Consider the following 111,200-nt stretch of genomic DNA (forward strand, 5'->3'; position numbering starts at 1 on the left):
AAGCCTTACGCTGACGTCGGGTGCGCTCCCAAGATCTCCGCGGTCATCTGGAACGAGCGCAGCCTCAGTTCGAAGTCGAACACGTCCGAGACCACCATCAGTTCGTCGGCGCCGGTGCGCGCGATCAGGGCCTGCATGCCCGCGCGCACCGTGTCGGGGCTGCCGATGATGCTATGCGCCAGCATGTGCGAGGCCTGGACCTTTTCCTGCGGGGTCCAGTAGGCCTCGATGTCGTCGATGGGCGGCTGGGTCAGGCCGCGCGTGCCGCGGAAGATGTCGGTGAACGACATCTGCTGGCTGGTGGCGAGGCGCCGGGCCTCGGCATCGGTGGGCGCGGTCACGATGTTGACGCCCACCAGCGCATAGGGCCGGTCGAGCTGCGCCGAGGGCTTGAACCGCTCACGGTAGATGGCCAACGCCTGGTCCAGCGCCTGCGGCGCGAAGTGCGAGGCGAAGCCGAAGGGCAGGCCGAGCTCGGCCGCGAGCTGGGCGCCGAACAGGCTGGAACCCAGGATCCACAATGGAACTTCGGTGCCCGAGCCCGGCACCGCTTCGATCCGCTGGCCCGGCTGCACCGGCGCCAGCCAGGCCTGGAGTTCCTGCACGTCCTGCGGGAAGTTGTCGGAGTTGCCCGGCGGGCGGCGCAGCGCGCGCAGGGTCATCTGGTCGGTGCCCGGCGCGCGGCCGAGGCCCAGGTCGATGCGGCCGGGGAACAGCGTGGCCAGCGTGCCGAACTGCTCGGCGATGATGTAGGGCGCGTGGTTGGGCAGCATCACACCGCCCGCGCCGACGCGAATCTTGCGTGTGCCGGCGGCCACGTGGGCGATCACCAGCGAGGTCGCCGCAGTGGTGACCGCCGGCATGTTGTGATGTTCGGCGATCCAGAAACGCTGGTAGCCCCAGTCCTCGGCCTGGCGGGCGAGCTCACGCGCCTCGTCGAGCGCGGTGCGGCGGTCGCCGCCTTCGCGCACGCGGCCAAGTTCAAGGATCGACAGGCGCGGCATGATATGGCCAGTCATCGGGATACCGCCGGGGCGGCTGCGCCTGGCGCGGATGAGTGGGGGTAATGAAGGCGCATGAAGGACATCGGCTAACTCCAGGAAAGGGGGCTGAGGCGCGGGCCAAGACTACTACCTGCTGTGCCGCCACCTACGCAGCTTTCTGTTGCTCCGCAGGTGCAGGCGGAGTATCCAGCCAGACGGCGCCGTACCGGGTGTACTGCACCGGCGTGTGAATACGCTGGGATAGCTGGTCGGCGGCAGTACGAACCCAGAACGGATCGCGCAGCAGTTGCCGCCCCACGAACACCAGATCCGCGCGACCATTGCGGAGGATCTCTTCCCCCTGTCGTCCGCTGGTAATCAAGCCGACGGCCCCTGTGGCAATGCCGGCCTCGCGACGGAGCAGCTCAGCCGCGGGCACCTGGTAGTTGGGATAGCTCTGGACCTTGACTGGCGCGATCCCCCCCGAGCTGCAATCGATGAGATCAACCCCCTGACCCTTCATCAGCTTGGCGTATCTCACAAAAGATTCGGGCGTGTTGCCACCGTCGGTGTAATCAGTGCTGGAGATGCGGACGAAAAGTGGCCCGCTCCAGCACTGCTTCACCTTGTCGATGACCTCCCCGAGGAGCCGGTAGCGGCGTTCGGCGTCGCCGCCGTATTCGTCGGTCCGCGTGTTGGACAGTGGGGATAGGAACTCGTTGAGCAAGTAGCCGTGCGCAGCATGGATCTCCAGTACATCGAAACCCGCCGCCCCGGCGCGCTGTGCCGCCTGCCCGAACGCATCCACCACCTGCCCGATTTCATCCCTCGAAAGGGCCTTCGGCACGGGGCGATCTTCGCTAAAAGGGATTGCGGACGGCGCGATCAGATTGGTGCCCGACAGGAGAACGTTACGCCCGCCATGGCCGATCTGCGCTCCGACCTTGGCTCCGAAGCCATGCAACAGGTCGACGAGGCTTTTCAGGCCGGCCACATGGGCGTCACTCCAGATGCCCAAGTCCCCGTCAGCGGTTCGCCCGTCACGAGTGATCGCCAGGGTTTCCGGGAAGATCAGTCCCACCTGCCCTTGGGCACGTGCGCCGTAATGAACCCGGTGCCAGTCGGTCACAAAACCATCCTCCGCGGCGACGTGCATGCACATGGGCGACATGACCACACGATTGCGTAGCTCAAGGCCCGCGATCTCGAAGGGGGACAGCAATAAAGAACTCATATCAGCTCCGTAGGGACGCTTGAAAGTGTCGGCGTTGAGACATGCTAGAGTCACTTCAGCTGTGGCATCTACTGCACAAAACTGTAGGTAGTACAAAAAAGCGTAGCGCATGAATGTAAAACCAAAAAGAAGGCTGAGGGACTACCAAGAAGCGCCTGGCTGTGCGATCGAAGCGGCACTGCACATCATGGGCGGCAAGTGGAAAGGGGTGATCCTCTACCACCTGCTGAAGGACGGCACCCATCGGTTCAACGAGCTGCAGCGAGCCCTGAAAGGCATCACCGCACGACTGCTCGTAAAACAGTTACGGGAACTGGAAGCAGACGGGCTGGTGATCCGAACCGTTTTTCCGGTGGTACCTCCACGAGTGGAGTACACGATCAGCGACGAGGGACGCAGTCTCGAGCCTTTCCTCGTGGGGCTCAGCGAATGGGGGGAGAAGTGGCTTGACGCGCGGGGCGTCGAACTTTCCGAGCCGGCCTCCAAGACTGGCGGACGGCAAGCGGCAGGGTCGCCGCGATAGCGGGCAGCGATGCCCGGTCGCTCGACAACCCGTTAGGGCTCCACCGGCAGGTTCGCAGCCATCCAGCCTTGGATCCCCGCTGCCATGATTCTGACATTCGCATAGCCCATGGCCTTCGCCCGCCGCGCCGCCATCGGTGCCTTGCGGCACATCGGATTGGAACAATAGAAAACCAGCAGCGTGTCGGTATCGGCGGGCAGTTCATCCCGGGCGAATCCCCGCGGATCGAGGTTTCGCGCGCCCGGAACATGAGCAACCAACCAGCGCGATTCATCGTTGACGTCGAACATGCACGCGCGTCCATCGGACGGCAGGGCCTGGACGTCCCTGCAGGACATGGACTTGACGCCCATCAACAATGCAAGCATTTGATCGTTCTCCACCGGAAATGGACAGGGCAAGCCGCAACGGCCTTCGCCCAGGCGCAGCGCAAAGCAGAAGCTCAACGATCGGGACGATGGCGGCGATGGATGCGGGCTCGACCGATGCCCAGAGCGATGATTACCAGCGAATACAGGCCTGATACCACCAGCAGCCGTGCCAGCGACCAGTCGGCGTGCTTCGACCAGAACAGGACACCGACGAAGCTCACCATCACCCCTGCGTAAATCAGGCCGTGACGTAGCAAATCGCTGCGTTCGGCGGGTGTACGGGCGCGGCGCACCGCACGCCGGACGTCAATGAACACCGCGCCCAGCACCAGCGTCAGGGCCGCAAACACGCTTGCGATCGCACCCAGCGCCCATTTCGCGCCCGCGGCCGAGGCGGTCGTGGCAGCGGCGGCCTCGCGCGGCCCCAGCGAGCCGACCACCAGTGCAGCGAAGGCCAGGCCAGGGGCACTGTGACGGGCGACCTCGCCGACCTGAGCCAGCAGTTCGGACTGCAGCGCATCGCGCGCTCGCTGCAGCCGCTTGCGCACGGCGCCATCGCTGAGACCCAGCAAGACGGCGAGGTGGCGGGTGCTCTGACCTTCGCGATAGAAGAGCAGCAGTACTTCACGGCTGTCGTCGGGTACGGCGTCCAGCGCTCGAGCGAGCTGTTCCGAGCGTTGCCTGTCGTGCACCCAGGCGTCGGGTTCCGGCCCGTGCGCGGCGGCTCCGGCAATACGCGCGTCGTCCACGTCGAGCGCGACTTCCTGGTGGCGACGGCGCCGCACATGGTCGATCGCTCCGTTCCGGGTGACCTGCCGCAACCACGGCAGCAGGCTTTCCGGGCTCCGCAGCGAGCCAATCCGCTGCCATGCCTTTACGTATGTGTCCTGCGCGATGTCCTCACTCAGTTGCACGTCGCGTGTCACCGCCAACGCAACGGTTGCCACGGTCTTCTGCGTCGCCAGCACGAGCCGCCCAAACGCGTTTCGGTCGCCGCGCTGGGCGGCAAAAAAGTCGGCATCACCGACCGGATTCATCGCAGGAGCTGTCTCGTTCATCGTCGGCCATGTGTCAGGTGTTGCATCAGTAAACGAGCGAGCGAGGCAGATGTGACAGAACCTCCTACGTCGGGTCAGGAAAAGCTCGAGCGGCCTCGCACCGAACGCGACAGGCCTGCACTGGCCAGCACATACGGTGGAGCCTAGCTCAAAGGTCGATCCTGTCGCCGTGGAGCCGCCCACATGAGTCGCCGCACCTTCACCCGTCGCTTCCGCGAGGCGACCGGCGCCCTCCTGTACGGTTGCCCACTGCGTGCCATGAACTGGCATTACGCCCTGACCCGGACGACTACGTGAAAATTCGATACAAAGTTGGCTTATGGATCGTTGGATGCTTGCTGGCGTTATCGACCGTAGTTGGGTTGCTGGCGCTGGTCTTTGTCCATACCTTCTATCCCGACGCGCCGGAGGCGGACTACCCGCCGGCGCAGGATCTGGCCACTGCGCAGCGGCAGGACCTGGATTACTTCCAGAACTACTTCACGCTCAACCGCGCCTACTCGCCTGAAGCACTCGTGCAGGCGAAGGCCCTGCATGACGAGGGGATGACGAACGCTGGCACTTTATCGCCGACAGGGTTCGCCTTGGCAGTCTCTCGGATGGTTGCGTTGTCGGACAACGGCCACTCCTCGGTATCCAAGGGGTACCTGGCTACCCACAACAACCGCATTCCCTGTCGGTTTTATCACTTTGCGGACGGCTACTACGTCATTCGCGCAAAACCAAAATGTGCCGAACTGCTCGGCGCCAAGCTGTTGACCATCGATGGAATGCCCATCGACACGGTGGCGGATCGCATGTACGCCTACACGCTCGGCCCACGCAATCACTACGACCAGTTCATTGTCCAGATCTTCGTAGAATCGCCAGAAATTCTGCATGCGGCAGGCTTCGCAACACGATCGGATCGAATAAGCCTGGGAGTGCAGATGCTCGATGGCAGCCAGCGCGCCGTGACCGTGATCGCCGATCCGCCTGACGCGAACTCCCCCAGCGTGTATTCCGATTCCTTCCTGTCACCCCGGCGCATCGACGGCGAAAGCGAAGAATGGAGAACACTGCTGCCACGAGACATCCAGCTACCGCAGTTTCTGCGCGAGTACGACAACCCTTTCCAGACGGCGTGGTGGCCGGACCAACAGATCTATTACGTGCAATTCCGCAGCAACATGGACGAGCCAGGCCATCCCATCGGGAAATTCATTGCGCACGTGGAGCAAGGAATCGCTGCCGACAAACCACGTTTCATCGTCCTCGACCTGCGCCTGAACCAAGGCGGTGATTTCACGAAGACCGCTTCGTTGATGAAGCACATTGCTACGCTGACGGATTCGATCCAGCACGTGTATGTACTTACCAGCGCGTGGACGTTCTCCGCAGGCAACGTCAGCTTGGCATTGGTGAAAGAACATGGCGGCGACAAGGTTACCGTCATCGGGGAGCCCGCCGGCGACCGAGTGCGCATCTGGGCGGAAGGCGGTTCGCTCGCACTGCCCAATTCCAAAATCAGGGTCTACTTCGCCACCGGCTACCACGACTACACCAAGCCATGCTGGGGCGAACGCGGCTGCTTCTGGATAACGCTGTTGTTCCCGATGCACGTCCCGTCATTCGAACCGGACATCCGCGTGCCGTACACGTTCGACGACTACACGAGCTTGCGGGATCCCATGTTGGACAAAGCCGGGGAGCTGGCAAGCGGGCTGAGGAAAGTTGATTCGAAGTAGCGTGGGCCTCATGTAACTGATCTGCGCCACCCGACTGACGCTGACTGCGACCGATATCGCCAGCCCTGGACGATGCCAGCGCCCCGGTTTGAGGTTGCGTCTGTCGCAGACTGATCGGTCTCAACCCACGAGGATTGGACAATGGACAAGCCCTACAACGCACAGACATGAAGATCACCTGGTTCCGCTCCCTGATGGCGTTGGCCGCCATCGCCGCCATCGCCGCGCTCGTCGTTGTCTCCGTGCTGCTCTACTTGCGCAAGCCCGTGTTCGGGCAGATGCCGCAAGGCGAGCGGCTCACCATCATCGAGCGGTCTCCGAACCATGTCGACGGCGCGTTCCAGAACCTGGTCGACACGCCCTTCCTGACTGCGGGCGCCACCCAGCTGTCGATCCAGATCGACAATCTGCGCGCCGAGAAAGGCAATCCGCGGCCGCCGCATGACATTCCCGCGCAGAAGACCGACCTGAAGTCGCTGGACGTCAACGAGGATCTGGTGGTGTGGCTGGGCCATTCCTCCTGGTACGTGCAGTTGGCGGGCCAACGGATCCTGATCGACCCGGTGTTCAGCGCCAACGCGGCGCCGCTGCCGGGCTTCATCGAGGCGTTCTCCGGTACCAACGTCTACTCCGCGGACGACCTGCCGCGGATCGATGTCCTGCTGATCACGCACGACCATTTCGACCACTTGGACTACCCCACGATCCTGGCGATCGAACCGATGGTCGATCGCGTGGTCACCGGGCTCGGCGTCGGCGCGCATTTCGAGTCGTGGGGTTACGACGCCGACAGGATCGACGAGCTCGACTGGCACGACACGATCGCGCTCGGGGAAGGCTTGGCGCTCCATGCCACGCCGGCGCGGCATTACTCCGGGCGCACGTTCACCCGCGCCAAATCGCTGTGGGTCGGCTTCGCCATGCAGACGCCGCAGCGGCGGATCTTCTTCAGCGGTGATTCCGGTTATGGCGATCACTTCTCCGCGATCGGGGAACTCCACGGCCCGTTCGACTGGGTGGCGCTCGACACCGGCCAGTACGACCCCCGCTGGGCGAACCTGCACATGAATCCGGAACAGGCGGCCCAGGCCGCGGTGGACCTCGGGGCACGGGCGCTGACGCCGCAACACGTGGGGCGTTTCACCCTCGCACCGCATGACTGGAACGACCCGTTCGAACGTCTTGTCGAGGCCAGCAAGGGGCGCGACTACGCTCTGTGGACGCCGACGATCGGCCAGACGGTCCACTTCGACGATCGCCCGCAGGTGTTCACGACGTGGTGGACGTCCGGCACCAGTCAGGATGCGACCGCAGGCGCGCATCCCGCGACCGCTCCGACACAAGCAAGCACGCCATGACATCCGCGGATCCCGGCAACCCCGCCAGCGACACGCCCGCGGCGCAGCAGGCCGGGGCGGAACCCGCTTACTGGAGCGGCGTCTTCGCGATGACGATGTGCGTGTTCGCGCTCATCGCCTCGGAGTTCATGCCCGTCAGCCTGCTGACGCCGATCGCCACCGATTTGCGGATCAGCGAAGGCTGGGCAGGCTACGGGATCGCCATCTCCGGCGCCTTTGCGGTGCTGACCAGCCTGTCCATCTCGACGCTCGCCGGCACCATGAACCGCAAGACCCTGCTGCTGGTGTTGACCGGGCTGATGTGCGCTTCGGGCCTGGTCGTTGGATTGGCGCCCGACTACCTGACCTACATGATCGGCCGCGCGCTGATCGGTGTGGTCGTGGGCGGGTTCTGGTCGCTGTCGGCGGCGGTGGCCATGCGATTGGTGCCGAGCGACAAGGTGCCCAAGGCGCTGGCTATCTTCAATGGCGGCAACGCGCTGGCGGTGGTGGTGGCCGCGCCATTGGGTGCGTGGCTTGGCGGGGCCGTCGGTTGGCGCGGTGCGTTCCTGTGCCTGGTGCCGGTCGCGCTGATCGCGCTTGTCTGGCAATGGATCAGCCTGCCGTCGATGCCGCCCGGCCCGCGCACGGCGAGCTCCGGAAACGTTTTCAGGCTGCTCAGGCGCCGGCTGGTCACCCTCGGCATGCTGGCGGTCGGCGCCTTCTTCATGGGGCAGTTCGTGTTGTTCACCTACGTGCGGCCGTTCCTCGAGATGGTGACGCTGGTGGACGTGGCCACGCTGTCCTTCATCCTGCTGATCATCGGCGTCGCGGGCCTCATCGGCACCGCGGTCATCGGCACGCTCCTGAAGCTGGATTTCTACCGCACGCTGGTCGCGATCCCGGTGCTGATGGCGGTGATCGCCGTGGCGCTGGTCGCGTTCGGCGGCTGGCTTGTCGGCGTGGCGGTCCTGTTCGGCCTCTGGGGTCTTCTGGCCACGGCCGCGCCCGTGGGCTGGTGGTCGTGGATGGCCAGGACGATGCCGGACGACGCCGAGGCCGGTGGCGGTCTGATGGTGGCGGTCATCCAGTTGTCGATCGCGCTGGGATCGACGGTCGGAGGCGTGCTGTTCGATATGAGTGGCTATGCGACCACGTTCGTGGTGAGCGCCGCGGTGTTGCTGGCTGCTGCATTCCTGGCGTTCCTCGCGTCACGCGCCGACAAGACTCCTGCCTGAAATGCTGAGCAAGCAGGTAGCGTGAGCCGATCCTCTGTCGTCCTGTAAGTTGGTGTAAATGGCGGAGAAATTTATATCAAACCTACAGGACGGGACTAAGAGACCTTCGCGAAAGCCCGTCGTGCGTTGGTTCCTGCTGGCGGCGGTGCTTCTGGCCATCAGCGTCCTACTGTGGGGCCACGAAGAGCTTCCCGACCTTGGCGGGCGCAGTGTCTCGACCACGTTGACGGACACGGCCGATACCCGGTTGGGGCGTGCCATCGCCTCCCGCGTCGCGGCCCATCCCGGCATCTCCGGCATCGTGCCGCTGATCGAGGGGCGCGATGCGTTCGCCGCGCGTTTCCTTCTGGCAGATGCGGCCGAGCGCACGCTCGATATCCAGTACTACATCTGGCATGACGACCTGTCGGGGACGTTGTTGTTCGAGTCGGTCCATCGCGCTGCCGACCGTGGCGTGCGCGTGCGCCTGTTGCTGGACGACAACAACACCGTTGGTCTCGACCAGCGACTGGCCGCGCTGGACGCGCATCCGCACATCGAAGTGCGGTTGTTCAATCCTTTCGTCAACCGGGATTGGCGCTGGCTGGGTTACCTCACGGATTTCGCACGCCTGAACCGGCGCATGCACAACAAGTCGTTCACCGCCGACAACCAGGCCACGATCATCGGCGGCCGCAACGTGGGCGACGAGTACTTCGACGTGGGCGGCGAGTTGCTGTTCGCCGACCTGGACGTGCTTGCGATCGGGCCGGTGGTCGACGATGTGTCGCGTGATTTTGATCGCTACTGGGCCAGTGCCTCGTCCTACCCGGCCGACCGCATCCTGGCGCCGGCCGATCTGGCCCTGCTCGACGAGCTCAGCCGGGACGCCTCGGTGGTGGCGCGCGACCCGGCGGCACAGGAATACCTGGAGGCAATCGCCGCGTCTGCGTTCATGAGCGACTTGCTGGCCGCACGTTTGCCGATCGAATGGGCGCCGACGCGGCTGGTCAGCGACGACCCGGCCAAGGGGCTCGGGCATGCCGGAGATGAGGGCCTGCTGACCACGCGCCTGCGTGAGGCGATCGGCACGCCGATGCGCGAGCTGTACCTGGTGTCACCCTACTTTGTGCCCGGTGCGGAAGGGGTCGATTATTTCGCCGGTCTGGTCGGGCGGGGTGTCGAGGTCACCGTCTTCACCAACTCACTGGAGGCAACCGACGTCGCCGCGGTGCATTCCGGTTATGCCAAGCGCCGCAAGCCGCTGCTGGAGGCCGGGGTCACCCTGTGGGAGATGAAGCGCAAGACGGTGTCATCCCGGCTCAGGGATCGTGGGCTGCCGGGCAGTTCCGCCTCCAGCCTGCATGCCAAGACATTTTCGCTGGATGGTTTGCACGTTTTCATCGGTTCGTTCAACTTCGATCCGCGCTCGGATCGGCTCAACACCGAGATGGGCTTCGTGATCGACAGTCCGGTGCTGGCCGGCCAGATCGCGGACTTGTTTTCGCTGCAGGTACCGGCCAATGCCTATCGCCTCCGCATTGGCGACGATGGCGAGTTGCAGTGGGTGGAAATGCACGACGGCCACCAGGTCGTGCACGACGAGGAGCCGGGCACCGATTTTCTCGATCGTGCTGCGGTGGCGGTGATGTCGGTGCTGCCGATCGAGTGGTTGCTGTGAAGGCCGCAAGGCGCTTGACGGCCGTTGAGTGGCGCCTGCCCGGCGTGCCGTCATACTGCGCCTACGCAAATAGGGTGTTGGAATTGATGCGGATGACCACCATCTAGGTAGCGTTCCCCCGCAACCGACGCGCCCGTCGGTCTGCGCCCGGGAGTTGCTTGCAGGAGAAGCCCATGAGTGTGTACAGCAAGAACCCCGATGCCCTGTCGAAGCTCTCGCCGGAGCAATATCGGGTCACCCAGCAAAGTGGCACCGAGCGGCCCGGTACGGGCGAGTACCTGGACAACCGGGCGCCGGGCATCTATGTGGATATCGTGTCAGGCGAGCCATTGTTCGCTTCGTCCGACAAGTTTCACTCCGATTGTGGCTGGCCCAGCTTCACCAAGCCGATCGAGCCGGCCCACGTCAACGAGGTGCACGACGCCAGCCACGGCATGACCCGCATTGAAGTGCGCTCCAAGCACGGCGACAGCCACCTGGGACACGTGTTCCCCGATGGCCCGTCGGATCGTGGCGGGCTACGCTACTGCATCAACTCGGCATCGCTGCGGTTCATCCACCGCGATGACATGGCGGCGGCGGGCTACGAGGCCTGGCTGGACCAGGTGGAGGACGTGAAATGAGTACCGAACGTGCCGTCCTGGCGGGCGGTTGCTTCTGGGGTATGCAGGACCTGATTCGCAGCTATGACGGCGTGATCTCCACGCGGGTCGGTTACAGCGGCGGCGATGTGCCCAACGCGACCTATCGCAACCACGGCAGCCATGCCGAATCGATCGAGATCATCTTCGATCCGTCGAAGCTGGGCTATCGCGAGGTGCTGGAGTTCTTCTTCCAGATCCACGACCCGTCCACGACGGACCGGCAGGGCAATGACCTGGGCAGTTCCTACCGCTCGGCGATCTTCACCACCTCCGACGAGCAGCGGCGGGTTGCCGAGGACACCATCGCCGACGTCGATGCATCCGGCCTCTGGCCCGGCAAGCTGGTCACCAAGGTCGAGCCGGTAGGCGACTTCTGGGAAGCAGAACCCGAGCATCAGGACTACCTGGAGCGTTATCCCGAGGGCTACACCTGCCACTTCATCCGGCCGGACTGGACGCTTCCCCACCGCGACGCCTGAATACGCGTTGCTACGGTCGCCTCTTGCAGGCTTGGCGCCAGCCGTTTCGCCCAGCAGGATGCAGCAGTTCGACGCGGCATGGTCTTTACACATATTCAAATTGAGTTACTGTGAAAACCGGGCACGCTTTGTGTTGCCGTACTCCTGCGGCCAGACACTGGAAGCCTTGACCATGAAACCCTTACTGCTATCGACCGTTGTTTCCCTCGCCGTGGCCGGCTTCGCGTGCGCGGGCTCACCTGTCCAGGCGCACGAGCACGCATTGACGACACCCGCCACGTTGGCGGCAACCACCGCCACGCAGGCCGAGGCCAAGGCCGCGCCCGCAGCGCCGAAGTTGCAAACGGCCCTGCGCGGGTTGTGGCACGGCCACGCGGTCGAAACGCGTAACTATGCGCTCGCCGTGAAAGCCGATGATGCCGCCGCCGCAGACCTCGCTGCGAATGCGGTCGTCGACAACGCCAAGGCAATCTCCGACGCGGTGGCGGGTTTCTATGGCGCCGCCGCCGGCGAAGAAATGCTGCGCCTGCTCGGTGGCCACTGGGGTGGTGTCAAGGCGCTGACCGACGCCAACCGCCAAGGTGATACCGCCGGGGCGAGTGCGGCGATGGACGACCTGGTCGCCAACGCTGGCGAGATCGCCACGTTCCTGGCCGGCGCCAATCCGAACCTGCCGGCCGACGCGGTTCGCGGGCTGCTGGTCGCCCACGGCGCCCATCACGGCGCGCAGACCCGGCAGATCATGGCCGGCGACATGGACGCCGAAGCGCAGACCTGGGTCGCCATGCAGGCGCACATGGACGTAATCGCCGATGCGCTGGCGGGCGCGATTGCCAAGCAGTTCCCGGACAAGGTGAGCTGAGGCATGAGCGGCCTGCACCGATTCGGCGCCACCCAGCAAAAGCTGTTGCGCGCCTTGTTGCCGGCCGGGCAGGGCCTCGGGGTCGAAGCGCTGTGCAAGCCGCTGCGCATCAGTCACAACGCAGTGAGACAACACCTCACTGCGTTGCTGGCGGGTGGATTCGTGTGTCACGGCGTGGCGCGAGCGAGCGGCGGTCGCCCCCAGGCGCGGTACCTTTTGACGATGGCGGGGCGCGAGTTGTTCCCGCGCAATTACGGCTTGATCGCAACCAAAGTGCTGGAGCGGTTGTACACCGACGCCGGGCCCGCGCAAGTGCAAACGATGTTGGTGGAGATGGGACGCGAGCTTGGTCACCAGGCTGCGGCTACCGACACCGCCAACGACACGGGTGACGCTGCGAAGACGTTGGCGCAGCAACTGGACGCGCTGGGCTACGAGGCGCAGGCAATCCGCCGCGACGGCGAAATGCAGGTCGAAGCCTACAACTGCGTATTCCACGAACTGGCGCGCAATCATCCGGAGGTGTGCCGTTTCGACATCGCTTTCATGGAGGCAGCCAGTGGGCACCAGGTGCAGCACCTGGAATGCCTGGTGCGTGGCGGCGAAGCCTGTCGCTTCCGGCTCGGCGCCGCGGTGGAGCGCGACGCGGCTTCCGGGGATCACGACCGGTGAGCGCTGCAATCGGTGACGTTGGGTACCAAGGCTGCCGGGAACGCTATCGCAGGGCCGTCGGTTGAAACCGCCTTCACGATCCGGATCGGCGGCGGTCGGGCTGCACCCGCGCAATCGCCATCAAGGCCGCTACGATTTCGCGCTGTTGACGGCCGGATGCCCGGAGTTGTCGACCTTCCTGATCACCACGCCCGCGGGCGAGACCAGCCTCGACTTCGGCAATCCGCAAGCGGTGCGCGCCTTGAACCGCGCCCTGCTGAAGACCCAGTACGGCATCGCGCACTGGGACATCCCCGACGGCTACCTCTGTCCGCCAATCCCGGGCCGGGCCGATTACCTGCATGGGTTGGCGGATCTGCTGGCCGAGGCCAATGACGGGGTTGTCCCGCGCGGCCCGGCGGTGCGCGCGCTGGACATCGGCGTGGGCGCCAACTGCATCTACCCGCTGCTGGGTCACGGCGAGTACGGCTGGCGTTTCGTCGGCTCGGAGGTCGATGCCACGGCATTGCGATCAGCTGCCGCCATCGTGCAGGCGAATCCCGGTCTGGACGAGGCCATCGAGCTGCGCCACCAGCCCGGGCGGGGTGAGGTGTTCGCCGGCCTGCTGCGTCCCGATGAGACGTTCGACCTGAGTCTCTGCAACCCCCCATTCCACGCCTCCGCGAAGGAGGCCGCGAGCGGCAGTCGGCGCAAGTGGCAGCAGCTCGGCAAACCGGCGCCGGGACGCGACGGCCCGTCCTTGAACTTCGGCGGCCAGGGCACCGAGCTGTGGTGCACCGGCGGCGAGGCCTCCTTCATCCGCCGGATGATCCGCGAGAGCGCCGCCATCGCGCAGCAGGTGTTGTGGTTCAGCAGCCTGGTGGCGAAGTCCGAGCATCTGGTCGACGTGCGCCGTCAGTTGCGCAAGGCCGACGCCAATGAGGTGCGCGAAGTGGCGATGGCGCAGGGCAGCAAGCAAAGCCGGTTCGTCGCCTGGACGTTCCACGACGCGGCCCGCCGCGAGGCATGGGCGGCGGCGCGCTGGAACGGGCAGGGCGGTTAGGCAACGGCGGGTACCCGCTCGATCCGGGCGGCATAGCATCCCCGGGTGGCGTAATGGGCCTGGAGATAGCTCACCTGCGGATCAGCGAACAGCCGCGCTATGGCTGACTCGGTGTCCCGCCCATCGACCAATTCGGCGGCCACCATCATGTGGGCCGCGTCGAACGCGCGCAGCGACAGCATCCGCGTAAGCAGAGCTTCGGGAACGACGTTGGTACGGTCGTAAGCGGTCGAGGCGCCTTCACGTACGAAGATCGCGTGAGCCGCGCGGTACGGGGTGGCCGCGGGCTGATGTTCGTAGTTGACCAGGATCAGCGATTCGCCCTGCGCGGCATCGCGGATCTCCACCCGGTCGGGTAGGCGGGAGTCCGCGTCCGCGATCCAGCGCTGGGCGCCATGCTCTGCCAACTGCAGGTCGGACAGTCCGAACAGGTGTTCAAACGGGGCGGGCGAGAGCCCGATAATGCGGTAAGCCATGGCGGCGTCCAGGTGACGGTGGACGGGCAGGTTAGTGGAGCGGCGGGGGCGTTTCGCGCCGGATTCGGACGCGATACCACGCTCGCCGACGGGCAACGACCTTCAGTCGCTGTCGGCATGGAATGCCGTGATGCGATCACGTGTTGGATTGGATACTGCGGCCTCCGGGTCGCAACCCCGCTCGGGGGCTTCGTCTTCGGCACTGACGCACAACCGGAAACCCTGCAGGCCGGCGATCTGGCGGCTCTCGCCTTTTGCGACGGTGAAGCGCTCGATTGGCTTGGATTCGCAGCGCTCGAGCTGCGGATTCGTCGGCTGGGACGCTGACGAACACTCCCGCGGGAACACCGTGTAGTGGCACGCGCCGCTGGCGCTGCGCAGGCATTCGAAACGGGAGACGCCGGACTGGGTGGTCGTCTGGCTGTAGAGGATATCGGCACCGTCGACGGTGGTGCGGGTGACATAGGTACTGCTGCCGATGTCGCAGCCGAACAGTGACAGCACGAAATAGACCAGGGCCATGAATTTCATAAATCACCTCGATTACATATGCCGGAACAGGGTCATGAACGGTGCGCTGACGGCCAGGGTCTCGGGCCGCGATTTGAGGCGGACGACGCCGCGGCCGCTGTCATCGCGGACGATGCCGGCGATGGCTTTCAGGTTGACGATGGTGGAGCGGTGGATCTGCTTGAACGTGGTCGTGTCCAGCACCGTGAGCAGCTCCTTGATCGGCGTGCGCAACAGGGCTTCGCCCTCGGCCGTCATCACCGTCGTGTACTTGTGGTCAGCGCGGAAGTAGGCGACGTCATCGACCAGGATCAGACGGGTCTCGCGGCCGGCGCTGGCGGTGATCCAGGTCAACGGCGGGGGCAGGTCGTCGCGCGGTCGAACCGGGCCCAGTCGTTCTACCAGTGCGGCCAGCGTGGCGGCGTCATTGTTACCGGTGCGCGCCTGCAAGCGGGTGACGGTGGCGGCCAGCCGCGCCGGGGTGATGGGTTTGAGCAGGTAGTCAATCGCCCCGCGCTCGAACGCGTCGATGGCGTACTGGTCGTATGCGGTGACAAACACGATCTGGGTGTCGGGGCTGATTTCCGCGGCGGCCGTTGCGACCTCCAGGCCGCTGAGACCCGGCATGCGGATGTCGAGAAAGGCGACGTCGGGCCGGTGCTCTGCCAGGGCTTCCAGCGCGCTGGCACCGTCCTCGCATTCGGCCAGCACCTGCAGTTGTGGCCACGCGTGGCGGAGCTGGTCGAGCAGTGACTGGCGCAGCAGCGCTTCGTCTTCGGCAACGATGCAGGTGCCGGTGGCGCCCGGATCAGACATGGCGGTGGTCCTGTGCGGGGCCGGCGGGGACGGTCAGGGTCGCGGCGACGCCGGCGGGGAAGTTGGCAATCACCGTCAACGCCGCATTGGAATCGTAGATCAGCCGCAGCCGTTCGCGCACGTTCTTCAGGCCGATGCCGGTGCCACTGGTCTTGCTGTTGAAGCCATCGCCATCATCGGCCACGGTCACCGCCACCGATTCCTCGCTGCGGCGTGCGCGGATCCACACCGTGCCGCCGCCGGTCCGCGGTTCCAGCCCGTGCTTGATCGCGTTCTCCACCAGGGTTTGCAGCATCATCGGCGGCAATGGCGTGGCGCGCAGGTTCTCGGGTACGTCGACCTGCACCGACAGGCGCGCGCCCATGCGGATCCTGAGGATCTCCAGGTAGGCCAACGCGCGTTCCAGCTCCGCGCCCAGGGTCGACAGCTCGTCATCGGTGCGCGGCAGCGAATGGCGCAGGTACTGGATGAGATGGCCCAGCATGTCGTCGGCCGCCGACGGGTCGCTGCGGGTCAGCAACTGCGCGCTGGCCAGCGTGTTGTAAAGGAAGTGCGGCTCGACCTGTGCATGCAACAAGCTGAGCTTGGCCACGGTCAGCTCCTTCTCGGTCGAGGTCTGGGCGGCGGCGGCCTGCTCGTTGCGACGGCCCTCGGCGATGCGGCGGGTGATGGCGCGGGTGATCGCCTCGGCGTTCTCGAAGTTGGTGCCGTCGTCGACCAGGAACCAGTCACTCCAGGCCGGACTTTCCGGCTCGCAGATCAGGGTCACGCTGCCGCTGTCATTGCCCGGGGTGACGGTCGCAAGGATCTGGTTGCGCGGGATGCCGAACCACAACATCGGGTTCCAGCGTCCCAGTGGACGTTCGCCGTAGATGTCGGGACGGTTGACCTTGGCCCGGACTTGCAGGCTGTCGCGCGCGCTTTCGACGCTCTGGATGCGTGGCAACTCCCGGATCGCCGCATCGACCAGGTCAAAGGCTTCGCCAGCTTCCAGTGGGATCTCGACCTGCCGCCGCTGGCGGTTGCCGAGTGTGGACTTGTCGATGTGCCCGGCGATCAACCGTACCCGCCCCAGGTGCGAGATCGCGCCGGTGACCACCAGTGCCATGATGATCATGCCGCCAAGCGCGATCGGCCACTCCAGCCAGCCAATCAGCGGCAGTTCGGACCACAGTCCCGCGAACAGGAATATCGCCAGCATCCAGACGATGGCAAGGCGGAGGACGAAGAAGGTGCTTCTGATCACGGTGATTCCCGCACGGCTTTGGACTGATCCGGAGCATAGCGAGCCAGGCTGGAGGAGCGACAAGGATTGTGACGAAACCGGAACTACGGCGACGAAGCGGGGGTAATCGTGTCTGGTTGTCGACCCCGCGCGCGGATTACCCTGCTAGCTTGCACGACTGGACACCACTGAACCTAGGAGATCAGCTTGGCCAACGCAACGCACGATCTGGAGCTGTTCGTACGCGACGCCCTCGCCAAGGGGGTGTCCAGGGATGCGATCGAGACCGCCCTCACCTCGGCCGGTTGGCCACCGGAGCAGTCGCACAGCGCATTGGCCGCGTATGCCGATGTCGAGTTTCCGGTGCCGGTACCACGGCCGCGGCCGTATCTCTCAGCGCGTGAGGCGTTCCTCTACCTGGTCTTGTTCGCGACGCTGTACGTGTCGGCATATCACCTGGGCGGACTGTTGTTCGACTTCATCAACCGGGCGTTCCCGGATCCGGCCGATTCGGGCTACGCGGTTCGCCAGATCGACCAGTCCATGCGCTGGTCGGTGGCATCGCTGGTGATCGCATTCCCGGTGTTCCTGTTTGTCGCGCGCCACCTGGGCAAGGAGCTGGCGCGCAGTCCGGTCGACCGGCAGTCGCTGGTGCGTCGCTGGCTGACCTATCTGACCTTGTTCCTCGCGGCCGGCATATTGATCGGCGACCTGATCACCCTGGTCTACAGCCTGCTGAGCGGAGAGCTGTCGGTGCGCTTCGTGCTCAAGGTGCTGGTGGTGGGAGCGATTTCCGGCACGATCTTCGGCTATTACCTGCTGGACCTGCGTCGCGAGGAGAAGCCGTCATGAGTGAGGGCCGGCAAGTGGGTAGCGGGCAGCCGCGGGCGGGTCGCTGGTTGGCGATCGTCGCCACCGTCGTCGTTGTGCTGACTGTGGGGGCGGCGATCACGCTGATGCGCTCACCCTCGGCGCAGCGCGAGGTCACCCTGGACAACAAGCGGGTGCAAGACCTGCAGCAAATCGTCCAGTTGGTGGATCTGTATGCACGGCAGCACGACGCACTGCCACCGGATATCGCCACCCTGGCAAGCCTGCCGGGACAGCAGATCCCGCGCGATCCGGTAGACGGCGCGACGTACGACTACCAGGTTACCGGCGAGCACGCCTATCGTTTGTGCGCGAACTTCAGCACCGACACCGCCCGCACCGCAGGGGGCCAACCGCGGAGCGGGGTCGAGTGGAACCACGCCGCCGGTCGCCATTGCTTCGACCGCAAGCACGAGCCTGCGGCGGACTCCGGCCAGGGATCGCCGACGCAGCGCGCTGCAATCGACTGAGCGTGTCAATCCGCGTGGTGGGCGAACGCGGACGTGCTGCCGTCGTGGGCGACGAGTTCGACGACATAGGGCTGGACGCGGCCATCGGGCAGTTCCATTCCCGGTGAGCCGGCCGGCATGCCCGGCACGACCAGCCCCTTGCCTGCCGGCCGCTCCGTCAGCAGGCGCTTGATGTCATCCGCCGGGACATGGCCTTCGACGAAATAGCCGTCCACTTCCGCGGTATGGCAGGAGCCCTTGCCATACGGAACGCCCACCCGCTCCTTGATCGCATTCACGTTATGGGTATTCACGACCTGGACCGTGAAGCCGGCGTGTTCCATGTGCTCCACCCACAACTGGCAACAGCCGCAATTGGGGCTCTTGCTGACGACCATCAACGGCAGGGCGGACTGGGCGGGCACCGGACTTTGCGCGGAGACGTCCGATGCGGAGTGGGCGAACAGTGTCGACGGCGATGCCGGCGCAGTGTTGTTGTCGGGCGCTTGCGCGCATGCGGTGAGAGCATGCGCAGAGGCTAGCGCGATGATGGTCAATACGAGTTGGTTGCGTTTCATGCGTGTTTCTCACTTGTATCGGGATAGGTGAAGGCTCGTGGATGGAGACTGCAGTGGCTGTTCGCCGCGGCTAGAACCAGATCCGCACTCCTGCGACCAGGTGGGTATCGCGGGTGTCCTCGCCCTCGCTGCGACGGAAGTCCGCGGTGTTGCCGAACGCGCGTTCGTGGACCACGCCGATATACGGGGCGAATTTCCGGTCGATCTCGTAACGCAGGCGTATACCGGCTTCCACAGAGCTCAACCCGGAGCCGGTTCCTCGTGCCGGGTCATCCTTGCCGAAGGCCGTTACCTCGACCAGCGGCTGGAGAATCAGCCGGTTGGTCAGCAGCAACTCGTACTCGACCTCCACGTTGGCCGCCGTCTGGCCCGACTCGCCGACGTAGGCGGTGGCCGAAACCTCGAACTTGTAGGGTGCCAGGCCCTGCACGCCGAAGGCCGCCCAGGTCTGCGAGCCACCCGGGTTGAAATCGTGCTTGATGCCTGCCAGGACGTCCCACCAGGTCGACACGCTGCGTCCGTAGAAGGCTTCCAGTTCGGCCGCTTCGGTCTTGCCGCCGATGCGCTCGCCCTCGGTGCGCAGCCACAGCCGGTTGAGATCGCTGCCCACCCAGGCCTGAGCTTCCCAGAGTTGTCCCGTGCCTGGCTGGACATCCCAGGCTTCCAGGCGATTGAACGCCACGTATCGGTTGATCTCGGGCGCGTGTGCCATCGGCAGCGTCAGCACCGGGAATGCGGCCGCACGGTCGGCATCGGTCACGGTGGGAATCGGCGTGACCGGCTCCGTGCGCGGCGGCGCGCCATGCCCCATCGCGGCGTGATCCATGGTCGAGTGGTCCATCGCGCCATGGTCCATGCCCGAGTGGTCGGAAGTCTTGGCAGGTGATGCAGTGGCCGGGTGATGTGGGGATTGATCCGTGCTGCCATGCCCCATCGCGGCATGATCCATGGCCGCGTGGTCGATGTCCTTTTGACTGGCATCGTCGCCGTGGTTCATTGCCGAATGGTCAACCGGCGTCGGCTCGGCGTGGTCGTGATGATCCTGGGCAACGGCAGTGCCATGCAGAGCCAAGCCCAGCGCGAGCGCCATCACCGTGGTGGCGGGGAAAAGAGAACGGCTCATTCCTCGACCCTCACTTCGCGCATCATTCCCGCTTCCATGTGGTACAGCAGGTGGCAGTGGAAGGCCCAGCGGCCCAGGGCGTCGGCGCGGACGCGATAGCTGCGCTTGGTGCCAGGCGCGATATCGACGGTGTGCTTGCGCAGATGGAAGTCGCCGTTCTCGTCCTCCAGGTCGCTCCACATGCCGTGCAGGTGGATCGGGTGGCTCATCATGGTGTCGTTGACCAGCACGATGCGCATGCGCTCGCCGTAGTTGAGGCGGAGCGGTTCGACATCGGCGAATTTCTGGCCGTTGAACGACCAGGCGAACTTCTCCATGTGGCCGGTCAGGTGCAGTTCGACCTCACGGCTGGGCTCGCGGCCGTCCGGGTCTTCGAACAGGCTCTTCATCGCGCCGTAGGTCAGTACCGTGCGGCCGTTGTCGCGCAGTCCGATGCCGGGGTCGTCCAGTTTCGGTGCCAGCGACATCGCCTGCATGTCGACCAGCGGGTTGCCGGTTTCACTGGCGGGGTGTTGCTGCATGCCGCCTGCCGAGTGGTCCATGCCGGACATCGCCTGCATGTCATGGCCGGCGTGTCCCATGGCCGCATGATCGATGGGCGCATGTCCCGTGTCGGCATCACCCGTGCTTCCGTGACCCATGCTGCCGTGGTCCATGCCGCCGTGTCCCATGTCGTCCATGGTCAGCAGCGGGCGCGGGTCGAGGGGCGGCACCGGTGGTTGCAGGCCTTGGCGCACTGCGAGGGTGCCGCGCGCGTAGCCGGTACGGCCCATGTCCTGGGCGAAGATCGCAAAGGCATCCGCCCCCGATGGCTCGACCAGCACGTCGAAGGTCTCGGCCACCGCGATGCGGAATTCGTCGACGGTGACGGGGTGGATGTACTGCCCGTCGGCGGCGACCACGGTCATCTTCAGGCCCGGGATGCGCACGTCGAAATAGGTCATCGCCGAGCCGTTGATGAAGCGCAGCAGGAGTTTTTCGCCGGGGCGGAACAGGCCGGTCCAGTTGCCGGCTGGCGCGGTGCCGTTCATCAGGAAGGTGTAGGTGTGGCCGTTGATGTCGGAAATGTCGGACGGCGTCATCCGCATCTGGTCCCACATCATCCGGTCCCGCAGCGTGGCGGACAGACCTTCACTGCGCGCATCACGCACGAAGTCGCCGACGGTGGGCTGGTAGTAGTTGTCGTAGCTGGCGTTCTTCTTCATGCGCCGGAACAGCGCGGTCGGATCCATGTCGGTCCAGTCCGACAGCAGCACCACGTGCTCGCGGTCGTAGTGGTAAGGCGCCGGTGCGCGCGGTTCGACGATGATCGGGCCGTACAGCCCGGCCTGCTCCTGGAACATCGAGTGGCTGTGGTACCAGTAGGTGCCGGACTGCTGCAATTGAAACTGGTAGGTGAACGTTTCGCCCGGAGCGATGCCGTCAAAGCTCAGACCGGGCACGCCGTCCATGTTGGCCGGCAGCAGGATGCCGTGCCAGTGGATGGACGAATACGAATCGCGCAGGCGGTTGGCCACGCGCACGGTCACGGTGTCGCCTTCGCGCCAGCGCAGCAGCGGCGCCGGCAACGTGCCATTGACGGTGACGGCCGGGCGGGCACGGCCGGTGAAATCGACCATTGAGCCGCCAATGGACAGGTCGAAGTCGGTGCCGCTCAGGGTCTGCAGGGTCTGGGCAGCGCCGCTGGCGGCAAGCGCCGGCAAGCGCCAAAGCCCCATGCCGGCAGCGAGGCCGCCAGCGGCCAGGCCGGTGACAAAACGACGTCGGGAGGGCGCCGCCGGGGGGAGCCCGGAAGAATCGGTGGACATGGAAACACTCCGTGAATTCGGGGAAGTCGGAGCTCCGCCTGGAGGGCGGAACATTTCGGCATCTGCCGCGTCGGCATCGATAGATGGCGCGTCGTCAGGCAGGCAGAAGCGGGCGCCGGACAACGGCACCCGGACTCAACGGATCGGAGGTCGGTACCGGTCGTGAAGCGCGGGGGCCGGATGGTCGGCCAGGGCCGGCCGGGCTGCCAGGACGTGCGGCGCCATTCGCCATTCCTGCACCGGTACCGTCAGCGTCGCCAGCAACCCTGCCGGGCAGGCGACATCGCATGCCGTACCTTCGCAGCAGTCCGCCGCGGCGGGATGGTCTCCAAGCGGTGCCTCGGTCGCAGCAGTTGCCGGTGCCGAATGCTCCGCGCAGGTCGTGTGCTCGTCCGGAGTGGACGCTGAATCCGGCGTCGTCGAAGCGACCGTGGCCGCATGCTGCACCTGCATCTGTGTCGCCGCCACCGCAAGTCCCGATCCATTGAGGATCAGGGCGATGCAGAGCAGGACACGCAGTAGCAGGCGGGATGACATGGTCGGCTACTTTAACCAGAACACGCGGGCATTGCTGGGCATTTCATGAACCGCCGGTCGACGGCCGCGCCGGTGTCATTTCCTTGAACCATCAGCAACCGCGTGCTGGAGGAAGAACCGCACCATCTCCGCCGAGGCATCCGGCCCGGCGGGATCGGTATAGCTGCCCTGCGGGCTGCCGCCACTCCATGCATGGTCTGCGTCGTGTATGCGCCAGTACTCGACCTGTGGATGCCCGGCGGGATCGCTGAACACCTCGCGGGTGTAGGAACGCCCATTGGGCACCTGGGCTTTCTCGGTGGTCGCGGTCAGTGGCTCGATGGCGGATGCGGTCGCGTCGCTGACGATCAGCTCGGCATTGCTCGGGGCCACGGTATGGTCGGCGTCGCCCTGGAACACGATCGTCGGTACCGGTCGGTGCGCATCGCGTTGCACGGCTGAGCCGCTGCGCGAACCGCGGGCACCGGACTTCATCGCAGACAGCGCGGACATCAGGCCATCGGCGGCGCCGAACGCCAGGCCGGAATGCACGCCAACTGCGGCGAAGACGTCGGGATAGCACTCGCCCAGGATCACGGCCATCGCGCCGCCCGCGGACAGGCCTGTGACGAAGATACGCTCGGGGTCGACGCGATGGTTCGAGGCGACCTGTTCGGTGATGCCGGCAATCAGCGATGGTTCGCCGTGACCGTATTTCTGGTGCTCGGGCTGGAACCAGTTCCAGCACCGGTTCATGTTCGCCGTGGCTGGCTGCTCGGGGTAGGCGACCAGGAAGCCATGCACGCCGGCGAGCCGGTTCATCTGTGTGCCTGCCGCAAAATCCTCGGGCGATTGGGTGCAGCCATGCAGCATCACCACCAGCGGCACCGGTGGACCATTCGCGCCGGGGTGACCGCCGGGGACGTACAACTTGTAGTCCAGGGTGCCGGCGTCGTTGGTGAACGAGTGGCTGGTGAATGTCCCTGCCAGCTCGGGGGTGACCGATGCGTGGGCGGCGGCTGGCTCGACGCTGCCGGCGCGGGAAGCCTGGGCAGCGTGCCCGGCGACGAAGGCCGCACGCGCATTGCCCTTGAAACGGGCAAGCAGTTTCCTGGCGAAGTTCATCTGGTTTCTTCCGATCACCAGATCTTCACCCGGTTCTGCGGCGCCAGGTACAGCGCCTGGTCTGGTTTGACCTCGAATGCCGGGTACCACGCATCGAGGTTGCGCACGGTCTGGGTGCGGAAGCGGCCGGGGGCGTGGACGTCGGTGAGGATGGCGTTGCGCAACGCCGGCTCGCGGTACTTGCCGCGCCAGGCCTGCGCGAAGCCGAGGAAGAAGCGCTGGTCGGGGCTGAAGCCTTCCAGCGTCTGCGGCGGCTTGCCATCCAGTGACAGGTGGTAAGCGTCGTAGGCGGTGGCCAGGCCGGCGACATCGGCGATGTTCTCGCCCAGGGTCAGCTTGCCATTGACCGACAGATCGTCGAACGCCTGGTACTGGCTGAACTGCTTCGCCAGTGCCTGCCCGGCGGCGTCGAAGCGGGCCAGGTCGTCCGGTGTCCACCAGTTGTGCAGCTTGCCGTCCTTGTCGAACAGCGCGCCAAGGTTGTCGAAGCTGTGGCTGATCTCATGGCCGATGACCGCGCCGATTGCGCCGTAGTTGACCGCGTCGTCGGCATTGGGATCAAAGAACGGCGGCTGCAGGATCGCGGCCGGAAAGATCAGCCGGTTTTCCAGCGGCACGTTCAGCGCATTGACCGTCTGCGGCAGCATGTACCACTCGTCGTGGTTGACCGCTTGGCCGAGTTTGGCCAGGTTGCGTTGATACTCGAACCGGGCCGCGCGTCGTGCGTTGCCCAGCGCGTCGTCGGGCTTCACTTCCAGGGCGCTGTAGTCGCGCCAGGTGTCCGGGTAGCCGACCGCGACAGTGAGGCCGGCGACCTTGGCGCGGGCTTCGGCCTTGGTCTGCGGGCTCATCCACTCCAGTGCATCGATGCGCTTGCCGAACGCGGCGATGATGTTGGCCACCATTGCTTCGGCGCGGGTCTTGGTCGCGGCGCTGACATGGCGTTCGACATACTGCTTGCCGACCGCCTCGCCGAGCGCGTTGTTGGTGGCGCTGACGCCGCGCTTCCAGCGCTCGCGTTGCTCCGGCGTGCCGTTGAGGGTCTTGCCATGGAACGCGAAATGGGCGTCGCCGAAGGCCTTGGGCAGGTAGGCGGCATTCCGGTCAAGCGCATGGAACACGAGGTAGTCCTTCCAGGTGTCCAGCGGCTGCGAGGCGACCAGCGCCGAGATGCCGGCAACCGCGTCCGGCTGCCAGACGATGAAGTCGGCTTGTTCGCCTAGGTCGGCGGCCTGCAGGAACGCCCCCCAGTCCAGACCTGGCGCCTTGGCAGCGAAGTCGGCAGCGGTCCAGGCATTGGCGCCGGCCTCGACGTCGTTGGTCTGCTCCTGGGTGGCGTGCACGCGGGCGATCGCGGTTTCTAGTGCAACTATGCGTTCGGCCTTGGCCGCGGCCTCATCAATCCCGGCGAGCTCCAGCGCCTTGGCGACGTGCGCCTGGTACGCCTTGCGCAGCTCGATCATGCGGCCATCGCCCAGGTAGAAGCTGCGGTCGGGCATGCCCAGTCCGCCTTGTACCAGGTAGGGCGCGTTGCGATCGGGCTGGTGGATATCCTGCGAGACCCAAAGGCCGAACAGCCGGTCGGTGTAGTAATCGGTGGCGTTGAGCAGGTCGACATCGGCGCGCAGCTGGTTGCCCAGTTCGGTCGCAAGCGCAGGCTTGTCGCTGATCGCGGCGATCGCGTCCAACCGGGGCTGGATCGCCGAGACGCCCTTGGCCTCGATTCCGGCCTGGTCCATGAACGCGGTGTAGGTGTCGCCGATCTTGCGGGTTTCGCCCGTGGCCGCGGTGTCGGCGGCGGCGTCCTCGATGATCTTGCGGACGTTCTTCTCGTTGTTGATCAGGATGCGGGTGAAGCTGTTGAAGCTGGAACGGTCGGCCGGGATTTCGGTGGTGTCGACCCAGGTCCCGTTGGCGAACTCGAAGAAGTCGTCGCCCGGCGCGACCTCGCGGTCCATGCCGGCGATATCAAAGCCGAAGCTGCCCAACACCGGGGCCTTGGCATCGGTCTGGGCGGCTGCCCCGGCACCCGCGGTATCCGTGTTGGCAGCGTCTGCCGTGGCGTCGGTTGCCGGTTGCTCGACCGAGCAGCCGGGCAGGCCGAGGGCAAACAGTGCGGACAGGGCCAACGAGAGCGACGTGGAAGTGGGCTGGTAGGACATGGCAGGCAAACCGGCTGGGGGATTCCTGCCAGCCTAGGGTCGACGAGGGCTGGACGCAAAGTGCACAAGCCATTGCGCCGACCGTCGGCTGCGGCCAGGGGCTATCGCTGGGGCGGCGAACGCCTGTTCACACGCCCGGGTTGACGCTGCCGGGGCGTCGGCGCACGGGTGGCACCACGACGGTGGTCGCCTTGTTGGCCACGATATAGGGCTGCACATCGTCGACCTGGCGCAACTTTCCAATGGCGCGCTGGGCGAACTTCCGGGTGGTGATACGCACGTGGCAGTTCTGGAACGGCGCGTCCGCGTCCTTGCCCTTGGAGCAGTAGACGACGCGACCGTCACGATCCCAGCCCAGCACCAATCGCTGCTGCTGATGGCTGGTCTGGTAGATCCAGCCTGCCTGGATATCACTTTCCGACATGGCCATTGGAGTTGCCCTGGGTTGGTGGCGGCGCGACGGCGACGCGGCCGTGAATGATGACAGTGTGGACCCGCCTGATCACGGCACCGCAGCGATGATCACGATCTCGATTTTCAGGTTCGGCCTGGCGAGCCCGGCTTGCACCGTGGCACGCGCCGGCGTAGCGCCTTGCGGTACCCACTTTTCCCAGGATTCGTTCATGGCATCGAAATCGGCCATGTCGGCCAGGAAGATGTCCGCACGCAGGATGTGCGCCTTGTCGGTCGCAGCCTGCTGCAACAGATCATCGATGGCCTGCAGCACCTGCCCGGTCTGACCGGCGATGTCGGCGCTGGCGTCCTTGGGCACCTGCCCGGCGAGATAGGCCACGCCGTTGTGGATGATCATTTTGGACATGCGGGGACCGGTATCGAAACGCTGGATCATGGAGCGGCTTCCTGTGGGGGTATCGCGTCATTGTTACTGGATTGAGGCGTGCTCGCTACACGCGTCAATACGGATAAGGGGTGCGCGACAGTGCGCGATTGGCCAAGCACCTTGATTGTCGGCGCTGGCGACGCCATGACTGGGACATCACAGTCACGGAGTCCGACATGAAAACCGTCCTTGTCACCGGCGCCAATCGCGGCATCGGTCTTGCGTTCGCCCGTCATTACACCGCCCGCGGCGATCGCGTGATTGCGGCCTGCCGCCAGGCCAGCGATGCGCTGCAGGCGACCGGTGCGCAGGTCGAGGCCGGGGTCGATGTGACCGATGATGCGGCCCTCGCCGCACTGGCGCAGCGACTGGGCGACACGCGCATCGACGTGCTGGTGCTCAACGCCGGCATCATGACCCGCGAGGTACTGGGCGACATCGACGCGGCCGGATGGGAAGACATGCGCCGCCAGTTCGAGGTCAATGCGATGGGGCCGTTGCGGGTAGCGCAGGCGTTGCTGGGCCATCTGGGCGAAGGCGCGAAGATCGGCATCATGACCAGCCGCATGGGCTCGGTGGCCGATAACGGCTCGGGCGGTCGCTACGGCTATCGCGCGTCCAAGTCGGCGGTCAACGCGATCGGCAAATCCCTGGCAGTGGACCTTGCGTCGCGCGGCATCGCCGTGTTCCTGCTGCATCCGGGCTTCGTCGCCACCGAGATGGTGGGCGGCAGTGGTGAGGTCAGCCCGGAGCATGCGGCCGGGCAGTTGGTCGAACGGCTGGACACGCTCGGTCTGGAGCAGACCGGCACGTTCTGGCACGCCAACGGCAGTGAACTGCCCTGGTGATGGGTTTGCCGCGTCTACCAGCTGTCTTCCAGCATTCGTGGCTTGCACGCCAGATAGCCGCCTGCGGCCAGCAGCAGCAGGCTTGCGCTCAGAAACGCGAATGGCCACAGCCAGCCACCGGACCAGCCGCGTAGCAGGCCGAACAGGAACGGGCCGGCGCAGCTCAGCGCGTAGCCTACGCCCTGGGTGAAGCCCGACAACGCGGCCGAGCCGGCCGGAGTGCGGGTGCGCAGGTTGATCAGTGTCAACGCGAGCGGGAACGTGCTGGGGCCCAGTCCCAGCAGTGCAACCCACAGCAGGGTCAAGGTCATCGGCGCCAGCAGCAGTCCGAGGAACGCGGACAGGTGCAACAGGCAGCACAGGATCACGATCGGGAACGGATTTTTCACCCGCACTGCGACGACCGGCATCAGGAAGCCGCTGACCAGCCCGAACGCGGAGTACAGCCCGACCATCGTGCCGCCCAGTAACGGACTGCCGCCGGCATCCACCAGCACGGCCGGTAGCCAGGTGAATATCGAATAGCTGTTGAGCGACGTCATGCCGAACATCAATGCCATTCCCCATGCCACCGGTGACCGCCAGACACGGCCGGACACCGGGGGAGCGGCGAGTTCCGGCGCCGCATCGTCCGCCGTGACGGCGCGGTCGTGGAGCAATGCCAGCGCCTGCGCGTTGGTGGAACGGCCGTGACGCTCCTGGTACAGGGTTATCGCCCAGGGTAATGCCGCGGCAACCGCCACCAGTGACCACGCGCCCAGCGACACGCGCCAACCCAGCGCATTGGCGACCGGTACCGCGGCCAGCGCAGGCAGGATGGTGCCCATCTGCAACATCGTGATGTACATCGCGCTGACGCCGCCGACCCGATCAGCGAAGTAGCGCTTGACCAGCGGCGGCAACACCACGTTGCCGATGCCCATGCCCGACAGTGCGACCGCCGATGTCAGCAGCAATTGACCGGTCCCGCCGACAAAACCACGTGCCAGCAAACCGACTGCGGCAAGCAGCATCGCCAGCAAGGCGGTGCGCTCCAGACCCAGACGGTGGGCGATGGCCGGGGTGGCGACGCCGAACACCGCAAACGCCGCGGTGGGCACGATGCCGAACACCCCGGTCATGGTCGGGCCGAAATCCAGCGTCTGGCCCAGGCTGTCCAGCAGCGGGGTCAGCGAGGTGACGGCGGTGCGCAAGTTCAGCGCCGACAGCGCGATGCCGAGCAGTATCAGGCCGCGACCGCGCCATAGCGGCAGGCGAACGTCAGGTGCGTGCTCGCGCGGGGTAGGGGGAGTCATGGGCGCCTGCAAGGGCGAGGGCGGCCGTGCCGTCGAGCCCGCCATTATAGGAGCGCCAGCAGGCAGTGATTGTGCGGAGTGTGCCGAGCGGGAACGGAACCATTACCATCGGTTGTCGACCACGACCCTTACGAGCGGTGCGTGCCACGAGCCCCCGCGATCCGACGATCGCCTTGTTACCAGGATCCAGCACCATGGCCCATATCCACTCCCCCGGACTGGCACTCCACATGTTTCCGGAAACCCTGCTCAAGTTTGGCGCGAGCCACACCGTTGAGCCGGCCAATGCCGTCGATGCGCAAACCTACTTCGTGTGTTTGTCCGCCAACGCGACGGAAGGCTTGTGGACACCGCTCCACGCCACTCGCGGTGACAGTCGTCTGGAAATTGCCGAAGAGGGCAAATCGGGGAATTCGCGCTGGACCCGAGGGTCGTCGTATTACGATCCCGCCGAGCTGTGGCGGATCCCGCATAAGGCCGCACAGCGTGGCGCTGCCGAGGCGATGGATCAGTCGACGCCGAAGGCGCCGAATACGGTCGTCCCGTCCTCGCTGCCTGCGCGCGCCCAGTTCCCTGCCGACACCGCATTCCGTGGAGCCGCTACGCACGCCGGCGGCCGGTGACGACAGCTCCGGAGCGGTTGTTTGCCCCGCGCTATCGGGCGCTGACGCTGGGCGCGGTATCGCTGGTCGCGCTTTATGCGTTCGAGGCGCTGGCCGTGGCCACCGCAATGCCGGTGGTGGCACACGCGCTGGATGGCTTGTCACTGTACGCGATGGCCTTTGCCGGCACGCTGGCCGCGGCGGTGGTCGGGATGGTTGCCAGCGGCCCCTGGGCAGATCGCAGTGGCCCGCGCGCGCCGCTCAAACACGGCATCGTGTGGTTTGGCATCGGCCTGGTGATCGCTGGCCTGGCGCCGACGATGTGGGTGCTGTTGGTGGGGCGGGTGATCCAGGGCTTTGGCGGCGGGCTGATGTCGGTCGCCCTGTACGTGGTGGTGGGACGGGCCTATCCACCGCAAATGCGCGCGCCGATCTTCGCCGCGTTTGCTGCCGCATGGGTGTTGCCGGCGATCATCGGGCCGACCATCAGCGGCCTGATAGTCGAGCACCTGGGTTGGCGCTGGGTATTCCTGCTGGTCCCGTTTGTTGCCGCACTGGCCGCGGCCATGGTGTTGCCGGCACTGCGTGGGATGGGTCCTTTGCCGCAGCAGACGTCCACTGACGCCAGCGGCAACCGGCAGCGGATCGCCTGGGCGGTGGTCGCGGCGGTCAGCGCGTTGCTGCTGCACTACGCCGGCCAACGACGTGACTGGCTGGCGATCGTCTTGTTGGGTGCTGCCGGTGTCGGGTTGCTGGCCAGCATGGTCAAGCTGCTCCCCGCCGGGACCTTGCGCGCCGGCCGCGGGCTTCCGTCCGTCATCGCCTTGCGCGGGATTGCCTCGGCGGCCTTCTTTGGCACCGAGATATTCCTGCCGTTATTGCTGACCCGCGAGCGCGGCTTGTCGCCGACCTGGGCCGGGTTGGCATTGACCATCGGCGCGATTGGCTGGTCGCTGGGTTCGTGGAATCGGGGGCGGCTGATCGATCCTTCGCCGGCGCGCCTGTTGCAGGCCGGCATGGGGTTGATCGCACTGGGCGTGGCTTGCGTCGCACTGGCCGTGATGCCGACGGTGCCGCTCCAGGTCGCGATGGCCGGCTGGGTGGTTGCCGGGCTGGGCATGGGCACGGTGTATCCCAGCCTGTCGATACTGACGCTGGAACTGTCGCCGCCGGAGCGACAGGGCGCCAATGCCTCGGCGTTGCAACTGTGCGACGCCTTGTTCACCGCCACCATGTTGGCCGTGGGCGGATCCCTGTTCGCCGCCTTGCTGGCACGTTCACCGATTGCGGCGTATCTGTCGGGATTTGCGATAACCGGCAGCCTGGCCGTGCTCGGATTGTTGCTGGCGGCCCGCGTGCGGCCAGCAACCCTTGCGCCGAGCGGAAGTTAGGAAGTTAAAGCTCCGGCCAAGACGACCGATAACGTACCGAAGCCCGGCGATCCGGCGGGCCGTTGGGGGTGCACGTGCGTCCGGTGGTTGCAGATGAAGTGGAGCTTGGTTCGCCATTGGCGTGGTCGGTATACGACCGCGAGGGCAAGCTGTTGTTCGTGCAGGGAATGGTGCTGGCAAGCCCGGACCAGTTGGATGTGGTGTTGGAGCGCGGCATGTTGGTGCCCGACACCGAGACCAGCGCAGGCGTGCTGGTGGCGGAGTTCGATCACGCCGCCGACCAGGCCGATGAGGCGTTGCAACTCGACGAGATTGCGCCGGTGGGCCCCCCGGCCGAGCCGGAGCCTCCCGTGTTCCGCGAAATGCAAGTGCTGCGCCATGAGCTGAAAGTGCTGCACCGGCACTTGGCAATGCGTGAAGGCGACGCTTTGGGCGAGCAGTTGTTTGAGATTGCTCGGCGCCTGCGCGGCCTGGTCGCGCGCGACGCCGACGCGGCTCTGGCGGCGATGCAACTGGAAGTCGGCGATGACGGCCACGTGGCGCGGCTGTTGCATGCGGCGACCCTGTGCGAGTTGCTGGTGCGCGCGCGTGGCTGGGACGAGGACGAGAGCTTGTCGGTTGTCGCTGCCGCATTGAGCTATGACGTCGCGCTGGGTCCGTTTGCCGCCGCCATGAACCGACAGGAATCCGAGTTGTCAGTTGACCAACGCCTGGTGATTGCCGGCCATCCACAGGCCGGCGTCGAGCTGTTGCAAGCGGCCGGGGTGGAGGATCCGGTTTGGCTGGCTGCCGTGTTGCAGCACCACGAGCGCATTGACGGCAGTGGGTATCCCAACCGCCTGTCGGGCGATGCGATCAGCCGTGGCGCGCGAAAGCTGGCGATTGTTGATATCTATTCAGCGATGGTGCGCCCACGTGCCTATCGCGAAGCGGTGCATGCGCGGCACGCCCTGCGCAGCCTGTTCCTGGAGCGTGGCAAGGCCGTTGATGAAGGGTTGGCAATCCTGCTGGTTCGGGAGATCGGTGTATTTCCGCCGGGAACCCCGGTGCGGCTGGCGAACCGGGAAGTCGGGGTGGTGCTGCGTCGAGGCCAAGGCGCCACGCAGCCGATGGTCGCGCGGCTGATCAACGCCAACGGCACCCTGGCCGCACTTGCCGCGCAACGCGACACGGCGTTGCCGGCGTACGCAATTACCGAGACCGTGCCGCCACGCAAATACCAGGCGTTGGTCGCCAGCGCGAGCGAGCTGTGGTGCAGCGAGCGGACCTTGCTGCGGCCATAGCGCGCAGCCTCAGGCGCCGACCTGCCGGCGCACTGCAGCCATGTCGCGTATCGGGCGAACTTCGATGCACCCGGTGCGTGCCCAAGGGAATTCCGCCGCGATGCGGACGGCCTCGTCCAAGCTGTCGGCTTCGATCAGGTTGAAGCCTGCCAGGACTTCCTTGGTCTCGGCGAAAGGACCATCGACGACAGTGGTGCGCCCGTTGCGGATACGCACCGACCGGGCCTTCCTGGCGGACTCGAGTTGCTGCGATTCGATCAGTTGGCCACGGGCGCGCAACGCGTCGGCGTGGACGAAACAGCCGCGCATCCGGGTATCGAACTCGCCCTCGGGCAATGCGTCGAGCTCGGTGTCGTCGTTGTAGACAAGCAGCAGGAATTGCATGAATTCGTCCTGTGGGGGAGGCGGCTGCATCATGCCGGAGATCAGGCGTGTGCGCCGTGGCTGGGTCTCCAGTTTAAAGTTTTCCCCTCCTGTCGATTCCCCGCCTTCCGGTTCGTCGTATTTGCAAGAGCGCACCTGGTGACCGAGCCGCGGCTCCAATGGGTGCCTCATCCACGAGCGAGGAAAAACGACATGAAAGTGATGGTGATGGTCAAGGCGACCCGGCAATCCGAGGCCGGCGCCATGCCGAGCGAGCAACGATTGACCGAGATGGGCCGCTACAACGAGGAACTGGCGAAGGCGGGCATCCTGCTTGCCGGCGAGGGCTTGCAGCCCAGCAACACGGGCGCACGAGTAAGGTTTTCTGGCACTTCGCGGCGGGTCGTTGATGGGCCGTTCGCGGAGACCAAGGAGCTGGTTGCCGGGTTCTGGCTGTGGCAGGTGCGCTCGTTGCAGGAGGCGATCGAATGGGTCAAGCGCTGTCCGAATCCGCACGAGGGAGTTTGCGAGATCGAGATCCGCCAGGTCTTCGAGGCGGAAGATTTTGGTGTCGAGTTCACTCCCGGGTTGCGCGAGCAGGAGCAGAGGCTGCGCGAACGATTGGCGGTGTAACCAGGCTTGCAGGAATCCGGTCAACGACCTTCTCGGGAGATCCTTCATAGCGATTCCTGACCAGTCCGGCCTGGTGGGTTCGCGGTCCGCACTTGTGGCATGGCGGCGGCGGTGCTCTGATCGGTTGTCATGACCGATCACGACCCACGACGTAACGCCCACCGCGCGATTGAGGCAGTCTGGCGGATCGAGGCGCCGCGGATCATCGCGGCCCTCGCGCGGATGGTGCGCGATATCGGGGTAGCCGAGGAGCTGGCGCAGGACGCCTTGGTTGCCGCACTGGAGCGCTGGCCGGAATCGAGTGTGCCCGACAACCCCGGTGCCTGGCTGATGGCGACCGCGAAGCACCGCGCTATCGACCGCCTGCGTCGCCACCAGCTGCAGCAGCGCAAGCATGAGCAGCTCGGCCACGAGTTGGAGGGCCGCGACATGGACCGCCCGGACAGCGACCGACGCCTGGACGACGACATTGGCGATGACCTGCTGCGGCTGGTGTTCACGGCCTGCCACCCGGTGGTGTCCACCGATGCCCAGGTCGCGCTGACGCTGCGCCTGCTTGGCGGGCTGGGCACCGATGAGATCGCGCGTGCCTTCCTGCTGCCGGAGGCGACCATCGCCCAGCGCATCGTGCGCGCCAAGCGCACCCTGACCGCCAAGCAGGTGCCGTTCGAGGTCCCGCGCAAGGACCAATTGCCCGAACGCCTGGCATCGGTACTCGGGGTCATCTACCTGATCTTCAACGAGGGCTATTCGGCGACCGCCGGCGATGACTGGATGCGACCGGCGCTGTGCGACGAGGCCTTGCGGCTGGGCCGGGTTCTGGTCGGGCTGGCACCGGGTGAGCCAGAAGTGCACGGCTTGTTGGCCTTGATGGAGATCCAGGCTTCACGCGCCAAAGCGCGGCTGGGGCCATCGGGTGAGCCGATCGTGTTGCTGGAGCAGGACCGTGCCCGCTGGGATCGGCTGGCGATCGGCCGTGGTTTCGCGTCGCTGGAGCTCGCCGAAAGAATCGGCGGCGAGCACGGCGTCTATGCGCTACAGGCCGCCATCGCGGCGTGCCATGCGCGGGCACCGACCGCGCCTGACACCGACTGGGCACGCATCGCCGAGTTGTACGCAACACTCGCCGTGGTGGCGCCGTCGCCGGTGGTTGAACTCAACCGCGCGGTGGCAGTGGGGATGGCCTACGGCCCGGCGGCGGGGTTGGCCCTGACCGATGCACTGGAAAGCGAGCCACTGCTCGCTCGCTACCATTTGTTTCCGGCAGTGCGTGGCGACCTGCTGTGGAAACTCGGTCGCCACGAGGAGGCGCGCCACCAGTTCGAGCGTGCCGCTTCGCTCACTCGCAATCGCCGCGAACGCGTGCTGTTGCTGGCGCGCGCGGCCTCTTGCGGGGATCCCCCGGGTTGCGGCGACCAGCCAGATGACGTTGCGTCCACCACCGGGCGTGTCACGATTCCCCGGCCCCCTCGCGGAACACTCCAATGAATGCCAACGACCCCGAATACGACCCCGACGACAACTTCGCCAACAGTTCCCGGGCCAGCGCCGGCATCGATCCGGATGCCGACGACACACCCGAGACGCTGGTCTGGCAGCTGCTGCTGTTGATCAACCCCGGCGACGAGGAGGCGGCCTTGCAGCAGTTCGCCGAGTACCGCGAAGCGCTGGACGAGGCCGACCCGGACCAGGCCGAGCCGGTCTGGCTGCTCAAGGACGTGGTCGACTGGAAGGCCGGGTTCTACGTCGATGGTGCCGATGCGGTGTCGTTCATCGATACCATCACCGAGCTGGCCGCGCGCTGGAACCTCAGCGTCGACTGGGGCGTGGAGGATGCCAGTGACGAGGACTTCCTGGCCGACGCCGACGTGCCATCGCTGATGGCGGTCGCCTACGACCGGCTACGTGAGTACGGCTACAGCCTGTGGACATGGAATGCCGCCAGCGGGCCGTCCGGCGAAGACGACATGCACGCGGGCTGGATCACCTTGAGCAGCGACGACGAGGCGATGCAGGAACTGGCGCACGCACTGGATATCGAACTGCGTCCGGGCAGCGATCCATTTGGCTGATGGTTGCGCCGACCGGCGTCGTTTCGCCGGACAACCATGCGTTGTGACCGTGCGATGGATCGGATTACAGCCGTGACGCCAGCAGTTCCACATCGGCGTGCTGCCACGCTTGCGCGAACTGCCGTTCAACCTCGGCGGCATCGCTTGTGCGCTTCTGCGCTTGCAGGCTTTGCGCCAGGCCATGCAGAGACCAGCCGTTGGCCGGGTTGCGTTCCAGTTCCTCCCGATACACCGCCTCGGCTTCCATCGGACGGTCGGCGGCCAGCAGCAACGCGCCCAGCGTATGGCGTACCGGCGCGTGCCAGCCCGGCGGCTCATCGTAGGGAATCGCGTCCTCGGTCACGGCCGCCTCGCGCAGCGCGATGATCGCGGTATCGAGGTCACCGCTCGCGTTCGCCACCTCGGCGCTGAGACTGCGCTCTGCGATACGCACGGCGTGGCTGAGCGGATAACGGTCCCAGACCATCAGCGTCTCCATGCTCGGGTCATCGGCCAGCGTGCGCAACGCGGCCAGGTGGCGTTGTGCATCGGCGGCGCGCTGCTGCCGTGCCGCCGCAGTGCCTTCGGCGTAATGCCAGATCGCGCTGACGTACGGCAGGTCCGGTGCCGGGTTGGGCTGGCCGACGATCTCTTCCCAGCGGCCGAAACGCACGCGATCGAACCACGGCGTCATCCAGTAGTGCTGCAGGGCGGCGAAGCCCGGTTGGCGCATCAGCTCGGGCAGGTGGGTGCGCTCGGCGGTCTCCAGCGCGGCGGTGCGGGCGATCTCGCTGTTACCCTCCATGCTTGCGGCGAACCACAGGAAGTGGTGGTTATGCGGCACGTAGCCGAGCGGGTAGACGCCGCCGGTGTTGCCGCGGCACAGCGCCAGGTAGGCGTCGTCGGCCTCGATCGCGCGCTGGTTGGCGATCACCGCGTCGTGCCAGCGGCCGACCCGCGAGTAGATGTGAGCGGGCATGTGGACCAGGTGGCCGGAGCCGGGGATCAATTCGCGCAGGCGATCGGCGGCAACGACCCCGCGTTGTGGATTGTCGGACGCTTCTACCGCGTGCACGTACAGATGCAGCGCGCCGGGATGGTCCGGGTTGCGTTCGATCACCGATTCCAGCGTCGTGACGATCTCACGGGTGTTGCCCTTCGGCTGCCGCTTGGCGTCGTAGTAGTTCCACGGCTGCAGGTCCATGAGCGCCTCGGCGTGGAGGGTGGCGGCGTCGAGGTCCTCGGGACGTTCGTGTATCAGCACGCGGGTGGCATCGGCGTAGGCCTCGTCGAGCGGACCACGGTCCGCGGGCGGGCTATCGGCGTAGCGTGCCGACAGGGCCTTGATGAAGGCCTGTTCGCGCGTGCTGGCCTCGGGTGCGAGTGAGCGGGCCTTTTGCAGGCGCTCCCAGGCGCGCGCAGTGTTTTCCGGATCCATTGCCGCGTTGACGTGTGGGCCAAGTACGAGAGCCGCACCCCACCAGCACATCGCGCATTTGGGATCGAGTTCGGTCGCGCGCAGAAACGACCGTTCGGCGGCGTCGTGGTTGAAACCGTAGGTGAGCATCAGGCCCTGGTTGAACCAGCGCTGCACCTCGGGATGGTCGCTGGTGACCGCGAAATGGTAGTCGCCGAGCCCTTCGAGCAGGTTGACCCCGAGTGCGGATTCCGGCGGTGAAGCGGCTTGCACAATGGCCGCGGGACCGTCGTGCGGGCCGGTGCAGGCGGCGGCGAAGGTGATCGCGGCGGCGAACAGGGCGGCGTGATGGGAACGGTTCATGGTGAGCCTCCGAAGCTCCCCCTGAATCTTTTCTACGCCTGCGAGAAGTCGACCGCAAGTGCAATATGCAAGGACGAACCCACAAAGAAAAGCAAGCAAAAATCACGCCAGTGCCACGCCCTCCAATGGACCTGGAACACCAGCAACGGTCCGTCCGGTGACGAGGGCATCCATCGCAAGCGCTGCCGTGGTTGATCCGATCACGGTCCGGGAATAAAGATCGATTCGATCGGCAAGTCGAACAACTGCGCAATCTTGAACGCCAACGGCAGGCTGGGATCGTACTTGCCGGTCTCGATCGCGATGATGGTCTGCCTCGATACATCCAGTTGCTCGCCCAGGTGGGCCTGCGACCAACCCTGTTGATTACGCAACGTGCGCAGGTGGTTTTTCATTCTTCGCGATACCGTCGCTTGGTCCACCACAGCGCAATGCCGAATACGGCAAACAGGCCGGGAAATACCCACATCAAGCCGCCGTGAAGGTGAACGAGACCTGCGGTTTGCAGGAAAGCGGCGGCCATGCTCAGTACGCCGACCGTCAACCCGGCGATGGCCGCAGCCTCCAGGAATATCCGCCGCTCCAGCTCATCGCCGTCGCGAACCCGACGCATCACCGACCGACCGATGAACACCACTGGAAGGACCGGAGACAGGGCGATCAGCGTCCGCGCCGCTGTGCCCTGCACGTATTCGAGCATTGGCCAGACCAGCAGCATGATGGCCATGTAGCTTCCAATGGCGAGGAAGAACTCACGCGCATAGCGCCGGTCGACGGTGCGCATGCGGTCGGTGTTGGTCCACCGTGCGCACACCAGCCAGATCGCGCCGGTGCCGGCACAGATCAATCCCCCTTCGAGCAGTGCCTGACTGTCGATCAGCCATCCACCGAGGATCAGTGCCATGCCTACGCTGGTCGTAGCTAAGCCGAGGGCCAGCATGAAGCGGCGATTGGTCAGCTTGTTCCATGCAGTCATGGCGACACCAGTGTGGCGAGGAAATCATCCACGGTCTCGAGGAACTTCCGTGGCTGGTCGAGCATCACGAAGTGCCGGGACGGGGAGATGGACACCACGTCCACCTGCGGCGCGCCGGCGAGCAGTTGCCGGTAGTAATCGACCTTTTCGGTCTCGCTCATCACCATCGGCGGGGTGCTGAAGTCCGGTGCGTTGTAGGGCGATATTTCCAGGATGGGCACCGTCGCGGCCGATAGCCGGTCGCGCAGGTCCAGCGCCAGGTCTTCGGCGGCGTAGCGCCCAGTCGCGGCGGGATCGCTGCGCGCAGTCAAGGCCGCGGTTTTCATCGCCAGGGTCGGATCAATCACTCCGATGGCCTGCATGTAGCCCAGTTGCATGGCCTGGAACTGCTCGGCATTGGCGTTCGCCATCTGCGCACCGATCTGTTTCGCATGGGCCTGTCGGTCGCTGGCGCCCAGTCGCTCGAACCCGGGGAACACGGGCAGGCCGTCGACGGCAACGACGCCGGCCAGCTTGTCGGCGTGGCGGGTTGCTATATCCAGCGCCAGCGTGCCGCCGAGGCTGTGGCCGATCAGCACCGGCTGCTCGAGGTTGCGCGAGTCAATCAGTTCGACCAGCGATTCGGCAGCGCGATCAAAATAGCTTTCATCACCCTGCGGCGCGGGCACACCGTCAAAGCCCGCCAGGGTCACAGCGTAGACCACGTGGGAATCGCGCAGGTGGGCGATGGTGTCGTCCCAGACCCATGCTCCGCTGGCCAACCCCGGAATCAGGATCACTGGCTGGCCGCTGACGCCGTGTTGTTGCACGCGCAAGGTGCCGATGGTGAAGGTTTCATCAGCCGACACCGCCACCTCGGCGGCCGGCCGGGCGACTGCGGGCAACGCCAACAGGGAAAGCAATGCAAGTGGGATCAGCGGGTGCATGGGCGGCTCCGTTTATGTAAAGGTTGCTTGACACGAACAGTAGAAGCGGATATCGCATATGTCAAGCATGCTTTACATCAAGTTTTCCGCCAGTCGCATTCAGGGCTCGTCACGCCGCTTGCCGTACCACATACCCAATTCGTGTCGTGACCGGAGCATCTTCCGGCCACGCCACAGGAACCGCGCCAGCAGTCGCAACTGTTCGCCCAGGGTGTGGGTACGCAACTTGCGCGCCGAGGTCATCACCACCTCCTTCAGGATCACCAGGCGCCCGTGCCGGGCCAACGCACGGCCCATCGCGACATCCTCGCCAGCGTAGTAGGTCTGATCGAAACCGCCGACCGCATCGAACGCGGCGCGGGTGCAGAACAGGCTGCAACCCGGGGTCACGCCCACCCAGCGGAATATATGGATCAGCATCACCTGCCCGATCCGCTCGTGCAGCGCCGCCTTGCCGAGCAGCTTCACGCCCGCGCCACCGCCCACCGCGCCTTCGCGCATCGCCGTCATCGCGGCGCGGACATAGGCTGGATGGATCAGCGTGTCCGCATCGATGAAGAACAGGAAGTCGCCGCGTGCCTCGCGTGCGCCGGCGTTGCGGGTGGCGGCGATCTGCCGGTGCGATACGCGGACGACGCGTGCGCCACTGCGGCGGGCAATCGCGGCGGTGCGATCGGTGGACGCATCGTCAACGACGATGCTCTCGAATGGCTCGCCCACCTCGCCCGCGCTGTGGGTGATGACCTCCAGGGTAGCGGCGATCAGCCGCTCTTCGTCATGGGCCGGGACGATGAAGGAAATCATGCGGCCATCGTTGCACATGGCTGCGTGGGCTCCGGGCAATGCCCCCGGGTTCGAGTTCGCTGCCGCGCTCTGTTAAGGTTTGCCTTTCGCATCGTTGCGATCCGGCGCGCGTGACTGCCCGCTGCGGCAGGCCCGGATTGCTCCATGACGCAGCCGGACAGGTGGTCATTCCCTGTCATCACGGACTTGATTCCAATCCCACGTGCGCCTTTGCGGCGCTTGCGTGGTTTGGTTGTGGTTCGGCTCCTGCGTCTCACCCAGCGGCCCTCGGCCTGCTGTCATCGGAGGAAGCATTGGCCGTTCCCGTGTTTGAGTTCCATCAGTTGCAAACGTCCACCGTGCTGTTGTTGATGTTGGCCTTCTACGGCGGGACGTTCCTGGTTTCCACCCGGATCGGGCACAAGAAAGAGAACGTCGACGGGTACATGACATCGAGCAGTTCGGTCGGCTTCGGTGTTTCCGCCGCGAGCATGACCGCGACCTGGATCTGGGCGGCATCGTTCTATGCGGCGGCCACGTCGGGCTACAAGTACGGTATTTCCGGGCCGATCCACTACGGTTTGTGGGGCGCGTTGATGATTCTTTTCATCTACCCCTTCGGACGCCGATTCCGTGAGGTCGCGCCCGAAGCGCACACGCTGGCCGAGATCATGCATGCCCGCCACGGCCGCTCGAGTCAGTTGATCCTGGCCGGTTCCAACATCGTCGGCAGCATCATCAGCCTGATGGCCAATTTCACCGCCGCCGGCGCGCTGGTGGCGATGCTGTCGCCGCTGGATTTCGTGCATGGCGTGCTCATTGCCGGGATCGGCACCTTGTCATACACGCTATGGTCGGGTTTCCGCGCCTCGTTGCTGACCGACGTTGTCCAGGTCGCGGCGATGATGGGCGCGGCGGCACTGATCATCCCGTTGGTGTTCTTCAGCGCTGGCGGGACGGAAGTGTTCACCCAGGGCTGGGACCGGATCAGTGCCGAGCAGGGCAGTTTCTTCTCGCGCCAGGCATTCCTGGAGCAGGGTGCGCCGTACTTCGTCGCCGTGCTTGCGTACGCGATTGGCAACCAGACCATTGCCCAGCGATTGTTCGCGGTCCGCGAGGACCTGATCAAGCCGACCTTCCTGATGGCCACCGTCAGCTACGGGGCGACGGTGATCGGCCTAGGAATGATCGGCGTTATCGCGCTGATGATCGGGATGGGGCCCGCCGATGGCGACCACAACAACCTGATCCCGCAGATGGCGTCGACCTATCTGTCGCCGTTGATGATCGGCATCTTCTTCATCATGGTGATCGGCTCGTTGTCATCCACGGCCGACTCCGACCTGTCGGCATTGTCGTCGATCATGATGACCGACATCTACGGCAAGAACCTCGCACGTGGCAAGGTCAACCCGGCCACGATGCTCTGGGTCGGGCGTATCACGATGGTCGTGGCGACCACCGCGGGTTTGATCTTCGCCAGCTTCCGGATCGACATCCTCGACTTGCTGGTGTTTGTCGGCGCGTTGTGGGGGTCGATCGTGTTCCCGGTGATCGCTAGTTTCTACTGGAAGCGGGTCACCAATCGTGCGTTTACCACTGCCGTGGCGGTGTCGCTGGTGTTCTTCATCGTGTCGCGCTTCGAGTTGGTACCGATTGAAGGCGTGGTCGCGCTGGTGCTGGAGGTCTTCGCTGCGCTGGGGGCCGGCGTAGTGTTGGGGTTGATGGCGTTCGGATTCTTCGGCAAGCGCATCGGCCTGGGAGTCGGCGTGCTTGCGGCGCTGGGGCTGATGCCGTTCATGCTGGGCTTCCTGCGCGACTACACGGTGCTACTGAGTTCGTTGAACGCCTATGGTGTCAGCACGCTGGTATGCACGTTGATCAGCATGCGTAACCCGCACGAGTTTGATTTCGAGCTCATCAAGCAGCGCGTTACCGCCTTCCAGACCGATGACGGCGGCGCGACCCAGACATGAGGACATGGACAACAAGAGAGGTGCGGCATGCGTGACATCCTGATGACGGCGTACGTATTGGCGTGGCCGCTGATCGTGTTGGTGGCGATGGTGGTGATGGGCGTTGGCGTGGTTCGCGATGCGCGCGCGGCGCGACGCAAGGGCCAGGATCTGGTCTGAACCGACGGCCTGAGCCGCAGTTTGAGCCGGTCGACGCCGAGTATCCCGTGAGCGGGATGTTGCTTCCTCTGGATCGGGGTTTAACCGCAGCCCGCAGCCCGCTAACCTGCACCCCACCTGGCGCTACGATCACCGTCACTGGCGCCGCCACCGGAACACGCGTGCAACCAATCATCTCCGTCCGCAACCTCGACAAGACCTACGCCTCCGGCTTCCAGGCGCTGAAGGGCATCAACCTCGATATCCGCAAGGGCGAGATCTTCGCGCTGCTTGGGCCCAATGGCGCCGGCAAGACCACCTTGATCAGCATCATCTGCGGCATCGTCAACCCGACGAGCGGCACGGTGCTGGCCGACGGCCACGACGTGGTCGCCGACTACCGCGCGGCACGCGGCAAGATCGGCCTGGTGCCGCAGGAGCTGTCGACCGACGCGTTCGAGAGCGTGTGGTCGACGGTGCGTTTCAGTCGCGGCCTGTTCGGCAAGGCGCCCGATCCGGCGCACCTGGAGAAGGTGCTGCGCGAATTGTCGTTGTGGGACAAGAAGGACAGCAAGATCCTGGCGCTGTCGGGCGGCATGAAACGCCGGGTGCTGATCGCCAAGGCACTGGCGCATGAGCCACAGATCCTGTTCCTCGACGAGCCGACCGCCGGCGTCGATGTCGAGCTGCGCCACGACATGTGGCAGATGGTTCACCGCCTACGCGAGCAGGGCGTCACCATCATTCTGACCACCCACTACATCGAGGAGGCCGAGCAGATGGCGGACCGCATCGGGGTGATCCTCAAGGGCGAGTTGATCCTGGTCGAGGACAAGGACGCGCTGATGCGCAAGCTTGGCAAGAAACAGCTGACGTTGACCCTGCAGGAGCCGCTGCAACGCATCCCCGAGGGTCTGTCGGCGCTGCCGCTGGAACTGGCGGAGGATGGCGCGTCGCTGGTCTACACCTTCGATGTGCAATCCGAACGCACCGGCATCGCCAGCGTGCTGCGGCAACTGGCCGAGCAGGGCGTCGATTTCAAGGATCTGCATTCCAGCGAGAGCTCGCTGGAGGACATCTTCGTTCACTTGGTGCGGCAGTCGAACCAGCAGGTGCGCGCATGAATATCCACGGCATCCGCGCGATCTACCGCTTCGAGATGGCGCGTACCTTCCGCACCATCACCCAGTCGATCGCCTCACCGGTGCTGTCGACCTCGCTGTACTTCGTGGTGTTCGGTGCCGCGATCGGTTCGCGCATGGGCGACATCGACGGGGTCAGCTACGGCGCCTTCATCATTCCCGGCTTGCTGATGCTGTCGCTGCTCAACGAGAGTATCTCCAACGCCTCGTTCGGGATCTACATGCCCAAATGGGCCGGCACCATCTACGAGCTGCTGTCAGCGCCGGTGTCCTATGTCGAGGTGGTGCTGGGCTATGTCGGCGCGGCGGCGACCAAGTCGGTGCTGGTCGGCATCCTGATCCTGATCACTGCCCGGGTGTTCGTGCCCTACGAGATTGCCCATCCGTTCTGGATGGTGGGTTTCCTGCTGCTGACCTCGGTCACCTTCAGCCTGTTCGGCTTCATCATCGGGCTGTGGGCCGACGACTTCCAGAAGCTGCAGGTGATCCCGCTGATGGTGGTGATGCCGCTGACCTTCCTGGGCGGTGCGTTCTACTCGATCAAGATGCTGCCACCGGTGTGGCAGACGATCACCCTGTTCAATCCGGTGGTGTACCTGGTCAGCGGCTTTCGCTGGAGCTTCTACGGAGCGGGGGACGTTGATGTCGGGATCAGTGTCGCGGTGATCCTGGGGTTCCTGGCGGCGTGCCTGGTTGCGGTGTGGTGGATCTTCAAGACCGGCTGGAAGCTCAAGGCCTGACCGGCGGCTTCGGCAACACCCGCACCATTTGCGCCAACAGGTGCTCGATCGCGACCGCGGCATCGGTGCAGCGGCCCAGGTGCACCGGTGAGGTCTGGATCATCGAGCTGCGCCGCGCGGTGAGCCAGTGGAAGCGTGCGCGCGCCGGCAGCGCACCGATCGGACCGCTGCCCGGCCCGCCGCTGCAGATCGTGGTGAACGCTGACAGGTGGCGCCGCACCGAGGCCAGTTCGATCGACGGGGCCAGTGTGAGCAGGCGGGGCTCGTCCAGCTCGATGCGGGCTTGCAGGAACGCAGTCGCCGGGCACGACAGGACCACGCCGACATTGATGAATTCCTCGCGCTCCACCCGCGGCACTACCCGGATCACCGCGTAGTCGTAGGTGTGCAGGGGCCGCGGCTCCATTGCCGTATGTTCAGCGTCGTGCACGGATGGCCTCCTCGACGAAACGCTGGCGTTGCGCCAGCCGCTGGAGGAAGTGCTCGACGTAGGCGGCCCGGTGCGCATCCGGCTCGGCCAGCCGGCCGTCGCTGATCAGCCAACTGTCGGGGACGGCGGCCAGGATCGCCTCCAGCGCCTCGCGGGTGATGTGGGGCGCGAGCTCGTGATCGGCATGGGCGATCGAGTCGGCCAGCGGCAGCAGCACGTGCTCCTTGATCATCGGGAAGGCGCTGCCGGCATTGGCGTTGGAGCCGTCCCAGCCGTGGTGGAAGTACAGCGCCGCGCCGTGGTCGATCAGCCACAGCCGATCGTGCCAGGTCATCAGGTTGGTGTTGCGCCAGGTGCGGTCGACGTTGCTGGTGAAGGCATCGAACCAGACGATGCGCGAGGCTAGATCGGCCTCCGGCTGATCGGCGACCGGATCGAAGTTGATCGCGCCCGGCAGGTAGTCCAGCGCCAGGTTGAGGCCAGCGCTGGCGCGGATCAGGTGCTGGATCTCGGGATCGGGTTCGGTGCGCGCCAGCTCGGGGTCCAGGTCTACCAGCACGATCTCGGGTATCGGCAACGACAGCAGCTTCGCGATACCGCCGGCCACCAGCTCCGCCACCAATGCCTTGGGACCCTGGCCGGCGCCGCGGAACTTGAGCACATACATGCCCTCGTCGTCGGCTTCGATTACGGCCGGCAGCGAGCCGCCCTCGCGCAACGGGGTGACATAGCGGGTGGTGTTGACGGTTCGCAGCTGCATCGGATTGGTCGGTCCTGGAGGGCAGGATTGCCAGCGTAAAGTACCCGGGCTCCGGAAGCTGGCAGTGTGAACTTTATCCAGCCCGTAAACCGTCGTACGCTGCAGGTTCGCCGGCATCGTTTCAGGCAACCATCGTCGCCGCCATCCGTTGTCGGCTCATCAGCAAGGCGGTCGGGAATGAACCAACGAGGCGACGATGCTCCTGTCCACGCTTGAGGCGAACCCGGTACTCGCGGCGTTCGCGGGCGGCACGGTGGCCGCGGCCGCGACGGCGGTCGGCACGTTGCCGGCGTGGTTCGCGAGCCGGATCGAGCAGCGCACCCAGGATGCCTTGTTGGGCTTCGGCGCCGGGGTGATGCTGGCCGCCAGTGCATTCTCGCTGGTGTTGCCGGGGATCGAGGCCGCGCGTGAAGCCGGCGCGGGCCGTTGGAGCGCCGGATGGATGGTGGGCGCGGCGATCCTGCTGGGCGCCGGACTGATCATGGCGTTGGAGCGGCTGATCCCCCATGAGCACTTCATCAAGGGTCCGGAAGGGCCGGCATCAACGCGGCTCAAGCGTACCTGGCTGTTCGTGTTCGCGATCTGCCTGCACAACCTGCCCGAAGGCCTGGCCATCGGAGCCGCTTATGCGTCTGACTTCCAGCATGGACTGGCGCTGACGACCGGCATCGCGCTGCAGGATATTCCGGAGGGGCTGGTGGTGGCGATCGCGCTGATTGCGGCGGGTTACGACCGCAAGCGTGCGGTGTGGGTCGGCATGGCGTCAGGCTTGATCGAACCGGTTGGCGCGGTGCTGGGAGCCAGCCTGCTGATGAGCATGCCGTTGCTGTTGCCGGTGGGGTTGGGTTTCGCCGCTGGCGCGATGCTGTTCGTGGTCAGCCACGAGATCATCCCCGAATCACACCGGCAGGGTCACGAGAACTTCGCCACCACCGGCTTGATGGTGGGCTTCGTGTTGATGATGGTGCTGGACACCGCGATGGCCTGACGGGGAGCGGTGGGGCCTGACGCTTGATCGGGCGCCGCCCCGGGCCTGTCATTCCGCTGGCGGGGTTTCGGCGTCCAGGAAATACGGCTCGACCGTCCCGTTGAACTTCATCGTCATCGCATTGCCGCGGCGGCCCAGCGATTTGCCGACCGGCAAGCGTACCCAGCCTTCGCTCACGCAGTACTCCTCGACGTTGGTTTTTTCCTCGCCGTTGAAGCGGATGCCGATGCCGCGTTCGAACGGCTCTGCGTCGTAGTAGGGGCTGCGCGGGTTGGCGGCAAGGCGGTCGGGTGGGGTCTGCGGGTCAGTCATGAGGATGGCTCTGGATGGGCGGGTTGACGGCCAGCATGGCGGCCAAGCGTGGTACTGGAGTGATCGCTGGAATGCCATTGTGAACGAAACGCGGCCGGGCCGAACAGGGGTATTGCAATCCGTCGCCAGTGCCGTTACGGTGCGCTTGCTGTTTGTCAGGGTCACCGTGAATCGTGGCCCGATGCTGTAGATCCTTGATCCGCTACATCGTTGCACCTCGCTTACTCCTTGCAATCAGCACAACCGCCGCGAAAGCGGTATTTCAAAAACTGTTCCAAGGAGCAAGAAAATGTCGAACCGTGAAACCGGTACCGTCAAGTGGTTCAACGATGCCAAGGGCTTTGGCTTCATTTCCCGTGAGAATGGCGAGGACGTGTTTGTTCACTTCCGCGCGATCCAGGGTCAGGGCTTCAAGTCCTTGCAGGAAGGCCAGCAGGTCACCTTCACCGTCACCCAGGGCCAGAAGGGCCTGCAGGCTGACGCGGTAGAAGCGGTCTAAGCGTCGATCAACTGTAGTCGCCTCGGCGATCACACGAGATATCAGGAAAACCCGGCCTCGGCCGGGTTTTCTTTTTTGGGAGCGCCCCGGCCTCGGCCGGGTTTTCTTTTGGGAGCGCCCCGACCCGTGCGGAAACCTCGCAGGTCGCACTGATCAGCTTGGCAACACCGGGCATGGGTCGATCCGGTTGATGGACTGGATCCGATCCACCCAGACGTCACGCCAGCCGGCGCGCTCGGGCTGGTACATCCCGGGCTGGACCAGACGGACCATGGCGTTGGTGCCTTCGGTGCCATCGTGATCGAAGAACGCCTGGGCGCTGGGTTGCACCACCACGATACCCAGGACCTCGCTGCCGTCTTCCATCTGCAATGCGACATGTGCGCCGCCGGTCAGCTGCGCGATGAGTTGTTGAAGGCGGGTGATCTCGGCAGGTGCGGTATGGATCCGATGGGCGATGCGGGACATGTTGATAGCTCGAGTGGGGTTCCAGTCCAACCCTAGCTTCGACAGCGCAACGTCGTAGTGAAACGGGCCGCACGAAGCGATTGCCTATGCCTGGCGGGCTCGACACGCGCATCACGCCGGACTTTCAATACTCCATGGCCCACCGTCCGTCGCCACGCAGGAGCCCGTCATGGCCCGCCCCATCTGGTCTGGAACGTTGTCGTTCGGCTTGCTCAACATCCCGGTGTCGCTGATGTCGGGCGAACGCAAGACCGACATCTCGTTCCGCATGCTCGACGCGCGGGACAACACCCCGATCCGCTACGAGCGGGTCAACGCGGACAGCGGCGAGGAGGTTGCCTGGAAGGACATCGTCAAGGCGTTCGAGTACGACAAGGGCAACTACGTTGTGCTGGACCCGGGCGACATCAAGTCGGCGGCACCGGAAAGCCATGACGCCATCGAAGTGGAGGCGTTCGTCGATGTCGCCTCGGTCGGCCCGCAGTACTTCGAGAAACCGTATGTGCTGGTCCCGGCGAAGAAGGCCGAGAAGGGCTACGTGCTGCTGCGCGAAGCGCTGGCCAGCACCGGCAGGATCGGTATTGCGCGGGTCGTGATCCGTACCCGCGAGAGCCTGTGCGCGGTGATGCCGCAGGGCGATGCATTGCTGTTGCTGATGATGCGCTACCCGCAGGAACTGGTCGACATCGACGAGTACCGCATTCCCGAGGGCAAGGCCGGGGATTACCGGATCACGCCCAAGGAGCTGAAGTTCTCCGAGCAGTTGATCGAGACCATGTCGGGCGACTGGGAGCCCGAAAGCTACCAGGACGAATTCCGCCATCGCCTGCACGAGGTCATCGCCAAGCGGATGAAGGACAAGGGCGTGGTCCACCACGGCGACGAGGAACCGGAGGTCGAGGAGCACGCCACCACCAACGTGGTCGACTTCATGGAGTTGCTGCAGCAAAGCATCGACAGGAACAAACGCACCCCGGCGAAGAAGTCGGTGGCGAAGAAGGCCACCGCCAAGACCGCCAAGAAGGCCGCCGCGAAGAAACCGGCGAAGAAGCCGGTGAAGAAGGCCGCGAAGAAGGCGACGAAGAAAACGGTGAAGAAGCGCAGCAAGGCCGCTTAGGCCGCCGTCGGCATGAGCCTGCGCGACTACGCCCGCAAGCGTCGCCTCGACGCCACGCCCGAGCCGGCCGAGGACGCCCGGCGCCAGCGCCAGCGCCGGCGCGGCAAGCGGCCGATCTTCGTCGTCCAGCTGCACCACGCCAGCGTCCGCCACTATGACTTCCGGCTGGAGATGGATGGCGCGTTGAAGAGTTGGGCGGTGCCGAAGGGGCCGTCGCTGCGGGTCGGCGAGAAGCGGCTGGCGGTCGAGGTCGAGGACCACCCGCTGGAGTACGCCTCGTTCGAGGGCGACATCCCCGAGGGCCACTACGGCGCCGGTCACGTCGACGTGTTCGACCACGGCGTCTGGAGTTGCGATGGCAACCCGCTGGAGGCGCTGGCGGTCGGCAAGATCGACTTCGTCCTGCATGGTGGCAAGCTCGGCGGCGGCTGGAAGCTGGTGCGCACCGCCAAGTCGGCAAGCAAGCCGCAGTGGCTGTTGATCAAGCGCGACGACGAGCACGCCGCCGACCTGGAATCCGATGACCTGGTCGAGGGCGAGATCCCGCGGGGCTGGAAGGGACGGCGACCTTCGGCTCCGGCGAAGCCCGCGAAGAAAACGCCCGCGAAGAAGTCCCCCCGCCGACGGAAGGTCGACTGGAGCGCGCGCGCCACCGCGCTGGCCGGCGCCAGGCCGCTGCACGGCGACACCAGGGTCGCCCCGCAACTGGCGACCCTGCGTGAGTCGCCTCCGACCGGCGATGACTGGCTGCACGAGCTGAAATGGGACGGCTATCGCCTGTTGGCCCGGATCAACGCCGGCAAGGCCCGCCTGCGCTCGCGCAACGGCCTGGACTGGACCGCCGACTATCCCGACATCGTCGCCGCGCTGGAGTCGCTCGGCGCGACCGATGCCAGCCTCGATGGCGAGTTGATCGCGCTCGACGCGAAGGGGCACAACAGTTTCAGCGCGCTGCAACACACGATCCAGGGCACCGCCAACGCGACCTTGCGCTACGTGCTGTTCGACCTGCCGACGCTGGCCGGGATCGACCTTTCCGGCACCCGCCTGGAGGATCGCAAGGCATTGCTGGAACAACTGCTGGCCGGCATCGGAACGAACGGAGTGCTCGCCTACAGCCGGCACATCGTCGGCCATGGCGCCGAGGTGTTCGTCGCCAGCAAGGCCCAGCAGATGGAAGGCATCATCAGCAAGGCGATCGATGCGCACTACACGCCGGGGCGCTCGCGCAGCTGGCTCAAGGTCAAGCACGCGCAGACCGACGAGTTCGTCATCGTCGGCTTCACTGCGCCCAAGCGGTCGCGGGTCGGCTTCGGTTCGTTGCTGATGGCGACCCGCGAGTCGGGACGACTGAAGTACGTCGGCCGGGTTGGCACCGGCTTCACCGAGGCGCAGTTGCGCGGGATGACTGCACGCCTGCGCAAGCTTGCACGCAAGGAGCCGACCGTGACCTTGCCCGGCCACATCCCGTTTTCGCCGCGCGAGGTGACCTGGGTCGCACCGCGACTGGTGGCCGAACTGGCATTCCGCGGATGGGGCAAGGAGGGTCTGCTGCGCCAGGCCAGCTTCCTGCGCCTGCGCGAGGACAAAGAGGTGAAGGACATGGAAAAGGGCGTGGAAACCATGGGCACTGGCAGGCTGAGCAGCCCGGATAAGGTGGTCTACCCGGCGGAGAAGATCACCAAGCAACAGGTCGCCGACTACTACCGCGCAGTCGCCGCCCGGCTGTTGCCCGAGGTCGCGCGACGTCCGCTTTCACTGTTGCGTTGCCCCGAAGGCTTGAAACGCCAGTGCTTCTTCCAGAAGCACCACGCCAACGCCCTGGGTGACGCGGTGCACGCGGTGGCGATCAAGGAGAAGGGCGGCGGGCACGACGACTACGTCTACATCGAGGACGCCGACGGCCTGCTCGACCTGGTGCAGATGAACACGCTGGAGCTGCACCCGTGGGGAGCGCGGATCGACGATATCGAACGCCCCGACCGGCTGGTGTTCGACCTCGATCCCGGCGAAGGCGTGGCGTGGGCCGCCGTCCGCGCCGGTGCGCGCGACGTGCGTGACCGGCTGGCGGAGATCGGCATGACCAGCTTCCTGCGACTGACGGGCGGCAAGGGCCTGCACGTGGTGGTGCCGATCGCGCCGGGGCCGGACTGGGCCGAGGTCAAGGGTTTCTGCGGTGCGTTCGCCGATGCGATGGCGACCCGGGCGCCAGGCAAGTACGTCGCCACCGCGTCCAAGGCCAAGCGGCGCGGGGTGATCTTCATCGACTGGCTGCGCAACGGTCGTGGCGCGACCAGCGTCGCCAGCTGGTCGTTGCGCGCACGCCCCGGCGCGGGGGTGGCGATGCCGTTGCGCTGGGAGGAACTCGGCCGCACCCGATCGGGCGCCGACTACACCATGGCGCGCGCCCTGCGGCGTGCGGCGAGCCTGCGCACGGACCCCTGGGACGGCTGGGACAAGGCGGCGAGGCAGAAGCTGGTCGAGCTGGCCTGACGTCGTTCAGCGCCGTTCAGTCGCGTACATGCGTCGGTCGATAAAATGTGAAGGATGAGTTCACGCTCGACCAACCCGGCATCGCCACGCGCGCTGGCCCGGCGCCTGGCATGGCTGCCCGCGGTGCTGCTGGTGGCGTTGTTGCCCGGCTGCACCAGCGCGCCGCCGGTCGCCGCGGTCGCGCCCGCCGTGGTGCCACCGCCTGCGGCGTCCGTGCCCCAGCAACCCACCCTCGCTGAACGCCTCGCGCGCGCCGCGCCGGAAGCCGATCCGCAGGTGCTGGCGCTCGCGGTGCAGGCGCAGCAGTGCGCGGTCGGCAGTGGCACGGTGGACCCCGTCCAGCGGCTGGCGGTGATCGACTATTCGCGGCCATCGACCGAGCCGCGCCTGTGGGTGTTCGCGCTGGCCGATGCGCGCCTGCTGTACGTCGAGCACGTCGCCCACGGCAAGCACAGCGGGGCCAACCTCGCGACCGAGTTCTCCAACATCGAGGGCAGCCTGCAATCCAGCCTGGGCTTGTTCAGTACCGCGGAGACCTACATCGGTGGCCACGGCTACTCGCTGCGGATGGATGGCCTGGAACCGGGCGTCAACGACCACGCGCGTGAGCGTTTGATCGTCATCCACGGCGCCGATTACGTCGACCCGGTGCAGGCGCTGCGGCAGGGTCGGCTGGGTCGCAGCTTCGGTTGCCCCGCGCTGCGCAGCGGCGTTGTCCGCGAGGTGATCGACAGCCTCAAGGGCGGCCAGTTGCTGTTCGCCTACTACCCCGACATGGAGTGGCTCAAAGGCTCGCGCTTCCTCGGCTGTGCGGGTGAGGGTGAGCCGGACGGGGCGATCGCTTCAGTTGCGAGCAAGGCTGGCGATCGGCTTTCACGCAACCGCGAACAAGGCTCCAGCAGGATCGAGGGCACTCGATAACGGAAGATTGCCGTGATTTCAGACCCGCATCCGTCCACCTCCATCCATGTCCACCGGCGCCGATGGTTGGTGCTGACCTGTGCGCTGGCCCTGTCTCCGCTGGTCGCAAGCGCGCAGGACACGCAGGACAACAAGGCGCCGGCAATGGCATCGACAACGTCGGCCACCGAAACCGATCGGCTGGATGCCGCCAGTGTCAACGACGCCACCCTCCAGGCACCCGTGGGATCCGACGTCGACGCCGCCAGCGCGGCAGTGTTGCGTGCGCAGATCCTGCTCGACCGCGCGCACTTCTCGCCGGGCGAGATCGATGGCGGCTTCGGTTCCAACACCCGCCGCGCGATCGAAGGCTTCCAGCGCAGCCGCGAGCTCGATCCGACCGGCACGATCGATACCGAGACCTGGGCCGCGCTCAATGCCGACACCGTCGACGCCGTCGTGCGTTACACCCTGGCCGCGGCCGACGTCGCCGGGCCGTTCGTGGCCATCCCGACCGACATGGAAGCCAAGGCCAAACTCGACCACCTCGGCTACGGCTCCGCGCTTGAGGCGCTGGGCGAACGGTTCCACGCCAGCCCGGCATTGCTGCAGCGGCTTAATCCGGGCGCTGCGGTTGAAGCGGGCGTCACCTGGCTGGTGCCGAATGTCACCACGACCGCGTTGCCGGAAGGCGGCAAGGTCGTGGTCGACCAGTCCGACTCGGTAGTGATGCTGGTCGACGACGCCGGCAAGACGCTTGCGCAGTGGCCGGCCACGATGGGCAGCTCGCACGACCCGCTGCCGATCGGCGAGTGGACGATCAAGGGCGTCGCCAAGGATCCTCCGTTCCACTACAACCCCGACCTGTTCTGGGATGCCGACCCGAGCCACCAGAAGGCCGAGATCGCCGCCGGCCCAAACAACCCGGTCGGCGTGGTCTGGATAGACCTGTCGAAGGAGCACTACGGCATCCACGGCACCCCGGTGCCATCGACGATCGGCAAGACCCAGTCGCACGGCTGCATCCGGATGACCAACTGGAGCGCTCGCTCGCTGGCCGAGGCGGTGGCCCCGGGGACGCAGGCGGTGTTGCGCGAATGACCGCGACGATGCGGTCGAGCACCGGACCGAGGGGTGGCCGATGAAAGCGCTGCTGGTGTTCCTCGCCGGGCTGCTGATTGGGGCCAACGCCGTGTATTTCGTGATGACCTGGGACGACGCCGATACGGACGCAGCGGTGATGTTCGAGCGCGAACGCAGCCAGCATGCCGAGCCCGCACCCGCACCCGCGTCCGCGTCATCGACGACGACCATGCAACCGCGCACGGCCGACCCCACGCAGCAACCCGACCCCGCCCGGCAATCGGTCGTACCGCCATCGGTACGAATTGACACGCCGCTGTTGTCGCCGCCGCTCTCCACCGCACCTCCATCGGCATCGGCATCGGTACCGACGGAGGCCACCACCGGCGCCGACCTGATCGTGCCGGTGCGTGGCATCAACCCGACCCAACTCGACAACACTTTCGATGACGCCCGCGGCCAGGGCCGGGTACACGAGGCGATCGACATCATGGCGCCGCGCGGTACCCCGGTGCTGGCGGCGGCCGACGGCAAGGTCGAAAAACTGTTCACCAGCGTCCCGGGCGGGCTGACGATCTACCAGTTCGAACCCAGTGGCCGCTATGCCTACTACTACGCCCACCTGGATCGCTACGCGGCCGGGCTTGAGGAAGACAAGGTGCTGAAGCAGGGCGAGGTGATCGGCTACGTTGGCAGCACCGGCAACGCCAGCGAGGACGCCCCGCACCTGCACTTCGCGATCTTTGTGCTCGGCCCCGAGAAACGCTGGTGGGAAGGCACCGCGATCAACCCCTATCCCATCCTCGCCGGCAAGCAGTCCCTCCAACCGTCTATGTAGGAGCGGCTTCAGCCGCGATCGGATGATCGGTCGCCCGCGCCAACTCCACGATCGCGGTTGAAGCCGCTCCTACGCTGCGCAGCAAGTCCCCTTGGGGGACAAGAGCAACGGATCACTGCCGCTCGAACCGTTCGATCTCGTCGATTCGTGCCTGTGCCCGCAGCAGGCTGCCGCCGGTGACGCTGTCGTCCATCGCCTTGGTCAGTCGCGGTCGGCTGGGGTGGCGCGACCAGCGATGGAACCACCACGTTGCCAGCAAGCCGGCGAAGCCGAACGCGAGGCTGATGTAGACCCACGACTGCAACCACGCCAGTCCCTCGGCATTGCGATCCAGTCCGGCGAGCACCATCAGGAACGGCACCCACAGCACCCACCACGCCAGTCCGACCGCCGCCCCGCTGGCGACGTAGAACCGTCGCAGCTTCGCCAACTGCTTCTGGATGCGGACTACCGGCGCGGCGTAGTCGATCTTTCCGATGAGGCCGAGGGTGACGCCGCCGGCAATCATCGTCGCGATGCCGTAGGCGTGTACCACGATGCCGGCCACCAGCAACGGTGGCTGGTCGGTCTGAAGGTTCCAGCAGGTCGCCCCGAGCAGCACGCAGGCCAGGCCAAACAGCATCTGTGCGACCTGACCCCACCAGAGCGGTCGCAGGTGCTTGCGGGCCCGATCCAGGCCACGTTCCCGCAACAGTTGAAGGCCAAGAGCGTTGTGCTGCTGCAGGCGCTGGTCGAGGGTCTGCCAGGCCAGCTTGAAGTCGTCGAGTTCCATGGAGGATTCCTCGTAGTGGGCATAGCGGCCGTGGCCGTCACGCCGGGTTGTCGGATTCACGCAAGATCGTTGCGGATGCGCTGCTTGAGGCGACCGATCTTGGTCGCGACATTGCTCTCGCTGATGCCGAGGATCTCGGCGATCTCGCGCTGGCTGCGTTCGTCCAGGTACAGCAGCATCAGCGCGCGATTGAGTGGATCGAGCCGGTCGATCACTGCGTACAACGCGCGGATGCCGGCATCGGCTTCGTGCGTGTCGCGCGCCGTGGGGTCGGGCAGGGCGGCGATCGCGTCGTCATCGAGCGATGAATGGTGACGCTGACGCAGGCGGGTGCTGCGCACCTGCGAGATCGCGACGTTCAGCGCAATCCGGTACAGCCAGGTCGAGAACCGGCTGCGCGCCGGGTCGAACGCGGAGAACGCGCGCCAAGTCTGGACGCTGATGTCCTGCACCAGGTCGCGGCGGTCTTCCGGGTCGCGGCAATAGCCGTGGGCGACCTTCAGCACGATCCCGCGGTGCTGGTCGAGCAGCGCGGCAAATCGTTCTTGTGTGGATGCGATTTCGGTGGCTATGACGGGCGGATCCGTTGCGGTGTCCATGCAAGGTGATTCGCGTCGACGCGATAAATATCACACCGTGGATGCCCACGAGCCGGATCGCCGACGATAACTACGTGCGGGGTTCTTCCAGCCGACTGAACGGTCTCCTACAAGGGGACGGTCACATCGCGACGCTAGTCGAGCAACGGCGCGAGCTTGGTCCACACGTGGTCGCGCAGCTTCGGCTGTGCGGCGGCCACCGGGTGCAGGTTGTCGGCCTGGTAGGCGTCGCGATCAAGTGCAATTGGCTCCAGCAGGAACGGCAGCAGGGCGACATCGAAGCGCTCGGCCAGGGTGCGGTAGTTCTGCTCGAATGCCTTGGTATAGGTGGCGCCCAGGTTTGGCGGCATCTGCATGCCGATCAGCAGCACTTTCGCGCCGGCGCCGTGGGCGGCACCGATCATGCGGGCGAGGTTTGCCGCGGTGAGGTTGGTCGGCAGCCCGCGCAGGCCATCATTGGCACCCAGCGCGATAATGACGATCTCGGGGCGATGGCGTACCAGCGCACCGACGATACGTGCCGCGCCACCAGCGCTGGTTTCGCCACTGATGCTGGCGTTGACGACCCGCCAGCCGGGCTTGCGCTCGGCGATGCGTTCGGCGGTCAGGGCGACCCAGCCCTGGGCGGTGGACAGGCCATGAGCGGCCGACAGTGAGTCGCCCATTACCAGCACCGTACGGGCGTCTCCAGGTTCATTGGCGGCGGCCGGAGCGGCCGGGCTGGCATGGGCGGGGGCGACATTTGCGAGGAAAAGCACGGCCAGCAGCACCGAGGTCAAACCGATGGCACATTGAATCGAACCCCACCATGCCGCATATCTGTGCGTCGGGTGGCACGTCACGTTGCTCGCCAAACCATTCATCCATCCGTCTCCTGTCGCTGCCGCCATGCGCGCGGCAAGGGCGCCGCCACAGGATCCATCATGGCCGATCACCGCGTTTCCCAGCTTGCCACCGTATCAATACCAGCCACTTCCGTACCCGCCGCGCTCGACGTTATCGGGCTCGGCAAGCGGGTGCAATTGCCCTCCGGGCCGCTGACCATCCTGGATGGCATCGGCTTTACCATCGGCCAAGGCGACACGGTCGCCATTGTCGGCGCGTCGGGCTCCGGCAAGAGCACTCTACTGTCGTTGATGGCGGGCCTCGACATCCCCAGCAGCGGCAGCGTCACCCTCGACGGCGAGTCGCTGTCGACGCTGGATGAGGATGGACGGGCAAGGGTGCGGGGCGAGAAGGTCGGTTTCGTGTTCCAGAACTTCCAGCTGCTGCCCTCCCTGACGGCATTGGAGAACGTGATGCTGCCGCTGGAGTTGCGCGGCGATGCCGAGGTCGAAGTGCCGGCGCAGACCATCTTGCGCAAGGTCGGCCTGGGTGAGCGGCTGGGCCACTACCCCCGACAACTGTCGGGCGGCGAGCAGCAGCGCGTTGCGCTGGCGCGCGCGTTCGTGACCGAGCCCTCGTTGCTGTTTGCCGACGAACCGACCGGCAACCTCGACAGCCACACCGGGCAGTCGATCATCGACCTGCTGTTCGCGCTCAACGCCGAGGCCGGCACCACCCTGGTGCTGGTCACCCACGACGACCACCTGGCTGCACGTTGCAGCCGCCGGCTGCGGCTGGACGGCGGCGAGTTGGTCGCCGACGAGCGCGTCGTCGCGTGAGCCGGGTTCGCAACGGCGCCTCAATCAATGTCCGCCCTGGCCTGGGGCCGGTCAAGCTGCTGGCGATGGCCTGGCGACAGATGCGCCGTGACCTCAGGTCGGGGAATGTGCGCATCCTGCTGGCCGCGCTGGTGCTGGCGGTACTGGCGGTGACCGCGGTCGGTTTCATCACCGATCGCGCGGACCGGGCCATGGCGATCGAAGCCAACCGCATGCTCGGTGGTGACGCCGTGGTGCGTGGGGATGCGCCGATCGGTGCGGCAATCGAACAGGCGGCGGCCGGACTGCAGCGCACCTACACGGTCGAGCTCAACACCATGATCGGTGTCGGCGACGGCAATGATGCGCGGCTGCGGCTGGGTGACTTGCGTGCGCTCGGCGACGGTTTTCCGTTGCGCGGGACGTTCCGCATCGTCGCTGCCGATGGCATCGAGCGGGATGCGGCGGCGGTGCCCGCGCGTGGCACGGTCTGGCTGAGTCGCGCCGGCGCCAACATCCTCGACGCAGGTATTGGCGACCGGGTCAGCCTCGGCGAACTGCAACTGACCCTGTCGGCACTGGTAGTCGCCGAGCCCGACGCGGCACTGGATTATTTCAACGTTGCGCCCAAGGTGTTCCTCAACCTTGGTGACCTGGCAGCGACTGGGTTGGTGCAGGAAGGCAGCCGGATCGGCTACCGCCTGGTGGTGGCCGGCGAGGCGGGCGAGGTCGAGCGCTTCGTGCGCGAAGCCAAGCCGGCGCTGGCCCGCGGCCAGCGACTCGAAACTGCCGGCGATGCGCGACCGGAGATCCGCTCGGCGCTGGATCGCGCCGGCCGTTTCTTCGGCCTGGCGGCGCTGGTATCGGTGGTGTTGGCTGCCGTTGCGGTGGCGATGGCCGCACGTCAACACAGTGAACGGCACTTGTCGGGCACCGCGGTGATGCGCTGCCTCGGTGCCAGCCAGAGCGTCTTGGCCGGCGTCCACATCGGCGAACTGGTGCTGCTCGGGCTGCTCGCCAGTACCATCGGCGTTGCCGTGGCATTCGCACTTCAATGGGGGGTCGGCTTGTGGCTGGCGCCGGTGCTCGGCATGACCATTCCGCCCGCCAGCTGGCTGCCGGCGTTGCAGGGTTACGGGGTCGGTCTGGTGGTGCTGCTCGCGTTCGGCGCGCCGCCGGTGCTCGCCTTGCGCCGGGTGCCGGCGCTGCGGGTGTTGCGTCGCGACCTCGACCCGACCGAGCCCAGCGCCTGGCTGGTGGCATTGGCCGGGTTGATCGGCCTGGGCGCGCTGCTGTGGTGGAAAGCCGGTTCGGCCGTACTCGGCACCGCGATGCTGGTCGGCATCGTGGTCACCTTCGCGGTGCTGGCGATGTTGGCCTGGGGGCTGATCGTGCTGCTGCGGCGGCTGCGTTCGCGCTTGCGCGGGAGCTTTCGCTATGGCCTGGCCAACGTCAGTCGTCGCCCCGCCACCAGCATCGCCCAGATCGCTTCGCTCGGGCTCGGGTTGATGGCGCTGTTGCTGCTGACCTTCGTGCGCACCGACTTGCTCGACCGCTGGCAACTGCAACTGGCCGCCGAGGCGCCCAACCGCTTCATCATCAACGTGCAGGACAACCAGGTCGATCCGGTGCGTGCATTCATCACCGACCAGGGCCTTGCCGCACCGACGCTGTACCCGATGGTTCGCGGGCGACTGCTTACGCACAACGGCGAACCGGTCTCCGGGGAGGATTACCTTGCCGACAAGTCGAGCGACGATGCAGGCCTCGACACCAGCGAAGCCGCTGACGGTGACCGCGGGCGCTCACGCCGCCGCGCTGATCGCGAGTTCAACCTGTCTACCGCCGCCACGTTGCGCGATGACAACCGCGTCGTCGCCGGCAGCTTCTGGGACGCCACGCCTACTGCCGCGCCGGAGTTGTCGGTGGAGCAGGGTTATGCCGAATCACTGGGTTGGCAGATCGGCGACCAGGTGGCCTTTGACATTGCCGGCCAGCGTCTGGGCGCCACCATCACCAGCTTTCGCGAGGTCGACTGGGAGAGTTTCCGGCCCAATTTCTTCGTGATCGCCTCGCCCGGCGCGCTGGACGGGTTTCCCGCCAGCCACATCACCGCGGTCAGCGTATCGCCGGCGCACCCGCGCTTTACCGCGGAGCTGGTTGCCCGGTTCCCCAACCTGAGCGTGATCGATATCGATGCGGTATTGGCCCAGGTGAGGGACATCGCCGATCAGGTCTCGACCGTGGTCGAGGTGGTGTTCTGGTTCTCGGTGCTGGCGGGCCTGCTGGTATTGATGGCCGCGGTCAGTGCCAGCCAGGACGAGCGCTTGCTCGAAGGCGGGGTGATGCGGGTGCTGGGCGGCAGCCGGCGTCAGTTGCGGCTGGCGCAGGCGTCCGAGTTCGCCGCGATCGGCTTGTTGGCAGGCGTGGTGGCTGCGGTGGCCGCCTCGGTACTGGCCGGCGTGATCGCCGTGCAGGTGTTTGACCTGCCGTGGCAGGCCAACTGGGGCATGGCGGCCGTGGGCGCCCTGTTGGGCATGCTGACGGCGCTGGCGGCCGGCATGTTTGCCACCCGCAAGGTGCTGGACGCACCGCCTTCGGTGACCTTGCGCGAGCTGCAAGGGTGATATTGGTGTCGGCCTGTCCCGATCCCGGCCTCGCTGGCCGGGCTCGGTGGAAGTGACTTTCCGGGGTGGTCGCCGAGGCTACTGCGGCGATATCTGCTCGGTGGCGGAAAAGCGCCTTGCGTAGTCGCGCTCGTCGATGATGCGCTTCACTTCATCGGCGGCCATCTCGGGCGCGGCATAGACCGCATAAGCCACGGCGCCATCGCGCTTTCCGATCTGATGCAGGCGGTAGCGTGGCCGGCCGGCACCGGTGTTTTCCGGGTAATGGATCGGCGGCTCGCCGTCGATGTCCAACTCGCTGTTATCGATGGTGCCGCCAACGAAAAGTGCGCGCATGCGTGCTGCTCCGGTTTGGATCCAGGCTCCAGAGTGGCTGAACGGGTGTTGCGTGGCAATGAACTATCCGTTGCCGTGGGGAAAAATGGGGGTGTGGCGACACCATTGCCTGGCTGGGAGGATCGTGAATGCTTGGGCCGCGCTAGACTGCGCGCCTTCCCCAAGTAGTGAATAAGCGACGTGGCTGCCGACGATCCCGCACTGGAAACCCTGTTGTTGCCGTTCGTGCAAGGTCTGTTGTCGTGGCCGGACAGCGGTGGCGTCTTATTCCTGCGCGCCCGTGATGGCCAGCCCTTGCATCAGCGGCCGTTGCCCGGCCTGGTCTGCGAACAGAGCTTCAAGCCCGACGCCGACGCACTGCAGCACGCGGGTCTGGCACTGGTCGAGCCCGACGATGACACGCGTTACCCATTGGTGCTGGTACTGCCACCCCGCCAGCGAGACGAGGCACGTGCGCTGTACGCGCGCGCGGTCCAGCATGTCGCCCCCGGTGGGCGGGTGGTCGCCTGCGCCAGCAACAACGAGGGTGCGCGCTCCGCCCAGGACGACCTGGGCAAGCTGGCCGGCGCGCTGGGCAACCTGATCAAGAACAAGTGCCGGGTGTTCTGGACCGCGCCGTTGCACGTGGACGATAGCGCCGCGTCGCTCGACACCACGCTGTTGGCGCAATGGCAGGGCCTGGATGCACCACGCCGGATCGCCGGCGACCGCTTCACCAGTCGGCCGGGTGTGTTCGCGTGGGATCGCATCGACCCGGCCTCGGCCTTGCTCGCTGAGCAGTTGCCGGCCAACCTGACCGGTGTTGCCGCCGATCTGGGCGCGGGGTTCGGCTACCTGTCGGCCGAGTTGCTTGTACGTTGCCCGGGGATCACCGCAATCGACCTGTATGAGGCCGAGGGGCGCGCGCTGGACTTGGCCCGCACCAACCTCACCGCAGTAGAAACGACAGCGGCCCTTGGCTTCCATTGGCACGACGTCACCGCCGGCCTGCCGAAGCAGTACGACGTGATCGTGAGCAATCCACCGTTCCACACCCAGGGCCGGGCCGACCGGCCGGACATCGGTCGTCGTTTCATCGCCGTCGCGGCCGAGGCGCTCAAACCCGGAGGCCGGCTGTGGTTGGTTGCCAACCGTCACCTGCCATACGAATCAGTGCTGACCGACAGCTTCGGCAGCGTGCGCACGGTGGCCCAGAACGACGGCTTCAAGATCATCGAGGCGGTCAAGGCACTGCCAGTCAAGCCCGAATCGAAGCCGAAGCCATTCAATCGCGGCGAGTTGCGCAGGCAGTCCCTGTGAAGCTGGTCAAGCTGATCGCGAACCTGGGCTACGGCAGCCGCAAGCAGGTTTCGTTGATGTTCCGCGAGGGACGCATTACCGATGCGGCCGGCGAGGTGCTGTACGCCGACGACAAGGTCGAGCGGGACACGATCCGGGTTGATGATGAGCCGCTCGATCCGCCTGCCGGTCTGGCGCTGATGCTGCACAAGCCGGTCGGCTACACCTGCTCGACCAAGGATCGCGGCCGGGTCATCTACGACCTGCTGCCGCCGCGCTTCCGCCTGCGGGCGCCATCGTTGTCGTCGGTAGGCCGGTTGGACCGTGACACCAGTGGCTTGCTGCTGATGACCGATGACGGCCAGTTGCTGCATCGGATCGTCTCGCCCAAGGCCAGGCTCGGCAAGGTCTACGATGCGACCTTGGCCGAGGACCTGCGTGGCGATGAGGCCACGGTGTTCGCCAGCGGCGAGTTGCTGCTGGAATCGGAAACCACCGCGCTCGCGCCCGCGCTTCTGGAAGTGACCGGCCCGCGAGCCGCACACCTGACGTTGACCGAAGGCCGTTACCACCAGGTACGGCGAATGTTCGCTGCGGTCGGCAACCACGTTGAGGCCTTGCACCGCAGCCGCGTCGGCGGCCTGGAGTTGGCCGGGCTGCCTGCGGGGGAGTGGCGGGTGCTGGGAGCGGACGATCTGGACCGGTTGTTTGGAGCTGCTGGTTGATATCAATGCGGTACGGATAGGCGTCAGCACCGCGCCGGGAAAGATCTCAAGCAACTCGTCTTTTGCTCGTCATTCCCGCGAAGGCGGGAATCCAGAGCCATTTGCTTTTAACGACTTGATTGGCAACAACAGCCAAGAGCGGCTTCGATTGCTTTCGCGGTGCGGGAGGCGGGGCGCGGGGGCAATTGCTACACCCCTCGGTCAGGGCGTCCTGCCCTGACTCGGGGCCGCAGGCCCGCTTCGCGGTCCGGCCCGGCGCAGCGCGCCGGGCGTTCACGTGGCCCGCGCGGCAATGCCGCGCAAACGGGCCCCGCTCACCCATGGCCTGCTTTCCGCAATACCCCCACGTCCCGCCTCCCTTCTGATCGGGCGATGGCTTGGGTGAACGAGCAAGTGCTGGCTGGCGGGCTCTGTCAGCATTTGGGTGGGCACACCAGCGGCGCCCACTTTTTCAGAGAGCTCTGATCGATTCGCTTTTTATCGCCACTACCACGCAGACAGGTCCCACAGGTCGAGCGAAGCGAGCAACCCGGGAACGTTGCAATCAACCCACTTAAAGTCCTTGGATCCCCGCCTTCGCGGGGATGACGACAAACCCCCGCGTCAATCACTGGCCGATGCGGCGTCTTGGATGGGTGTTGCGTAGAGCGGACATGGATGTCCGCGGCGGCGAGTCGGCCATGGATGGCCGACCGAGCCGAGGAGCAATACCCATCCAGGGCGGCGCTCTCTCCGAAGCGAGCTTTTTAGCCCGCACATGACGAGATCCTAAGCCTCCAGCAGCCGCCGGTAGCCGTCGGTGCCCAGCTTTTCCAGCGTCGCGATATTGCGTTCGACAATCGCGTCCGGATCCGGGAATGCGTCCACCGCGCGCTCCACGCTGGCTTCGCGCAACAGGTGCAACATCGGGTAAGGGGAACGGTTGGTGCAGTTCGCGGGATCGTCGAAGTCGCTGCCGGCGAACTGGTAATCGGGATGGAAGCTGGCGACCTGGATCTCGCCTTCCAGACCGAGTGCGTCGATGGCGACGTCGACCTGGTCGAGGAAGTCGTTGTAGTCGTAGAAGTCGGTCAGCACCTGCGGGTGGATCAGCAGGGTCGTATCGACCACATCAGGATCGGTATCGTTGAGCCAGGTCAGCTCCGCCGCCAACTCCTCCAGCAACGCATCGGGCGTGTCCGCCTCACTGAGCACGTAACGGATCTGGTCCTTGACCTGCACCGCCTTGGCGAACGGACACAGGTTCAGACCGATCACCGCGCGTTGCAGCCAGTTGCGGGTCGCGGTGATCGGGTCTTCGTGAGTCATCGCAGGGATGTCGGCGGGCATGGTTGGCGGCGGGCAGCGTCAATTGTGGGCGGGGTCAGCCAAGGGCGACGCCGCCGGTCACGTCAGTCGCGGAAGTTGTCGAACTGCAGCGGGCGTTCGAACTCGGTCCCCTTCAGCAGCGCCATCGCCGCCTGCAGGTCGTCGCGCTTCTTGCCGTTGACGCGCAGCTTCTCGCCGTTGATCTGGCTGTCGACCTTGAGCTTGGCGTCCTTCAGCGTGGTCTGGATCTTCTTCGCCAACTCGCGCTCGATGCCCTGCTTGACGGTGATTTTCTGCCGCGCGGCGGCCAGGTTGGTCTCCACATCCCCAAACTCGAGGCAGCGCGCATCGATGCCGCGGGCGATCAGGCGTGCACGCAGGATGTCGGCCATCTGCTGGAGCTGGAACTCGCTGGGCGCGGTGAGGCTGACCACCTCGTCATCAAGGCTGAAACTGGCATCCACGCCCTTGAAGTCGAAGCGCGTGGTGAGCTCGCGGCTGGCCTGGTCGACGGCGTTGGTGAGTTCGTGGCTGTCGACTTCGGAAATGATGTCGAAGGAGGGCATGGCGGGCTCCGTGGATGGATGATGAGGAAGGGTAGCGCAGGGTTGGAAAACTTGCCGGGCGACGGCCCCGGGCCGGTTATGCTGGCGGCCCGCCGCCGATGAACGTCCCCCATGACCGCCTTGCCGCCCCGCCTGCCGGCGCCGTTGATGATGCTGGTGGCCGTCGCCGCGTTCGCGCTGATGGATGCGGGGTTGAAGCAGCTGGCCGGGATCTATCCGGCAATGCAGGTGGCCTCGTTGCGCGGTGCATCCTCGCTGCCGTTCATCCTGGTCTGGGTATTGGCGACTACCGGGTTGGCGCCGCTGCTGCGGGTGCGCTGGTCGCTGCACCTGCTGCGCGGCGCAATCGGGATCACGATGATGGCGTCGTTCGCGTTCGCCTTGCGCAGCCTGCCGCTGACCACCGCGTACTCGATCTTCTTCGTCGCGCCGCTGCTGATCACGGCCTTGTCGGTGCCGATACTGGGCGAGCACGTCGGCCCACGCCGCTGGACCGCGATCGCGATCGGTCTGGTGGGTATGCTGGTGCTGCTGCGCCCCAGCGGCGAGGGCATGCTCAGCTGGGCGGCATTGGCGGTGCTGTTGGCGGCCACCGGCTATGCGGTCAGCGCGATCACCGTGCGGGTGCTGGCGCGGACCGATTCAAGCGCTTCGATGATCGTCTGGCTGTTGGTGATGCTGGCGCTGGGCGCCGGCGCATTGGCATGGCCGGACTGGGTGCCGCTGCGGCTGGAGGATGGCTGGGTGATCCTGGGGGTCGGAATGGCCGGCGCGATTGGTCAGTACGCGATCACCGAGGCCTTCCGAACCGGCTCAGCGTCGTTGCTGGCGCCGCTGGAATACACCGCGCTGGTCTGGGGCGTGCTGCTCGACGTGAGCATCTGGGGCGTGCTGCCTGACGCGGTGACCTGGTTGGGCGCGGGCATCATCGTCGCCAGCGGTCTGTACATGCTGCGCCGCGAGCGCGTGCACGCTGAAGCCGAGCATCCGTAGGGCGCATTAACAATGCGCCACGAGACTGCATGGGGACCGCGGAGGTGGTTGTTACGCCAGTCAGGTCACGGCTCGTCGGGCTTCGGTTGCGCCGCGGAGGGTGCCGCCTTGGTACCCGTCAGCGGTAAGAGATCGGTCGGGTTGCTGGCCGAGACCTCGGCCGATAGCTCGGGTTGGCTGGAGCCGGGCGGGGCGGAGTTCGCGCTCGCGTTCCTGGGCCCTCGAGGCACGGCATCGTCGGGACCAAGCGTGGGAACCGGGCGGCTGGGCGTCGCTGCCGACGTGCCCGGGTGCGGTGCCGGTGCCGGTTTGCAACCAATCGCCATGGATATGGCCAGCAGCGAAAAGGTTAACGCTGCCATCGATCCAATGCCGGCTTGGCAGCAAGCCAGGGACGAACGGGGTTGAGGGGACGCGATAGGGAGTGGGTTCTGCACGGCTTTCTCCGTGCCGCGACAATTCAGTCCGGCCTTGTCATGTCAACGTAAAAGCGCATTGCAAACAGCCACATCGAACGATGGCTCAGTTGCCGGCGAGGCTTCCCTGCAACGCGGCGGCAATGGCGGCATCGCCATTGACGAGATCCGTCCAGAGCAGCTCCTGGCCCTTGCGATGGCCCTTCTCGACCAACTTCAGACCCAATGGGTCGATGGTCAGGGTGTAGGCGCGATCATCCACGATGATCTCCCGGCGGACGGGCTTTTCGAGTTTGGTGGTCATGGGAGCTCCTGGCGGAGTGTGGATGGAACCGCCTGTGGCTTACCGTAGCGATCCGACGGTAAGGCGCCGTGAATGCGGTGCGACCTTGGCTGGCAGACGGCGTATCAGTGCTGCAGCACGCCAATCCGGTCACGGCCTGGTAGGGCCGCGACCGGAGACGCAGAGTGTCGGCTGACCGACTATTTAGAAGCGCACGCCCAGGCCAAGCCCCGCTACGACCGGGTTCAACTCGGCATTGCCGACCTTCTGGCCATCGAGCATCACGTCCGAATCGCCGTGCAGGTAGCGCACGTCGGCACGGGCAAACCAGCTGGGGCTCAACTTGACGTCGACACCGGCAGTCGCCATGGCGCCCTTGGCGGTTTCCACGCCGATGCGCTGGCCCGCCAGGGCGCCGGTCGGCTCGGCGGTTTCACCGTCGTAATTGGCCTCGTAATAGCCCAGGCCGACGAACGGGCGCACCAACTGCTCGCTGGTACCGAAGTGGTACTGGCCGCTGACCGCATAGGGCTGTGATTCCACGCTGCCGAGCTTGCCGCCGTTGGCGCTGCGTACGCGGTGGTCGAACTTGTCCGCCGCGCCCCAGGCTTCAACCGCGATGTTGTCGGTGACGTAGTAGCTGGCGCTGAGGGTGGCTGCCGTGCCGCCGTCGAGCGTGGTGCGCTCGCCGGCGATGGTCGGGTTGCTGGTCGGCTCGCTCAGCGCGAAACCGCCCACGATCGCCCAAGGCTTCGCGTCGGTATTGGTGGTCTGGGTGGCGTAACTGTCCTGGACAGTTTGCTGGTCCACGTCCTGCGCGAAAGCGACGGCTGGAGCGACGGCCATGGTGCCCAACAGGGCGATGCTCAAATGGCGAAAACGAATCATGTGGTTCTCCAAGTTCTTGTGACTTGTGGGGGAGCCCGGCCGTTTGTCTGGCCAGGCCGCGCCACCCTAGCCAGCCGGGAATGAACATCACTTGGCTTGCCGCGTCGGAGCAGGGGAACTTTCATGGAATCGTGCTGCAACCCATTGGGACAGCGACGTTTTTTTGGCCTGAACCGCCGCTGCAGCGCGTGCTGGCGTCTGCGCAGCAGCCGTTCGGCCCGGGCGTCGGAGTGGCTTGGGGAGTGCGGTGAGGTGTCGCGTGCGGCGGGCCAAACATTGGCGCGTACGGCCCGCAACAGCCACAATAAGGCTTTCGCGCATGGCGGAGCCGAACATGGCTGAGTTGAAGGAAGCACGGGTCCCCGATATCGGTGGTTACGACGGCGTGCCGGTGATCGAGGTGCTGGTTGCCGTCGGCGATACGGTGGAAGTCGACCAGGGTCTGGTCACGCTGGAGTCGGACAAGGCGACGATGGAAGTGCCGTCTCCCTTTGCCGGGATCATCCGTGAGCTGAAGGTCAAGCTGGACGATGAAGTCACCGAAGGGGCCGTGGTGGCGCTGATCGAACCGGTTGCCGAACCAGCTGCCGACAGCGCCAAAGAACCCGATCAAACCGCCGCCAGCAGCGAGCCGCCCCGTGCCGAGCCTGCCGCACCGGAACAGCGCACCAAGGCGGCGGAGACGGCGACCAGCGTCCCGCCCACCGAAGTGGGCACGCCCAACAAGCTGGCGCAACGCGAGATCGCCGACGCGCGCGACACCGAAACGGCGGGACAGGCCACGACGCCGCGCTCTCCGCCGGTGGTGTTTGATGCTGATGAGTTGCTGCCCGACAAAGTCGCGTACGCGAGCCCGGCGGTGCGCCTGTTTGCGCGCGAGCTGGGCGTCGACCTGATGCAGGTGACCGGTAGCCAGCGTGGCGGGCGGATCGGCAAGCAGGACGTGCAGCAGTTCGTCAAGGGCGCGATGCAGGGAGACCGTGCCGCTGGTGTGGCGGCGGGTGGTGGTGGCCTGGATCTGCTGCCGTGGCCGAAGGTGGACTTCAGCAAGTTCGGGGCGACCGAAACCCGTGCGCTGACCCGCATCCAGAAGCTGTCCGGCGCGAACCTGTCGCGCAACTGGGCGATGATCCCGCACGTCACCCAGTTCGACGATGCCGACATCACCGAGCTGGAAGCGCTGCGCGTCAGCCTCAACAAGGAAAACGAAAAAGCCATCGCCAAGGGCAACGCGACCAAGCTGACCATGCTCGCGTTCCTGATGAAGGCCAGCGTCAGTGCATTGAAGAAGTTCCCGGACTTCAACGCCTCGCTTGACGCCAGCGGCGAGAACCTGGTGTTGAAGCAGTACTTCAACATTGGCTTTGCCGCCGACACCCCCAACGGACTGGTGGTACCGGTGGTGCGCGACTGCGACACCAAGGGCGTGATGCAGATCGCCGCCGAGACCGGCGAGCTCGCCGCCAAGGCGCGCGATGGCAAGCTCGGTCCGGCCCAGATGAGCGGCGGCTGCTTCACCATCAGCTCGTTGGGAGGCATCGGCGGCACTGCATTCACCCCGATCGTCAACGCCCCGGAAGTGGCGATCCTCGGTGTCTCGCGCTCGGACATGAAACCGGTCTGGAACGGCAAGGAATTCGTCCCCCGCCTGACCCTGCCGCTGTCGCTGAGCTACGACCACCGCGTGATCGACGGCGCTGCCGCCGCACGCTTCACCAGCTATATGGCGAAGATCCTCGCCGACATGCGCCGGATGCTGCTGTGACCGGGCCCGGGCGATCCGTGCACGAGGCTGGCTGAGCCAGGCCGTGCAAGCCAGCACGCCCGCGGAGCGGATCGAGCACGCCGGTGGCCGCGTGGTCGACTCGGTTGATGCGGCCACGCGGGAGGGCTGGCTGGGCCTGCAACCCATTTTGGAGTATCAGCTGATCAGCCTGTCGAGCTTCCAGCTGACCGTTGGCGGCTTGGTCGCGGCGGTGCTGGCGGTCTTGGGTGCGCTGCTGGTGTCGATGCTGTTGCGACGCACGCTGGTTCGTTACGGCAAGCAGCGCCAGAACGTCAACCACGCTGCGCTGTACACGGTCGCGCGGGTCGCCCACTACCTGCTGTTGCTGATCGGGGTAATGCTGGCGCTGCAACTAGCCGGTGTGCCAGTCGGCGAGTTCGCGGTGTTTGCCGGCGCGCTCGGTATCGGCCTGGGGTTCGGGCTGCGCGAGATCTTCGCCAACTTCATCGGCGGGCTGGTGCTGCTGTTCGACCAGTCGCTGAAGGTCGGCGATTTCATCGAGCTCGATGCCGACGTGCGCGGCACCGTGCGCGACATCAACATGCGCGCGACCCGCATTATCACCAACGACAACATCGACATCATGGTGCCGAACGCCGAGTTCATGACCGGGCGGGTGGTCAACTGGACCCACCGCGACGCCCTGCGCCGCATGCGCGTGCCGTTCAAGGTCGCCTACGGGGTCGACAAGGAACTGGTCAAGAAGGCCGCTCTGGAAGCCGCCGCCAAGGTGCCGTTCACCCTGGCGACGGAGGGCCGCCACCGGCCACAGGTCTGGCTGGCCGATTTTGGCGATGGCGCGGTCGAATACCTGCTGGCAGTGTGGTTGACCGAGGAGGCGACCAAGCGCAACGCCGCGATCAAGGCCGCGTACCTGTGGGAGCTGGATACGTCGTTCAAGAAACATGGCATCGAGATCCCGTTGCCACAGCGCGACCTCAACCTGCGTAGCGTGTTCGGACTCACTGGTGAGGACGCGATTGCGCTGCTGCGGGGGCAGCCGATATCGAGCCCGGACACCCAGGCCCCAGCGGCAAGCGAGCTGAGCGCGGCCGAACGCGAGACGCTGGGAAACAACGACGCGCGGGACTATGCCGCACCCTCCCCCGAATCCCATCAACATCCCGCTGCGCCCGACCCATCGCGCGGCCAATAAGGAGACACAGCCATGGCACAGATTGAAGTGAAGGTTCCCGACATCGGTGATTACGATGGCGTGCCGGTAATCGAGGTGCTGGTCGCTGTCGGCGACACGGTGGTCGTCGATCAGGGCCTGGTCACGCTGGAGTCTGAGAAGGCCACCATGGAGGTGCCATCCAGCGTGGCCGGGGTGGTCAAGGAGCTGCGGGTCAAGGTCGACGATACCGTGGCCGACGGCGCTGTGATCGCGGTGATTGAAACCCAAGCCGAAGGTGGGAGTGAGGCCGCGAGCAACGGCAAGGGCGAAGATGCCAAGGCAGACGCACCACCGAAGGATGCGAAAGCGGTGGCCGCCGACACCGCCGACAAATCACCTCTCCCGCCTGCGGGAGAGGTCGACGCGCGCAGCGTGGCGGGTGAGGGCGCTCCAAAGGCGTCACCGACTGCGCCGACGGCCGCGCCGGCGTCTGGCCGTAAAGCCGATGTCGAGTGCGCAATGCTGGTGCTTGGTGCCGGGCCGGGCGGCTACACAGCCGCGTTCCGGGCCGCTGACCTGGGCCTGGATACCGTGCTGGTCGAGCGGTACGCGCAACTGGGCGGCGTCTGCCTCAACGTGGGCTGCATCCCGTCCAAGGCCTTGCTCCACGCCGCTGCAGTGGTCGACGAGGCCGCGCATGCGGGTGATTTCGGGATTGACTTTGGCAAGCCGAAGATCGCTCTGGACAAGTTGCGCGACTACAAGCAGAACGTCGTCGGCCAGCTGACCAAGGGTTTGGCCGGCATGGCCAAGCAGCGAAAGGTGCGCGTGATCACGGGCGTCGGCACGTTCATTTCCGCCAACGAGCTGGAGATCCAGGGCGAGGATGGGAAGCTGCAGCTGGTGAGTTTCAAACAGTGCATCATTGCCGCCGGCAGCCAGGCGGTGAAGCTGCCGGGATTCCCGTGGGACGACCCGCGCGTGATGGATTCAACCGACGCGCTGGAGTTGGCCGATATCCCGAAACAGCTGCTGGTGGTGGGTGGCGGCATCATCGGCCTGGAAATGGCAACGGTGTATCGCGCGCTGGGCAGCGAAGTCACCGTGGTCGAGTTCATGGACCAGTTGATGCCTGGCACCGACAAGGACCTGGTCAAGCCACTGGCCGACCGGCTGAAGAAGCAGGGCGTACAGATCCATCTGAAGACCAAGGCGGCCAAGGTCGAGGCGCAGAAGAAGGGCCTGAAGGTCAGCTTCGAGCCGGCGGCCGAAGGTGGCAGCGTGCCCGATCCCAGTCTCTACGACCGGGTGCTGGTCGCCGTCGGTCGCGCGCCCAACGGCGGCAAGCTCGATGCGCAGAAGGCCGGGGTCGAGGTGACCGATCGAGGGTTCATTCCCGTCGACCGCCAGATGCGCAGCAGCGCGTCGCACATTTTTGCCATCGGTGACCTGATCGGCAACCCGATGCTCGCCCACAAGGCCACCCACGAGGCCAAGCTGGCCGCGGAAGTGGCCGCGGGCGAAAAGAAGGAATGGGTGGCGCGGGTGATCCCATCGGTGGCGTATACCGACCCGGAGATCGCCTGGGTCGGCCTGACCGAAACCGAGGCCAAGGCCAAGAACCTGAAGATCGGCGTTGGCAAGTTCCCGTGGGCGGCATCCGGGCGTGCGATCGGGATCGGTCGTACCGAGGGCTTCACCAAGTTGCTGTTCGATGAGGCAACCCAGCGTGTGGTCGGCGGCGGCATCGTCGGGGTGCATGCGGGTGAGCTGATCGCCGAGATCGCGCTGGCGATCGAGATGGGCTGTGAAGTCGGCGACATCGGCCACACCATCCATCCGCATCCGACCCTGTCGGAGTCGGTCGCAATGGCGAGCGAGGTATTCGACGGCACCATCACCGATCTGTACATACCGAAGAAGGGCGCGCCGAAGAAGGGCTGAGCGGACCGGCGTTTGCCGGCCCAACCGGGTTAAAAAGAGAAGCCCCGGCGGATCAGGCCGGGGCTTCGAGCCCGTCGCTACTTTTTTGCCTTGACGAGGAGAGAGAGACGACGGGGACGTGCCCCACTATTGACCGGCGTCCTGCGGAAAGGTTCCGCGGCAGCGGCAGCTGATTTCGCCCAGTCGCGGCATGACGCCCTGCCTGCGTTGCTGGATGGGCGTCCAGGCCTTCTCGTGGAAGTGGCAGGCGACGGTGTTGCTCGTATTTGAACCGGCGTTCAATTGCTCTCGGCAAGCCCCGTTCAGGGACGTTTACGTAACGGTGGCTACCGGCAGTTGCCGCAAGCATCCGCGCCCTCTATAATTCGGCGGCTTCATCGGGCGATCTTCTACCCACTCCCGGACGACAGGCAAGCGTGCACGATCCAATGTTCGCAGGTCGCCGACTGGCATCGCGCGTCATCGCCTTCCAGGCTGGCGTGACGGTGTTGGTTGCGCTGATTTTCCTGATGCAGGGTGCGCCATCGGCGCTCGGCGCCCTTGTCGGTGGTGGTGCAGTTGTCGCTGGCAGCGTGGTGGCGGCACTGGTTGCGCTGGGCGGCGGGGTTCAACCGGCTGGCGCGGTCATGGGCCGTTTGCTGGCAGGCGTGTTGTTGAAGTGGGTGGTGGTGTTTGCAGTATTCACGCTCGGCTTGGCCGGGTTGAAGTTACCGCCGCTGCCGATGTTGGCCGGCGTAGTAGCGGCGACGCTGGCCTTCGTGCCGGCCCAAATCCTGAAACGGAAAGGTGTCCTTCGTGAGTGAACAGACCGGCTCTGGCGGCCTGAACGAATACATCCAGCACCATCTCGAGCAGAACACGATCGAGTTGGTAGGCGGCAGCTTCAACATCGACACGTGGGCCGTGTCGTTGGTGCTGGGGCTGATATTCATTGCGTGGTTCGGCTATTTCGCACGCAAGGCGACGTCCGGCGTGCCCACCAAGGGGCAAGCTTTCGTCGAACTGATCCTGGAGTTCGTCGACAACCAGGTCAAAGACAACTTCCACGGTGATCGCAGCTCGCTGACGCCATTGGCGCTGACCATCTTCATGTGGGTCGTGTTGATGAACGCGATGGATCTGCTGCCGCTGGATACCCCCGGCATGGCCATCCAGGTGGTTGCCGGTGCCGAAGTGGCCAGCCACACCTTCTTCCGCTGGGTGCCGACCGCCGACCTGAACACCACCGTGGGTATTTCGCTGGTCGTGTTCTTCCTGATTTTCTACCACTCGATCAAGGCCAAGGGCGGCTTCGGTTTCGGCAAGGAACTGCTGACCTCGCCGTTCCACGCCGAGGGCAAGGTCACCCGGGCGATCCTGGTGCCGGTCAATCTGGGCATGAACGTCATCGAGTACGCGGTCAAGCCGGTATCACTGGCCATGCGACTGTTCGGCAACATGTACGGTGGCGAACTGGTGTTCATGCTGATCGCCGGCATGCTCGGCGGCAGCTTGCTGATGTTCGTGCCCGGCGTACTGTTCAACTTCGCCTGGGCGGTGTTCCACGTCCTGATCGTGCTGCTGCAGGCCTTCATCTTCATGATTCTCTCGGTCGTCTATATCGCCAGCGCCTACGAGAGTCATTGATCCGGTAAACCCCGTTTTTCAGTTCCCGATTTCCCGAGTTCCTCATTGCTTCATCCTTCCGCCAGTTCAAATCACACATTCAAGTAGGAGAAAACCATGGAATTTATCGCCAATTTGCAGGGCATGACCGCGATCGCGATCGGCATGATGGTCGGCCTGGGCTCCATCGGCGCATGCCTCGGCATCGCGCTCATGGGTGGCAAGTTCCTCGAGTCGGCCGCGCGCCAGCCCGAGCTGGTACCGATGCTGCAGGGCCGCATGATCCTGTTGGCCGGCCTGATCGACGCCCCGTTCATCATCGCGTTGGCGGTTGGCTTGCTGTTTGCCTTCGGCAACCCGCTGCTGAGCGCGGTTGGTGCTGCCTGATCCACGGTTTTGACTCATTGAGCCGTCCGGGTTTCCGGGCGGTTCTCCCGGGCATTCATGCCCGCAGCGTCCCTACGGAGCTGTCATGAATATCAACATGACCTTCCTGGGCCAGATGCTCTCGTTCGCGTTGCTCATCTGGTTCACCATGAAGTTCATCTGGCCGCCCCTGAACCGGGCGATCGAAGAACGCCAGAAAAAAATCGCCGAAGGCCTTGCGGCTGCCGAGCGCAGCCAGCACGACCTGGCCGAAGCGCAGCACAGCGTCGACGCTGCCATGCGCGAAGCCCGGACCAAGGCCAACGAGGTGATCGAGCAGGCGCACCATCGCGCCAACCAGATCATCGAGCAGGCCAAGACCGATGCGATGGTCGAGGCCACGCGCCAGAAAGCGCTGGCGGACGCGGAGATCCTTGCGGCGCAGAACCGTGCCCGCGAAGACTTGCGCAAACAGGTCTCGTCGCTGGCGATCAGCGGTGCCGAGAAGCTGTTGCATCGTGAAATCGACGCCAATGCCCACAAGGCGTTGCTCGACGAACTCGCAGCGCAGCTTTGAGCCAGCCAGCTTTGAGCCAGCCACTGACCAGAGGCCACAAGCGATGAGCCAGAACATGACCCTCGCCCGCCCTTATGCGCGTGCCGCCTTCGCGGCGGCGAGCAATGACGGCCACGCCGCCGATTGGTCGCAGGCGCTCGGGCTCGCCGCCCGTGTCGCCGCCGACCCGACGGTAGAGGCACTGTTGAAGCACCCACGCTTGTCGACCGGCGACGCGATCGCGTTGCTGGCCGATGACGGCGCGAACGAGGAGTTCCGGCAGTTCATCGGGCTGCTTGCCGACAACGACCGCTTGCCACTGCTGGCCGAGATCTCCGGGTTGTTCGAGCAGTTGCGCGCGCAGTCGGAGAACCTCGTCAAGGCGCGGATCACCTCGGCCAGCGAAATGCCGGCTGGCGAGCTGGAGTCGATCCGGGTCGCGCTCAAGAAACGTTTCGACTGCGAGGTCGAGCTGGAAACCGCGATCGACGAGTCGCTGATTGGCGGCGCGGTGATCGACGCCGGCGACGTGGTCATCGACGGATCGCTGAAAGGCAAGCTGTCGCGGCTGCAATCGGCCCTGGCCCACTGACCGACCCCAGTCGCATCCACGAATCATCGTTTACTTCCGGCGCTCGCGCCGGGCACAAGGGAAACACCCATGCAAACCACGCTCAACCCGTCCGAAATCAGTGAACTGATCAAGACCCGCATCGAGAAGGTCAAGCTGTCCGCGGAGTCGCGCAACGAAGGCTCGGTCACCTCGGTGGCCGACGGCATCGTGCGCATCCACGGCCTGGCCGACGTGATGCAGGGCGAAATGATCGAGTTGCCGAACAACATCTTCGCGCTGGCCCTGAACCTGGAGCGCGACTCGGTCGGCGCCGTGGTGCTGGGCGGCTACGAGAACCTGCGCGAAGGCGACGTGGCCAAGACCACCGGCCGCATCCTTGAAGTGCCAATCGGCACCGAGCTGCTGGGCCGGGTGGTCAATGCGCTGGGCGATCCGATCGACGGCAAGGGTCCGGTCGACGCCAAGCTGACCGCGCCGGTGGAGCGCGTCGCCCCAGGCGTGATCTGGCGCAAGTCGGTCGACCAGCCGGTGCAGACCGGCTACAAGTCGGTCGACTCGATGATCCCGATCGGCCGCGGCCAACGCGAGCTGGTCATCGGCGACCGCCAGACCGGCAAGACCGCGATGGCGATCGACGCGATCATCAACCAGAAGGGCACCGGCATCAAATGCGTGTACGTCGCGATCGGCCAGAAGGCCAGCTCGGTCGCCAACGTCGTGCGCAAGCTGGAAGAGCAGGGCGCGATGGACCACACCATCGTGGTCGCCGCGACCGCGTCCGAGTCGGCGGCGATGCAGTACATCAGCGCCTACTCGGGCTGCACCATGGGTGAGTACTTCATGGACCGCGGCGAAGACGCGCTGATCGTGTACGACGACCTGTCCAAGCAGGCCGTGGCGTACCGCCAGATCTCGCTGCTGCTGAAGCGCCCGCCGGGCCGCGAAGCGTATCCGGGTGACGTGTTCTACCTGCACTCCCGCCTGCTGGAGCGCGCCGCGCGCGTGTCCGAGGAGTACGTGGAGAAGTTCACCAACGGCGAAGTGAAGGGCAAGACCGGGTCGCTGACCGCGCTGCCGATCATCGAGACCCAGGCCGGTGACGTGTCCGCGTTCGTGCCGACGAACGTCATCTCAATTACAGATGGCCAGATCTTCCTGGAAACCGACCTGTTCAACGCCGGTATCCGTCCAGCCGTGAACGCCGGCATCTCGGTGTCGCGCGTGGGTGGCTCGGCGCAGACCAAGATCATCAAGAAGCTCTCGGGCGGCATCCGCATCGCGCTTGCCCAGTACCGCGAGCTGGCGGCGTTTGCGCAGTTCGCTTCCGATCTGGACGAGGCGACCCGCAAGCAGCTTGAGCGCGGCCAGCGCGTGACCGAGCTGATGAAGCAGAAGCAGTACCTGCCGATGTCGATCGCCAACCAGGCATTGTCGATCTACTCGGTCAACGAGGGTTACCTGGACGACGTCGCGGTGAACAAGCTGTTGGCGTTCGAGGAAGGCCTGCACGCGCACTTTGCCAATACCCAGGGCGAGCTGATCGGCAAGATCAACGCCAGCGGCGCGTGGAACGACGAGATCGAGGCGGCCTTCAAGAAGGGCATCGAAGAGTTCAAGAAAACCGGCACCTGGTAAGGCGGACAAGACGATGGCAGGCGGACGTGAAATCAAAACCAAGATCAAGAGCGTGCAGAACACCCGCAAGGTGACGCGCGCGCTCGAGATGGTCTCGGCTTCCAAGATCCGCAAGGCGCAGGAGCGGATGAAGGTATCGCGGCCGTATGCGCGGGTGATGAAGCAGGTGATCGGGCACCTGGCCCAGGCCAACTCCGATTACCAGCATCCGTACATGACCGAGCGCGCGGATCCCAAGCGCGTCGGTTACATCATCGTGTCGTCCGACCGCGGACTGGCCGGTGGGCTCAACAACAACCTGTTCCGCAAGCTGCTGGGCGAGATCCGCAACTGGCAGCAGCAGGGCGTCGAGGTCGACGTGGTCACCATCGGCCAGAAGGCTTCGGTGTTTTTCCGCCGGGTCAAGGTCAACATGCTGGCCACGGTCACCCACCTGGGCGACCAACCCAAGCTGGAGCAGCTGATCGGCGTGGTCAAGGTGGTGCTGGACGGGTACAGCGGCGGCAACATCGACCGTGTGTTCGTCTGCTACAACGACTTCGTCAACACCATGACCCAGCAGGCGACGTTCGAGCAGTTGTTGCCGCTGCCGCCATCGGACGCGCCGGTGTCCCGGCACGATTGGGACTACCTCTACGAGCCCGATGCGCAGACCGTGCTGGATCACGTGCTGACCCGCTACATCGAGTCGCTGGTGTACCAGGCGGTGCTGGAAAACGTGGCCTCCGAGCACGCTGCTCGCATGGTCGCGATGAAGTCGGCGTCCGACAACGCCAACAAGCTGATCGACGAGTTGCAGCTGGTCTACAACAAGGCGCGGCAGGCGGCGATCACCCAGGAAATTTCCGAAATCGTCAGTGGTGCGGCAGCGGTCTGACCGGCATCACAACGGTTCCAATCCAACATCCCGCGGCCGCGACCTGCGATCCGCAAGCAGCATTTAGAGATACGAGGAAACATCATGAGCCAGGGCAAGATCGTTCAGATCATCGGTGCCGTCGTCGACGTCGAGTTCCCACGCGAATCCGTTCCGCGCGTCTACGACGCGTTGAAGGTAGACAACACCGAGATCACGCTGGAAGTGCAGCAGCAACTGGGTGATGGCGTGGTGCGTGCGATCGCGCTGGGCTCCACCGACGGCTTGAAGCGCAACCTGATGGCGACCAATACCGGCAAGGGCATCACGGTGCCGGTCGGTCTGGGCACGTTGGGCCGGATCATGGACGTGCTGGGTCGCCCGATCGACGAAGCCGGTCCGGTCGAAGCCAACGACCAGTGGGAAATCCACCGCGAGGCGCCTTCGTATGAAGAGCAGGCTGCGGCGAACGACCTGCTGGAAACCGGCATCAAGGTCATCGACCTGATGTGCCCGTTTGCCAAGGGCGGCAAGGTCGGCCTGTTCGGCGGCGCCGGTGTCGGCAAGACCGTCAACATGATGGAGCTGATCAACAACATCGCCAAGGCGCACGAGGGCCTGTCGGTGTTTGCCGGCGTGGGCGAGCGTACCCGTGAGGGCAACGACTTCTACCACGAGATGAAGGACTCCAACGTCCTGGACAAGGTCGCGATGGTCTACGGCCAGATGAACGAGCCGCCGGGCAACCGCCTGCGTGTCGCGCTGACCGGGCTGACCATGGCCGAGTACTTCCGCGACGAGAAGGACGAGAACGGCAAGGGCCGCGACGTGCTGTTCTTCGTCGACAACATCTACCGCTACACCCTGGCCGGTACCGAAGTGTCCGCGCTGCTGGGCCGCATGCCGTCGGCGGTGGGCTACCAGCCGACCCTGGCCGAAGAAATGGGCGTGCTGCAAGAGCGCATTACCTCGACCAAGACCGGCTCGATCACCTCGATCCAGGCCGTCTACGTGCCTGCCGATGACTACACCGATCCGTCGCCGGCGACCACCTTCGCCCACCTGGACTCCACCGTCGCGCTGTCGCGCAGCATCGCCTCGCTGGGTATCTACCCGGCGGTCGACCCGCTCGATTCCACCTCGCGCATGATGGATCCGAACGTGATTGGCAACGAGCATTACGACACCGCCCAGCGCGTCCAGCAGACCTTGCAGAAGTACAAGGAACTGAAGGACATCATCGCGATCCTGGGCATGGACGAGCTGTCCGAAGAAGACAAGCAGGCGGTATCGCGCGCTCGCAAGATCGAGCGCTTCTTCAGCCAGCCGTTCCACGTCGCCGAAGTGTTCACCGGCTCGCCGGGCAAGTACGTGCCGCTGAAGGACACCATCCGTGGCTTCAAGGGGATCGTCGATGGCGAGTACGACCACCTGCCGGAGCAGGCGTTCTACATGGTCGGCAGCATCGAGGACGCGGTCGAGAAGGGCAAGAAGATCATCGGCGAAGCAGCCTGATTCATTGAGCAAAGAGAATGTCCATGAGCAGCACGTTCCGTTGTGACATCGTCAGTGCTGAGGAAGAGATCTTCCGCGGCGAAGCCACCATGCTGGTGGCGACCGGCGAGCTAGGCGAGCTCGGCATCGCGCCCAGGCACGCCCCGCTGATCACCCGGTTGAAACCGGGCAAGGTCGTGGTGACCCTGCCGGGCGGTGAGCAACTGGACTTCGCCGTCACCGGTGGGATCCTGGAAGTCCAGCCGCAAGTGGTTACCGTGCTGGCCGACACCGCCGTGCGCGCCCAGGACATCGACGAAGCTGCCGTGCGCGCCGCCAAGGAAGAGGCCGAGCGGATTCTTTCCGGCCGCGGCGAGCCGATGGAGATTGCCGAGGCACAGGCACGGCTGGCCGAGGTCACCGTCCAGTTGCAGGCGCTGGAGCGGCTGCGCAAGAACATGCAGCACTAGGCAGCGATTCCCGCGACAGCAACGCCCGACGCCGGCCCCGTGCCGGCGTCGTCGTGTCCGGGGCGGTAGGGCGCATCAACGATGCGCCAGACAGCCGCGTCAGCGCCGGTACACCCAATGCCGCGAAAGCAAAAAGCCGACGCCGCCAAGCACGACTTCCACCCCCGGCTTCGCCAACCACGCCCATTTCAGTCCGGCCAGTTGGTTGATCGCGCCGATCGACCAGGTGCTGATCGCGGTGGTCAACAACCACATCAGCAGGAATCGGAAGAACTGGCGCTTGCCGACGGTGGTGTGGTCGCCGGCAAAGGTGATCCGGCCGTTGAGCCAGAACCCCAGCAGCGCGCCGCTGATCCGGCCGGCGACGTTCGCCGGTTCCACCGGCATCCCGAAATGGCTCAGCGCCACCATTACCGCCCAATCGAGCAGCCATTGGACGATGCCGATCATCAGGTAATGCTTGCCTTCGCGCGACAGGCTCATCGGCCAGCGACCGCGCTCGACGTTACGACGGCGCCGCTCCGGCAGCCTGCACGCGGGGTAGAACTGACAGGGAGCAATGAAGGATCGGGCACCGCGGCATCCTAGCAGGCACTACGCGGGCAGGATCATCCCGCCCCCAGGCATCCCGACCCGACTCATCCCGGCTAGAATCCCGGTTGCAAATCACCTCGCACTTTGGAGTCCGCATGTCCCCCCCATTGCACGTCGTCATCCTCGCTGCCGGCGAGGGCAAACGCATGAAGTCGGCACGGCCCAAGGTGTTGCAGCAGGTCGCCGGCAAACCGATGCTGGGTCATGTCATCGATACCGCCCGGGCGTTGAACGCGGAAGGCATCCATGTGGTGTTTGGCCACGGCGGGCAGCAACTGCGCGATGCTTTCGCCCTGCAGTCGGACCTGACCTGGTCAGAGCAATCCCTGCGCCTGGGTACCGGGCATGCATTGCAACAGGCGATGCCGGCGGTGCCGATGGATGCGCGGGTGCTGGTCCTGTACGGCGACGCGCCGTTGATCACCGTGACGACCCTGCGTCGACTGCTTGCGGTGTCTGGCCGGGTGGCGGTCCTGGTGGCCGACCTGGAGGACCCGAACGGATACGGGCGGATCATCCGCGATGCCGAGGGCAACGTGGCGCGGGTCGTGGAGCAGAAAGATGCCGACCAGGAGCAACGCGATATCCACACCGTGAACAGCGGCATCCTGGTGGCCGATGGCGAGCCGCTGCGTCGCTGGCTGGAGCACCTGGACAACGATAATGCACAGGGCGAGTACTACCTGACCGACGTGTTTGCCGCGGCGGCCGAGGAGTTCAGCGCCGCCGAGATGGTCCACGTCCACGATCCGATCGAAGTCGAAGGTGCCAACGATCCGTGGCAGCTGGCGCAACTGGAACGCGCTTACCAATTACGCGCCGCCCGCTCGCTGTGCGTGGCTGGCGCGCGACTGGCCGACCCGGCGCGGGTCGACGTGCGCGGGGAGGTCAGCGTGGGCCGTGACGTCGAGATCGACGTCGACGTGGTGTTCGAGGGGACGGTCGAACTGGCCGATGACGTGCGCATTGGGCCATTTTGTCGCCTGAGCAACGTCAAGCTCGGGCCGGGTACCGAGGTGCGTGCGCATTGCGACCTTGACGGCGTGGTGGTCGAAGGGGCCGCGACGATTGGTCCGTTCGCGCGACTGCGTCCCGGCACGGTACTGGCTGACGGCGCCCACGTCGGCAATTTCGTGGAGATCAAGAACACCTCCATGGGGGTGTCCAGCAAAGCCAACCACCTGAGTTACCTCGGTGACGCGGTCATCGGCAGTGGCGTCAACATCGGTGCGGGCACCATCACCTGCAACTACGACGGGGTGAACAAGTCGCGCACGGTGATCGAGGACGGCGCCTTCATCGGCTCCAACACCTCGCTGGTCGCGCCGGTGACGGTCGGCAAGCAGGCGACGATTGCCGCCGGTTCGGTGATCACGCGCACCGCTCCCGCGGACAAGCTCAGCGTCGCGCGTTCGCGGCAGTCGGTGGTCGAGGGCTGGCAGCGGCCGAAGAAAAAGTAGCGACTTGACTGAAGTCGCGACCCACGGCCTAGGTGCAGATGGGCCATGGGCCGTTACGGACTCCTTGCGTCCGGGATCAGCAACGTCACGCACAGGCCGCCACCTTCGCGGTTCAGCAGCGCGACGCGGCCACCATGGGCTTCGGCGATTTCGCGTGCCAATGCCAGGCCCAGCCCGGTGCCGTGGCGTTTGGTCGAATAGAACGGCAGCAGCGCGTTGGCCAGCACCGCCTCGTTCATGCCACTGCCGCGGTCGAGCACGTCGATGCGCCACGCCTGGGGCATGCGGCGTAGCGACAGGCGGACATCTTCCGGTGCCGAGCCGGACTCGTGGGCGTTCTTCAGCAAGTTCAGCAGGCACTGTTCCAACTGCGCCGCGTCCAAGCGGGCGATGCCGTCGATGCCGCCTTCATCGGTTGCGAAATCCACCTGGCTGCGCAACTGCTCGATGAAGCGCGACCACGCCACCGGCTCGCGTCGGGGCGCGGGCAGCTTGGCGAAGTGGGCGTAATCGCGGATGAACCCTTCCAGGTGGCGGGCCCGCTCCTCGATCGTGGCGAAGGCGGTCGGCAGCCGTTCGTACTGGCCACGCCGCAGCAGCTCGGCGCCCGAGTGGGCGAGCGAAGCGATGGGTGCCAACGAGTTGTTGAGCTCGTGGCTGATGACCCGGATCACCTTCTTCCAGGTCTGCACTTCCTGACGGCGCAGCTCGGCGGTCAGCGCGCGCAACAGCACCAGCTCGTGGCGGCGGCCGTTGAGGCGGAACTCACGCCGGCTCAGGTGATAGATCTCCTCGTTGCCGTTGTCGCTGCCCTGGTTGATGTCGTCCGGGTCATCGCTGACGGTGAATATCCCGTCGCCGCCGCGCTCCAGGGCGTCGCGTAGTGCGTCGGGCATTCGCGACACCAACGCGTCGAACGACTGGCCTTCCAGCTTGTGACCTTCGCCGAGCAGCGTGCGCGCGGCGAGGTTGGCGTGGACGATCCGGCGCGACGGGTCGACCAGCAGCATCGCCACCGGCGTGTTCTGCACCATCGTGTCCAGCAACAGCTCGCGCTCCACCAGCGCCAGCCGCTGGTCACGCAGGGTGTCGCCGAGGTGGTTGTGGGCCTGCACCAGTTCGCCCAGTTCGCCATGCACGTTCGATACCAGGCTGAAGTTGTAGTCGCCGTCGCGGTAGCTGGCGACGGTGCCGGCCAGGGCCCGGAACAGCGAGTTCATTGGCGCGAAGACACGCCGCACGTGGTAAGCCAGCAACGGCAGGTCAATGGCCAGCGACAGCGCCCAGGCCATCCAGGGTTGCGACAGCCAGGGCGTGAACCACAGCGCAAGCGCGGCGACGCCGGCGGCATGCAATAGCGCCAACAAGGTGAAGACAAGGCTGATCGGTAGTCGACGTAGCCAGCTCATGGCGGTTCAGTCGCGCTTGATGCCGAGCCGGTCGAGGCGGCGATACAGCGCCTGCCGCGACAGTCCCAGCTCGCTCGCCGCCTGCGCCAGTACACCGCCATTGCGCTCCAGCGCGGCTTCGATCTGGCTGCGGTCGGGTTCATCGTTCACGATGGCTGCAGTGCCGCGCGCGGTGCTGCCGGCCGCAGGGGGTGGCAGGCCGAGGTCGTTGGCGACAATGCGCTGACCGCGACCCAGCAGCGCGGCACGTTGCAGGGTGTTGCGCAGTTCGCGCACGTTGCCGGGCCAGGCGTGGGCCAACAGGGCATGTTCCGCGCCGGTATCTAGTTGCTTGCCTGGCGGCAAAAAATGGCGCGCCAGCGGCAGGATGTCGTCAGGCCGGTCCGCCAGCGCCGGCAGTTTCAGCTCGATGGCGTTAAGTCGGTAGTACAGGTCCTCACGGAAGCGGCCGTCGGCGATCAGTGCCGGCAGGTCGGCGTTGGTCGCACTGATGATGCGCACCTTGACGCTGCGCTCGCGGTTGCCACCCAAGCGCTCGAAACGGCCGGTTTCCAGCACCCGCAGCAACTTGACCTGGCCAGCCGGGGACAGCGTTCCGATCTCGTCGAGAAACAACGTGCCGCGGTCGGCGGCCTCGAACTTGCCCTCGCGTGAGCGGGTCGCGCCGGTGTACGCGCCGGCTTCGGCACCGAACAGCTCCGCCTCGATCAGTTCGCCTGGCAACGCGCCGCAGTTGAGCGCGACGAACGGCCCATCGCGCACCGACGAATTGGCGTGCACGATCTCGGCGAACTTCTCCTTGCCGGTGCCATTGGGACCGGTGATCAATACCGGCAGGTCGGAGCGTGCGACCTGGCAGGCCAGCGACAGCACGCTCTCGCTGGCGGGGTCGGCGTAGACCAACCCGCACAGGTCGTAGTCGCGTGCCAGCGCATCCCGGCGGCGGCGCTCGCCCTGGCGGTGGCGTTGCAGCTCGCGTCGCGCTTCCGACAGCTCCAGCAGGTTGTTGACCGTGGCCAGCAGCTTGCGGTCGTCCCAGGGTTTGGCGAGGTAATCCGCGGCGCCGGCCTTGACCAGGTCGACCGCCGATTCCAGATGCGTCCACGCGGTCAGCAGGATCACCGGCAGGTCGGGGTGGCGCGCGCGGATCTCGCCGAACAGGGCCATGCCCTCCTCGCCGGAGGTGGTGTCGGCGCGGAAGTTCATGTCCTGCACGACCAGGTCGATATCGCCGCCCGACAGCGCCGCCAGTCCGTCCTCCGGGCTGGTCACCGCGCGGGTGTCGATGTCGTGCAGCGAGAACAGCACGTCCAGCGCGGTGGCGACCGCCGGGTTGTCGTCGATGACGAGGATGGTGGGCATGAAGGCTCGAAGTTGGATGGTGTTGTTCCCTCTACCCGCGGGAGAGGGAACCAAGCGTTCACTCTAAACGCTGCCTGCTCTACACGCTGCGTGTAGCTACCGCCGGCGGCACCGCGGCGGCGCGTCGTGCGGGGCCGAACACGGCGATCTGGCCCAGCACCCACAAGGTAATCGCGCCGACCGGCAGGTACATTGCCGGCAGGCGGGCCAGCTCGTAACGCTCCATCAGCATCAGGTTGATACCGTAGGCCATCGCCATCCCGAGCGCGATGCCGACCGTGGCCAGCAGGAAGTTCTCGGTCTGGAAGTAGCGCAGGATCTGGCCGCGGGTTGCGCCCAGTGCACGGCGCATGCCGATCTGCTTGGTGCGCTGCTGAACCCAGAAGCTGGCCAGTCCGACGATGCCCAGCGCGGTCACCACCAGCAGGCCGGCAATGACGGCCACGAGCAACCAGGCCATTGAGCGCTCGCGCTGGTAGTACTTGCCGCGCAAGGCCTGAAAGGACTTGGACCCCTCTTCGAGCATGATCCGTTCCGGTCCGTTGCCGCGCAGCGCGGCCACCGCGGACGCCAGGACTTCGTCGCGCCGGGCCGGGTCGGTGCGCAGCACGTAGTTGCCGCCAAGGCTGTATGCCGGCCTGAGCGGGAAGATCATCGAATACTCGTGTGCTTCGGGTCCTCCCTGTTGGCCCGGGCGGACCAGGTGCTCAACCACGCCCACTATCCGGATTGGATCGTCGCCCCAGCTGTAGAAGGACTTGCCGATCGCATCGCCATCGGGGAACAGTCTGTCGGCCATGCTGCGGGTGATGATGGTCGAGGGAATCTTTCCTGCCGAGTCGGGTTGTCTGACAACCGAGTAGTCCGCGTATTCATCGGCGGTGAAATCGCGTCCCGCCACCAGCTTCAGGCCGAAGGTTTCCAGGAACGCGCTTTCAGCCATGTACACGGTTGCATTGAGCGTCGGTTGGCTCTGGTCGGCGTGCATCGTGACGCTGCTGTTCCAGGAGGAGTTGACGAACGGAACCTGGTTGACCACGGTCGCGTTCCTGACCCCGGGCAAACCGCGCAACACGGCCAGGTCGGATGCGGTCTGTGCATCGGCGTTCTGGTCCTCGCCAATCCCGGCGAGCTGGACCCGGACCAGCTCGTTCTCGGCCACCCCGCTGACTTCGTTGATCTGGGTGACGCGCGTACCAATCAGGAACAACGCGTTGCAGATGATCGCGCAGCTCAGCGCGATCTCCAGCACGATCAGGCCGGCTGCGGTCTTGTGGCGCAGCAGGGTGGACAGGATGGGGCGGATGTTCATCGGTTTCTCCGTCGGCTCATTGCGACTTGAGTTGCATGGCGGGGGATACCTGCATCGCGCTCCACGCCGGCAACAGGCCTGCCAGCAGGCTTGCGACGATCGCGATCACGAACGTGGTCACCAGCATGGCCGGATCCAGGTGGGCAAGGTCCGCGTAGTCGGTGGGCTGCTGCCGCACAGCCCACAAACCAATCCATGCCAGGACGAGGCCGAGGATGCCGCCGGCCAGACCGACCGCACCGGCTTCGGTCAGGCACTGCAGGAAGATTTCCCGGCGCGATGCACCCAGCGCGCGCCGCACGCCGACCTCGCCACTGCGGCGCATGAACTTGGCCAGCAGCAGGCCAACGGTGTTGACCAGACAGACCAGCAGGAAGCCGAACGCCAGCCAGACCTGCATGACCACGTCGCGGGGCACCACCCGGTTGAACTCGAGCCACTCCATCACGTTGCGAAGCCGGACGTTGGTAGGTCGTTCGAACCGTCCGGCCGCCCGTTGCTGATCGGAATAGTTGGTCAGGTACTGGCGATAGGCGTCCGCTTGCTCGGGAGAGTCCAGCTCCACCCAGTACTGGATCCAGGCACAGGGGGCATTCACGTCGGTTTCGCCTTCGCGACTGTCACCCCAGCAGTTCATGTTGCCGCTGCGGGCCATTTCCAGGTCGCGGGAAGTGGAGAACGGCAGGAACACCTGGTCGGTCTCGCCATAGCCGCTGTTGCCATTCATGTCGTAGAACTTGGGCGTGGGCCGCCACTCGTCCAACACGCCGAGGATCTGGAAGGTGGTCTTGTCGACAAGGATTGTTTTTCCGGTGCTGTTGCTGCCACCGAACAACCTCTCATTGAGCGCCTTGGTGATCACCACGACCCGCGCATTGCCCTCATCCTCCGCGGCGCTCCAACCGCTGCCGTACAGAAACGGCATTGCGAACATCGGGAAAATGTCCGCACTCGAGTAGCGGACGTCAACCCGGAACGGAGGCAGCTGGCTTTGGGTTGGCTCGATCGACACGCTGCCGCCGGTCATCATCGCCTGGCGAGTCCCGCGCTTCTCGCGCAGCAGCGCCTGCGCATCGAAGCGGGTCAGCTGGCCATTCGGTTCCTGGTCCGGTGCGTAGCCATCCATGACTTCGGCATCCAGCTGGGCATGGAACAGGGTCGCGCTTTTGTCGGGTATCGGGTCGCCCGACAGCACGTGAAACACCGTCAGGGTGGTCATGCTGGCGCCGATGCCGAGCGCGATCGCGAGCACCATCAAGGCGGTCAATACCTTGTTGCGCCTGAAGCTGCGTAATGCGAGGTCGACGTAGTAGGTGAACATGTGGCGATCCTTCGAAACAGTTTTTGTAGGAGCGACGTAAGTCGCGATCACCCTGGTGGGTAAGGTTTGGTCGCGACTTACGTCGCTCCTACAGGGGTCAGGCGGTCGCGTTTGTGGGGGCGTGGCGCCGCAGGCTTGGCTCGGCTGCCAGGTCGGTCGCCATGCCGTCGACGATGTGGACGTTGCGGTGCGCGCGTGCGGCCAGTTCCGGGTCGTGGGTGACCATCACGATGGTGGTGCCCTTGGCGTTGATCTCCTCGATCAGCTCAAGCACGCTGCGCGCCATCTGCGAGTCGAGGTTGCCGGTGGGTTCATCGGCCAGCAGCAGGCGCGGGCTGCCGGCCAGCGCCCGCGCAATCGCGGCGCGCTGCTGTTGGCCGCCGGACAGCTCTGCGGGGAAGTGCTTCATGCGCGATGCGAGGCCAACTTTCTCCAGCGCGTCCTCGATCCGTTGCTTGCGTTCGGACGCCGACATCCGGCGATAACGCAGCGGCACGTCGACGTTGTCGAAAAGGTTGAGGTCCGGAATCAGGTTGAAGCTCTGAAAGATGAAACCGATCTTCTGGTTGCGCAGCTTGCTGCGGGCGTCATCGGACAGGCCGGACACATCCTCGCCATCCAGCTTGTAGACGCCGCCGGTGTAGGTTTCCAGCAGTCCGGCGATGTTGAGGAAAGTGGTCTTGCCGGAGCCCGATGGGCCGGTGACGGCCACGAACTCGCCTTCGCTGACGTGCAGGTCAAGTGAGCGCAACGCGTGGGTTTCGACGACTTCGGTGCGGTAGACCTTGGTGACGGCTTGCATGGACAGCATGGTGGGCTCCGGCGGGCGGGATGTTGGTGGGATCAGGAGTGCACGTGGAACAGCGGCGGCCGGTCCGTGGGCAGATAGCTGTGGGGCCAGGCACGGCGTGGCGGCTGGTTGTGGCAATCGCCGAACGCGACACCCATCAAGCTGGCGTCAACTGCGAACTGTTCGAACAGGCGCGGCGGGATGGCGTCAGCCAGATCCTGCGAGATCCAGTTGCGTTGGTCGGGAAAATGCGAGTGGGTGTTCATGCTTACTCTCCAGTGATCCGGACTTGGGGGGCATCGCCAAACTGGTCGCTGCCGGAGACGACCACGCGGTCACCTGCCTGCGCGCCTTCGAGTATCTCGACCGCACCGAGGCTGCTGACGCCGGTGCGGATCTGGGTCAGCACCGCGATGTCGCCGTCCATCACGTAGGCGCGGGTGCCGCCGCCCTGCTCAAGGAACGGTCCGCGCTCGACCTGCAACACGTTGTCGCGGGTGTCGAGCAGGATCCGTGCGCGCATGCGCTGGTTCTGGCGCAGGCCCGGTGGCTGCTGGTCGGTGAAGCGCAGGCGACCGGTAACCTCGCCGTTGACCACTTCAGGCGACACCGACGACACCTTGGCCGGGTACTCGCCGCGACCGCCGGACAGTTGTGCCGGCATGCCGATGGCCAGATCGCGGGCGAAGCTTTCCGGCACCTTGATCTCCACTTCGAACCGGGTCAGGTCGACCACGCCCAGCACCGGTGCATTCGCGGCGACGTTGGCGCGCTGGTCCACCAGCACCTGCCCGACCTGGCCATCGAACGGCGCCCGCAAGGTCAGCAGATCCACTTGGCGCTGCAACTCGGATACGACCGCGCGCTGGCGGTCGGCAAGCAGTTGCTTGTTGCGACTGTCCAGGCCGGCGCCCTTGCCTTGCAGCGTGAACTCGCGACGCGCATGGGCCAGGCCGATCTCGGCCTTCTTGAGGTCGTCCTGCGCCCGTGCGACATCGATCTGCGCGACCGCACCGCCCTCGTAACCGTGCTGGTTGCGCTGCAGATCGCGCTCGGCGGCCTGACGATCAATACCGGCCTGGTCAAGACTTTGGCGCGCGGCGGAGCGTGCGATCTGAGTATCCAGCGTGGCGCGGCTGGCTTCTGCCTCAAGGCTCGCCAGTGTCGCCTCCTCCTGGGCCAGCTTGCTGAGCAGTTCGGGGCTGTCGATCACCGCCAGCACGGCACCCTTCTTCACCACATCGCCGGCGACCACGTCCAGGGTGACGGTGCCGCCGGCAATCGCGTACAGGGTTGGGCTGTTGGCGGCGATCACCCGGCCATCGGCGGAGATGTCGCGCACCAGGTCGCCGCGGGTGACCTCGGCGATACGCACGCGGCCGGCGTCGTACGACCGGCTGCCCGCACTCCAGCTCAGTACCAGCCAGACGGCCAGCAACACGAGGGCAATTGCGGAGGCGACGGCCAGTAGCCGGTTGCGACGCCTGCGCGCCTGTCCGGAGGCGCTGGAAACGGGTTGGTCCTGTGCGGAGGTGTCGCGAATGCTCATGGGTTCCCCTTGGGTGGTTACCAACAGTCAAGCAGGTTCCATGCCAACGCGTAACCAATTGATATCAAATGAAATGCATCGTCGTGTGGCGTCCGGCGGACGGTCTTCCGCGTCCGGCCGGACGGCCACTCCGGGAAAAAATCCCGACAAATATTCCCCCTCGATCCCGGCTAAACTGTGCTGCTACCTGCAGGAGTTCTAGTCATGTGTGGAATTGTCGGTGCGATCGCGGATCGTGATGTGGTTCCGGTCCTGATCGAAGGCCTGAAGCGGTTGGAGTACCGCGGCTACGACTCGGCCGGCATTGCCGTGATCGACGGTCAGGACGTGCGCCGGGTGCGCCGTACCGGCCGGGTCGCACAGATGGAAGGTGCCGCGCTGGCCGAGGGCTTCCACGCCCAGCTCGGCATCGGCCACACCCGATGGGCCACCCACGGCGGAGTGACCGAAGCCAACGCACACCCACACGTCAGTCACGGCGTCGCGCTGGTGCACAACGGCATCATCGAGAACCACGACCAGCAGCGCGAAAAACTCATCGCGATGGGCTACGAGTTCGAGTCCCAGACCGACACCGAGGTCATCGCCCATTTGATCCATTCCTTCCTCACCCAAGGCAAGGATCTGCTGCACGCGGTGCAGGCCGCGGTGCAGGAATTGCGCGGTGCGTACGCGTTGGCCGTGGTGAGCCGCAAGGAGCCGCACCGCCTGATCGCCGCACGCATGGGTTGCCCGCTGCTGATCGGGGTGGGCGAGGGCGAGAACTTCATCGCCAGCGACGTTTCCGCGATCCTGCAGGCGACCCGCAAGGTTATCTTCCTGGAAGAAGGCGACACCGCCGAGATCACCCGCGATGCGGTGCAGGTATTTGGCCCCGACCACGCCCCGGTCGAACGTGAGGTGCACCTGTCGGACGTGTCGCTGGCGTCGCTGGAGCTTGGGCCCTACAGCCACTTCATGCAGAAGGAGATCCACGAGCAGCCGCGCGCGATCGCCGACACCATCGAAGGCGTGATCGATATCGACGGGTTCTCGCCGGAGTTGTTTGGCGCGGACGCGGCTCAGGTGCTGGCCGGCGTCGAAGGCGTGCAGATCCTCGCCTGCGGCACCAGCTACTACGCCGGCCTGACCGCGCGTTACTGGATCGAGGCGATCGCCGGGCTGCCGTGCTCGGTAGAGATTGCCAGCGAGTACCGCTACCGCGACGCGGTCGCCAACCCGAAGCACCTGGTCGTCACCCTGTCGCAGTCGGGTGAGACGCTGGACACGATGGAGGCGCTGAAATACGCCAAGTCGCTTGGCCACGACAAGACCCTGTCGATCTGCAACGTCCCCGAGAGCGCCATCCCGCGCGCCAGCCGTCTGGTCTATTACACCCGCGCCGGCGCCGAGATCGGCGTCGCCTCGACCAAGGCCTTCACCACTCAGCTGGTGGCGTTGTTCACGCTCACCGCAACCTTGGCCAAGCTGCACGGGCGCCTCGACGCGGCGCGCGAAGCCGAGTACCTCGACGCCCTGCGCCACCTTCCCGGCAGTGTCCAGCACGCGCTCAACCTGGAACCGCAGATCATCGCCTGGTCCGAGCGCTTTGCCCCCAAGGAGCACGCGCTGTTCCTCGGCCGCGGCGTGCACTACCCGATCGCCCTGGAAGGCGCGCTCAAGCTCAAGGAAATCTCCTACATCCACGCCGAGGCCTACCCCGCCGGCGAGCTCAAGCACGGCCCCCTGGCACTGGTGACCGCGGACATGCCGGTGGTGGTGATCGCCCCCAACGACAGCCTGCTGGAGAAGGTGAAATCCAACATGCAGGAAGTCCGCGCCCGCGGCGGCGAGCTGTTCGTGTTCACCGACGAGGACAGCCAGTTCGGCCCCTCCGAAGGTGTCCACGTCATCCGCGCCCCCCGCCACGTCGGCGTGCTCTCGCCGGTGATCCACACCATCCCCGTGCAACTGCTCGCCTACCACGTGGCATTGGCGCGCGGCACCGACGTGGACAAGCCGAGGAACCTGGCGAAATCGGTGACGGTGGAGTAATTAGCTGCGCTCAGATCACCACGCGGTAGATCGATCCGGTCGCGAACGGCGGCGCCACACGCGGGAACTGGTCATGGAGTTGTCGACACTGCCTGTACAGAGCGGATTCCGCTTACGCCGCGAGACTGTGACCCGGCTGGATACGTTCGTCGATGCCGCGTTCGCGTTCGCCGTGACCCTGCTGGTGGTGTCGTTCGGGGCAATGCCCGATAGCTTTGCCGAGTTGTACGACGCGCTGCGCCGGTTCCCGGCCTTTGTCGCGGGCTTCGCGCTCATCGGCATGTTCTGGGGCGCACACTACCGCTTCAGCCGGCGTTTTGGACTGGAAGACGGCACCGTGACGGTATTGAGCCTCGCATTGGTCGCGGGGACGTTGTTCTATGTCTACCCACTGCGGATGGTGATGTCGGCAGGCATGAATTTCCTCACCCTGGGCTGGGCGCCGAGTGAGTTCGAGGTGCGCAGCTTCTACGAGTTCCGGTTGATCTTCGTGATCTACGGGATCGGCTTCGGTGTGCTGGCAGCGGTCATCGGGTGGCTCAACGTGCACGCCTTGCGACAGGCCGACCGGCTGCGACTGGATGCCGCCGAACGGCTGCTCACGCGAACCGAGATCGGCTTCCAGTTGATCATCATCGGGTGCGCGACCTTGTCGATTCTTCTGGCGCTGCTGCTGCCACCCGGTCGCGACTGGATGATGGCGCTACCGGGGATGGCGTACGCGTTGATGGGCCTTCTGCTGACCCTGTACGGCGTGCGCATGAGGTCGCGCGTTCATGCATTGGCTGCACACCGCGACGGGGGATTAGGGGAACTAGGGAATCCCCCAGGGGATCCCCACATCGAGCCGGATCCCGTCGCGCAGGCGACTTACTCCGCCGGCGCGTAACGCAAGGTCACGAACCACTCGCGCCCCGGCTGGTTGTAGAACGACACGGTCTCGTAGTCGCGGTCGAACACGTTGGCCAACCGGCCCTGCAGGGTCAGCGAATCGCTCAACGCGTACTCCGCGCGCAGGTCGAGGGTCGCGTAGCCGGGCAGGCGGCGGGTGTTGGCGACGTCGTCGAAGCGCGCGCCTTCGGCGACGCCGGTCAGGCCGATGCGGAAGTCGCCGAACGCGCGGTCGAGTTCCAGCCGGGCGCTCTCGCGGGCACGGCGTGGCAGGTCGTTGCCGGCCTGGAAACCGGTCAGGCTCTCGGTGTCCAGGAAGCTAACGCTGGCGGCAACCTGCCACTGTGCGAGTTCGGTGTCGATGCCGAGTTCGGCGCCGCGCATGCGCGCGCGATCAATGTTGTTGGGCAAGCCGATCGCGGCATCGAACGCGATCAGGTCGTCGACGGTGGTCTGGAACGCGTCGAGGCGGACATCGAAGCGGTCGCCGTTCCAGCCCAGGCCCAGTTCGGCGCTCTTCGATTCCTCTGGACGCAGCTCGGCATTGCCGAAGAACGGGTAGTACAACTCGTTGAAGGTCGGCGCCTTGAAAGCGGTGCCGTAGCCGGCACTGAGCCGCCAGTTATCGGCGAAATCGATGCCCCAGGCCGCGCTGCCGGTGGTGTGGCCGCCGAACTGGTCGTTGTCGTCGCGGCGCACGCTGGCCTGCAGCGACTGCGCGCCGAAGCGTCCCTGGTACTGCGCGAACGCGGCGCGGTTGCTGCGCTCGCTCTCGTCGTACGTGGTGCTGCCGGCGACCCGGTCGCGCAGCCAGTCGACGCCCGCGCTGATCATTTGCTGGTCGCCGATGCCAAAGTCGCCCTGCAGGCTGGCACTGTCGCGGTCGGTGTCGAAATTGCCGAGGTTGGCGCCGTCCTTGAACTGCTCGGAGGCATCGACGTTGCGGCCGGCAGTCAACTTCAACTGCAGGGTGTCTGACGGCCGCCAGCGCACGCTGCCCCCGACCACCTGCTGCACGGTCTCGGAGCGGTTGGTGAAGTCGCCATCGAAGTCGTTCTCACCCTCGCTGCGCAAGGCCACCGCGCTGAGCTGCCAGGCGTCGTTGAGGTCGATGCCGCCGCGCAATGCCAGTGCGTTCTGGATGTAACCGTCCAGGTCGGGTTCCGGCGTGGCGATGAAGCAGCCGCCGGCGAACGGATCCGGGGTAGCGACGTCACAGGCATTGAAGCCCTCGGTACGCTGGAACTCGTAGTCGACACCGAACCAGGTGCGCTCGTTGCGTCCGCCGAAACCGACGCCGTACTCATGCGCGCCGTGGCTGCCGCCGCCGACGTGCAGGCGCGGCGCGTAGCCCGGGGCATCGCCAACCCGACGGGTAAAGATCTGGATCACTCCGCCGATCGCCTCGCTGCCGTACAGGCTGGAGCGCGGCCCGCGGACGATCTCGACCCGTTCGACCAGTGCCAGCGGCAGGTTCTGCAACGAGACCAGGCCAGAGGTGGCAGAACCGATCCGGATGCCGTCGATCAGCACCACGACGTGGTCGGACTCGCTGCCGCGCAGGAATAGCGTAGTCAGCTTTCCAGTACCGCCCTGGTTGGACATCGACACGCCGGCGCGGCCGCGCAGCAGGTCCGGCAGCGAGCGCGCCTGGCTGCGCTCGATCTCGGCGCGGTCGATCACTTCGACCGGCGCAAGCGCGGTGTCGACGTCGATCGCGGTACGGGTGGCGGTGACCGCGACGCCGTCGAGGTCGGTGGCCGATTGCGGAGCGCCTTCGGGCAGGGGTCCGGCGGCGTGGGCCAGCCCCGTCAGGGCAGCAACAGGCAGGACAAGAACGGCCGCAACGGCCAGGGACAGCGAACGGGACTGCATCGATGGTTCTCCAACGCGCACGGAAATCGCCGTGCCGGGCTTGGGGAAGCTGCGTGGAGGGGAACTGTTGCGAAAACGGTCGGACAGGCACCGGCGTTGTCGCCGCAATGCCCGCCGCATCGCAACCAATAGTGGGTCGAAACCCTGCATCCAGGCCGGTCTCCGGACTCGCGAGTGGCGTCGTTGTCGACACCGGCCGTGGCGCCTTCCCATGCAGCATTCTTGATGAATGCCTGCAAGTCCCAGGGGACTTGCCACACAGTGGCGGTGAGCCGCGGCTTGGGCTCGCTTACCGTTGCGGGGGCAGTGCCGGAATGACCGTGTTGACGGCGTCACCGGCTTCCCGTTTCAACCCCTTGGCAGGACGCCGCCGGGTCACCTCGAAGCGGCGCCAGTCTAAGCGATCGGTGGCTACCGGCGCAAAGGGTGTTGGTGATAACGCGGCAGCTCAGTAGCGCCGGTAGGGCTCATCCGGGTCGGGCTTGACGGGCACGGTGTCGGCGGTCAACACGGTCGTGGTGACCGGGCCGGCCGCTGGACTGTGCCGTGGCGGCGGCAGTTGCTCGATGGCCGCTTCGGCGGCGGCGACCAGCTCGTTGCGACGCTGCTCGGGAACGTCCTGCCAATGGCAATCCAGCAACGCGCCCTCGATCGAATACAGCAGGTTGAGGGTCGGCTTGAAGCCAGCGCGCTTGACCCGCATGAACGCTTCCACGGCACCGAGTTCGAGCAGCTCGTCGCGGCTGTGCAGGCCGACCTGCCGCAACCAGGCACTGGATTTTGGACCGATATTGCGCAGCTTTTCCTTCATTCCAGCGACTCCACAAATATCTGCGCAATCGCTTCCATCCCGCTTTGGTCGTCCGCGTCGAAGCGGCCCGTCTGCGGGCTGTCGATATCGAACACGCCGATCAGCTCATCGCCGCGAAACAGCGGGACCACCAGTTCCGATCGCGAGGCCGAGTCGCAGGCCACATGGCCTTCGAACTCATTGACGTCGGCAACGCGTTGGGTCTTGCGAGTGGTTGCCGCCGCGCCACAGACGCCCCTGTCGAGCGCGATGCGCACGCAGGCCGGCTGGCCCTGGAATGGACCGACCACCAGTTCGCGGCCATCGAAAAAATAAAATCCGACCCAGTTCAGCGCCGGCAGCGCGTGATACACCAGCGCCGACAAATTGGCCGCATTGGCGATCCGGTCGCGCTCGCCAGCGAGCAGGGCGCGGACCTGGGCCGCAAGGTCGGCATATTGTTCCGGCTTGCTGCCGGACAGAGGGGTGGGATTGAACATTGTTCCAGTCTAGCAGCGGTGATGTCGGTGGGCCGGGACTACCATGTGGCCATGGCTATCCGCAGTTTCTATGTCACCGGTACCGACACCGGTGTGGGCAAATCCGTCGCCAGCGCGAGCTTGCTGCACGCCCTGCGCGCAAGCGGCCAGCGCGCGGTCGGGATGAAACCGGTGGCCAGCGGTTGTGGGTTCATTGACGGTGCCTGGCGCAACGAGGACGCCTTGTTGTTACAGGCCGCCAGTGACCCGCGACCGGCATATGCCGACATCAATCCGTTTGCACTGCAATCGCCGATTGCGCCCGAACTGGCGTTGCGCGATGAGGGCGTCGAGTTGCAACTTGCACCGTTGCTGGCCGCCCATGTGCGGCTGGCGGCGCAGGCCGATACGGTGGTGGTCGAAGGCGTCGGCGGCTGGGCCGCGCCGTTGTCGGCACGGCTGGATCAGCTCGACCTGATCCGCGCGCTGGACTTGCCGGTCGTGCTGGTCGTGGGTCTGCGGCTGGGTTGCATCAACCATGCGCGGCTGAGCGCGCGTGCGATCCAGGCCGATGGCGTGCCACTGCTGGGCTGGATCGCCAATGAAGTGGACCCGGCGATGGCGCGTATCAACGACAACTTCCAGATGTTGTGCGATCGCCTGCCAGTGCCGTGCTGGGGACGGTTGCCCCATCGACCCCAGCCTGATCCCGCTGCCCTGGCCGGGCACCTGCAACTGCCCGACACCGTGCTCCCGGCCTGATCGGCGGGCAACAAAAAACCCGGAAGCCTGCGCTTCCGGGTTTCGTGTTCCGGCCGTAGCTGGAGAGAGAGACTTACTTGGACTTGGAAGCCTTGGTCGCACCCTTGGTGAACGACTCGGCCTTCTCGGTCACGGCCTTGGCGACCTGCTCGGCATTGGCCTGGGTGGTCTTGGCGGTGGCTTCCAGCTGCGACTTGGTGATGTCGCTGATCTGCTCGTTGGCCTTGGTGGTGCGGCCGATCACTTCCTGGCTGATGGCGACGCCGCGCTCGACGTTCTCGCGGGCGACCTGCACGCCCTTCGGCCAGATCTTCTTGAGGCCGTCGGCGTCGCGCACTTCGGCGGCTTCACCGAGGAACGCAAAGGTGGCATTGGCGCGGTCTTCGATCGCGGCCATCTGCAGGCCGAATACGGCTTCGACATTTTCGATCGCGAGGCGGTTGACCTGGGCCGCGGCATCCGCGAACTGACGCGTGGCGGCGGCGAACTGCTCGTTGAACTGCTGGTACATGGCGGGAGGCTCCTGCTGGCGTCGACAAGAGATTTGTCGATTTGTGCGTTGCAGCATAACCGTGCTTATGGTGCGACGCAACATCCAGCAAACGCTAAGCTGAATATCGTTCAGCTTTCAACCCCGGTAACGGCAGCCGGACGTGCAGGTCTCGTGCACCACCACTTCACTCAATAGCGGCAAGACGGGCTTGAGTCGCTCCCAGATCCATATTGCGATGCGCTCGCTGGTTGGGTTGTCGAGTCCCTCGATGTCGTTGAGGTAGTTGTGGTCGAGCCGGTCGTACAGCGGTTGGAAGGCGGCTTTGACGTCGGCAAAGTCGACCACCCAGCCGGTTTCCACACCGGGCTCGCCTTCCAGGTGGATCTCGACCCGGAAGGAGTGACCGTGCAGGCGCGCGCACTTGTGTCCTTCGGGAACGTTGGGCAGCCGATGCGCGGCTTCCAGGGTAAAAATCTTGAAGATGTCCATGCGCCATTGTATCGCCGTGGCCGGTGGTCGAGCGGCATTGACGCGACTCAGACCGGGCGCGGCAGGCAACCCAGTGCCGCGAGCAGGCCATGCATCGCCGGCACCTGCATCAGCCACGGCGAGGCCAGGGTCAGCAATCCGGCCGCGAGCACCAGTAAACCGGCCGCGGCACGCCAGCCGCCACGTTGCAGGCGCTGGCCCAGCCGCGCCCCGGACCAGGTCAGCGACACCATCAACGGCAGTGTGCCAAGGCCAAATGCGGCCATCGTCAACGCACCGTTGCGAGCATCGGCCTGGAGCCACGCTGCGGCCAGCATGGTGGTGCTCAGGCCGCATGGCATCCAGCCCCACAACATGCCCAGCCCGATCCGCTTCGCGCTGGTGTTGGCGGGTAGCAGGCGGCGTTGCAACGGTCGCAGTTTCGACCACAACGCGCCGGTGCCCGGCCCGGACAGGAACGCCAGCCGGCCCTTGCGATCCAGCAGCCGCACCGCGACCACGATCAAGACCAACCCGACCGCAGCGCGCAACCCCCACGCCAGCCAATCCAGCCGGGCCAGGTCGACGATGCCGTGACCGATGCCGCCGGCAATCGCGCCGGCCGCGGTGTAGCCAAGCACCCGGCCCAGATTGGGTTCGATCGCGTACTTCCAGCTCGCCTTCGGCCCCATCGCCGAGAACCCGGTGGCGATGCCGCCGCACATCGCCGCGCAATGCACGCCGCCCATGAGACCGGTGAGCAGGGCGGCGCCGAGGGTGAGCCAGTCAATCGGCATGCTCAATCAGCTTGCCGGTCTTCGCCGGTTCGGCTGCCGTCTGCCGGCGCGACAGCATCGATGTCGACATCATCAGCGTTGCCAGTGACCGAAGGCGCCAAGGGAGCGACGCGGTCGTGCTCGTCCTCGCGCAGGATATCCAGTGCCGGGGTATCGAGGTCTTCGAACTGGCCGCGCTTGACCGCCCAGATGAAGGCCCACAGCGCCAGGCCCAGGGCCAACATGCTGACGGGGATCAGGAACAGCAGGATGTTCATGGGTGCAGATCCGCGGTGGCGAGGGCAGGTGCTGGCGCGTCGCCCGGAGCAGGCGACCGGGTCAGCCGCAAGGCGTTGGCGGTGACGATCAGTGATGACACCGCCATCCCCAGCGCGGCGATCCACGGCGTGACCATGCCGGCGGCGGCCAATGGCAGTGCCAGGATGTTGTAGCCCAATGCCCAGCTGATGTTCTGGCGGATGACCCGACGGGTGCGGCGGGCAATCGCGATCGCCTCGGGCACGCGTGTCAGCGAGTGCCCCGTCAGCACCAGGTCGGCGGCACGTTGGGCGAGTGCCGCGCCTTCGCCGATCGCCAGCGATACATCCGCACCGGCCAATACCGGTGCGTCGTTGAGCCCGTCGCCGACCATCGCCACTACCCGGCCACGTTGTTGCAGCTCGCGAACGAAGGCGAGCTTGTCCTCCGGGGCCTGCCGCGCATGCGCCTGGTCGATCCCCACCCGTTGCGCGAAACCCCGCACCGGCTCGGCGGCGTCGCCGCTGGACAGGTGCACCGCGAGTCCCTGGTTGCCCAGCAGCGACACGGCGGCGCGCGCATCGGTACGCTCGGACTCCGCCAGCTGGAACCGTGCCGCCGCGCGTTTGCCGTTGCCGAGCCACAGCCGCCCATCATCCTCGGCGCCGGCAGCAAAGCCGGCCTGGCCCAGCAGCCAGCGTTCGCCATCGACGACGCCTTCAATGCCCTGGCCCGGAACCGCCTGCACGTCGCGGGCATGCGGCGCATCGGCGACCGCGGCAAACGCCAATGCGATCGGATGGCCGCTGTCGCGTTCCAGCGCGGCGGCGATGCGCATGGCGTGGTCACGATCGATGCCGCCGAAGGCCTCGATGCCCGCCAGTACCGGGCGCCCATCGCTGAGCGTGCCGGTCTTGTCGAACACGATGTCGGTGACCTTGGCGAGTCGGTCCAGGGCGTTTTCGCGCACCGCCAGCACGCCGATCCGGGCCAGCGCACCATGGGCGGCGGTCAGCGCCGTTGGCACCGCGAGCGACAACGCGCACGGGCAGCTGATCACCAACAGGGCGAGGGTGACCTCGAACGCGCGCGAGGGGTCGTAGGCGTGCCAACCGAAGTAGACGAGCACGGCCGCCAGCAACAATCCGGCGACAAAATAATGGGCGATGCGCTCGGCGGCACGTGCGAGTGCCGGTCGCTGCGACTGGGCCTGTTCGACCAGCCGCGCCAGTTGCGACAGGCGGGTGGCGCTGCCGGTCCGGGTCACCCGCAACCGCGCCGGCCGTTCGCGGCAGACGGTGCCGGCGTACACGGTTGCGCCGGCCTGTTTGTCGACCGGGCTGGATTCGCCTGTCAGCAGCGCTTCCTCGAAGCGGGCGTGGCCATCAAGCAGCTCGCCATCGGCCGGCACCACTTCGCCGGCCGCCACGCAGGCGACATCATCGACCACCAGCGCGGCCAGCGGAATCGATTCGCGGCGCCCGTCGGCCAACTCGCGGGTCGCGAAGGCGGGACGTGCCCGAGCCAATGCATCGACCTGGGCACTGGCAATCCGGCGCGCACGCTGCTCCAGCATCCGCGCGACCAGCAACAGGAATACGAACATCACCGCCGCGTCGTACCAGACATGCTCGCTGCCGCGGATGGTGCCGACCACGCTGGCGAAGTAGGCCAGCAGGGTGGAGCCGGCGATCAGTGTGTCCATGCCCAACTGGCGATGGCGCAACTCGCGCCAGGCGCCGGCGATGAACGGCCAGCCGGCGTAGAACACCACCGGGGTGGACACCAGGAAGGTCAGCCAGCGGAAGAAGTCGCGGGTCGGCACCGGCATGCTGCCGTTGGTGTCCAGGTACAGCGAGCCGGCCAGCATCATGGCCTGCATCGAACCCAGTCCGGCGACGCCGATCCGGATCAGATCACGGTTGCGTTGTGTCCGCTGGGCACGCTCGCGCGCCTCGCCGCTGGCCAGGTAGGGCCGATAGCCCAGGGTGACCAGGCGCTGCAACGGTTGCGACAGGTTGGTGAGCCGTGGATCCCAGGCCAACCGGATGCGACCGGTGACGGCGTTGGCGCCGGCCTCCAGCACGCCGGGCTCGCGCGCCAGCACACGGTCGATCAACCACGCGCAGGCCGCGCAGCGCATGCCGTCGGTAAGCAGGGTGATCTCGCGCCCGCCGTCGATGTCGTGGGCATGCTCGGACAGCAGCTCGTCGCGGTCCCACACCGACAGGTCGACCGGCTCGACACCAACCCGGCCGGCGTGTTCGCTGCGCAGCCGGTAGTAGTCGCCCAAGTCGGCTTCGCGGATCCACTGTGCGGCGGCGGCGCAACCGTCGCAGCAGAACCTGCGTGTTGCGCCGTCCAGCTCGACCCGTGCGGGGCCGGCAGGCAAGACCTCACCACAGTGATAGCAGCCGTCAGTGTCGGCCAGTAGCGCTTCGTTGCGTGCTGGCACGCCGGGAGTCAGTGCCACCGCCATTGCATGACCTATGGTGCCTGCAGCGACGGGTGCAGGTTCGCCGCCAGTTGGCCTTTCGGCAGGCGGCCTTTCAGTCGCCAGCGTGCGTCCTGGGGCTCCAACTGGAGCTTCCAGTCGTGACTGGCATCAATGGCGGCCGGGAGGCGCCAGCCCAGCTCGCCCGGTTGCAACAGCAGCACCTGGTCGACGGCGGCACGCGTGGGGTGGATCAGGGTCAGCTGCAACGGTGCGGCACGGTCGAAGTCGCCACTGACCGGCAGCACCTCGATGAATGCCTGCTCGGTGTCGATGCGCACGATCGCGCTGAGCTTCTCCTGTTGCGCGATCGCATCCGGCCCCAGGTCGGCGGTCTGGATCTGCGCGGTACGCGATACGGTATCGATGACCTGGTCGCTGTAGCCCTCGCCACTGGCGATGAAAATCATCACCACGCTGGCCAACACGACCACGGTTGGCAACGCAATCACCAACCAGACGATCGGTTGGCGCCAGGGCGACCGGCTGCCCTCGGTTGGTTCGTCGGTGCCGGGTTTGTTGCGGGGAGGCTTATTCGGTTGGGAATCGGGAGTGCTCATTACTGGGGTCCAAAGAAACTGCTGTCTACGGTTTCACGGGTACTGCCGTCGGCCGATTCGATGACGAATCGGAGGTCGTGGCGACCGGTGATGGTGGCCGGTGCGGTGACGGCCAGCGGTAGTGACACCACCTCGGCGGCGCCGGCTTTCACGCTCTGCGGGCCGCTGCGCAAGACCATTCCGCCGGTGGCCGCATCCAGGCTCACACGGTACTCCTGCGGCTGGTTGGTCTTGTTGACCAGCTTGAGCGTGTAGCCGTTCTCGATGCCATCGCTGACCTCGCGGTACAGCGCGTTGCGGTCGCGCAATACGTCGGCGATCAAGGGGCTGCGGGTGGCAACGCCCCAGCCCCAGCCGACCACCAGCACCAGCAGCAGCGCCGCATACACGAACACCCGCGGGCGCAGGATCCGGGTCGGCTTGCCATCAATGGCGTTCTGGGTGGAATAGCGGATCAGGCCACGCGGGTAGCCCATCTTGTCCATGACATCGTCGCAGGCGTCGATGCACGCACCGCAGGCGATGCAGTCGTATTGCAGGCCGTTGCGGATGTCGATGCCGGTTGGGCAGACCTGCACGCACATGGTGCAGTCGATGCAGTCGCCGGCGGTGTCAATTTCCGGCCGGGTCAACGGGTGATCCAGGCTGGCGGTAAATGCCGCGTCGTTGGCCAGGCCCGCGTCTTCGCGCGCCTCCACCATGGCGTTTCCGGCCGCGTCGTGGCCGCTGGCGCGGAATACCAGCTCATAGGCAAGCGCCTTGTCGAGCAGGCCGCGGCCGCGGGAGATGACATCGCCCAATCCGCGCCGGCGCGGGCCACGCGGCTCGCCGCGCATCGGGTCGTACGCGATGATCATCGTGTCGCGATCGAACATCGCACTTTGGAAGCGCGCGTACGGACACATGTACTTGCACACCTGCTCGCGCAGGAAGCCCGCATTGCCCAGGGTGGCTCCGGCGTAGAACAGCACCCAGAAGGTCTCCCAGCCATTCCAGTCGAACGGCATGGTCCGTTCTGCCAGGCTGGCGATCGGGGTGAAGAAGCCGACGAAGGTGAAGCCCGTCCAGAGTGCGAAAGTCACCCACAGCACGTGCTTGGAGCCCTTGCGCAGGATCTTGTCGCGGTTCCACGGGCCGGCGTCGAGCTTGATCCGCTTGGCGCGGTCGCCCTCGGTCCAGCGCTCCATCCACAGGAACACCTCCGTCCACACCGTCTGCGGGCACGCATAGCCGCACCAGACCCGGCCGGCAAGCGCGGTCACGAAGAACAACACCAGCGCCAGGATGATCAGCAGCATCGCCAGGAAGGTGAAGTCCTGCGGCCAGAAGGTCAGCCCGAAGATATGGAACTGGCGCGCGGGCAAGTCGAACAGCACGGCCTGGCGGCCATCCCATTGCAGCCACGGAAAGACGTAATACATCCCCAGCAGCCAGAACACCGAGATCTTGCGCAACCGGTCGAGTGGACCCGATACATCCCGCGGGTACACCTTGCTGTCCTTGGAGTAGAGCGAAAAACTCTCACCATCCAGCAGGTCGATGTCAATTTTCTTGCTCACCGCGAAATCCCTACTCCCGGGGTAACGACTTGTTGAAGCGACTGGGCGGACGCAGCAGCAGCCAGGTGAACAGGCTGGACGATGCCGTCGCCAGCCAGAACATCAGGCCACCGATCGTGTAGCCCAGACCGCGGTTGATCGTCAGGTGCGGGAAGGTCATCTCACACAGTTCCAACGGGTCGACGAAGGCGAAAAACACCATCGTCGCCACGCAGGCGGCAAAGAAGCTGGGCCAGAGAATGGCGCCGACCCGCTGCACCATCGGACGCGGCGGGTGGTCGATCGGTGGCGGCGCCGGCACCTTCACAATGGCGCCTCGCTTGACGCCGGGGCGGAGTCGCCGGCAGTTGCGGGCGGGTTGGACAACGACCAGACATAGCTGGCTACCAGACGCGTGCGGGTTTCACCCAGCAAGTCGCGGTGCGCCGGCATGACGCCATGGCGTCCGTTGACGATGGTCTCGCGCAGGCTGGCGTTGCTGTCGCCGTACATCCAGTAGTTGTCGGTCAGGTCCGGGGACCCCAGCTCGATATTGCCCCTGCCTTCCACGCCATGGCAGGCGACACAGACGCCGTCGTAGAGCTTCTTGCCTTGCGCGGCCAGATAGTTGTTCTGCACCGACTGGTCGGGCGTGCCAAGTACGCGCACGTAGGCGATCACGTAGTCGACCGCGTTGTCCCCGCCCATGCCGGTCAATACCTTGCCCCATGGCGGCATCACCCCGTCGCGACCATCCAGCACGGTCTGCAGGACCTGCTCCGGCGCTCCGCCCCAGTGCCAGATGTCGTCACTCAGGTTGGGGTAGCCGATGGCGCCCCGCGCGGACGAGCCGTGGCAGGTGGCGCAGGTGTTGGCGAAGATCGACCGACCAAGCTCCCGCGCGACCGGGTCGGCGGCGAGCTGGTCGATCGGCAGGCCGTTGTAGGGACGGAAAGTCTCGTCAAGCGTCGCATCCCAGACCTTCTTGTCCTGGGCATGCTCGCCCTGCGAGCTCCAGCCGCTGATGCCCTCGTAGTTGCCCAGCCCGCCGTACCAGATCAGGTAACCGATACCGAAGGCGATGGAGATGAAAAAGCCCTGGATCCACCAACGCGGCATCGGCTTGTTGTATTCGGTGATGTCCTCGTCCCAGTAATGACTGGTCTCCTCCGGCTTGGGGTCGCCGGGCCGACGTTTGGACGTCCACCACAGCAACCAGGCCACGCCAAGGATGTTGAGCGCCGTAAGGGCGATGAGGTACCACGACCAGCCAGTGCTCATGGGCGCGGCTCCACTGGGTTTTCGTTCTCGTCGTTGCCGTCAGCGTCGTGGCTGGTATCGCCGGGCGTGTCGTCCAGCGCCAGGCGTGCGGTGGCGTCGAATGCCTGCTTGTGCTCCGGTAGCCACGCCCAGTAGCAGATGGCCAGGAACAGCAGCATCAGTGCGACGGTGATGATTCCAGAAAGCATGGCTCAGCCTCCCTTCGGGCCGTGGATGCCCAGGCCCTGCAGATAGGCCACCACGGCGTCCAGCTCGTTCTTGCCGGCAACGTCTTGTGCGGCCTGCTCGATCTGCTCATCGGTGTAGGGATCGCCCAGTCGCTGCAGGGTCTTCATGCGGCCGGCGATCTCCGCACCATCCACGGCGGTTTCCTCCAGCCACGGGAACGCCGGCATGTTGGACTCGGGCACGACCGCACGCGGGTCAGTCAGGTGGACGCGGTGCCAGTCGTCGGAGTAACGCCCGCCGATCCGGGCCAGATCCGGGCCGGTGCGCTTGGAGCCCCACTGGAACGGGCGGTCGTAGACCGACTCGCCAGCCAGCGAATAGTGGCCGTAGCGTTCGGTCTCGAAACGCAGCGTACGGATCATCTGCGAGTGGCAGTTGTAGCAACCTTCGCGGACATAGACATCGCGTCCGGCCAGTGCCAGTGCCGGATACGGCTCGACACCGGGCAGCGGTTCGATCGCTTCGGCCTGGTACATCATCGGCACGATCTCGGCCAGGCCGCCCAATGACACGGCAACCGCGGTCAAGATGGCCAGCAGGGCGATGTTTTTTTCTACTTTTTCGTGACCAAAACTCATTTCTTCGTCCTCAGCCGCGCGCCGCGGTCGGGTGCGGTGCCAGCACCGGATGGTTTGCCAGCGCACGCACGCTCTGATGGGTGCGCCACAGGTTCCAGGCCATCAGGCAGGTGCCGGCCAGGATCATCAGTCCGCCCAGCAGGCGGCCCAGGTAGTACGGGTAGGTCGCGCTGAGCGCTTCCACGAAGCTGTAGGTCAAGGTGCCGTCGGCGTTGGTGGCGCGCCACATCAGGCCCTGGGTGATGCCGGCGATCCACATCGAGGCGATGTAGAACACCACGCCCATGGTGTGCAACCAGAAATGGCCGTCGATCATCTTGGTCGAGTACATCTTGGTGGCACCGATCAGCCTCGGGTACAGGCAGTAGACCGAGCCGAACGAGATCATTGCCACCCAGCCCAGGGTGCCGGCGTGGACGTGGCCGATGGTCCAGTCGGTGTAGTGGCTGAGCGAGTTGACGGTCTTGATCGACAGCAACGGGCCTTCGAAGGTCGCGATCATGTAGAAACTGATGGCGACGATCAGGAATTTCAGGATCGGGTCGGTGCGCAGCTTGTGCCACACCCCCGACATGGTCAGCAGCCCGTTCATCGCGCCGCCCCAACTGGGGGCCAGCAGGATCACCGAGAACACCATGCCGACCGACTGCGCCCAGTCGGGCAGGGCGGTGTAGTGCAGATGGTGCGGGCCGGCCCACATGTAGACCGAAATCAGCGCCCAGAAATGCACGATCGACAGCCGGTAGGAGTAGATCGGCCGCTGTGCCTGCTTGGGCACGAAGTAGTACATCATTGCCAGGTAGCCGACGGTCAGCAGGAATGCCACCGCGTTGTGGCCGTACCACCACTGCGCCATCGCATCGACCGCGCCACTGTAGATGGGGTAGGACTTGGTCAGGCTGGCCGGCAGCACCAGGTTGTTGACCACGTGCAGGAAGCCCACGCCGATGATGTAGGCGCCGTAGAACCAGTTGGCGACATAGATGTGCTTGACCCGGCGCTTGGCGATGGTGCGGAAGAACAGCCAGCCGTAAGCGACCCAGACCAGAGCGATCAGGATGTCCAGCGGCCATTCCAGCTCGGCGTATTCCTTGCTCTGGGTGATGCCCAGCGGCAGGGTGATCACCGCGCCAACCATCGCCGCCTGCCAGCCCCAGAACACGAAGCTGGCCAGCTTGTCGGAGACCAGCCGGACATGGCAGGTGCGCTGGACGACGTACAGGCTTGTGGCGAACAGCACCGAGCCGCCGAACGCGAAGATCACCCCATTTGTGTGCAGCGGCCGCAGCCGGCCGTAGCTCAGCCAGGGGGTGTCGAAGTTCAGCGCCGGCCAGTACAGCTGGGCGGCGATGAACACACCGACCGCCATGCCGACAATGCCCCAGACCATGGTCGCGACCACGAACTGGTGGACCACCTTGTCGTTGTAGTAACCGCGGGGCGCGGCCAGCGCGGAATCACCGGTGTCAGCCGGCATTGCCACGGCATCGTCATGCACAGACATTCAGGAAACCTTCCATTTTATAAGCATGTATTTTCCCCGGGATCAGCGTGTGGATAGTTGATCTGGGTCAATTGGGTGGGGCGGGACTACGGTCATGGCTGTGCAGGCGATCACGTTCGATCCGTGTGGATCGATGACGGGAATGCCTGCTCAGCGCGTTGGCCATGTGTTTGCCGTCCAGTTCAGACGGGCTCGAGCCAAGGGTTGGCACCACGATTGTAGATGATCACACCGGGGGAAGCCGAGGATATGGGGGCGCTTCATGGCGTCGGCTCCCGCACGGCAGCCGGTGCCCGTGCCGGTTCTGGCTGCCGCGACCCACCGAGGCGAATGCGCCGCAGCCAGCGATGGCGCAGCCATACCGCGACGGTCATCACCACCAAGAACATGGTGTAGGCGCACATGGTGGCGACCACCTGCTTCCACATGCCGCCGTGAATCGCAGTGGCATCGTTGAAGCCCCAATACATGCCGTACGCGGCCAAGCCGGTGGCGATTACCAGGCTGGAGGTATCGAACAGTTTTCGCGCCCGTGTGCGCGGCTGCCGGGGGTAGACCCAGAACAGCACCGCGAGAATCGAAAACCACGGCACAAACAGGATCAGGGCAAGGTTGAGTTCGACTAGCGGGTTCATCGGCGGTCGTCCCCCGTCGGGGCTCCAGTCATGGGACATCAGTTCAGCGGGTCTCAGGATAGGGCGACCGGATCAGTTGGCGTAGACTCAAAAATCGACCAAATGACCGTATCAGATGGCTCCGTTCAGTTCCGCGAGCTTTGCCGGAATTTTGGCCAGGGCCACCGGGAGTTACGATGACGCTGTATCAGACGCTTGCCGACGACATTGCCGAATCGATCCACGAGGGCCTGCTGAAACCTGGCGACCGGCTGCAGTCGGTGCGCCAGGCCAGTGCGGCGCGCAAGGTCAGTCCAGCGACCGTCTTCCAGGCCTATTACCTCCTCGAAGCCCGTGGCCTGGTGGAGTCGCGGCCGCGTTCGGGCTACTACGTCACTCGCGCCGCCGTCATGCGGCCGCCGGAGGCGGACTTGTCTTCGCAGCCGGATGGCGAGTCGCGCGCGGTGGACGTCAGCGATCTGGTGTTCCAGGTGCTGGAATCCTCGATGACCCGCGACGTCGTGCCCTTGGGGTCGGCGTTCCCCAGCCCACTGCTGTTTCCGCTGGATCGTATCGGCCGGCTGCTGGCGTCCGCCGCGACCCACCTGGACCCGTGGAGCACGGTCGACGACCTGACCCCGGGCAACGCCGAGCTGCGGCGGCAGATCGCGTTGCGCTACCTGCTGGCCGACATGCACGTGGGCGCCGACGAGATCGTGATCACCAACGGCGCGATGGAAGCGCTGAACCTCTGCATCGGCGCGGTGACCGAACCCGGCGATGCGGTGCTGGTTGAATCGCCGTGTTTCTACGCGACCTTGCAGATGCTGCAACGGATGCGCCTGCGCGCGATCGAGGTGCCGACCCATCCGCGTGAAGGCATCGACCTGGCGGCGATGGAGGTGGCGATCGCCCGCCATTCGCCGAGCGCATGCTGCCTGATGAGCAGCTTCCAGAACCCGCTTGGGGCGAGCATGCCGGAGGATCACAAGCGCGCGCTGGTGGAGTTGCTCGCCCGCCACCGGATCCCGCTGGTCGAGGACGACGTCTACGCCGAGTTGTACTTCGACCCGCAGCGGCCGCTGCCGGCCAAGGCCTTCGACCGGGAAGGGCTGGTGTTGCATTGCTCCTCGTTCTCCAAGAGTCTGGCACCGGGTTACCGGATCGGCTGGGCCGCGCCGGGCCGCTTTGCCCGGCGTGTCGCCCGGCGCAAGCTGACCACCACCTTGAACACCAACGTGCCCACCCAGGCCGCGCTGGCGCAGTATCTGCAACGCGGTGGTTTTGATCGCCACCTGCGGCGCCTGCGCAAGACCCTGGCGGAGCAGCAGGCGGACTACCTGGAGGCGATAGCGCGGCATTTCCCGCGCGGCACGCGGGTGCCGCGACCGGCTGGCGGATATTTCCTGTGGTTGGAATTGCCCCAGGGTGCGGACGCGCTGGCGATCCAGCAACGCGCCGCCGCACTGGGCATCAGCATCGCACCGGGGCCGATGTTTTCCGCCAGCCGCGGCTTCGGCCACTGCCTGCGGCTCAACTGCGGCCACCCGCTGGATGCGCGGGTGCACTCGGCGCTGGCGACGTTGGGGCGACTGGCAGGTTGAGCGCGAGCGCGCGCACTGAGCACGGCCGGAACAGTGTCTCGGACAGTCGACCGAGCAGCTTGAGCCGTCCCAACATTACGGCCATCCGCCGCCGGGCCGGGGTTACGGCATAGATACGCATCCGTATGGAAATCAGTCATTGATGCGCGTCAATACATTTTTTACGCCAAACCGGCAAAATCCATGGTTTCCCCTGTTGCGTGAACACATGACTCGACCTTCTTCGTTCGATTATGAGCAGTTGCTGGCCTGCGGCCGTGGCGAGATGTTCGGCCCCGGCAACGCGCGCCTGCCTGCTCCGCCGATGCTCATGTTCGATCGCATCACCCAGATCACCACCGACGGCGGCAAGTACGGCAAGGGCTTCGTCCGCGCCGAGATGGATATTCGCCCCGACCTGTGGTTTTTCCCCTGCCATTTCGAGAACGATCCGGTCATGCCCGGCTGCCTCGGTCTGGACGCGATGTGGCAACTGTGCGGTTTCTACCTGCCGTGGCTGGGTGCGCCGGGCCGCGGCCGTGCGCTGGGCGTGGGCCAGGTCAAGTTCAGTGGCCAGGTGCTGCCGGACGCAAAACTGGTGACGTACGAGCTGGATATCCGCCGGGTCATGCGCGGTAAGCTGGAGCTGGTCATCGCCGACGGACGGACGCTGGTCGACGGCCGCGAGATCTATAATGCGTCCGACCTGCGGGTTGGATTGTTTACCTCAACGGAGGGTTTCTGAGCATGGCGCATGCATCCGACCGACGCGTAGTCGTCACCGGGATGGGCGTGGTTTCGTGCCTGGGCAATGACTTGGCCAGCGTTTCCGATTCGCTGCGCGACAGCCGTCCGGGCATCCGTTTCATCCCCGAATATGCCGAGCTGGGATTGCGCAGCCAGGTGGCTGGCGAGCCGCAGATCGACCTGACCGAACACATCGACCGCAAGCTCAAGCGCTTCATGGGCGATGCCGCCGGTTTCGCCTACGTCGCGATGCGCGATGCGATTGCCCAGGCCGGCCTGAGCGACGAGCAGGTACACGACGTGCGCACCGGCCTGATTGCCGGTTCCGGTGGCGGCTCGCCGCAATGGCAGATTGAAACCGGCGACCTGCTGCGCAACCGCGGCGTGCGCAAGGTCGGCCCGTACATGGTGCCGCGCACGATGGGCTCCACGGTGTCAGCGACCTTGTCGACGGCGTTCGGCATCCGTGGCCTGAGCTATTCGATTTCTGCCGCTTGCGCGACTTCGGCCCATTGCATCGGCGCCGGCGCCGACCTGATCCGCCATGGCGCGCAGGACGTGATCATTGCCGGCGGCGGCGAGGAGCTGCATTGGGGCATGACCGCCCAGTTCGACGCGATGGGCGCACTGTCGACCAAGCACAACGAGACACCGCTGACCGCATCGCGCCCGTACGATATCGCCCGCGACGGCTTCGTCATCGCCGGCGGTGGCGGCATGCTGGTGCTGGAGGAGTACGAGCACGCCAAGGCGCGCGGCGCGAACATCCTTGCCGAGCTGGTCGGTTACGGCGTGACCTCCGACGGCGTCGACATGGTGGCCCCGTCCGGCGAAGGCGCGGTGCGCTGCATGCAGATGGCGCTGGCAGGCTTCGGCGGCCGTGAGGTTGGCACGATCGACTACCTCAACACCCACGGCACCTCGACCCCGCTGGGGGATGTGGTCGAGCTGCAATCGGTGCGCAACGTCTTTGGCGACAAGGTGCCGCCATTGTCCTCGACCAAGGCGCTCAGCGGTCACTCACTCGGTGCGGCCAGCGTGCACGAGGCGATCTACTGTCTGTTGATGATGCAGGGCGGCTTCATGGCCGGCTCCGCCAACATCGAGAACCTGGACCCGAAGGTCGAAGGCTTCCCGATCGTGCGCGAGAGCCGCGCAGCGACGCTGGACACGGTGATGTCCAACAGCTTCGGCTTCGGCGGCACCAACGGCACCCTGGTGTTCGCGCGGGTGTGAGGAAGAGCCGCTGCGGCGGCTGCGACTGATGATTGATGCAGGCGCGTCGTCCGGAAGGGCGGCGCGTTTTGCTTTGGGGAGGGGAGCCGGCAAGTCCTGGAGCGTTGCTTCAGACCGTTGGGTGCCAGTCGCCGGTCGCCAGCGTCGTACGCAATGCGGCCTCGGATGGCGCCGGGTCCAGCCCGTTGTGGGCCAACCACGCGGGGTCATACAGGGTCTGCTCGTAACGCTCGCCGGGATCGCACAGCAGGCTGACGATGCTGCCGCACTGGTCGGCGGCGCGCATTTGCGTGGCCAGTTGCAGGCAGGCGACCAGGTTGGTGCCCGAGGAGCCACCGTAACGACGACCCAGTTGCTCTTCCAGGATCCCCATCGCGGCGATAGAGGCGACATCGGGTACCTCCACCACGTCATCAACGACTTCGAACAGGAATCCCGGTTCCACGCGTGGCCGGCCGATGCCCTCGATGACGGTCGGCTGGCTGCCAACAACCGTGCGGTCGCGAGTGCGCCAGCCATGCACGAACGCGCTGCCGGTGGGTTCGGCCACGCACAGGCGGGTGGGCAGGGCGCGGTAGCGCAGGTAGCGGCCGATCGTCGCCGAGGTGCCGCCGGTGCCGACCCCGCAGACGATCCATGCCGGCTCGGGGTGGGGTTCCTGCGCCAGCTGGCCGATGATCGACTCGGCGATGTTGTTGTTGCCGCGCCAGTCCGTCGCGCGCTCGGCGAGGCCGAACTGGTCGAGGTGACAGGCGCCGTTGGCGGCATGCCAGGCGGCGCGTTCGTAGACCTGTGACGGATCGTCGACCAGATCGCACTGGCCACCCAACGCCTGCACATCGGCGATCTTGCGCGGAGCGGTGGCGGCCGGCATCACGGCGGTAAACGGCAGGCCCAGCAATCGCGCGAACCACGCCTCGGAGATCGCGGTGCTGCCCGAGGACGCATCCACCACTGGCTGCTCCGGATGCAGCCGGCCGTTGCACAGCGCGTAGAGGTACAGCGAGCGGGCGAGGCGATGTTTCAGGCTGCCGGTCGGATGCGCGGCCTCGTCCTTGAAGTAGAACTCGATGCCTGGGAAGCCGGGAAATCCCAGCCGTAGCAGGTGGGTGTCGGCCGAACGCGCGGCCTCCTGGCGCAACCGCGCCAGCGATTGGCCGGTCCATGAGCGCAGGGTGGCGGCAGTCACGCTCTCGCCACGGGCGGCGTCAAACGCCGTGATGTCAGCCGACAAACTCATACAGGAACCCCCATGGGCTATGCGCGCGGGCAATCGAATAGACCATCGCGAAGGTCAGCAGTGCGGCCACGTAGAACCCGGCCTTGGCCGCCCGCGTGCGCCCGCGCTTGATCGCGAACGTGCCCAGCACGACGTACACCACCAACAGCAGCAGTTTCGCGGTCAGCCAGCCATTGGCGAACATCGCTCCCGGCAGGATCGTCAGCAGCATCAGCGCCGCGGTCAGCAACGCGGTATCGACGGTGTAGCTGGTCCAGCGCACCGCCAGCCAGTGAGGCCAGCGCATCCCGGCCAGCACCCCGGCGCCGCGCAACGCGAAAATCGCGCCGCTGGTCAGTGCCATGGCGATGTGGACGCTTTTGATCTGTGGGTAGAACTCGATCATCAATGATCCTCGGAATTGCCGGGCGGGACCGTCATCCGGGCCTGCCATCCGCGCGCGGCATCAGGTAGATGCGACCGATCCGTATCACCCACGGCGCGAACGCGACCAGCCAGCCCAGTGCCGCCAATGCCTGCCAGGCGCCCGCATCGGGCAGGGCCTCGGCCACCACCCGCATGGTTGCCACGATCTGGATCGCGATGAAGGCAAACCACGCCACGCCCGGCATCACCAGCGCGCGGCCGGCATGGCCCTGGGTGACCCGGGTCACCATGGCGATCAGCACACTGCCGAAGAAGCCGACGAACAACGCATGCGCCGGGCCGCGACCCAGCCAGTAGACGTCGGTCATCGCGTAAACGATGCTTTGCGCTGAGTACAGCGCGAATGCCAATGGCAGCCAGGCCATGCCGATGAACAGTACTGTCAGCAGTCCGGGAGGCTTCGACCGAGCTTGTGCTTGCGGCACCTGGGCATCCATGCCTCTCGGCCACCAGCGCCACAACATCGTCGCGGTCAACGCCAGCAGCGGCAGGTCGACCAGCCACAGCCACTGGTAAGCGTGCAGCAGCTCCAGCACCAGGTGGCCCAGGCACAACGGCCAGAACACG

At 65.7% G+C, this 111,200-nt stretch carries 116 protein-coding genes and 1 riboswitch (1 of these 117 running past the window's edge); of the genes, 54 read left to right on the top strand and 62 right to left on the bottom strand.

Annotation, left to right across the window (positions count from 1 at the left end; all coding sequences use genetic code 11):
• Positions 1–5: 5 nt before the first annotated feature.
• Together ACW5DN_RS12575 and namA are read right to left on the bottom strand one after the other, a co-directional pair.
• Positions 6–1,004 (bottom strand): LLM class flavin-dependent oxidoreductase, encoded by a 999-nt coding sequence (locus ACW5DN_RS12575; RefSeq protein WP_456963409.1) that lies wholly within the window; start codon positions 1,002–1,004, stop codon positions 6–8.
• Positions 1,005–1,149: 145 nt separating this feature from the next.
• Entirely contained in the window at positions 1,150–2,217 is a 1,068-nt protein-coding gene (gene namA, locus ACW5DN_RS12580) for an NADPH dehydrogenase NamA (protein WP_456963157.1), read from the bottom strand.
• 109 nt (positions 2,218–2,326) lie between these two features.
• Between namA and ACW5DN_RS12585 the strand changes: the two genes are divergently transcribed.
• The gene (locus tag ACW5DN_RS12585) at positions 2,327–2,740 is read left to right on the top strand and encodes a winged helix-turn-helix transcriptional regulator (protein ID WP_456963158.1); all 414 of its coding nucleotides are present in this window, start codon (positions 2,327–2,329) and stop codon (positions 2,738–2,740) included.
• 32 nt (positions 2,741–2,772) lie between these two features.
• On the opposite strand, the gene ACW5DN_RS12590 is transcribed toward ACW5DN_RS12585, so the two are convergent.
• Both ACW5DN_RS12590 and ACW5DN_RS12595 read right to left on the bottom strand, forming a co-directional pair.
• Positions 2,773–3,108, bottom strand: coding sequence for a rhodanese-like domain-containing protein (locus ACW5DN_RS12590; RefSeq protein WP_456963159.1), 336 nt, complete (start codon positions 3,106–3,108; stop codon positions 2,773–2,775).
• 74 nt (positions 3,109–3,182) lie between these two features.
• Entirely contained in the window at positions 3,183–4,169 is a 987-nt protein-coding gene (locus ACW5DN_RS12595) for an RNA polymerase sigma factor (RefSeq protein ID WP_456963160.1), read from the bottom strand.
• A gap of 293 nt (positions 4,170–4,462) precedes the next feature.
• Between ACW5DN_RS12595 and ACW5DN_RS12600 the strand changes: the two genes are divergently transcribed.
• From ACW5DN_RS12600 to rlmF, 9 genes are all read left to right on the top strand, one after another.
• The gene (locus ACW5DN_RS12600) at positions 4,463–5,896 is read left to right on the top strand and encodes a hypothetical protein (protein WP_456963161.1); all 1,434 of its coding nucleotides are present in this window, start codon (positions 4,463–4,465) and stop codon (positions 5,894–5,896) included.
• Positions 5,897–6,090: 194 nt separating this feature from the next.
• Positions 6,091–7,254, top strand: coding sequence for an MBL fold metallo-hydrolase (locus ACW5DN_RS12605; RefSeq protein WP_456963410.1), 1,164 nt, complete (start codon positions 6,091–6,093; stop codon positions 7,252–7,254).
• Entirely contained in the window at positions 7,251–8,471 is a 1,221-nt protein-coding gene (locus tag ACW5DN_RS12610) for an MFS transporter (protein WP_456963162.1), read from the top strand. The genes ACW5DN_RS12605 and ACW5DN_RS12610 overlap by 4 nt, the downstream gene beginning before the upstream one ends.
• A gap of 121 nt (positions 8,472–8,592) precedes the next feature.
• Complete coding sequence (locus ACW5DN_RS12615) at positions 8,593–10,131, top strand: phospholipase D family protein (protein ID WP_456963163.1); 1,539 nt, start codon at positions 8,593–8,595, stop codon at positions 10,129–10,131.
• A gap of 173 nt (positions 10,132–10,304) precedes the next feature.
• Complete coding sequence (gene msrB / locus ACW5DN_RS12620; RefSeq protein ID WP_456963164.1) at positions 10,305–10,754, top strand: peptide-methionine (R)-S-oxide reductase MsrB; 450 nt, start codon at positions 10,305–10,307, stop codon at positions 10,752–10,754.
• Positions 10,751–11,254 (top strand): peptide-methionine (S)-S-oxide reductase MsrA, encoded by a 504-nt coding sequence (msrA, locus tag ACW5DN_RS12625; protein ID WP_456963165.1) that lies wholly within the window; start codon positions 10,751–10,753, stop codon positions 11,252–11,254. The genes msrB and msrA overlap by 4 nt, the downstream gene beginning before the upstream one ends.
• Before the next feature lie 172 nt (positions 11,255–11,426).
• Positions 11,427–12,116 (top strand): hypothetical protein, encoded by a 690-nt coding sequence (locus ACW5DN_RS12630; RefSeq protein ID WP_456963166.1) that lies wholly within the window; start codon positions 11,427–11,429, stop codon positions 12,114–12,116.
• A gap of 3 nt (positions 12,117–12,119) precedes the next feature.
• Entirely contained in the window at positions 12,120–12,788 is a 669-nt protein-coding gene (locus tag ACW5DN_RS12635) for a helix-turn-helix transcriptional regulator (RefSeq protein ID WP_456963167.1), read from the top strand.
• 61 nt (positions 12,789–12,849) lie between these two features.
• On the top strand, positions 12,850–13,830 hold the full coding sequence (rlmF, locus tag ACW5DN_RS12640) for a 23S rRNA (adenine(1618)-N(6))-methyltransferase RlmF (protein ID WP_456963168.1): 981 nt from the start codon (positions 12,850–12,852) through the stop codon (positions 13,828–13,830).
• Here the strand turns inward: rlmF and ACW5DN_RS12645 are convergent.
• The 4 genes from ACW5DN_RS12645 to ACW5DN_RS12660 form a co-directional block, all read right to left on the bottom strand.
• Positions 13,827–14,306, bottom strand: a complete 480-nt coding sequence (locus ACW5DN_RS12645) for a DUF1203 domain-containing protein (protein WP_456963169.1) — start codon at positions 14,304–14,306, stop codon at positions 13,827–13,829. The two genes, rlmF and ACW5DN_RS12645, sit on opposite strands and share 4 nt — an antisense overlap.
• 102 nt (positions 14,307–14,408) lie before the next feature.
• Positions 14,409–14,837 (bottom strand): hypothetical protein, encoded by a 429-nt coding sequence (locus ACW5DN_RS12650; protein ID WP_456963170.1) that lies wholly within the window; start codon positions 14,835–14,837, stop codon positions 14,409–14,411.
• 12 nt (positions 14,838–14,849) lie between these two features.
• Positions 14,850–15,632, bottom strand: coding sequence for a LytR/AlgR family response regulator transcription factor (locus ACW5DN_RS12655; RefSeq protein ID WP_456963171.1), 783 nt, complete (start codon positions 15,630–15,632; stop codon positions 14,850–14,852).
• Complete coding sequence (locus ACW5DN_RS12660) at positions 15,625–16,878, bottom strand: sensor histidine kinase (RefSeq protein ID WP_456963172.1); 1,254 nt, start codon at positions 16,876–16,878, stop codon at positions 15,625–15,627. The genes ACW5DN_RS12655 and ACW5DN_RS12660 overlap by 8 nt, the downstream gene beginning before the upstream one ends.
• A gap of 186 nt (positions 16,879–17,064) precedes the next feature.
• Between ACW5DN_RS12660 and ACW5DN_RS12665 the strand changes: the two genes are divergently transcribed.
• Together ACW5DN_RS12665 and ACW5DN_RS12670 are read left to right on the top strand one after the other, a co-directional pair.
• Positions 17,065–17,709, top strand: coding sequence for a DUF5671 domain-containing protein (locus ACW5DN_RS12665; RefSeq protein ID WP_456963173.1), 645 nt, complete (start codon positions 17,065–17,067; stop codon positions 17,707–17,709).
• Positions 17,706–18,197: a hypothetical protein gene (locus ACW5DN_RS12670; RefSeq protein ID WP_456963174.1), complete on the top strand. Its 492-nt coding sequence runs from the start codon at positions 17,706–17,708 to the stop codon at positions 18,195–18,197. Before ACW5DN_RS12665 ends, ACW5DN_RS12670 begins: the two co-directional genes overlap by 4 nt.
• A gap of 5 nt (positions 18,198–18,202) precedes the next feature.
• On the opposite strand, the gene ACW5DN_RS12675 is transcribed toward ACW5DN_RS12670, so the two are convergent.
• The 8 genes from ACW5DN_RS12675 to ACW5DN_RS12710 form a co-directional block, all read right to left on the bottom strand.
• Positions 18,203–18,754 carry a DUF411 domain-containing protein gene (locus ACW5DN_RS12675; protein WP_456963175.1) on the bottom strand — a complete coding sequence of 184 codons (552 nt, stop codon included), beginning with the start codon at positions 18,752–18,754 and terminating at the stop codon, positions 18,203–18,205.
• A 70-nt stretch (positions 18,755–18,824) separates the two neighbouring features.
• Positions 18,825–19,877: a copper resistance protein B gene (locus tag ACW5DN_RS12680; protein WP_456963176.1), complete on the bottom strand. Its 1,053-nt coding sequence runs from the start codon at positions 19,875–19,877 to the stop codon at positions 18,825–18,827.
• A complete protein-coding gene (locus ACW5DN_RS12685) occupies positions 19,874–21,685 on the bottom strand; it encodes a copper resistance system multicopper oxidase (protein ID WP_456963177.1) in 1,812 nt (603 codons plus the stop codon). Before ACW5DN_RS12685 ends, ACW5DN_RS12680 begins: the two co-directional genes overlap by 4 nt.
• Positions 21,686–21,820: 135 nt before the next feature.
• Positions 21,821–22,222 carry a CopL family metal-binding regulatory protein gene (locus tag ACW5DN_RS12690; protein ID WP_456963178.1) on the bottom strand — a complete coding sequence of 134 codons (402 nt, stop codon included), beginning with the start codon at positions 22,220–22,222 and terminating at the stop codon, positions 21,821–21,823.
• A 75-nt stretch (positions 22,223–22,297) separates the two neighbouring features.
• Entirely contained in the window at positions 22,298–23,326 is a 1,029-nt protein-coding gene (locus ACW5DN_RS12695; protein WP_456963179.1) for an extracellular catalytic domain type 1 short-chain-length polyhydroxyalkanoate depolymerase, read from the bottom strand.
• Between the two features lie 14 nt (positions 23,327–23,340).
• Entirely contained in the window at positions 23,341–25,488 is a 2,148-nt protein-coding gene (locus tag ACW5DN_RS12700) for a M13 family metallopeptidase (RefSeq protein WP_456963180.1), read from the bottom strand.
• A 127-nt stretch (positions 25,489–25,615) separates the two neighbouring features.
• Positions 25,616–25,918, bottom strand: coding sequence for a hypothetical protein (locus ACW5DN_RS12705; protein ID WP_456963181.1), 303 nt, complete (start codon positions 25,916–25,918; stop codon positions 25,616–25,618).
• A 72-nt stretch (positions 25,919–25,990) separates the two neighbouring features.
• Positions 25,991–26,338 carry a RidA family protein gene (locus tag ACW5DN_RS12710; RefSeq protein WP_456963182.1) on the bottom strand — a complete coding sequence of 116 codons (348 nt, stop codon included), beginning with the start codon at positions 26,336–26,338 and terminating at the stop codon, positions 25,991–25,993.
• 167 nt (positions 26,339–26,505) lie between these two features.
• On the opposite strand from ACW5DN_RS12710, the gene ACW5DN_RS12715 reads away from it, so the two are divergent.
• Positions 26,506–27,177 (top strand): SDR family oxidoreductase, encoded by a 672-nt coding sequence (locus ACW5DN_RS12715; RefSeq protein ID WP_456963183.1) that lies wholly within the window; start codon positions 26,506–26,508, stop codon positions 27,175–27,177.
• Between the two features lie 14 nt (positions 27,178–27,191).
• On the opposite strand, the gene ACW5DN_RS12720 is transcribed toward ACW5DN_RS12715, so the two are convergent.
• Positions 27,192–28,472, bottom strand: coding sequence for an MFS transporter (locus ACW5DN_RS12720; RefSeq protein ID WP_456963184.1), 1,281 nt, complete (start codon positions 28,470–28,472; stop codon positions 27,192–27,194).
• A gap of 194 nt (positions 28,473–28,666) precedes the next feature.
• Here ACW5DN_RS12720 and ACW5DN_RS12725 point away from each other — a divergent pair, with 194 nt between their 5' ends.
• From ACW5DN_RS12725 to ACW5DN_RS12735, 3 genes are all read left to right on the top strand, one after another.
• On the top strand, positions 28,667–29,095 hold the full coding sequence (locus ACW5DN_RS12725; protein WP_456963185.1) for a hypothetical protein: 429 nt from the start codon (positions 28,667–28,669) through the stop codon (positions 29,093–29,095).
• On the top strand, positions 29,092–30,465 hold the full coding sequence (locus ACW5DN_RS12730; protein WP_456963186.1) for an MFS transporter: 1,374 nt from the start codon (positions 29,092–29,094) through the stop codon (positions 30,463–30,465). Before ACW5DN_RS12725 ends, ACW5DN_RS12730 begins: the two co-directional genes overlap by 4 nt.
• 83 nt (positions 30,466–30,548) lie before the next feature.
• Entirely contained in the window at positions 30,549–31,748 is a 1,200-nt protein-coding gene (locus tag ACW5DN_RS12735; protein ID WP_456963187.1) for an HD-GYP domain-containing protein, read from the top strand.
• A gap of 9 nt (positions 31,749–31,757) precedes the next feature.
• Here ACW5DN_RS12735 and ACW5DN_RS12740 read toward each other — a convergent pair whose 3' ends face one another.
• A complete protein-coding gene (locus tag ACW5DN_RS12740; protein ID WP_456963411.1) occupies positions 31,758–32,132 on the bottom strand; it encodes a YciI family protein in 375 nt (124 codons plus the stop codon).
• Positions 32,133–32,324: 192 nt separating this feature from the next.
• Here ACW5DN_RS12740 and ACW5DN_RS12745 point away from each other — a divergent pair, with 192 nt between their 5' ends.
• The 3 genes from ACW5DN_RS12745 (at position 32,325) to ACW5DN_RS12755 (ending at position 34,816) form a co-directional block, all read left to right on the top strand.
• Entirely contained in the window at positions 32,325–32,744 is a 420-nt protein-coding gene (locus ACW5DN_RS12745; RefSeq protein ID WP_456963188.1) for a YciI family protein, read from the top strand.
• Between the two features lie 129 nt (positions 32,745–32,873).
• Positions 32,874–34,232 (top strand): RNA polymerase sigma factor, encoded by a 1,359-nt coding sequence (locus ACW5DN_RS12750; protein ID WP_456963189.1) that lies wholly within the window; start codon positions 32,874–32,876, stop codon positions 34,230–34,232.
• The gene (locus tag ACW5DN_RS12755; RefSeq protein ID WP_456963190.1) at positions 34,229–34,816 is read left to right on the top strand and encodes a DUF6630 family protein; all 588 of its coding nucleotides are present in this window, start codon (positions 34,229–34,231) and stop codon (positions 34,814–34,816) included. Before ACW5DN_RS12750 ends, ACW5DN_RS12755 begins: the two co-directional genes overlap by 4 nt.
• Before the next feature lie 64 nt (positions 34,817–34,880).
• Here the strand turns inward: ACW5DN_RS12755 and ACW5DN_RS12760 are convergent, their stop codons facing one another.
• From ACW5DN_RS12760 to ACW5DN_RS12780, 5 genes are all read right to left on the bottom strand, one after another.
• A complete protein-coding gene (locus tag ACW5DN_RS12760; protein WP_456963191.1) occupies positions 34,881–36,575 on the bottom strand; it encodes a tetratricopeptide repeat protein in 1,695 nt (564 codons plus the stop codon).
• 200 nt (positions 36,576–36,775) lie between these two features.
• Positions 36,776–36,970: a helix-turn-helix transcriptional regulator gene (locus ACW5DN_RS12765; protein ID WP_456963192.1), complete on the bottom strand. Its 195-nt coding sequence runs from the start codon at positions 36,968–36,970 to the stop codon at positions 36,776–36,778.
• A complete protein-coding gene (locus tag ACW5DN_RS12770) occupies positions 36,967–37,551 on the bottom strand; it encodes a hypothetical protein (RefSeq protein WP_456963193.1) in 585 nt (194 codons plus the stop codon). The genes ACW5DN_RS12765 and ACW5DN_RS12770 overlap by 4 nt, the downstream gene beginning before the upstream one ends.
• Positions 37,548–38,477: an alpha/beta fold hydrolase gene (locus ACW5DN_RS12775; RefSeq protein WP_456963194.1), complete on the bottom strand. Its 930-nt coding sequence runs from the start codon at positions 38,475–38,477 to the stop codon at positions 37,548–37,550. The genes ACW5DN_RS12770 and ACW5DN_RS12775 overlap by 4 nt, the downstream gene beginning before the upstream one ends.
• A gap of 99 nt (positions 38,478–38,576) precedes the next feature.
• On the bottom strand, positions 38,577–39,281 hold the full coding sequence (locus ACW5DN_RS12780) for a glycosyltransferase (RefSeq protein ID WP_456963195.1): 705 nt from the start codon (positions 39,279–39,281) through the stop codon (positions 38,577–38,579).
• Positions 39,282–39,574: 293 nt separating this feature from the next.
• On the opposite strand from ACW5DN_RS12780, the gene ACW5DN_RS12785 reads away from it, so the two are divergent.
• From ACW5DN_RS12785 to ACW5DN_RS12800, 4 genes are all read left to right on the top strand, one after another.
• Entirely contained in the window at positions 39,575–41,236 is a 1,662-nt protein-coding gene (locus ACW5DN_RS12785) for a sodium:solute symporter family protein (protein WP_456963196.1), read from the top strand.
• 27 nt (positions 41,237–41,263) lie between these two features.
• Positions 41,264–41,395, top strand: coding sequence for a putative transporter small subunit (locus tag ACW5DN_RS12790; protein WP_456963197.1), 132 nt, complete (start codon positions 41,264–41,266; stop codon positions 41,393–41,395).
• Between the two features lie 161 nt (positions 41,396–41,556).
• Positions 41,557–42,498, top strand: coding sequence for an ABC transporter ATP-binding protein (locus ACW5DN_RS12795; RefSeq protein WP_456963198.1), 942 nt, complete (start codon positions 41,557–41,559; stop codon positions 42,496–42,498).
• Positions 42,495–43,256 (top strand): ABC transporter permease, encoded by a 762-nt coding sequence (locus tag ACW5DN_RS12800; RefSeq protein ID WP_456963199.1) that lies wholly within the window; start codon positions 42,495–42,497, stop codon positions 43,254–43,256. Before ACW5DN_RS12795 ends, ACW5DN_RS12800 begins: the two co-directional genes overlap by 4 nt.
• Here ACW5DN_RS12800 and ACW5DN_RS12805 read toward each other — a convergent pair.
• Together ACW5DN_RS12805 and ACW5DN_RS12810 are read right to left on the bottom strand one after the other, a co-directional pair.
• The gene (locus ACW5DN_RS12805; RefSeq protein ID WP_456963412.1) at positions 43,246–43,662 is read right to left on the bottom strand and encodes a DUF3037 domain-containing protein; all 417 of its coding nucleotides are present in this window, start codon (positions 43,660–43,662) and stop codon (positions 43,246–43,248) included. The two genes, ACW5DN_RS12800 and ACW5DN_RS12805, sit on opposite strands and share 11 nt — an antisense overlap.
• 10 nt (positions 43,663–43,672) lie before the next feature.
• Positions 43,673–44,440 carry a HipA family kinase gene (locus tag ACW5DN_RS12810; RefSeq protein ID WP_456963413.1) on the bottom strand — a complete coding sequence of 256 codons (768 nt, stop codon included), beginning with the start codon at positions 44,438–44,440 and terminating at the stop codon, positions 43,673–43,675.
• A gap of 202 nt (positions 44,441–44,642) precedes the next feature.
• Here ACW5DN_RS12810 and ACW5DN_RS12815 point away from each other — a divergent pair, with 202 nt between their 5' ends.
• Positions 44,643–45,434 (top strand): ZIP family metal transporter, encoded by a 792-nt coding sequence (locus tag ACW5DN_RS12815; protein ID WP_456963200.1) that lies wholly within the window; start codon positions 44,643–44,645, stop codon positions 45,432–45,434.
• A 48-nt stretch (positions 45,435–45,482) separates the two neighbouring features.
• Here the strand turns inward: ACW5DN_RS12815 and ACW5DN_RS12820 are convergent, their stop codons facing one another.
• Positions 45,483–45,746, bottom strand: coding sequence for a DUF3297 family protein (locus ACW5DN_RS12820; RefSeq protein WP_456963201.1), 264 nt, complete (start codon positions 45,744–45,746; stop codon positions 45,483–45,485).
• Positions 45,747–46,035: 289 nt separating this feature from the next.
• Here ACW5DN_RS12820 and ACW5DN_RS12825 point away from each other — a divergent pair, with 289 nt between their 5' ends.
• On the top strand, positions 46,036–46,245 hold the full coding sequence (locus tag ACW5DN_RS12825; RefSeq protein WP_456963202.1) for a cold-shock protein: 210 nt from the start codon (positions 46,036–46,038) through the stop codon (positions 46,243–46,245).
• Between the two features lie 153 nt (positions 46,246–46,398).
• Here ACW5DN_RS12825 and ACW5DN_RS12830 read toward each other — a convergent pair whose 3' ends face one another.
• Complete coding sequence (locus ACW5DN_RS12830) at positions 46,399–46,713, bottom strand: DUF3247 family protein (protein ID WP_456963203.1); 315 nt, start codon at positions 46,711–46,713, stop codon at positions 46,399–46,401.
• A gap of 169 nt (positions 46,714–46,882) precedes the next feature.
• Between ACW5DN_RS12830 and ku the strand changes: the two genes are divergently transcribed.
• From ku to ACW5DN_RS12855, 5 genes are all read left to right on the top strand, one after another.
• A complete protein-coding gene (ku, locus tag ACW5DN_RS12835; protein WP_456963204.1) occupies positions 46,883–47,830 on the top strand; it encodes a non-homologous end joining protein Ku in 948 nt (315 codons plus the stop codon).
• 12 nt (positions 47,831–47,842) lie between these two features.
• The gene (ligD, locus tag ACW5DN_RS12840) at positions 47,843–50,323 is read left to right on the top strand and encodes a DNA ligase D (RefSeq protein WP_456963205.1); all 2,481 of its coding nucleotides are present in this window, start codon (positions 47,843–47,845) and stop codon (positions 50,321–50,323) included.
• Between the two features lie 93 nt (positions 50,324–50,416).
• The gene (locus tag ACW5DN_RS12845; protein ID WP_456963414.1) at positions 50,417–51,244 is read left to right on the top strand and encodes a murein L,D-transpeptidase catalytic domain family protein; all 828 of its coding nucleotides are present in this window, start codon (positions 50,417–50,419) and stop codon (positions 51,242–51,244) included.
• Positions 51,245–51,388: 144 nt separating this feature from the next.
• Entirely contained in the window at positions 51,389–52,324 is a 936-nt protein-coding gene (locus tag ACW5DN_RS12850; protein WP_456963415.1) for a L,D-transpeptidase family protein, read from the top strand.
• A gap of 40 nt (positions 52,325–52,364) precedes the next feature.
• A complete protein-coding gene (locus ACW5DN_RS12855; RefSeq protein WP_456963206.1) occupies positions 52,365–53,144 on the top strand; it encodes a M23 family metallopeptidase in 780 nt (259 codons plus the stop codon).
• A 112-nt stretch (positions 53,145–53,256) separates the two neighbouring features.
• Here ACW5DN_RS12855 and ACW5DN_RS12860 read toward each other — a convergent pair whose 3' ends face one another.
• The 3 genes from ACW5DN_RS12860 to ACW5DN_RS12870 all read right to left on the bottom strand — a co-directional run bounded on the left by ACW5DN_RS12860 (position 53,257) and on the right by ACW5DN_RS12870 (position 55,273).
• Positions 53,257–53,976 (bottom strand): serine/threonine protein kinase, encoded by a 720-nt coding sequence (locus ACW5DN_RS12860; RefSeq protein WP_456963207.1) that lies wholly within the window; start codon positions 53,974–53,976, stop codon positions 53,257–53,259.
• Complete coding sequence (locus ACW5DN_RS12865; RefSeq protein WP_456963208.1) at positions 53,973–54,515, bottom strand: RNA polymerase sigma factor; 543 nt, start codon at positions 54,513–54,515, stop codon at positions 53,973–53,975. The genes ACW5DN_RS12860 and ACW5DN_RS12865 overlap by 4 nt, the downstream gene beginning before the upstream one ends.
• 134 nt (positions 54,516–54,649) lie before the next feature.
• A complete protein-coding gene (locus ACW5DN_RS12870) occupies positions 54,650–55,273 on the bottom strand; it encodes an arylesterase (RefSeq protein ID WP_456963209.1) in 624 nt (207 codons plus the stop codon).
• 165 nt (positions 55,274–55,438) lie between these two features.
• Between ACW5DN_RS12870 and ACW5DN_RS12875 the strand changes: the two genes are divergently transcribed.
• A complete protein-coding gene (locus ACW5DN_RS12875) occupies positions 55,439–56,179 on the top strand; it encodes an ABC transporter ATP-binding protein (RefSeq protein ID WP_456963210.1) in 741 nt (246 codons plus the stop codon).
• Positions 56,176–58,785 (top strand): ABC transporter permease, encoded by a 2,610-nt coding sequence (locus ACW5DN_RS12880; RefSeq protein ID WP_456963211.1) that lies wholly within the window; start codon positions 56,176–56,178, stop codon positions 58,783–58,785. Before ACW5DN_RS12875 ends, ACW5DN_RS12880 begins: the two co-directional genes overlap by 4 nt.
• A 78-nt stretch (positions 58,786–58,863) precedes the next feature.
• On the opposite strand, the gene ACW5DN_RS12885 is transcribed toward ACW5DN_RS12880, so the two are convergent.
• Positions 58,864–59,121: a hypothetical protein gene (locus tag ACW5DN_RS12885; RefSeq protein WP_456963212.1), complete on the bottom strand. Its 258-nt coding sequence runs from the start codon at positions 59,119–59,121 to the stop codon at positions 58,864–58,866.
• Positions 59,122–59,301: 180 nt separating this feature from the next.
• Between ACW5DN_RS12885 and ACW5DN_RS12890 the strand changes: the two genes are divergently transcribed.
• Together ACW5DN_RS12890 and ACW5DN_RS12895 are read left to right on the top strand one after the other, a co-directional pair.
• Positions 59,302–60,420, top strand: a complete 1,119-nt coding sequence (locus tag ACW5DN_RS12890) for a class I SAM-dependent methyltransferase (RefSeq protein ID WP_456963213.1) — start codon at positions 59,302–59,304, stop codon at positions 60,418–60,420.
• Positions 60,417–61,124 (top strand): pseudouridine synthase, encoded by a 708-nt coding sequence (locus tag ACW5DN_RS12895; RefSeq protein ID WP_456963214.1) that lies wholly within the window; start codon positions 60,417–60,419, stop codon positions 61,122–61,124. The genes ACW5DN_RS12890 and ACW5DN_RS12895 overlap by 4 nt, the downstream gene beginning before the upstream one ends.
• Before the next feature lie 768 nt (positions 61,125–61,892).
• Here the strand turns inward: ACW5DN_RS12895 and ACW5DN_RS12900 are convergent.
• Both ACW5DN_RS12900 and ACW5DN_RS12905 read right to left on the bottom strand, forming a co-directional pair.
• Entirely contained in the window at positions 61,893–62,432 is a 540-nt protein-coding gene (locus tag ACW5DN_RS12900; protein ID WP_456963215.1) for a DUF1415 domain-containing protein, read from the bottom strand.
• 83 nt (positions 62,433–62,515) lie between these two features.
• Positions 62,516–62,998, bottom strand: coding sequence for a YajQ family cyclic di-GMP-binding protein (locus tag ACW5DN_RS12905; RefSeq protein ID WP_456963216.1), 483 nt, complete (start codon positions 62,996–62,998; stop codon positions 62,516–62,518).
• Positions 62,999–63,109: 111 nt separating this feature from the next.
• Here ACW5DN_RS12905 and ACW5DN_RS12910 point away from each other — a divergent pair, with 111 nt between their 5' ends.
• Complete coding sequence (locus ACW5DN_RS12910) at positions 63,110–63,991, top strand: DMT family transporter (RefSeq protein ID WP_456963217.1); 882 nt, start codon at positions 63,110–63,112, stop codon at positions 63,989–63,991.
• Between the two features lie 522 nt (positions 63,992–64,513).
• Here ACW5DN_RS12910 and ACW5DN_RS12915 read toward each other — a convergent pair.
• Both ACW5DN_RS12915 and ACW5DN_RS12920 read right to left on the bottom strand, forming a co-directional pair.
• A complete protein-coding gene (locus ACW5DN_RS12915) occupies positions 64,514–64,711 on the bottom strand; it encodes a hypothetical protein (protein WP_456963218.1) in 198 nt (65 codons plus the stop codon).
• Between the two features lie 183 nt (positions 64,712–64,894).
• Complete coding sequence (locus ACW5DN_RS12920; RefSeq protein WP_456963219.1) at positions 64,895–65,578, bottom strand: OmpW/AlkL family protein; 684 nt, start codon at positions 65,576–65,578, stop codon at positions 64,895–64,897.
• A gap of 334 nt (positions 65,579–65,912) precedes the next feature.
• On the opposite strand from ACW5DN_RS12920, the gene ACW5DN_RS12925 reads away from it, so the two are divergent.
• The 12 genes from ACW5DN_RS12925 (at position 65,913) to ACW5DN_RS12980 (ending at position 77,981) form a co-directional block, all read left to right on the top strand.
• Positions 65,913–67,343 carry a dihydrolipoyllysine-residue acetyltransferase gene (locus ACW5DN_RS12925; RefSeq protein WP_456963220.1) on the top strand — a complete coding sequence of 477 codons (1,431 nt, stop codon included), beginning with the start codon at positions 65,913–65,915 and terminating at the stop codon, positions 67,341–67,343.
• 43 nt (positions 67,344–67,386) lie between these two features.
• A complete protein-coding gene (locus tag ACW5DN_RS12930) occupies positions 67,387–68,520 on the top strand; it encodes a mechanosensitive ion channel family protein (RefSeq protein WP_456963221.1) in 1,134 nt (377 codons plus the stop codon).
• Positions 68,521–68,532: 12 nt separating this feature from the next.
• The gene (lpdA, locus tag ACW5DN_RS12935; RefSeq protein ID WP_456963222.1) at positions 68,533–70,425 is read left to right on the top strand and encodes a dihydrolipoyl dehydrogenase; all 1,893 of its coding nucleotides are present in this window, start codon (positions 68,533–68,535) and stop codon (positions 70,423–70,425) included.
• Between the two features lie 428 nt (positions 70,426–70,853).
• Entirely contained in the window at positions 70,854–71,228 is a 375-nt protein-coding gene (locus ACW5DN_RS12940; protein ID WP_456963223.1) for a hypothetical protein, read from the top strand.
• Positions 71,221–72,051: a F0F1 ATP synthase subunit A gene (gene atpB / locus ACW5DN_RS12945; RefSeq protein ID WP_456963224.1), complete on the top strand. Its 831-nt coding sequence runs from the start codon at positions 71,221–71,223 to the stop codon at positions 72,049–72,051. Before ACW5DN_RS12940 ends, atpB begins: the two co-directional genes overlap by 8 nt.
• A 96-nt stretch (positions 72,052–72,147) precedes the next feature.
• Positions 72,148–72,417, top strand: a complete 270-nt coding sequence (gene atpE, locus ACW5DN_RS12950; protein WP_456963225.1) for a F0F1 ATP synthase subunit C — start codon at positions 72,148–72,150, stop codon at positions 72,415–72,417.
• An 85-nt stretch (positions 72,418–72,502) separates the two neighbouring features.
• Positions 72,503–72,973: a F0F1 ATP synthase subunit B gene (locus ACW5DN_RS12955; protein WP_456963226.1), complete on the top strand. Its 471-nt coding sequence runs from the start codon at positions 72,503–72,505 to the stop codon at positions 72,971–72,973.
• A 43-nt stretch (positions 72,974–73,016) separates the two neighbouring features.
• Entirely contained in the window at positions 73,017–73,544 is a 528-nt protein-coding gene (locus ACW5DN_RS12960) for a F0F1 ATP synthase subunit delta (protein WP_456963227.1), read from the top strand.
• Between the two features lie 69 nt (positions 73,545–73,613).
• On the top strand, positions 73,614–75,161 hold the full coding sequence (atpA, locus tag ACW5DN_RS12965; protein WP_456963228.1) for a F0F1 ATP synthase subunit alpha: 1,548 nt from the start codon (positions 73,614–73,616) through the stop codon (positions 75,159–75,161).
• Positions 75,162–75,174: 13 nt separating this feature from the next.
• Positions 75,175–76,038, top strand: coding sequence for a F0F1 ATP synthase subunit gamma (atpG, locus tag ACW5DN_RS12970; protein ID WP_456963229.1), 864 nt, complete (start codon positions 75,175–75,177; stop codon positions 76,036–76,038).
• Between the two features lie 84 nt (positions 76,039–76,122).
• Positions 76,123–77,532 (top strand): F0F1 ATP synthase subunit beta, encoded by a 1,410-nt coding sequence (gene atpD / locus ACW5DN_RS12975; RefSeq protein ID WP_456963230.1) that lies wholly within the window; start codon positions 76,123–76,125, stop codon positions 77,530–77,532.
• Between the two features lie 23 nt (positions 77,533–77,555).
• On the top strand, positions 77,556–77,981 hold the full coding sequence (locus ACW5DN_RS12980; RefSeq protein ID WP_456963231.1) for a F0F1 ATP synthase subunit epsilon: 426 nt from the start codon (positions 77,556–77,558) through the stop codon (positions 77,979–77,981).
• A gap of 99 nt (positions 77,982–78,080) precedes the next feature.
• Here the strand turns inward: ACW5DN_RS12980 and ACW5DN_RS12985 are convergent, their stop codons facing one another.
• Positions 78,081–78,464, bottom strand: a complete 384-nt coding sequence (locus ACW5DN_RS12985; protein ID WP_456963232.1) for a GtrA family protein — start codon at positions 78,462–78,464, stop codon at positions 78,081–78,083.
• A gap of 206 nt (positions 78,465–78,670) precedes the next feature.
• Between ACW5DN_RS12985 and glmU the strand changes: the two genes are divergently transcribed.
• Positions 78,671–80,035 (top strand): bifunctional UDP-N-acetylglucosamine diphosphorylase/glucosamine-1-phosphate N-acetyltransferase GlmU, encoded by a 1,365-nt coding sequence (glmU, locus tag ACW5DN_RS12990; RefSeq protein WP_456963233.1) that lies wholly within the window; start codon positions 78,671–78,673, stop codon positions 80,033–80,035.
• 53 nt (positions 80,036–80,088) lie between these two features.
• On the opposite strand, the gene ACW5DN_RS12995 is transcribed toward glmU, so the two are convergent.
• The 7 genes from ACW5DN_RS12995 to ACW5DN_RS13025 form a co-directional block, all read right to left on the bottom strand.
• On the bottom strand, positions 80,089–81,444 hold the full coding sequence (locus ACW5DN_RS12995; protein ID WP_456963234.1) for a sensor histidine kinase: 1,356 nt from the start codon (positions 81,442–81,444) through the stop codon (positions 80,089–80,091).
• 6 nt (positions 81,445–81,450) lie between these two features.
• Positions 81,451–82,806, bottom strand: a complete 1,356-nt coding sequence (locus ACW5DN_RS13000; RefSeq protein WP_456963235.1) for a sigma-54-dependent transcriptional regulator — start codon at positions 82,804–82,806, stop codon at positions 81,451–81,453.
• A gap of 79 nt (positions 82,807–82,885) precedes the next feature.
• On the bottom strand, positions 82,886–84,118 hold the full coding sequence (locus ACW5DN_RS13005; RefSeq protein WP_456963236.1) for an ABC transporter permease: 1,233 nt from the start codon (positions 84,116–84,118) through the stop codon (positions 82,886–82,888).
• 16 nt (positions 84,119–84,134) lie between these two features.
• Positions 84,135–85,439, bottom strand: coding sequence for an ABC transporter permease (locus ACW5DN_RS13010; RefSeq protein WP_456963237.1), 1,305 nt, complete (start codon positions 85,437–85,439; stop codon positions 84,135–84,137).
• Positions 85,440–85,536: 97 nt separating this feature from the next.
• The gene (locus ACW5DN_RS13015) at positions 85,537–86,250 is read right to left on the bottom strand and encodes an ABC transporter ATP-binding protein (RefSeq protein WP_456963238.1); all 714 of its coding nucleotides are present in this window, start codon (positions 86,248–86,250) and stop codon (positions 85,537–85,539) included.
• Positions 86,251–86,282: 32 nt separating this feature from the next.
• Positions 86,283–86,495, bottom strand: coding sequence for a hypothetical protein (locus ACW5DN_RS13020; RefSeq protein WP_456963239.1), 213 nt, complete (start codon positions 86,493–86,495; stop codon positions 86,283–86,285).
• A 2-nt stretch (positions 86,496–86,497) separates the two neighbouring features.
• On the bottom strand, positions 86,498–87,778 hold the full coding sequence (locus ACW5DN_RS13025) for an efflux RND transporter periplasmic adaptor subunit (protein WP_456963240.1): 1,281 nt from the start codon (positions 87,776–87,778) through the stop codon (positions 86,498–86,500).
• A 204-nt stretch (positions 87,779–87,982) separates the two neighbouring features.
• On the opposite strand from ACW5DN_RS13025, the gene glmS reads away from it, so the two are divergent.
• Positions 87,983–89,812, top strand: coding sequence for a glutamine--fructose-6-phosphate transaminase (isomerizing) (gene glmS / locus ACW5DN_RS13030; protein ID WP_456963241.1), 1,830 nt, complete (start codon positions 87,983–87,985; stop codon positions 89,810–89,812).
• A gap of 73 nt (positions 89,813–89,885) precedes the next feature.
• Entirely contained in the window at positions 89,886–90,701 is an 816-nt protein-coding gene (locus tag ACW5DN_RS13035) for a TMEM175 family protein (RefSeq protein ID WP_456963242.1), read from the top strand.
• Here ACW5DN_RS13035 and btuB read toward each other — a convergent pair.
• From btuB to ACW5DN_RS13050, 3 genes are all read right to left on the bottom strand, one after another.
• Positions 90,683–92,578, bottom strand: a complete 1,896-nt coding sequence (btuB, locus tag ACW5DN_RS13040) for a TonB-dependent vitamin B12 receptor (RefSeq protein WP_456963243.1) — start codon at positions 92,576–92,578, stop codon at positions 90,683–90,685. The genes ACW5DN_RS13035 and btuB overlap by 19 nt on opposite strands.
• Before the next feature lie 136 nt (positions 92,579–92,714).
• A riboswitch (cobalamin riboswitch) is annotated at positions 92,715–92,976 on the bottom strand.
• A 50-nt stretch (positions 92,977–93,026) separates the two neighbouring features.
• A complete protein-coding gene (locus ACW5DN_RS13045) occupies positions 93,027–93,389 on the bottom strand; it encodes a TfoX/Sxy family protein (RefSeq protein ID WP_456963244.1) in 363 nt (120 codons plus the stop codon).
• Positions 93,386–93,868: a GAF domain-containing protein gene (locus tag ACW5DN_RS13050; protein WP_456963245.1), complete on the bottom strand. Its 483-nt coding sequence runs from the start codon at positions 93,866–93,868 to the stop codon at positions 93,386–93,388. Before ACW5DN_RS13050 ends, ACW5DN_RS13045 begins: the two co-directional genes overlap by 4 nt.
• A 51-nt stretch (positions 93,869–93,919) precedes the next feature.
• Here ACW5DN_RS13050 and bioD point away from each other — a divergent pair, with 51 nt between their 5' ends.
• A complete protein-coding gene (gene bioD, locus ACW5DN_RS13055; RefSeq protein WP_456963246.1) occupies positions 93,920–94,609 on the top strand; it encodes a dethiobiotin synthase in 690 nt (229 codons plus the stop codon).
• A gap of 73 nt (positions 94,610–94,682) precedes the next feature.
• Here the strand turns inward: bioD and ACW5DN_RS13060 are convergent, their stop codons facing one another.
• From ACW5DN_RS13060 to ACW5DN_RS13120, 13 genes are all read right to left on the bottom strand, one after another.
• A complete protein-coding gene (locus tag ACW5DN_RS13060; RefSeq protein ID WP_456963247.1) occupies positions 94,683–95,120 on the bottom strand; it encodes a phasin family protein in 438 nt (145 codons plus the stop codon).
• Positions 95,121–95,237: 117 nt separating this feature from the next.
• Positions 95,238–95,591 carry a 6-carboxytetrahydropterin synthase QueD gene (queD, locus tag ACW5DN_RS13065; protein WP_456963248.1) on the bottom strand — a complete coding sequence of 118 codons (354 nt, stop codon included), beginning with the start codon at positions 95,589–95,591 and terminating at the stop codon, positions 95,238–95,240.
• Positions 95,592–95,638: 47 nt separating this feature from the next.
• Complete coding sequence (locus tag ACW5DN_RS13070) at positions 95,639–96,367, bottom strand: sulfite exporter TauE/SafE family protein (RefSeq protein ID WP_456963249.1); 729 nt, start codon at positions 96,365–96,367, stop codon at positions 95,639–95,641.
• 2 nt (positions 96,368–96,369) lie between these two features.
• Complete coding sequence (ccoS, locus tag ACW5DN_RS13075) at positions 96,370–96,624, bottom strand: cbb3-type cytochrome oxidase assembly protein CcoS (protein WP_456963250.1); 255 nt, start codon at positions 96,622–96,624, stop codon at positions 96,370–96,372.
• Complete coding sequence (locus ACW5DN_RS13080; protein WP_456963251.1) at positions 96,621–99,083, bottom strand: heavy metal translocating P-type ATPase; 2,463 nt, start codon at positions 99,081–99,083, stop codon at positions 96,621–96,623. The genes ccoS and ACW5DN_RS13080 overlap by 4 nt, the downstream gene beginning before the upstream one ends.
• Before the next feature lie 8 nt (positions 99,084–99,091).
• Positions 99,092–99,658 carry a FixH family protein gene (locus tag ACW5DN_RS13085; RefSeq protein ID WP_456963252.1) on the bottom strand — a complete coding sequence of 189 codons (567 nt, stop codon included), beginning with the start codon at positions 99,656–99,658 and terminating at the stop codon, positions 99,092–99,094.
• Positions 99,658–101,217: a 4Fe-4S dicluster domain-containing protein gene (locus ACW5DN_RS13090; RefSeq protein WP_456963253.1), complete on the bottom strand. Its 1,560-nt coding sequence runs from the start codon at positions 101,215–101,217 to the stop codon at positions 99,658–99,660. The genes ACW5DN_RS13085 and ACW5DN_RS13090 overlap by 1 nt, the downstream gene beginning before the upstream one ends.
• A 10-nt stretch (positions 101,218–101,227) precedes the next feature.
• Positions 101,228–101,479, bottom strand: a complete 252-nt coding sequence (locus ACW5DN_RS13095; protein WP_456963416.1) for a hypothetical protein — start codon at positions 101,477–101,479, stop codon at positions 101,228–101,230.
• A gap of 41 nt (positions 101,480–101,520) precedes the next feature.
• Positions 101,521–102,477 (bottom strand): cytochrome-c oxidase, cbb3-type subunit III, encoded by a 957-nt coding sequence (ccoP, locus tag ACW5DN_RS13100; RefSeq protein WP_456963254.1) that lies wholly within the window; start codon positions 102,475–102,477, stop codon positions 101,521–101,523.
• Positions 102,474–102,665, bottom strand: coding sequence for a cbb3-type cytochrome oxidase subunit 3 (locus ACW5DN_RS13105; RefSeq protein ID WP_456963255.1), 192 nt, complete (start codon positions 102,663–102,665; stop codon positions 102,474–102,476). The genes ccoP and ACW5DN_RS13105 overlap by 4 nt, the downstream gene beginning before the upstream one ends.
• Positions 102,666–102,668: 3 nt before the next feature.
• Positions 102,669–103,283 (bottom strand): cytochrome-c oxidase, cbb3-type subunit II, encoded by a 615-nt coding sequence (gene ccoO / locus ACW5DN_RS13110; protein ID WP_456963256.1) that lies wholly within the window; start codon positions 103,281–103,283, stop codon positions 102,669–102,671.
• A gap of 10 nt (positions 103,284–103,293) precedes the next feature.
• Positions 103,294–104,760, bottom strand: a complete 1,467-nt coding sequence (ccoN, locus tag ACW5DN_RS13115) for a cytochrome-c oxidase, cbb3-type subunit I (protein ID WP_456963417.1) — start codon at positions 104,758–104,760, stop codon at positions 103,294–103,296.
• A 287-nt stretch (positions 104,761–105,047) separates the two neighbouring features.
• Positions 105,048–105,422, bottom strand: coding sequence for a hypothetical protein (locus tag ACW5DN_RS13120; RefSeq protein WP_456963257.1), 375 nt, complete (start codon positions 105,420–105,422; stop codon positions 105,048–105,050).
• 176 nt (positions 105,423–105,598) lie between these two features.
• Here ACW5DN_RS13120 and ACW5DN_RS13125 point away from each other — a divergent pair, with 176 nt between their 5' ends.
• The 3 genes from ACW5DN_RS13125 to fabB all read left to right on the top strand — a co-directional run bounded on the left by ACW5DN_RS13125 (position 105,599) and on the right by fabB (position 108,967).
• On the top strand, positions 105,599–107,005 hold the full coding sequence (locus ACW5DN_RS13125; RefSeq protein ID WP_456963258.1) for an aminotransferase-like domain-containing protein: 1,407 nt from the start codon (positions 105,599–105,601) through the stop codon (positions 107,003–107,005).
• A 208-nt stretch (positions 107,006–107,213) separates the two neighbouring features.
• Complete coding sequence (gene fabA, locus ACW5DN_RS13130) at positions 107,214–107,729, top strand: 3-hydroxyacyl-[acyl-carrier-protein] dehydratase FabA (protein WP_456963259.1); 516 nt, start codon at positions 107,214–107,216, stop codon at positions 107,727–107,729.
• Between the two features lie 2 nt (positions 107,730–107,731).
• Positions 107,732–108,967: a beta-ketoacyl-ACP synthase I gene (gene fabB / locus ACW5DN_RS13135; protein WP_456963260.1), complete on the top strand. Its 1,236-nt coding sequence runs from the start codon at positions 107,732–107,734 to the stop codon at positions 108,965–108,967.
• 109 nt (positions 108,968–109,076) lie between these two features.
• Here the strand turns inward: fabB and ACW5DN_RS13140 are convergent, their stop codons facing one another.
• The 3 genes in view from ACW5DN_RS13140 to ACW5DN_RS13150 are tightly spaced (at most 31 nt apart) and all read right to left on the bottom strand, a layout consistent with a single transcriptional unit that may run on beyond the window.
• The gene (locus ACW5DN_RS13140; RefSeq protein WP_456963261.1) at positions 109,077–110,207 is read right to left on the bottom strand and encodes a PLP-dependent cysteine synthase family protein; all 1,131 of its coding nucleotides are present in this window, start codon (positions 110,205–110,207) and stop codon (positions 109,077–109,079) included.
• Complete coding sequence (locus tag ACW5DN_RS13145; RefSeq protein WP_456963262.1) at positions 110,191–110,592, bottom strand: SirB2 family protein; 402 nt, start codon at positions 110,590–110,592, stop codon at positions 110,191–110,193. The genes ACW5DN_RS13140 and ACW5DN_RS13145 overlap by 17 nt, the downstream gene beginning before the upstream one ends.
• 31 nt (positions 110,593–110,623) lie before the next feature.
• On the bottom strand, positions 110,624–111,200 hold the end of the coding sequence (locus ACW5DN_RS13150) for an NnrS family protein (protein WP_456963263.1). The gene runs 659 nt beyond the window's last position; only the last 577 of its 1,236 coding nucleotides appear in the window; the start codon falls outside the window, past its right edge — the gene reads right to left on this strand; its stop codon occupies positions 110,624–110,626.

This window comes from Lysobacter sp. A289 (genome assembly GCF_054072675.1).

Coding starts and splice junctions, on each gene's coding strand:
- ACW5DN_RS12575 (WP_456963409.1), bottom strand. CDS start 1,004: ATGCCGCGCCTGTCGATCCTTGAACTTGGCCGCGTGCGCGAAGGCGGC.
- namA (WP_456963157.1), bottom strand. CDS start 2,217: ATGAGTTCTTTATTGCTGTCCCCCTTCGAGATCGCGGGCCTTGAGCTA.
- ACW5DN_RS12585 (WP_456963158.1), top strand. CDS start 2,327: ATGAATGTAAAACCAAAAAGAAGGCTGAGGGACTACCAAGAAGCGCCT.
- ACW5DN_RS12590 (WP_456963159.1), bottom strand. CDS start 3,108: ATGCTTGCATTGTTGATGGGCGTCAAGTCCATGTCCTGCAGGGACGTC.
- ACW5DN_RS12595 (WP_456963160.1), bottom strand. CDS start 4,169: ATGAACGAGACAGCTCCTGCGATGAATCCGGTCGGTGATGCCGACTTT.
- ACW5DN_RS12605 (WP_456963410.1), top strand. CDS start 6,091: ATGGCGTTGGCCGCCATCGCCGCCATCGCCGCGCTCGTCGTTGTCTCC.
- ACW5DN_RS12610 (WP_456963162.1), top strand. CDS start 7,251: ATGACATCCGCGGATCCCGGCAACCCCGCCAGCGACACGCCCGCGGCG.
- msrB (WP_456963164.1), top strand. CDS start 10,305: ATGAGTGTGTACAGCAAGAACCCCGATGCCCTGTCGAAGCTCTCGCCG.
- msrA (WP_456963165.1), top strand. CDS start 10,751: ATGAGTACCGAACGTGCCGTCCTGGCGGGCGGTTGCTTCTGGGGTATG.
- ACW5DN_RS12630 (WP_456963166.1), top strand. CDS start 11,427: ATGAAACCCTTACTGCTATCGACCGTTGTTTCCCTCGCCGTGGCCGGC.
- ACW5DN_RS12635 (WP_456963167.1), top strand. CDS start 12,120: ATGAGCGGCCTGCACCGATTCGGCGCCACCCAGCAAAAGCTGTTGCGC.
- ACW5DN_RS12645 (WP_456963169.1), bottom strand. CDS start 14,306: ATGGCTTACCGCATTATCGGGCTCTCGCCCGCCCCGTTTGAACACCTG.
- ACW5DN_RS12650 (WP_456963170.1), bottom strand. CDS start 14,837: ATGAAATTCATGGCCCTGGTCTATTTCGTGCTGTCACTGTTCGGCTGC.
- ACW5DN_RS12655 (WP_456963171.1), bottom strand. CDS start 15,632: ATGTCTGATCCGGGCGCCACCGGCACCTGCATCGTTGCCGAAGACGAA.
- ACW5DN_RS12670 (WP_456963174.1), top strand. CDS start 17,706: ATGAGTGAGGGCCGGCAAGTGGGTAGCGGGCAGCCGCGGGCGGGTCGC.
- ACW5DN_RS12675 (WP_456963175.1), bottom strand. CDS start 18,754: ATGAAACGCAACCAACTCGTATTGACCATCATCGCGCTAGCCTCTGCG.
- ACW5DN_RS12680 (WP_456963176.1), bottom strand. CDS start 19,877: ATGAGCCGTTCTCTTTTCCCCGCCACCACGGTGATGGCGCTCGCGCTG.
- ACW5DN_RS12685 (WP_456963177.1), bottom strand. CDS start 21,685: ATGTCCACCGATTCTTCCGGGCTCCCCCCGGCGGCGCCCTCCCGACGT.
- ACW5DN_RS12690 (WP_456963178.1), bottom strand. CDS start 22,222: ATGTCATCCCGCCTGCTACTGCGTGTCCTGCTCTGCATCGCCCTGATC.
- ACW5DN_RS12695 (WP_456963179.1), bottom strand. CDS start 23,326: ATGAACTTCGCCAGGAAACTGCTTGCCCGTTTCAAGGGCAATGCGCGT.
- ACW5DN_RS12700 (WP_456963180.1), bottom strand. CDS start 25,488: ATGTCCTACCAGCCCACTTCCACGTCGCTCTCGTTGGCCCTGTCCGCA.
- ACW5DN_RS12705 (WP_456963181.1), bottom strand. CDS start 25,918: ATGGCCATGTCGGAAAGTGATATCCAGGCAGGCTGGATCTACCAGACC.
- ACW5DN_RS12710 (WP_456963182.1), bottom strand. CDS start 26,338: ATGATCCAGCGTTTCGATACCGGTCCCCGCATGTCCAAAATGATCATC.
- ACW5DN_RS12715 (WP_456963183.1), top strand. CDS start 26,506: ATGAAAACCGTCCTTGTCACCGGCGCCAATCGCGGCATCGGTCTTGCG.
- ACW5DN_RS12720 (WP_456963184.1), bottom strand. CDS start 28,472: ATGACTCCCCCTACCCCGCGCGAGCACGCACCTGACGTTCGCCTGCCG.
- ACW5DN_RS12725 (WP_456963185.1), top strand. CDS start 28,667: ATGGCCCATATCCACTCCCCCGGACTGGCACTCCACATGTTTCCGGAA.
- ACW5DN_RS12740 (WP_456963411.1), bottom strand. CDS start 32,132: ATGCAATTCCTGCTGCTTGTCTACAACGACGACACCGAGCTCGACGCA.
- ACW5DN_RS12745 (WP_456963188.1), top strand. CDS start 32,325: ATGAAAGTGATGGTGATGGTCAAGGCGACCCGGCAATCCGAGGCCGGC.
- ACW5DN_RS12750 (WP_456963189.1), top strand. CDS start 32,874: ATGACCGATCACGACCCACGACGTAACGCCCACCGCGCGATTGAGGCA.
- ACW5DN_RS12755 (WP_456963190.1), top strand. CDS start 34,229: ATGAATGCCAACGACCCCGAATACGACCCCGACGACAACTTCGCCAAC.
- ACW5DN_RS12760 (WP_456963191.1), bottom strand. CDS start 36,575: ATGAACCGTTCCCATCACGCCGCCCTGTTCGCCGCCGCGATCACCTTC.
- ACW5DN_RS12765 (WP_456963192.1), bottom strand. CDS start 36,970: ATGAAAAACCACCTGCGCACGTTGCGTAATCAACAGGGTTGGTCGCAG.
- ACW5DN_RS12770 (WP_456963193.1), bottom strand. CDS start 37,551: ATGACTGCATGGAACAAGCTGACCAATCGCCGCTTCATGCTGGCCCTC.
- ACW5DN_RS12775 (WP_456963194.1), bottom strand. CDS start 38,477: ATGCACCCGCTGATCCCACTTGCATTGCTTTCCCTGTTGGCGTTGCCC.
- ACW5DN_RS12780 (WP_456963195.1), bottom strand. CDS start 39,281: ATGATTTCCTTCATCGTCCCGGCCCATGACGAAGAGCGGCTGATCGCC.
- ACW5DN_RS12790 (WP_456963197.1), top strand. CDS start 41,264: ATGCGTGACATCCTGATGACGGCGTACGTATTGGCGTGGCCGCTGATC.
- ACW5DN_RS12800 (WP_456963199.1), top strand. CDS start 42,495: ATGAATATCCACGGCATCCGCGCGATCTACCGCTTCGAGATGGCGCGT.
- ACW5DN_RS12805 (WP_456963412.1), bottom strand. CDS start 43,662: ATGGAGCCGCGGCCCCTGCACACCTACGACTACGCGGTGATCCGGGTA.
- ACW5DN_RS12815 (WP_456963200.1), top strand. CDS start 44,643: ATGCTCCTGTCCACGCTTGAGGCGAACCCGGTACTCGCGGCGTTCGCG.
- ACW5DN_RS12820 (WP_456963201.1), bottom strand. CDS start 45,746: ATGACTGACCCGCAGACCCCACCCGACCGCCTTGCCGCCAACCCGCGC.
- ACW5DN_RS12825 (WP_456963202.1), top strand. CDS start 46,036: ATGTCGAACCGTGAAACCGGTACCGTCAAGTGGTTCAACGATGCCAAG.
- ACW5DN_RS12830 (WP_456963203.1), bottom strand. CDS start 46,713: ATGTCCCGCATCGCCCATCGGATCCATACCGCACCTGCCGAGATCACC.
- ku (WP_456963204.1), top strand. CDS start 46,883: ATGGCCCGCCCCATCTGGTCTGGAACGTTGTCGTTCGGCTTGCTCAAC.
- ligD (WP_456963205.1), top strand. CDS start 47,843: ATGAGCCTGCGCGACTACGCCCGCAAGCGTCGCCTCGACGCCACGCCC.
- ACW5DN_RS12850 (WP_456963415.1), top strand. CDS start 51,389: ATGGCATCGACAACGTCGGCCACCGAAACCGATCGGCTGGATGCCGCC.
- ACW5DN_RS12855 (WP_456963206.1), top strand. CDS start 52,365: ATGAAAGCGCTGCTGGTGTTCCTCGCCGGGCTGCTGATTGGGGCCAAC.
- ACW5DN_RS12865 (WP_456963208.1), bottom strand. CDS start 54,515: ATGGACACCGCAACGGATCCGCCCGTCATAGCCACCGAAATCGCATCC.
- ACW5DN_RS12875 (WP_456963210.1), top strand. CDS start 55,439: ATGGCCGATCACCGCGTTTCCCAGCTTGCCACCGTATCAATACCAGCC.
- ACW5DN_RS12885 (WP_456963212.1), bottom strand. CDS start 59,121: ATGCGCGCACTTTTCGTTGGCGGCACCATCGATAACAGCGAGTTGGAC.
- ACW5DN_RS12900 (WP_456963215.1), bottom strand. CDS start 62,432: ATGACTCACGAAGACCCGATCACCGCGACCCGCAACTGGCTGCAACGC.
- ACW5DN_RS12905 (WP_456963216.1), bottom strand. CDS start 62,998: ATGCCCTCCTTCGACATCATTTCCGAAGTCGACAGCCACGAACTCACC.
- ACW5DN_RS12910 (WP_456963217.1), top strand. CDS start 63,110: ATGACCGCCTTGCCGCCCCGCCTGCCGGCGCCGTTGATGATGCTGGTG.
- ACW5DN_RS12915 (WP_456963218.1), bottom strand. CDS start 64,711: ATGACCACCAAACTCGAAAAGCCCGTCCGCCGGGAGATCATCGTGGAT.
- ACW5DN_RS12920 (WP_456963219.1), bottom strand. CDS start 65,578: ATGATTCGTTTTCGCCATTTGAGCATCGCCCTGTTGGGCACCATGGCC.
- ACW5DN_RS12925 (WP_456963220.1), top strand. CDS start 65,913: ATGGCTGAGTTGAAGGAAGCACGGGTCCCCGATATCGGTGGTTACGAC.
- lpdA (WP_456963222.1), top strand. CDS start 68,533: ATGGCACAGATTGAAGTGAAGGTTCCCGACATCGGTGATTACGATGGC.
- ACW5DN_RS12940 (WP_456963223.1), top strand. CDS start 70,854: ATGTTCGCAGGTCGCCGACTGGCATCGCGCGTCATCGCCTTCCAGGCT.
- atpE (WP_456963225.1), top strand. CDS start 72,148: ATGGAATTTATCGCCAATTTGCAGGGCATGACCGCGATCGCGATCGGC.
- ACW5DN_RS12955 (WP_456963226.1), top strand. CDS start 72,503: ATGAATATCAACATGACCTTCCTGGGCCAGATGCTCTCGTTCGCGTTG.
- ACW5DN_RS12960 (WP_456963227.1), top strand. CDS start 73,017: ATGAGCCAGAACATGACCCTCGCCCGCCCTTATGCGCGTGCCGCCTTC.
- atpA (WP_456963228.1), top strand. CDS start 73,614: ATGCAAACCACGCTCAACCCGTCCGAAATCAGTGAACTGATCAAGACC.
- atpG (WP_456963229.1), top strand. CDS start 75,175: ATGGCAGGCGGACGTGAAATCAAAACCAAGATCAAGAGCGTGCAGAAC.
- atpD (WP_456963230.1), top strand. CDS start 76,123: ATGAGCCAGGGCAAGATCGTTCAGATCATCGGTGCCGTCGTCGACGTC.
- ACW5DN_RS12980 (WP_456963231.1), top strand. CDS start 77,556: ATGAGCAGCACGTTCCGTTGTGACATCGTCAGTGCTGAGGAAGAGATC.
- ACW5DN_RS12985 (WP_456963232.1), bottom strand. CDS start 78,464: ATGAGCCTGTCGCGCGAAGGCAAGCATTACCTGATGATCGGCATCGTC.
- glmU (WP_456963233.1), top strand. CDS start 78,671: ATGTCCCCCCCATTGCACGTCGTCATCCTCGCTGCCGGCGAGGGCAAA.
- ACW5DN_RS12995 (WP_456963234.1), bottom strand. CDS start 81,444: ATGAGCTGGCTACGTCGACTACCGATCAGCCTTGTCTTCACCTTGTTG.
- ACW5DN_RS13000 (WP_456963235.1), bottom strand. CDS start 82,806: ATGCCCACCATCCTCGTCATCGACGACAACCCGGCGGTCGCCACCGCG.
- ACW5DN_RS13005 (WP_456963236.1), bottom strand. CDS start 84,118: ATGAACATCCGCCCCATCCTGTCCACCCTGCTGCGCCACAAGACCGCA.
- ACW5DN_RS13010 (WP_456963237.1), bottom strand. CDS start 85,439: ATGTTCACCTACTACGTCGACCTCGCATTACGCAGCTTCAGGCGCAAC.
- ACW5DN_RS13015 (WP_456963238.1), bottom strand. CDS start 86,250: ATGCTGTCCATGCAAGCCGTCACCAAGGTCTACCGCACCGAAGTCGTC.
- ACW5DN_RS13020 (WP_456963239.1), bottom strand. CDS start 86,495: ATGAACACCCACTCGCATTTTCCCGACCAACGCAACTGGATCTCGCAG.
- ACW5DN_RS13025 (WP_456963240.1), bottom strand. CDS start 87,778: ATGAGCATTCGCGACACCTCCGCACAGGACCAACCCGTTTCCAGCGCC.
- glmS (WP_456963241.1), top strand. CDS start 87,983: ATGTGTGGAATTGTCGGTGCGATCGCGGATCGTGATGTGGTTCCGGTC.
- ACW5DN_RS13035 (WP_456963242.1), top strand. CDS start 89,886: ATGGAGTTGTCGACACTGCCTGTACAGAGCGGATTCCGCTTACGCCGC.
- btuB (WP_456963243.1), bottom strand. CDS start 92,578: ATGCAGTCCCGTTCGCTGTCCCTGGCCGTTGCGGCCGTTCTTGTCCTG.
- ACW5DN_RS13045 (WP_456963244.1), bottom strand. CDS start 93,389: ATGAAGGAAAAGCTGCGCAATATCGGTCCAAAATCCAGTGCCTGGTTG.
- ACW5DN_RS13050 (WP_456963245.1), bottom strand. CDS start 93,868: ATGTTCAATCCCACCCCTCTGTCCGGCAGCAAGCCGGAACAATATGCC.
- bioD (WP_456963246.1), top strand. CDS start 93,920: ATGGCTATCCGCAGTTTCTATGTCACCGGTACCGACACCGGTGTGGGC.
- ACW5DN_RS13060 (WP_456963247.1), bottom strand. CDS start 95,120: ATGTACCAGCAGTTCAACGAGCAGTTCGCCGCCGCCACGCGTCAGTTC.
- queD (WP_456963248.1), bottom strand. CDS start 95,591: ATGGACATCTTCAAGATTTTTACCCTGGAAGCCGCGCATCGGCTGCCC.
- ACW5DN_RS13070 (WP_456963249.1), bottom strand. CDS start 96,367: ATGCCGATTGACTGGCTCACCCTCGGCGCCGCCCTGCTCACCGGTCTC.
- ccoS (WP_456963250.1), bottom strand. CDS start 96,624: ATGAACATCCTGCTGTTCCTGATCCCCGTCAGCATGTTGGCCCTGGGC.
- ACW5DN_RS13080 (WP_456963251.1), bottom strand. CDS start 99,083: ATGGCGGTGGCACTGACTCCCGGCGTGCCAGCACGCAACGAAGCGCTA.
- ACW5DN_RS13085 (WP_456963252.1), bottom strand. CDS start 99,658: ATGAGCACTCCCGATTCCCAACCGAATAAGCCTCCCCGCAACAAACCC.
- ACW5DN_RS13095 (WP_456963416.1), bottom strand. CDS start 101,479: ATGGTGCAGCGGGTCGGCGCCATTCTCTGGCCCAGCTTCTTTGCCGCC.
- ccoP (WP_456963254.1), bottom strand. CDS start 102,477: ATGAGCACTGGCTGGTCGTGGTACCTCATCGCCCTTACGGCGCTCAAC.
- ACW5DN_RS13105 (WP_456963255.1), bottom strand. CDS start 102,665: ATGCTTTCTGGAATCATCACCGTCGCACTGATGCTGCTGTTCCTGGCC.
- ccoO (WP_456963256.1), bottom strand. CDS start 103,283: ATGAGTTTTGGTCACGAAAAAGTAGAAAAAAACATCGCCCTGCTGGCC.
- ccoN (WP_456963417.1), bottom strand. CDS start 104,760: ATGCCGGCTGACACCGGTGATTCCGCGCTGGCCGCGCCCCGCGGTTAC.
- ACW5DN_RS13120 (WP_456963257.1), bottom strand. CDS start 105,422: ATGAACCCGCTAGTCGAACTCAACCTTGCCCTGATCCTGTTTGTGCCG.
- ACW5DN_RS13125 (WP_456963258.1), top strand. CDS start 105,599: ATGACGCTGTATCAGACGCTTGCCGACGACATTGCCGAATCGATCCAC.
- fabA (WP_456963259.1), top strand. CDS start 107,214: ATGACTCGACCTTCTTCGTTCGATTATGAGCAGTTGCTGGCCTGCGGC.
- fabB (WP_456963260.1), top strand. CDS start 107,732: ATGGCGCATGCATCCGACCGACGCGTAGTCGTCACCGGGATGGGCGTG.
- ACW5DN_RS13140 (WP_456963261.1), bottom strand. CDS start 110,207: ATGAGTTTGTCGGCTGACATCACGGCGTTTGACGCCGCCCGTGGCGAG.
- ACW5DN_RS13145 (WP_456963262.1), bottom strand. CDS start 110,592: ATGATCGAGTTCTACCCACAGATCAAAAGCGTCCACATCGCCATGGCA.